Annotated in this window: 31 protein-coding genes and 3 pseudogenes; 25 read left to right on the forward strand and 9 right to left on the reverse strand. The window is 72.3% G+C overall.

Annotation, left to right across the window (positions count from 1 at the left end):
* Nucleotides 1–848 precede the first annotated feature (848 nt).
* From ACGFU7_RS36905 to ACGFU7_RS36980, 16 genes are all read left to right on the forward strand, one after another.
* Nucleotides 849–980, forward strand: coding sequence for a hypothetical protein (locus tag ACGFU7_RS36905; protein ID WP_393701929.1), 132 nt, complete (start codon nucleotides 849–851; stop codon nucleotides 978–980).
* Nucleotides 981–1,396: 416 nt separating this feature from the next.
* On the forward strand, nucleotides 1,397–1,612 hold the full coding sequence (locus ACGFU7_RS36910) for an MbtH family protein (RefSeq protein ID WP_393701930.1): 216 nt from the start codon (nucleotides 1,397–1,399) through the stop codon (nucleotides 1,610–1,612).
* 47 nt (nucleotides 1,613–1,659) lie between these two features.
* Entirely contained in the window at nucleotides 1,660–2,358 is a 699-nt protein-coding gene (locus ACGFU7_RS36915; protein ID WP_393701932.1) for an aspartyl/asparaginyl beta-hydroxylase domain-containing protein, read from the forward strand.
* The gene (locus ACGFU7_RS36920) at nucleotides 2,355–3,083 is read left to right on the forward strand and encodes a 4'-phosphopantetheinyl transferase (RefSeq protein ID WP_393701933.1); all 729 of its coding nucleotides are present in this window, start codon (nucleotides 2,355–2,357) and stop codon (nucleotides 3,081–3,083) included. The genes ACGFU7_RS36915 and ACGFU7_RS36920 overlap by 4 nt, the downstream gene beginning before the upstream one ends.
* A complete protein-coding gene (locus ACGFU7_RS36925) occupies nucleotides 3,080–11,572 on the forward strand; it encodes an SDR family NAD(P)-dependent oxidoreductase (protein WP_393701935.1) in 8,493 nt (2,830 codons plus the stop codon). The genes ACGFU7_RS36920 and ACGFU7_RS36925 overlap by 4 nt, the downstream gene beginning before the upstream one ends.
* A gap of 14 nt (nucleotides 11,573–11,586) precedes the next feature.
* Nucleotides 11,587–20,613 (forward strand): amino acid adenylation domain-containing protein, encoded by a 9,027-nt coding sequence (locus tag ACGFU7_RS36930; protein WP_393701937.1) that lies wholly within the window; start codon nucleotides 11,587–11,589, stop codon nucleotides 20,611–20,613.
* Nucleotides 20,613–22,292, forward strand: a complete 1,680-nt coding sequence (locus ACGFU7_RS36935; RefSeq protein WP_393701939.1) for a cytochrome P450 — start codon at nucleotides 20,613–20,615, stop codon at nucleotides 22,290–22,292. The genes ACGFU7_RS36930 and ACGFU7_RS36935 overlap by 1 nt, the downstream gene beginning before the upstream one ends.
* 257 nt (nucleotides 22,293–22,549) lie before the next feature.
* The gene (locus ACGFU7_RS36940) at nucleotides 22,550–23,296 is read left to right on the forward strand and encodes an SDR family NAD(P)-dependent oxidoreductase (RefSeq protein WP_393701941.1); all 747 of its coding nucleotides are present in this window, start codon (nucleotides 22,550–22,552) and stop codon (nucleotides 23,294–23,296) included.
* Nucleotides 23,297–23,354: 58 nt separating this feature from the next.
* Complete coding sequence (locus ACGFU7_RS36945) at nucleotides 23,355–24,458, forward strand: SIS domain-containing protein (protein WP_393701942.1); 1,104 nt, start codon at nucleotides 23,355–23,357, stop codon at nucleotides 24,456–24,458.
* Nucleotides 24,459–24,524: 66 nt separating this feature from the next.
* On the forward strand, nucleotides 24,525–39,134 hold the full coding sequence (locus ACGFU7_RS36950) for an SDR family NAD(P)-dependent oxidoreductase (RefSeq protein ID WP_393701944.1): 14,610 nt from the start codon (nucleotides 24,525–24,527) through the stop codon (nucleotides 39,132–39,134).
* Complete coding sequence (locus tag ACGFU7_RS36955; protein ID WP_393701945.1) at nucleotides 39,131–42,598, forward strand: amino acid adenylation domain-containing protein; 3,468 nt, start codon at nucleotides 39,131–39,133, stop codon at nucleotides 42,596–42,598. The genes ACGFU7_RS36950 and ACGFU7_RS36955 overlap by 4 nt, the downstream gene beginning before the upstream one ends.
* The gene (locus ACGFU7_RS36960) at nucleotides 42,595–43,797 is read left to right on the forward strand and encodes an OzmP (protein WP_393701946.1); all 1,203 of its coding nucleotides are present in this window, start codon (nucleotides 42,595–42,597) and stop codon (nucleotides 43,795–43,797) included. Before ACGFU7_RS36955 ends, ACGFU7_RS36960 begins: the two co-directional genes overlap by 4 nt.
* 24 nt (nucleotides 43,798–43,821) lie before the next feature.
* Nucleotides 43,822–46,467, forward strand: coding sequence for a type I polyketide synthase (locus tag ACGFU7_RS36965; protein ID WP_393701948.1), 2,646 nt, complete (start codon nucleotides 43,822–43,824; stop codon nucleotides 46,465–46,467).
* A gap of 65 nt (nucleotides 46,468–46,532) precedes the next feature.
* Nucleotides 46,533–64,553, forward strand: a complete 18,021-nt coding sequence (locus tag ACGFU7_RS36970; RefSeq protein WP_393701949.1) for an amino acid adenylation domain-containing protein — start codon at nucleotides 46,533–46,535, stop codon at nucleotides 64,551–64,553.
* The gene (gene fabD, locus ACGFU7_RS36975) at nucleotides 64,550–67,816 is read left to right on the forward strand and encodes an ACP S-malonyltransferase (protein ID WP_393701951.1); all 3,267 of its coding nucleotides are present in this window, start codon (nucleotides 64,550–64,552) and stop codon (nucleotides 67,814–67,816) included. Before ACGFU7_RS36970 ends, fabD begins: the two co-directional genes overlap by 4 nt.
* 70 nt (nucleotides 67,817–67,886) lie before the next feature.
* Entirely contained in the window at nucleotides 67,887–68,087 is a 201-nt protein-coding gene (locus ACGFU7_RS36980; protein ID WP_393701952.1) for a hypothetical protein, read from the forward strand.
* Nucleotides 68,088–68,232: 145 nt separating this feature from the next.
* Here the strand turns inward: ACGFU7_RS36980 and ACGFU7_RS36985 are convergent.
* From ACGFU7_RS36985 to ACGFU7_RS37000, 4 genes and pseudogenes are all read right to left on the reverse strand, one after another.
* Nucleotides 68,233–68,790, reverse strand: a pseudogene (locus tag ACGFU7_RS36985) (YHYH protein); the annotation flags it as partial.
* Nucleotides 68,791–68,811: 21 nt separating this feature from the next.
* Nucleotides 68,812–68,991 (reverse strand): hypothetical protein, encoded by a 180-nt coding sequence (locus ACGFU7_RS36990; protein WP_393701953.1) that lies wholly within the window; start codon nucleotides 68,989–68,991, stop codon nucleotides 68,812–68,814.
* Nucleotides 68,992–69,027: 36 nt separating this feature from the next.
* Entirely contained in the window at nucleotides 69,028–69,489 is a 462-nt protein-coding gene (locus tag ACGFU7_RS36995) for a pyridoxamine 5'-phosphate oxidase family protein (protein WP_393701954.1), read from the reverse strand.
* A gap of 626 nt (nucleotides 69,490–70,115) precedes the next feature.
* Complete coding sequence (locus ACGFU7_RS37000; RefSeq protein WP_393701956.1) at nucleotides 70,116–70,907, reverse strand: hypothetical protein; 792 nt, start codon at nucleotides 70,905–70,907, stop codon at nucleotides 70,116–70,118.
* A gap of 136 nt (nucleotides 70,908–71,043) precedes the next feature.
* On the opposite strand from ACGFU7_RS37000, the gene ACGFU7_RS37005 reads away from it, so the two are divergent.
* Complete coding sequence (locus ACGFU7_RS37005; RefSeq protein ID WP_393701958.1) at nucleotides 71,044–71,259, forward strand: hypothetical protein; 216 nt, start codon at nucleotides 71,044–71,046, stop codon at nucleotides 71,257–71,259.
* A 432-nt stretch (nucleotides 71,260–71,691) separates the two neighbouring features.
* Entirely contained in the window at nucleotides 71,692–72,354 is a 663-nt protein-coding gene (locus tag ACGFU7_RS37010) for a DUF4232 domain-containing protein (RefSeq protein WP_393701959.1), read from the forward strand.
* Nucleotides 72,355–72,972: 618 nt separating this feature from the next.
* Here the strand turns inward: ACGFU7_RS37010 and ACGFU7_RS37015 are convergent.
* A pseudogene (locus tag ACGFU7_RS37015) lies at nucleotides 72,973–74,703 on the reverse strand (SpoIIE family protein phosphatase); the annotation flags it as partial.
* A 198-nt stretch (nucleotides 74,704–74,901) separates the two neighbouring features.
* Between ACGFU7_RS37015 and ACGFU7_RS37020 the strand changes: the two are divergent.
* Both ACGFU7_RS37020 and ACGFU7_RS37025 read left to right on the forward strand, forming a co-directional pair.
* Nucleotides 74,902–75,672, forward strand: coding sequence for a hypothetical protein (locus ACGFU7_RS37020; RefSeq protein ID WP_393701961.1), 771 nt, complete (start codon nucleotides 74,902–74,904; stop codon nucleotides 75,670–75,672).
* 287 nt (nucleotides 75,673–75,959) lie between these two features.
* Nucleotides 75,960–76,352, forward strand: a complete 393-nt coding sequence (locus ACGFU7_RS37025; RefSeq protein WP_393701962.1) for a hypothetical protein — start codon at nucleotides 75,960–75,962, stop codon at nucleotides 76,350–76,352.
* Nucleotides 76,353–76,423: 71 nt separating this feature from the next.
* Here ACGFU7_RS37025 and ACGFU7_RS37030 read toward each other — a convergent pair whose 3' ends face one another.
* Nucleotides 76,424–77,050: a hypothetical protein gene (locus tag ACGFU7_RS37030; RefSeq protein ID WP_393701964.1), complete on the reverse strand. Its 627-nt coding sequence runs from the start codon at nucleotides 77,048–77,050 to the stop codon at nucleotides 76,424–76,426.
* Between ACGFU7_RS37030 and ACGFU7_RS37035 the strand changes: the two genes are divergently transcribed.
* A complete protein-coding gene (locus tag ACGFU7_RS37035) occupies nucleotides 77,037–78,257 on the forward strand; it encodes a transposase (RefSeq protein ID WP_393701973.1) in 1,221 nt (406 codons plus the stop codon). The two genes, ACGFU7_RS37030 and ACGFU7_RS37035, sit on opposite strands and share 14 nt — an antisense overlap.
* Before the next feature lie 48 nt (nucleotides 78,258–78,305).
* Here the strand turns inward: ACGFU7_RS37035 and ACGFU7_RS37040 are convergent, their stop codons facing one another.
* Nucleotides 78,306–79,811, reverse strand: coding sequence for a hypothetical protein (locus ACGFU7_RS37040; RefSeq protein WP_393701965.1), 1,506 nt, complete (start codon nucleotides 79,809–79,811; stop codon nucleotides 78,306–78,308).
* Between the two features lie 378 nt (nucleotides 79,812–80,189).
* Between ACGFU7_RS37040 and ACGFU7_RS37045 the strand changes: the two genes are divergently transcribed.
* Together ACGFU7_RS37045 and ACGFU7_RS37050 are read left to right on the forward strand one after the other, a co-directional pair.
* Nucleotides 80,190–80,483: a transposase gene (locus tag ACGFU7_RS37045; RefSeq protein WP_393701967.1), complete on the forward strand. Its 294-nt coding sequence runs from the start codon at nucleotides 80,190–80,192 to the stop codon at nucleotides 80,481–80,483.
* A gap of 68 nt (nucleotides 80,484–80,551) precedes the next feature.
* Nucleotides 80,552–80,863, forward strand: a pseudogene (locus tag ACGFU7_RS37050) (transposase); the annotation flags it as partial.
* A gap of 526 nt (nucleotides 80,864–81,389) precedes the next feature.
* On the opposite strand, the gene ACGFU7_RS37055 reads toward ACGFU7_RS37050, so the two are convergent.
* The gene (locus ACGFU7_RS37055; protein ID WP_393701974.1) at nucleotides 81,390–81,845 is read right to left on the reverse strand and encodes a hypothetical protein; all 456 of its coding nucleotides are present in this window, start codon (nucleotides 81,843–81,845) and stop codon (nucleotides 81,390–81,392) included.
* Between the two features lie 256 nt (nucleotides 81,846–82,101).
* On the opposite strand from ACGFU7_RS37055, the gene ACGFU7_RS37060 reads away from it, so the two are divergent.
* Nucleotides 82,102–82,653: a hypothetical protein gene (locus ACGFU7_RS37060; RefSeq protein WP_393701968.1), complete on the forward strand. Its 552-nt coding sequence runs from the start codon at nucleotides 82,102–82,104 to the stop codon at nucleotides 82,651–82,653.
* Nucleotides 82,654–82,922: 269 nt separating this feature from the next.
* Here the strand turns inward: ACGFU7_RS37060 and ACGFU7_RS37065 are convergent, their stop codons facing one another.
* Nucleotides 82,923–83,669 (reverse strand): class I SAM-dependent methyltransferase, encoded by a 747-nt coding sequence (locus ACGFU7_RS37065; RefSeq protein ID WP_393701970.1) that lies wholly within the window; start codon nucleotides 83,667–83,669, stop codon nucleotides 82,923–82,925.
* Between the two features lie 228 nt (nucleotides 83,670–83,897).
* Here ACGFU7_RS37065 and ACGFU7_RS37070 point away from each other — a divergent pair.
* Nucleotides 83,898–84,153: transposase (locus ACGFU7_RS37070; RefSeq protein WP_393701972.1), on the forward strand; the 256-nt coding region annotated here is incomplete at its 3' end.

Raw genomic sequence — 84,153 nt, forward strand, 5'->3', positions numbered from 1 at the left:
ACAGCATGATGCAACAGACTCATTCCCACGGCCTTCGTGCTGGGTATGTGTGTTCCTTGGTCGGAGCACATGCTCAGCCGAAGGCCGCCTGCACGAACGGCAGTTACCAGTCCGAGTGATCAAGTACGACGAGTCGTTCGACCTCCGAGGTTAAAGATCAAACTAGACAAGTCCCATCGTTGCGGGGCAGAAGCACTCTCTGCTTATTTGATGAAGGCATGGACGAGCACGCTCATGAAAGCGCGAGGCTAAAGAATTTGCACGCAGCCTTCGTGGAGTTGAACAAAGTGGTCCCGGAAAAGTCCTGACCGCCGTGTGCTGAGCCGATGGACTTGGCGCGTTCGTCGTGCAGCCCGATCATTTTTAGACGGTCCCCGTGGGCGGTTCTCCGCGTTCCGCTGGCGACTTCCGCTGTCCGGCACGACATGTCATCCCGGCGGCACATCAATGATTCCTGGCCGTAGCGAGTATTTCTCTCTTCGGGAGACGTCACTGAAGGTGGCCAGCATCAGGAGTCAGAAGTCGAATGATGAGTGGACTGCACGAACCAGAGCGGAAGTTCACCACTCGTACAACCCCCGTTTGCCCTCGACCATCATGGTTGGATTCACCCCCCGAGAGCTTCGCAACCTTGATCGAACGGAAAGGGAGCTTAGGTCATCCGCTGCAAGCCGTCAATCATGATCCACCACCCGGAACACTGCGGCTGCCAAATACTTCATTCGACCAGGTCAGGTGGTATGCCGGTACTCGTGAATCAATCCGACGGGCCGGTCTCAGCGACTTAGTCCAGACGGGAGACTCGCCATCAGTGAACGGTTGGGGACCGCGGGCAGGACGCCGGCCGCATGCGTACCGACCTGGTCGCCGCCGCGCTGACCACGGCCGCGCACACCCGCGGCAGCCTGGCCGGTTCGGTCTCCCACAGTGATCACGGAGCTCAGTGCACGTCCCGTCAATTCGCCGACCTGCACGCCTAGTCGGGCGTCACACAGTCCGTGGGTGCCATCGGCGCGAGCGCGGACAACGCCGCCCGCGAGAGTCCGGTTGCGATCAAGGGGCCTGGCCGGTCAGGCCTGATGGCGGCGTGGACAACCTCCGCTTCCCTCTTTCCTCGCGTAGGAATTGGCTGTTGAGCGGTGGGTCCGGTCTGAAGAATCGAGCTACGCGATCCTCGAAAGGCGGTTGACGGTCGTGATCAAGCCACCCTAAGCTCTCGATTCGAATGGGGGAGCGAGATGGGGAAGCCTCACGCCGCATGGGCTGGGGGCGGCATCTCCGTGATTGTCCTCCTTTGGCTTACTGACTCTTGGCATCGGCAATCCAAGGTGGCGATCCTGGGCGCGTCTTACCGGAAATGTAACGATGACTCACGCTTTCCCGGGTGAGGTGTTGTATGTTCATTCCCTTCGAAGAGAACGATGGCATCTATCGGGTGTTGCGCAACGGGGAAGAGCAATACCCGCTGCGGCCCGCCGCATTCGACGTTCCCCCGGGATGGCAGGTTGCACTGGACGCTGTAAGCAGTCAGGACTGCCTCGCCTTCATCGAGGAGAACTGGACTGATATGCGACCGCACAGCCGCCGCCTGGCTATGGCGCCACCTGTGTGAGCCCATTTCGCAACCGAAAAGCGCAATCGACACCGGGGGGAAGGCGCGTGCGCTCGCACATACTCGGCCGTATCGAACTCGACCAGGAGTGCTTGAGGGAAGATCTCGAATATCTTGCCTCGGTGCCAACTGTGGAAGAGGAGTATGACGAGTTAAGTAACGGGTTCTGGAAGAATATCCCGCTGCACCATGCGAGCGGCGGCAGCGACGACAGGCTGTACCGTGACCTTCACGGCGCACCGGCGCAACCCACCGAGCACGTCGAGCATGTTCCGTACCTCAACGAGATCATCACCACGGTCTCCAACGTTGAGCGGCTCCAGATGGCCCGCACCAGGAACCCGAAGAACGCCGTCGTCATCCCGCACCACGACCTTGTGGAAATCGACCGCGAACTCGACCAGCATTTCCGCACCCGTTTGATGCTCAAGGACAGCCCGCCGGCCTTCCACTCGGACGACGACACCGTCATCCACATGCGGGCCGGCGAGATCTGGTTCCTCGACCCGGCTGCCGTCCGCTCAGCCGTCAACTTCGCTGAGTTCAGCAGGCAGTCGCTCTGCGCCGACCTGGCCTTCGAGGGCGCGTTCGACGAGAAGGAAGCCTTCGCGGACGCCACCGTCCACACCCCGGTGGAGAAGGCCGAGCGGATCAGGGACTTCGCCATCGGCGCACGGGAACTCGGCGAGCGCTTCTCGCTGACCACCTGGTATGCGGCCGGAGAACGGGGCCCGGGGGAACAGTGATCGAGGACATACTTCCCGCCGACGTGATGTCCGCGGAGGCATTCGACGACGACGCGGACATTCATCTCTTCGCCGAGGAACGTGAGGCCGTCGCCGACGCCGTACCACGGCGCCGACGGGAATTTTCGACGGTGCGCCGGTGTGCTCGTACCGCGCTCGGCGAACTGGGAATTCCTCCGGTTCCCCTGCCGCCCGGGCGGCACAGGGCCCCGCAATGGCCGGCCGGAGTGGTCGGCAGTATGACGCACTGCTCCGGATACCGTGCGGCCGCGGTGGCGCGGGCCAGCCGACTGCATTCCGTGGGCATCGACGCCGAGGAGAGTGCCCCGCTTCCCGGAGCCCTGCTCGACCTGGTCGCCCTGCCGACCGAACGAGACCTCGTGGAACGGCTCGGAGCGCAGAGCGACGCGGTGCCATGGGACCGATTGCTGTTCAGTTGCAAGGAGGCGGTCTACAAAGTCTGGTTCCCCCTCGCCCAGCGGATGCTGGGGTTCGACGGGGCCCGGATCGACATCGATTCCGGCGGGCTCTTCTCCGCGCGGTTCCTGGTGCCCCCACCCCAGGCGGCCGGGAATCCGGTACCCCGGCTCACGGGGCGCTGGATGCACCGCGACGGGTTCATTCTGACAGCCATCGCTCTCCCCCTGTCCGTAAACGAATCCCCGGTTCGCGCCATGCACACTCGGGCACCCTCGCGCGCCTTTTTTGGGACGGAAAACCGATGACCGCATTGCCCACGTTCACCGAGACCTTTACCGTCACCGCCGACAACCCCCTGTTGCGCGGGCACGTCGTGTACGGCCGCAGCCTGCTGCCCGGTGTCGGCTACGTGGACCTGGTGCTCCAGGTGCTCGCCCGGCACGGACACCCCATGCCCGAGGTGGAGCTGCGCAACCTCACCATCCTCGCGCCGCTCGTCGCCGGGCCCGGTGAGGCCGTCCTGACCACCGTCGAGGGGCGCCCCGCGGCCGGAGGGGGATGGCGCATCGAGGTGCGCAGCCGCCGCGCCCAAGACGCCACCGACGTCCTGCACGCCGTCGTCACCGCGCACCACCGCGGCCCCGTCGCCTTCACGGAGCGGCTCCCGCTGCCCGTCCAGGGGGCGACCCGACGCACCACCATGGACGAGATCTACACCTGGTGCCGGGAGTACGACCTCTTCCACTCGGGCCTGATGAAGCTCGGCGGCGCGGTCCACCACCGTCCCGGCGACTGGATCGCCGAGCTGGAACTCGCCCCCGAACACCAGGCCTCCACCGGCGCGTTCCTCTTCCACCCCGCTCTCTTCGAAGCCGGGCTCCTCGGCGGCGGTGTCGCCCTGGGCATGCTGCACGGGGACAACGACGGCCCCGGCCTCTACCTCCCGCTGATGTTCGACCGGTTCCGCGCGGCCGGGCCGCTCGGCGGGCGCTGCTACGTTCGGGTGCCCGCCGACTCCGTCCGCCGCGACGACGAACTCATCCGCCTGGTGGTGGAGTTCTACGACGAGGCCGGCCAGAAGGCCGCCGAGGTCGGGCAGTTCGTCGCCAAGCGCATCCGGGCGGCCGGCGCGCTCGACGTCCGTGGCGGCGCTCCCGCCGCGCCGGCCGCAGTGCTCGGTCCCGCTGCCGCGCCGGTGGTGGATTCCCTGCCCGTCTCCGCTGTGCTGCGGGAGTTGGTGGGTTCTCGGCTGGGTGTGTCCGTGGATGCGGTGGATGTGCGGTTGGGGTATTACGAGTTGGGGTTGGGGTCGGCTGATCTGTTGGCGTTGGTGGGGGAGTTGGAGGGTCGGCTGTCGGTGGAGTTGTCGCCGACGGTGATGTTCGAGCATGGGACGATCGCGGAGCTCGCGGCGTGGCTGGAGCCTCAGCTGTCTGCCGGTGCCGTCGCGGAAGTGCCGGCCGTGCCCGCTCCCGCCGCGCCGGCCGCAGTGCTCGGTCCTGCTGCCGCGCCGGTGGTGGATTCCCTGCCCGTCTCCGCTGTGCTGCGGGAGTTGGTGGGTTCTCGGCTGGGTGTGTCCGTGGATGCGGTGGATGTGCGGTTGGGGTATTACGAGTTGGGGTTGGGGTCGGCTGATCTGTTGGCGTTGGTGGGGGAGTTGGAGGGTCGGCTGTCGGTGGAGTTGTCGCCGACGGTGATGTTCGAGCATGGGACGATCGCGGAGCTCGCGGCGTGGCTGGAGCCTCAGCTGTCTGCCGGTGCCGTCGCGGAAGTGCCGGCCGTGCCCGCGCAGGCTCCCGCCGCCGAGGCTCCGGCCGAAAAGGCCCCGGCTCCGCCCGCCCTGGGCACCTCCGACTCCCTCTCCGTCGTACGCACCGCCCTCACCGAAGAGGCGGCGGCCCTTCTCGGCGTGCACCCCGCCGATGTGAACCCCGACGCGGAGCTCAGCGAGTTCGGGCTGGACCTGGGCGGGCGGGCGCGGCTCGCCGAGCGGGTGAACGAGCGGTACGGGCTGGCGCTGACTCCGGGCGTCTTCGGCGAGCACCGCACGCTGCAGGCCATGGCGTCCCACCTCGTCGGCGCCCACGGCATCCAGAACACGCCCGCTGCCCAGGGCGACCCGCCGAGCGCCTCCGCCCCGCAGACCCACCCGCTGCTCCAGCGGACCGTGCCCGGCGGCCCAGCGGACGAGGTGACGTACGAGACCCGCTTCGACGGCTCGGAACCGTATCTGCGTGACCATCAGGTCCGCGGCGGCCGGGTGCTGCCGGGGGTCGCGCATCTGGAGATGGCGCGCGTGGCGGTCGCCCGGGCGCTGGGCCGGGAGGATGCCGCCGCCGTCCGGCTGACCGACGTGGTGTGGCTCCGGGCCGCCGTGTACGGCCCCGACGGGCTGACGCTGCGCGTGCGCGTGTGCACCGGTGGGGAGGGCTGCACGTACGAGACCCTCGCCGTCGGAGCCGACGGTGCCACCACCCTGTGCGGCCAGGGCCGGGCGAGCCTGGCCGAGGACGCCACCGGGCGCACCCTGCCCCTCACCGAGCTGCGGGCCGCATGCACCGAGGCGACGTACTCCGGCGAGCACGTCTACGGCCTCTACGGCGGCCTCGGCCTGGAGTACGGCCCCTCGCAGCGGTCCCTGACCGAGCTGCGCACCGGCAGGGACGCGGAGGGCCGCCGCCAGGTCCTCGCCGAGCTGCGCCTGCCGGAGGCGGCCGAACCGCTGCACGGCGGCCTGATGCACCCGAGCATCCTCGACGGCGCCCTCCAGGCCACCATCGGCCTGTGGCTGGGAGACGGCGGCTCGGCGGCGCTCGCCCTGCCGTTCGCCCTCACCCGCGCCGAGGCCCTCGCCGCCTCGCCCGCCCGGGCGTACGCCTGGATCCGCCACCGGCCCGGCAGTGGCACCGACCGGGCCTCCGCCCGGCTGGACGTCACCGTCGTCGACGAACAGGGTCGCGTGTGCGCGGAGCTGACCGGTCTGTCCAGCCGTCCGCTGCCCGCCGTCGAGACGCCGGCCGAGCCCGAAGCCGTACGCCCCGGCGACATCGCGATCATCGGCGTGAGCGGCCGCTACCCCGAGGCCGCCGACCTGGACGAGTTCTGGCAGAACCTGCGCGCGGGCCGCGACTGCGTGTGCGAGGTCCCCGCCGGCCGCTGGAACCACAGCCGGTACGCCGAGGCCGGCGCCGGCGGCTGGGGCGGCTTCCTGGACGACATCGACCGGTTCGACCCGCTGTTCTTCCAGATCTCGCTGCTGGAGGCCGACCACCTCGACCCGCAGGAGCGGCTGTTCCTGCAGTGCGCCCACCACACCCTGGAGGACGCCGGATACACCGCCGACCGGCTCTCGCGCGGCGCGAAGGTCGGTGTCTTCGTCGGCGTGATGTACCAGGAGTATCAGCTCCTCGGCGCCCAGGCGCAGGAGCGCGGCGAGCCCGCGGCCCTGTGGGGCAGCGCCTCCACGGTCGCCAACCGGGTGTCGTACTTCTACGACTTCCACGGGCCGAGCATGGGTGTGGACACCATGTGCTCCTCCTCCCTGACCGCCATCCACCTGGCCTGCGAGGCCATCCGCAGCGGTCAGTGCGACACCGCGCTCGCGGGCGGCGTCAACCTCACCCCGCACCCCAACAAGCACTTGGTGCTGGGACAGCGCAAGTTCCTCTCCAGCGACGGCCGGTGCCGCAGCTTCGGCGAGGGCGGCGACGGCTATGTGCCCGGCGAGGGCGTCGGCGCCGTCCTGCTCAAGCCGCTGGAGCGGGCCGTCGCCGACGGCGACCAGATCCACGGGGTGATCAAGGGCACGGCGGTGAACCACGGGGGACGCACTTCCGGTTACTCGGTGCCGACCCCGGTCGCCCAGGGCAAGGTCATCGCCGAGGCGCTTGCCGTCGCCGGGGTCGACCCGCGCGCCCTGAGCTACCTGGAGGCCCACGGCACGGGCACCTCCCTGGGCGACCCGATCGAAGTCAGTGGCCTGGAGCAGGCGTTCAGCCGCGCGGGCGGCGCACCGGAGCAGCTCGCCATCGGTTCCGTGAAGTCCAACATCGGGCACCTGGAGTCCGCCGCCGGCATCGCCGCCATCACCAAGGTGCTGCTCCAGCTGCGCCACGGCGAACTGGTGCCGAGCCTGCACTCCGCGACGCTCAACCCGCACATCGCCTTCGAGCGCACGCCGCTGCGCGTCCAGCGGACCCTGGAGCCGTGGCGGCGCCCCGTGCTGGAGGGCCGTACGCTGCCGCGGGTCGCCGGGGTGTCCAGTTTCGGCGGCGGCGGCTCCAACGCCCATGTCGTCATCGCCGAGTACCAGCCGCCGGCCCGCCCGGCCGAGGCCCCGGCCGACGGCCGCCCCGCGCTGCTGGTGCTCTCCGCCAAGAGCGAGAGTCAGATCGCCGAACAGGCCCGTCGTCTGCACGCCCGGCTCGGCGAGGCGACCGACGCGGACCTGCCCGCGATCGCCTGGACCCTGCAGACCGGACGCATGGCGCTGGAGGAGCGCCTCGCCTTCGCCGCGAGCAGCCTGGCCGACGCCCGTTCCCGGCTCGCGGCCTTCGCCGCCGACCCGGGCGCGAGGGGCCCCTGGCACCGGGGTACCGTCCGCCCGGACCGGCCCGCCGATGCCCCGGCGGTGCGCGCCGCCCTGGACGCCTGGACGCGGCAGGGGGCGTACGAGGACCTGCTCGCACGGTGGGCCGACGGCGCCGAGGTGCGCTGGGAGGACGCCTGGCCGGTCGGCAGCGCCGTGCGGCGCATCGGCCTTCCCGGTTACCCGTTCGCTCGCGAACGCTGCTGGTTCGACCTCGGCACCGAGGGCGCACCGCACCGGCCCGCGCCGGCTGCCGGCTCCCCGGCCGCCGACGTGGTGCTGCTGCGGCCCGAGTGGACCGCGCGCGCCACCGCACCGGCCGTGCCCGGTGAGCCGTTCGCCGAACGGCACGTCGTGGTGCTCGGCCTCGCCGCCGACGCACGCGACGCCCTGCGGGCCGCCCTGCCCGCCGGGACCGAGTGCACCATCCTCCATCCGGCGGACGCATCGCTGGACCGGCAGTACGTCGATGCCGTGCGGCAGGTCTTCACGCTGACCCGGCGGCTGCTGGAGCAGGGCGTGCGCCGGCCCACGCTGCTCCAGGTGGCGCTCGTCGGCGACAGCGACCGGCTGGCCTGTTTCACCGGTCTGGCGGGGCTGCTGCGCACGGCCCACCTGGAGAACCCGAAGCTGCACACCCAGTACCTGGAGTGCCTGGACGGCGCCTCGCCCGCCACCGTCGCCGCCCGCCTCGCGGCCGAGGCGGCCGCCGGCCCCGAGCCGGAGGTACGCCACCGAGACGGCCGCCGCCAGGTCCGCCGCCTCACCGAGGTCACCGGCGCCCGGCCCGCCGCCGCGCCCTGGCGGGAGGACGGCGTCTACCTCATCACCGGCGGCATCGGCGGACTCGGCCTGATCACGGCCCGGGACATCGCCGCCACCGTCGGCCGCGCCACGGTGGTCCTCACCGGGCGCTCGCCGCTGACCGACGAGCGGCGCGCGGCGCTGGACGCCCTGCGTACCACCGGCCTGACCGTCCAGTACGAGAGCGTCGACGTCGCCGACCGGGACGCGCTCGGCGCCTTGCTGGCCCGGGTGACCGTGGACCACGGCCCGCTGACCGGCGTGCTGCACGCCGCCGGGGTCATCGAGGACAACTTCGTCGTCCGCAAGAGTGCTGAGGAACTGGAGCGCGTCCTCGCCCCCAAGGTGGCCGGTCTGGTCCACCTTGACGAGTTGACGCGCGAGCAGCCGCTGGAGCTGTTCGTCTGCTTCTCGTCCCTCGCCGGCGCCTTCGGCAACCCCGGCCAGAGCGACTACGCCGCCGGCAACGCGTTCATGGACGCCTACGCCGCCCACCGCAACCGGCTGGTCGATGCGGGCCTGCGCAGCGGCCGTACCGTGTCCGTCAACTGGCCACTGTGGGACGAGGGCGGCATGGGCACCGAGGGCCCCGTCCGCGAACAGCTGCGCGCCCTGGGCCTCGCCCCCCTCGACACGCCGCGCGGCCTGGGCGCCCTGCACCAGGCCCTGGCCGGCGCCGCGGGCGGTGTCACGGAGGGCAGGCTGCTCGTGGTGGCGGGCGACCGCGAGGCGCTGCTGACCCGGCTGACGGAGCGCGCCGGGGAGGCGGCACCGCAGACCGCCGCACCGCAGACCGCCGCACCGCAGACCACGACGGATACGGCACCGCAGAACCCCGCGCCCGCCACAGTCGTCGGCGGCGGATCCGCACGGTCCGTCGAAGACCGTGCCGTGGCCCACCTCAGGCGCGTGCTGGCCTCCGTCCTCAAGCTCGGGCCCGAGCGCCTCGACCCCGACACACCGCTGGAGCGGTACGGCATGGACTCGGTGCTCGCCGTGACCATGGTCCAGCCGCTGGAGGACACCTTCGGGCCGCTGTCGCGCACGCTGCTGTTCGAGGTGCGGACGGTGCGCGGGCTGGCCCAGTACCTCGCGGACGAGCACGCTCAGGCGCTGCGCGCACTCGTCGGCGAGGCGGCGCCCGAGGCCCCCCGGCCGCAGACCGCCGCACCCGAGACGGCCCGGCCGAACACCACCGCCCCCGCCCGGGTCTCGCCCCCGGCGGGCCAGGACATCGCCGTCATCGGCATCGGCGGACGCTACCCGCACGCCGACGACCTGGACGCCTTCTGGGCCGCGCTGCGCGAGGGCCAGGACTGCGTCACCGAGGTCCCCGCCGACCGCTGGAAGACCGACGGCGGCGCCCGATACGGCGCCTTCCTCGACGGCATAGACCGGTTCGACCCGCTGCACTTCGGCATCTCGCCCCGCGAGGCCGCCGCGATGGATCCGCAGCAGCGGCTGTTCCTGGAGACCGTGTGGCACCTGCTCGAACAGGGCGGCGTCACCCAGGAGGTGATCGAGCGCCGCTACGGCCGGCGCGTCGGCGTGTACGTCGGCGCCGCCTACCAGATGTACCGGGCGGACGCCTCCGAACCGGTGCTCGCGGCGCTCACCTCGTCCGCTTCGTACAACCTGATCGCCAACCGCGTCTCGCACTTCTTCGGCCTCGAAGGCCCGAGCCTCGCCGTGGACAGCATGTGCACCTCCTCGGCGATGGCCGTCCACCTGGCCTGTGCCGACCTGCTGCGCGGCGAGTGCGAGCTGGCCGTCGCGGGCGGGGTCAACCTGACCGTGCACGAGGACAAGTACGTCGCGCTCTCGGAGATGCAGCTGCTCGGTACCCACCCGGGCAGCCGCAGCTTCCGCGACGGCGACGGCTACCTGCCCGCCGAGGCGGTCGGCGCCGTACTGCTCAAGCCGCTGGACGCGGCGCTGCGCGACGGCGACACCGTGCACGCCGTCATCAAGAGCACCGCCTCGCTGCACAGCGGTCGCTCCAACGGCTTCATGACGCCCAGCCACCGCACCCAGGTCGCCGCCATGCGGCACGCCCTGAAGCGGGCCGACGCCGCACCGGCCGACATCGGCTACGTCGAGGCCGCCGCCAACGGCACCGCGTTCTCCGACGAGGTCGAACTGCGCGCCCTGCGCGAGGTGTTCGCCGGTGTCACCACCCCGGTTCCGGTCGGCGCCGTGAAGTCGAACCTCGGGCACCCCGAGGCGGCCTCCGGCATCGCCCAGCTCACCAAGGTCGTCCTGCAGCTCCAGCATGGCCAGGTAGCACCGCTCGTCGACGCCGGCACCGCCAACCCCCGCCTGGACCTGGACGGTTCGCCGCTCGAGCTGTGCGACCGGCTGACGGACTGGGAGCCGCGCGGCGGCACGGACACCGGCGGCCCGTCCCAGCCCCGCCGCGCCCTCATCAACTGCGTCGCGGCGGGCGGCTCTCACGTCAGCATGGTCGTGGAGGCACCGCCGGCCGCCGCCGGGGTCCTGACCGTCGCCCCGGACACCGCGCCGCAGGTCGTCGTGGTCTCCGCCCGGACCGAGGAACGCCTGTACACGGCGGTACTGCGCCTGCTCGACCATCTGGCGGACCTGCCCGGCGAGGACGCCGCCGACTCCACCGTGAGCCTCGCGGACATCGCGTACACCACGCAGCTGGGCCGCGAGCCGCTGACCGAGCGGCTCGCCGTGGTTGCCGCCGACCGTGCCGAACTGGCCCAGGCGCTCGCCGAACACGTGGCGGGCACCCCCACGACCGTACCCGTGTACCGGGGCAACGCCGACGACGACCCCGGACCCTGGACCTCCGTCCTGTCCGGCTCCCGGGGCGAGGCCTTCCTCGCCGGGCTCGCCGAGGATCGGGCCCTGGAGGAACTGGCTGCCCTGTGGGTGTGCGGGATCCGGGTGCCCTGGAGCGCGCTACACACCGGGCGGCGCCGGATGGTGCCCCTGCCGGCCACCGCGTTCGAGGCGGGCACCTACTGGGTCGGACGCGACCCGCAGGCGGCCGTACCGGAGACGAGGGCACAGGAACCCGTGCAGCCCGCCGGTGCTGTCACCGACGCCGAGCAGGCCATGGCGCAGGCCTGGGCCGACGTCCTCCAGGTCGACGCGGCCACGCTGACCGCAGAAACCGACTTCTTCTCGCTCGGCGGCAACTCGCTGCTGGCCACCCGGCTGATCAACCTGCTCAAGGGGCGGGCGGGCGTCGAGCTGCCGACCGAAGCGGTCTTCAACGCACCGCGCCTTTCCGACATGGCCCGAGAACTGCGCGCACGACTCCCCATGGCCGGGGACGCGAGCACGCGCGAGCTGGATCTGATCCTCGAAAGCATCGCCCTGGTCGAGCACATGAGCGACGAGGAGCTGGACGCGCTGGACATCGAGAGCTGAGGCAGGGGACGACGATGGGCACCACCAGTCAGGACACCGGTCTTGGCCTCATCCGGAGGATCCGCTCGCTGCCGGAAAAGCGGCAGCGCGCCCTGATCGCGCTGCTGCGCAGGCAGGGCGTCGACCTCTCCGCGCTCGAGACCATCCCCCGGCTGCCCCGGACCGACGGCACACCTGTGCCGCTGTCCTTCACCCAGCAGCGGCTGTGGTTCCTCGCCCAGCTGGACGGAACCAGCGCCGCCTACAACATCCCGATGGCGATGCGGCTGCGCGGCCGCCTCGACCGCCGCGCGCTGCTGTGCGCCCTGGAGGCGGTCGTCCAGCGGCACGAGGTGCTGCGCACCCGGTTCGCCGACCACGCCGGCGTACCGTGCCAGGTCATCGGCGACGGCAGCGACTTCACGGTCGCCGAGGAGGAGCTGACCGACCCGGCGTGGCTCGCCGCGATCTGTCGCGACGAGGCCGCCGCCCCGTTCGACCTGGAGCGCGGGCCGCTGATCCGGGTACGGCTGCTGCGGCAGTCGGAGCAGGAGCACCACCTGCTCGTCACCACGCACCACAGCGTGTCCGACGGCTGGTCGGTCGGCGTGTTCTTCCGCGACCTGGTCGCCCTGTACGAGGCGTTCTGCGTGGGCAGTCCTGACCCGCTGGAGCCGCCGCCCGTGCAGTACGCGGACTACGCACACTGGCAGCGTGAGCGGCTCGCCGGTGACCTGCACGGCCGTCAGACGGACTACTGGAAGCGTCAGCTGGCCGGGGTCGACCCGCGGCTGACGCTGCCCGCCGACCGGGAGCGCCCGCGCGTGAAGACCTACACGGGGGCCGGCGAGAACTTCACCTGCCCGGCGGAACTGCTGAGCTCCCTGCGCGACGTCGCCAAGGTCCACGAAGCCACGCTCTACATGACCCTGCTGACCGCCTACACCGTCGTCCTCAACCGCTACACCCACCAGACGGACATCGCCGTCGGCACGGTCGTCGCCAACCGCGGGCGACTCGAGGTCGAGGATCTCATCGGTTTCTTCGCCAACACCCTGGTGATGCGCGCGGATCTCGCGGAAGACCCGGACTTCCGCGATCTGCTGGCCCAGGTGAAGAAGACCGCATTGGATGCCTACGACCATCAGGAAGTCCCCTTCGAGGCCGTCGTGGAGGCCCTGGAAACCGAGCGCAGCCTCGCCCATTCGCCCGTCTTCCAGACGATGTTCGTCCTCCAGGAGGCACAGACCCGACGGGACGTCACCCTCGGCGGTCTCGAGGTCTCCCCGGTCGACTTCGATCTCAGCTTCACCAAGTTCGACCTGACGGTCGACCTGCGGGAGTCCCCCGACGGCCTGGTCGGCACCGTCGAGTACAACCCCGACCTGTACGACCGCGAGACCATCCGGCGCTTCATCGGTCACTACACCCGGCTGCTCGCCGCCGTCGCCGACGATCCGGCGCTGCCCGTGTCCCGACTCGCCATGATCGACGACGAGGAGCGTCGCCAGGTGGTCGAGGTGTTCAACGACACCGAGCGCCCCTTCAGCGACGACCGGTGCCTGCACGAACTGTTCGAGGAGCGGGTGGCCCGGCACCCCGAGCGCACCGCCCTGGTCACCACCGACCGCTCATGGACGTACGCCGAACTCGACGCCTGGGCCGACCGGATCGCCCGCGGACTGTGCCGACACGGTGTCGGGCCGGACACGCTTGTCGGTCTGCACGCCGAGCGTTCCGCCGAAATGGTCGCGGGCATTCTGGGCGCACTGAAGGCCGGGGGCGCCTACATGCCGATCGAGCCGTCCTACCCGGCGGCCCGCCGCACCGACCTCGTGGACCACTCCGGGGTCGCCGTGGTCCTCACCCAGCCGCATCTGGACGCCGAACCACTGCACGGCGTCGAGCACCTGCTCGTCCTGCACCCCGACGGCACCCTGCGTGACCAGGAGGGCACGGATGTCCTCGACGCCCGGGACGCGGACGTCCCCACGGCCGAACCCGGTGCGCACGCAGGTCACTTGGCGTACGTGATCCACACCTCCGGCTCCACGGGCCGCCCCAAGGGCGTGATGATCGAGCACCGGGCCGCGGTGAACCGCATCGAGTGGATGCAGAACGAGTACCGACTCACCGGTGACGACGTCGTCCTGCAGAAGACCCCCTACAGCTTCGACGTGTCCGTCTGGGAGTTCTTCTGGCCGCTGCTCTCCGGCGCCCGTCTCGCGATCGCCGCGCCCGGCGCTCACCGCGACCCGGCCAACCTGGTCTCCGCCGTCCGCGCGTTCGGCGTGACCACCCTGCATTTCGTGCCGTCGATGCTGCGCAGCATCGTCGAGGAGCCGGGCTGGGCGCAGTGTACGACCGTACGGCAGGTGTTCTGCAGCGGCGAGGCGCTGCCCCCGGACCTGTGCGCACGCCACTACGAGCAGCACACCGCGCCGCTGCACAACCTGTACGGGCCCACCGAGGCAGCCGTCGACGTGAGCCACTGGACCGTCCCCGCTGATGACACCCCCCGCGTCGTCCCCATCGGCCGGCCGATCCAGAACATCCAACTGCACGTGCTCGACGAGGATCTCGCGCCGCAGGGCGTCGGCTGCGTCGGCGAGCTGTACATCGCCGGCGCGGGGCTGGCCCGCGGCTACCTGCACCAGCCCGAGCTGACCCGCGAACGGTTCGTGCCCAACCCGTTCGACGCTTCCCCCGACGCCCGCATGTACCGAACCGGCGACCTGGTGCGCCGACTGCCCGACGGCGAACTGGAGTTCCTCGGCCGCGCCGACGACCAGGTCAAGGTGCGCGGCTTCCGCATCGAGCCGGGCGAGATCGAGCACCGGCTCACGGAGCACCCCTCCGTCCGCTCCTCGGCCGTCCTGGTCCGTGAGGACCAGCCCGGCAGCCCCCGCCTGGTCGCCTACGTGGTGCCCGAACCCGGACACGCCCTCGCCGACCACCGCGCCGACCTGATCCGGCACCTCGACGGCGCCCTGCCCGAGTACATGGTGCCGAGCGCGTACGTCGAACTCGCCGCCCTGCCGGTGACCGCGCACGGCAAGCTCGACCGCCGTGCCCTGCCCGCCCCCGGCATCGACGCCTTCGCCCATCGCGCCTACGTCGCACCCGTCACCGACACCGAACGGCACCTGGCCGACGTCTGCGCCGAACTCCTGGGCTTCGACGCAGACCGGGTCAGCGCCGAGGACAACTTCTTCGCCCTCGGCGGCCATTCCCTGATGATCACGGTGCTGGTGGCGCGGCTGAAGGACAGCGGTCTGCACATCACCGTCCAGGACGTCTTCACCGCGCCCACGCTGGCCGATCTGGCGGCGCGCATCGACGCGACCGGGGCGGCGCCCGCGCACACCGTCCCGGCCAACCGGATCCCGGAGGGCTGCGAGCGCCTCACCCCCGACCTGCTTCCGCTGATCGACCTGACACACGAGCAGATCGACACCGTCGTGGCCGCCGTGCCCGGCGGGGCGGTCGGCATCCAGGACATCTACCCCCTGCTGCCGACGCAGGAGGGCATCCTCTTCCACCACCTGATGGACCCGGACAACGACCCGTATCTCGTCTCCACCCTCTACCGGGCCGACGACGAGGAGGCGTGTGCCCGGTTCATCGACGCGCTGCAGCGCATCGTCGACCGCCACGACGTGATGCGCACCGCCGTTCTCACCGCCGGCCTGCCCGAACCGGTCCAGGTCGTGCACCGGGCCGCGCGGCTCCCCGTGGAGCGGACCAGGCTCGCCGCCGGCCGAGACCCCGAGGAGCAGGCGAGGGAACTGCTCGCGCGCCAGGAACGGATGCGCCTCGACAGCGCGCCGCTGCTGCGCCTGGTCGTCGCCGAGGAGCCGCAATCGCAGCGGCGCTACCTGCTCCTGACCGCCCACCATCTCATCGAGGACGCCACCTCCCTGCGACTGGTCCTGCAGGAGCTGGCCGTGCACATGGCGGGCCGCGTCGACCTGCTGTCCACCCCGGCGCCCTACCGCGACTTCGTCTCCCACACCTTGGCCAGGCACACCGCGGACGACACGGTTGCCTACTTCCGGGCAGCCCTGGAGGACGTCACGGAACCCACGGCGCCGTTCGGCCTCACCGACGTGCACGGCAACGGCCGGCGGGCCGGCCGGCTGCGCCGAGCGCTGCCCGAGCCCCTCGCGCGCGACCTGCGCGCCCAGGCCCAGCGTCTGCAACTGAGCCCGGCCTGTCTCTTCCACGCGGCGTGGGCCTGCTTCGTCGCTGCCACCAGCGGGCGCGACGACGTGGTGTTCGGCGCCGTGATGTCCGGGCGCCTGCAGGGCGTGCCCGGGGTGGAGCGCATGCTCGGCAACTTCATCAACACGCTTCCCCTGCGCACCCGGCTCGCCGGCCGGACCGTGCGTGAGCTGATCGCGGACGTCGACACCGGGCTGCGGGAGCTGATCGCACGGGAGCAGAGCCCCCTGAGCCTGGTCCAGCGGTGCAGCGGCCTGGACGGCGACGCCCCGCTGTTCAGCGCTGTGGTCAACTTTCGTCACTTCGAGGCGGGGCACGACGAGGCGCTGCCGCGCATCGACGACCACGGGGTGCGCTTCCTCGCGGCCGTGGACGCCATCAACTACCCCGTGACGGTGTCGCTCGACGATTTCGGCACCGAGCTGTCGCTGGACATCCAGGTCGAGGAGACGGCCACCTGCGAGGCGGTGGCCGACTGTCTCGAAACCGCGTTGGCGGGCCTTGTCGATGCCCTCGCCACGGACGACGGGACCGGTACCGCCGCGCTGGACGTCAATGTCCTGCCGGCGGGCGACCGGCAGCGCCTGGCCGAGTGGAACGACACCGCGACACCCCTCCCGCACGAGACGCTGCCTGCCGCGTTCGAGGCGCAGGTCGCACGTACTCCGGACCGCACCGCGCTGGTCTTCGAGGGCCGCACCCTGTCGTACGCGGAACTGAACGCCCGTGCCAACCGGCTCGCGCACTGGCTGATCGAGCGGGGCGCCGGGCTCGGGCAGCGGGTAGCAATCCGGATGCCGCGCTCGTTCGACCTGGTGGTCGCCGTCCACGCCGTGGTGAAGACCGGGGCGGCGTACCTCCCCATGGAGACCGACCTCCCGGACGAGCGCGTGGAGCAGGTGCTCGCCGACAGCGTGCCGCTGCTCGTCCTGGAGGAGCTCCCGGACACCACCGGTGGCCGGGACGACAACCCCCGGGCCCAGGTGGCCCGGGACGACGCCGCGTACGTGCTCTACACCTCGGGTTCCACGGGCAGGCCGAAGGGCGTGGTGATCCCCCATCGTGCGGGCCTGAACTGGACCGCGTGGAAGCAGAGTCACTACGGCATGAGCGGCGAGGACCGGATGCTGCTGAAGACGTCGGTGGGGTTCGACGTCTCGGTGCCGGAGCTGTTCTGGCCGCTCCAGGTCGGCGCGGCCGTGGTGATCGCCCGTCCTGACGGACAGAAGGATCCGGAGTATCTCGCACGGTTGATCCGCGACGAGCGGGTCACCGACCTCCACTTCGTCCCGTCCATGCTGGCCGAGTTCCTGTCGGAACCGACCGCGGAACTGTGCACCGGCCTGCGCCGTGTCGAGACCGCGGGCGAGGCGCTCCCGGTCGAGCTCGCCGAACGGTTCGCACGCGTGCTGCCGGACACCGAACTGCACAACCTGTACGGGCCCACCGAGGGCGGTGCCACCACCGCCTGCCTCTACCGGGCCGAGCCAGGAGCGACAGCCGTGCCCATCGGCCCTCCGGTGTGGAACACCCGGGTGTACGTGCTGGACCAGGCGCTGCGACAGGTACCGCTCGGGGTGCCGGGTGAGCTGTACTCCTCCGGCGACGGCATGGCCTGTGGCTATCTGAACCGGCCGGAGCTGACCGCCGAGCGGTTCGTGGCCAATCCGTTCGACCCCGGAACACGCATGTACCGCACCGGTGACCTGGTGAGATGGCGTGCGGAGGGCACGCTCGACTACCTCGGCCGTGTCGACGACCAGATCAAGGTGCGCGGCTTCCGCGTAGAACCCGGCGAAGTCGCGAACGTGCTGCTCAAGCACCCCTCGGTGCACCGTGCCGTGGTCCTCCCGCAGGGGAGCGGCGCCGCCCGCACGCTCGCCGCCTACGTGAGCCCGACTCCCCAGTGGCTGCACACCGCTGTCCAGGAGGAGAACGCCGCCCACCTCGAACAGTGGCGGCAGCACTCCGACGACCGGTATGCGCTCGGCACCGGATCCGCCGACCAGGAACCCGTCGAGGCCGCGGCCCGGCAGCTGGAGCGCATACGCCCGAAGCGGGTGCTGGAGATCGGCTGCGGCGGGGGAGAGCTGCTCCTGCGCTACGCAGCGGACTGCGCTTCGGTGCACGCGCTCGACCCGTCGGCCACGGCTCTCGACGCGGCACGCCGCGGCGTGGCACGCCGCGGATGGTCGCACGTCACCCTGACCCAGGGGGACGCTCTGTCCGTGGCCGAGCTGCCCGGCGAGAAGTTCGACACGATCGTGCTCAACTCGGTGGTGCGGCACTTCCCGAACGAGGAGTACCTGGAAGAGGTACTCGGCCTCCTGGTCCCGCTCCTGGAGGACGGCGGCAGCATCCTCGTCGGCGACGTCCGGAACCTGGATCTGTTCACCGCCCAGCTCTGCGCGGCCGAGCGGGATCGTACGGAGCCTGGCGGCACCGTCGACGCGCTGGCCACCCAGGTGCGGCGCAGCCGGCGCCAGGAGCGGGAACTGCTCGTCAGCCCGACGTACTTCGCGCGGCTGCCGGAGCGTCTCCCCGAGATGGGGGCGGTCGACCTCATCGTCGGGCTGGGCGAGGGAACCAGTGAGGCACTCGCCTACCGCTACGACGTGATCCTGCGCAAGGACGTCGCGCCGGCCGCCTCCCTGCCGTGGCTGGAGGCCGCCTCCCCGGCGGAGCTGCGCGCCCTCCTGGACGGAGAGGTCCCCGACCGGTTCGGGGTGAGCGGCTTGACGAACCCCCGCGTCACCGACGCCGTGCGCCTCGGCGCGGAGCTCGGGCGCAGGCCGCATCCCCGAGTGGCTGAGCCGCTTGCGCCGCGATCGCGGACCGCGGACGAGGTCCGGGAGCTGGAAGCCGTTCTCCGGCACGCCGAGGAGCTCGGCTTCCATGTGGCAGCCACCTGGTCGCAGGACCGGCTCGACGGCCTCGACCTGGTGCTCGGCCGAGGTGAACTGCCCCGCGTACGGGCGCGTGAGCCCTATCGGGCTCCCGCCGCGACCAACCATCCGCAGCTGGGCCGCAGGGGGCCGTCGCTGGCCCGCGCCCTCAAGGAGCACCTCTCCGCGCAGCTGCCGTACTACATGGTGCCCGGCGTGTTCGTGGTCCTCGACGAACTGCCGGTCACGCCGAACGGCAAGGTCGACAAGCGGGCCCTGCCGGCCCCGGACGAGGCCGACGTGACCAAGGAGCGGTACGTCGCCCCGCGGACCGAGGCACAGCGCGCGCTGTGCCGGATCGTCGCCGACGTCCTCGGTCTCACCCAGGTCGGACTCCAGGACAACTTCTTCGATCTCGGCGGACACTCCTTGCTCGCGACCCGGCTCACCCTGCGGATCAAGAAGGAGACCGGCGCCGAGCTGCCGCTCCAGCTGATCTTCAGCGGGGCCACCATCGAAGAGATGTCCGCCGTCCTGGAGCAGCCGGCGGAGATGGAGAGCGGAGCGTCGGTCCCGGCCGACCGGGCAGAGGCCGACGAGGCCGAGGAGCGGGGTCCGGCACCCATCACGCTCCAACAGCGCGACCTGTGGTTCCTCAACCGGCCCGCACACCTGGGAACGGCGCACGACAACGTCCAACTGGCGTTCCGGATCAACGGCTTCCTGGATCGCGAGGCCTACGCGCGCGCCGTGGGGGCGCTGGTGGAACGGCATGCGGTCCTGCGCACCAGCTATGTCCGGCACGACGGCACCGTGACCCAGAGCGTCCATCCCGCCGACGACTTCGCGGTACGGCCGGCAGCCGTCGACGAGGAGGCGGTCACGGAGTGGCTGCGCGCCGAACGGCTGCGCCCCTTCGCGCCGGAGGACCGGTACGCGATCCGCGCACACCTGCTCACCGTGTCCGACGATCAGCACATCGGGGTGCTGACCCGGCCCTGGGGCGTCTTCGACGGCTGGTCCGTGAACGTCGTGCTGGCGGAGCTGCTCGAGCTGTACCGCGCGCTCAGCCTGGGAAAGGCACCGGAGCTGCCCGAACTGCCGCTGTCGTATGCCGGGTTCGCCCGCTGGCAGGCGCACACGACCGACGCCGCGGAGCTCTCCCGCCAAGAGAGCTACTGGCGGCGGCAACTGGCAGGGCTGCCGACCTGTCTGCCGCTGCGTTCCGACTACGAGCGATGCCCGGTCAAGACGTACCAGGGCTCGTCGGTGGATCTCCGGATCTCCGCCGAACTGCTGGAACGTCTGCGCCGGCTGAGCCAGGAGCAGGGGGTCACGCTCTACATGACCCTGCTGTCGGCCTTCGCCGTTCTGCTGGGCGGTCACATGGACGGCAGCGAACTGGCTGTCGGCACCGCGGTGTCGAACCGGCCGCGGAGCGAACTGGAGCGCGTGGTCGGCTACTTCGTCAATCTGGTGGCGCTCCGTCTCGACGTGCCCGCAGACCGTTCCTTCCCCGACGTCCTGGCGCAGACCAGGCGCGTCACCACCGAGGCGCACGAACACAAGGACCTGCCGTTCCCTGACCTCGTCCGGGCCCTGGTGCCCACTCCCGAGCCGGGCTGCTCCCCGCTGTTCCAGGTGATGTTCAACCTGCTTCCCGCTGCCGCCCCCACCGGGGCCGGCGGTGACGGAACGGACCTTCAGGTGCTGCCCATCCGTCCCGCGACGACGACCACGAAGTACGACCTCAACCTCGTCGCGGAGGAATCGGCGTCGGGGCTGCGGGGCTACCTGGAGTTCAGCGCCGACCTCTTCTCCCTGCGGACCGTCGAGCGCATGGCCCGCACCTACGAGCGGTTGCTGGCGGAGATCGTGGCGTCCCCGCAATCGGACGTGGCCCACCTGCGCGCCGCCACGGCGGCGACGCCGGACTCACCAAGGACGCCTTGATGACCAATCCCTTCGACAGACCGGACACCGACTACCTCGTCCTCGTCGACGACCGGCGGCAGCACTCGCTGTGGCCGTCGGCCGTCGATGTCCCGGCCGGCTGGACCGTGGCCTTCGGACCCGCAGGGCGGCCGGACTGCCTGGAGTTCACCGCAGCGGCCTGGACGGATCCGCGTCCGGCGAGCGCATGCCCGGTCGAGCACCGGCCGGCGCGGCCGGCACCCGCATCACCCGACGCGTCAGGCCCGCAGGACGCGGCCCGGCACGGAAGCAGCAGAAGGAGAGACAGCATCATGACCGCGACCACTTCGAGGGTTTCGGCGCCTCCCACTATGGCGGGGCACCCGCTGTTCGGGTCGCTGATGGACCTCCAGCGGGACACGCTGGGCACCTACCGTAAGGCGCTGCGCGACCACGGTGACGTGGTCCGGTTCACGGTGGGTCCGCCGGGAATGCGGGCGGAGTTCTACGGTGTGTTCTCGGCGGACGGCGCTCAGCAGGTGTTGGCGTCCTCGGCGCAGACGTTCACCAAGGAAAACCGGTTCCTCGGGGAGCTGCGGCAGTCGTTCGGCAACGGGCTGCTCACCAGCATGGGGGACGAGTACCTGCGCCAGCGCCGCATGCTCCAGTCGTTGTTCACGCCTCGTCAGGTGAACAACTACGGCTCGGAGATCACCCAGGAGACCGGCAGCCTCGTCGAGCGGTGGCGGACCGCACCGGACGCGACCGTCGACGTGGCGGAGGAGATGACGGGGCACACGCTGCGGACGATCTCCCGCATCCTCTTCGGCCGGAAGAACGACGTGGACGCGATGGTTCCCGCGGTTCAGCGCAACTTCCCGCTGATCAACGCCTATGCGGTCAAGCGGGCCTTCGCCCCGGTGAACCTGTCCCGGAAGGTGCCCACGCCGGGCAATCTGCGCGCCGCCAAGGCGCACCGTGAGCTGTACGAGGTGTGTGACGAGATCATCTCTACCCGCCGGGCCGAGGAGTCGACCGCCCCGACCGGCCGGAACGACATGCTCAGCCTGCTGGCGCGGGCGCACGACGACGACGGCAACCCGATCAGTGCGGAGGAGACCCGGAACCAGGTCCTCGTCTTCCTCGTCACCGGTCACGAGTCCACCGCCACCACACTGGGCCTCACCCTGCATCTCCTCGCCTGTCACCCCGAGGTGCAGGCCCGCGCCCACCAGGAGGTCGACAGCGTCCTGAGCGGTCGTGAGCCCGTCGCCGAGGACCTGGAGAAGCTTCCCTACCTGACGCAGGTGCTCAAAGAGACGCTCCGCCTCTACCCCGCCGCGCCGGCGCAGGGCCGCATCGCCACCGAGGACGTGCAGGTCGGCTCGTACACCATTCCGGCCGGCGCCGATGTGGTGGTCAGCTCCGGCGTCGTCCAGCGCCGTCCCGATATCTGGGAGGACCCCGACGCGTTCGACCCGGACAGGTTCCTGCCGGAGCACGAGGCCGCGCGCCCGCGCTACGCGTGGTTTCCGTTCGGCGGTGGGCCGAGGGCGTGCATCGGCCAGCACCTGGCGATGCTGAACGCCACCCTCACGCTGAGCGTGCTGCTCCAGAACTACTCGTTCACCGCTGTCGACACCGACATTCCGCTGAACACCGGAATCACCCTGCGACCCACCGGTCAGGTCCGCTGCAGGCTGATGCCACGAACCTGACCTCGCGGGCGGCCCTCATTTTCCGGATGATGTGCCGCCCTGTGAAATCGGTCTTGCTGGAGTGAATGCAATCGAGCTAAGCTGAGCGAGATCTCCGAAATGGGCGCGGCATTTTCTGCAGGCAGCCTCCGCCGGCCCGCCGATGTCCGGCGGGTATTCCTACCCCTGACAACATCCCACGGCTGATTCTTCCTGGGCTCGTTGCAGGATCAGATGAGTTTCTTCTTCCGGCGAGTCCGTCGATGCGTACAGGAGACATGAGGGTGCACAAGGAATTCGCGGTGGTGACCGGCGGTACCAAAGGTATCGGGCTCGGACTGAGTGGGCGCCTGGTGTCGTTGGGGTACCGGGTCGTGGCGCTGTACCGGGGCGACAAGGAGTCCGCCGCCGCGGCCGAGCGCGAGTTCGGCGACTCCTTCCGGGCCCTGCAGGCCGACCTGGCGGACCCCGCCGCGGTGGTCACCGTGGCGGACGAGCTGCTCGCGGAGTACGGGGCGCCGAGGGTGCTGGTCAACAACGCCGGGCGGAACATCGACCGTCCCTTCCTCGACATGTCGTTCGACGACTGGGACCAGGTGATCGCGGCCAACCTGTCCGCGCCGTTCTATCTCACGCGGACGCTCGCGCCGAAGATGCTCGAGGCGGGCGGTGGATCGGTGGTGAACGTCGCGGCCACCACGGGGATCCGCCCGCGGCTCGACGGGCTGAACTACTGCGCCAGCAAGGCGGGGCTCCTGCACTTCACGAAATGCCTTGCGATGGAGCTCGCTCCGACCATTCGCGTCAACTCGCTCATTCCCGGAATGATTGACACCGAGGAGATGCGCACGCGATTCCGGACGGACGAATCGCATTACCGAGACAAGTTGCTCGATGAGATCCCGCAGCGACGCATAGGGGATGTCGACATGATGGCCGACGCGTTGGAATTCCTGATCGGAGAGAAATCCTCATACGTCACCGGTCAGAAGTTGATCGTGGACGGCGGGCAGTTCATGTGGTGATTCTCGTGGCGTGAACGAGAAGGCATCCACTTCCATTTTCCGAAAAGAGGCTGTGTACGTGCGTACTCGTATGGACCGGTACGAGGAATTCCTCTCCGAGAATTACCGGAAGGGCTTCACGAAGTCCGATGAATACTCGCTGGACGAGCTGTCCGACAGCCTGCGCGCCCGTATCGCCGCAGGTCACTTCAAGCGTGTGGTCTTCACCGGCATGGGGTGCTCGGCGATCGTCTCCGATGTCGTCCGCGCCTTCTTCATCTCGACGGGCACCGAGGTGGAGTTCCACGTCTTCAACGACTACGACCACGCGTACCTGTTGCCGTCCTCCGTCATGGACGACGACCGGACCCTGATCATCCTGAGCTCCTACAGCGGCCACTCCCTGGAGCCCGCGCGAGCCTTCCGCGCACTCGCGCACGCCCACGACCGGATGGTTCTGCTCACCTCCGGCGGGCGCCTGGCCGAGCTGGGCCGGGAGGCCGGTGTGTCCATCCTGCGCTGGGAGCTGAGCGAGCCCGACCGCGAGTACCCGCTGTTCCACGTGGGGCAGTACTTCGCCATCCTGCTGGACGTCTTCTTCCGGCTGGGCCTGGTCCCGCAGGACTTCGGCGACGAGGTGCGGGCGCTCCCGGACCACCTGGCCCACGACTTCACCGACGCCCACCGGGAGTTGGCGCGCACGGCGGCCCTGCGGAGCCGGGACGCCAACATCATCATGATCGCCTCGCCGGTGTGGCACGAGAGCCTGCTCAAGCTGGCCAAGATGCACCTCAACGAGATCGCCATGGTGCCGGCCACCCGCAACTACTTCCACGAGTTCTGCCACAGCGAGGTGGCGACCCTGTCGGACCCGACGCGCAAGCACAGCGTGCTGGTCTTCGCCGACGCGGACGACGACGAGTACACGCAGGGGAAGCGGAAGAACCTGACGGGCCTGCTCACGAGCGACCGTCCGGAGAACGGGAACATCGAGGTGATCGAGATCCCCATAGCCGAACCCACCTTCATGCGGAAGTACTTCACCGCCCTGGAGTTCGTCCAGCACCTCACGCTGGCTCTCGGCCGCGCACACGAGACGCAGTCGCGCAACCTCATCTCCGAGGCCGCAGGAAACCCCTGGTACCACGGCGACACCATCCTCTCGGAAGCGGCTGCCCGCTAGTTCGTCACGAGCCGGAGCACCGTCTCTTCCCCAAGTGAGCGCAGGAAAATAAGGAGTGTTGGGTCAGTGAACAACCCGGTTCCGGCGGTTGCCGAGACGGACGTCGCCATCATCGGCATGGCCGGGCGCTTCCCCGGCGCCGACGACCTGGACTCCTTCTGGCGCCTGCTGGGCGAGGGCCGTGAGGGCATCACCCGCTTCAGCCGCGAGGAACTGGCGGCGGCGGGGGTGCCCGCCCGGCTGCTGGACGACCCGGAGTACGTCCCCGCCCACGGGATCATCCCGGACGTCGACCTGTTCGACACCGGGTACTTCGAGTTCACCCCGGCCGAGGCCGCGATCACCGACCCGCAGCACCGCATCCTGCTGACGGCCGGCCACGCCGCCCTGGAGCACGCCGGCTACGACCCCGCCGGCTACGACGGGCTGATCAGCGTGTACGCCGGCGCGGCCATCAACACCTACCTCCAGCAGCAGGTCCTGCCCCACGTCGACCAGACCACCACCTCCCACCACTTCGCGGTGATGGTCGGCAACGACAAAGACTTCCTGGCCACCCGGCTGTCGTACAAACTCGACCTCAAAGGCCCCAGCTACGCGGTCCAGACCGCCTGTTCCACCTCCCTCGTCGCCCTCCACCTGGCCTGCCAGGGTCTGATCAACGGCGAGTGCGACATGGCGCTGGCCGGCGGTGTCACCGTGAAACTGCCGCAGGCCAAGGGGTACCTGTACGAGGAGGGCGCGATCCTGTCCCGGGACGGGCACGTGCGCACCTTCGACGCGGACGCCAGCGGCACCGTCCTCGGCAACGGCGTCGGTGTCCTGGTCCTCAAGCTCCTGCGGGACGCCATCGCGGACCGGGACACCATCCACGCCGTCATCAAGGGCACGGCCACCAACAACGACGGCTCCGGCAAGGTGAGCTTCGCCGCGCCCGGCGCCGCCGGCCAGACCGCCGTCATCCGCGAGGCGCACACCGTCTCCGGCGTCGACCCCCGCTCCATCGGATACGTCGAGGCACACGGCACCGCCACCCGCCTCGGCGACCCGGTCGAGGTCTCGGCGCTCACCCGGGCCTTCAGGGAGTCCACCGCCGACACCGAGTTCTGCGCCATCGGCTCGGTGAAGTCCAACATCGGCCACCTGGACGCGGCGGCCGGTGTCGCGGGCGTGATCAAGACGGTGCTGATGATGAAGCACCGGACGCTGGTGCCGACCGTCAACCACACCACCCCCAACCCGGCCATCGACTTCGCGGCCGGCCCCTTCAAGGTGAACACCGACACCGCCCCCTGGACAGGGGAGGGCCCGCTGCGCGCGGGCGTCAGCTCCTTCGGCATCGGCGGCACCAACGCGCACGCCATCCTCCAGGAGGCCCCGCCCGCCCCCGTCACCGGCGACGCACACCGCGCGCAGCAGCTGCTGGTGGTGTCCGCCCGTACCGCGACCGCGCTGGCCACGGCCGCCCAGAACCTGGCCGCCCACCTCGACGGCGACGACCCGGCCGCGCTCGCCGACGTCGCCTACACGCTGGCCGTGGGCCGCCGCGCCCATGAGTACCGGCTCGCCGTCACCGGCTCCGACCGCGCCGCCCTCGCCCGGGCGCTGCGCAAGGCCCCGGTCCCCGAGCGGCCCGGGACCGGCGAGGTCTTCTTCGTCTTCGCCGAGGACGTCCCGGACGCGGCGGGCCTGGCCGGCCGGTGGGCCGCCGCCGAGCCCGCCTTCGCCGGGCACCACGAGGCCGCGCTCGCCGCGGGCGCAGACCGACTCGGCGAGCGGGGGCGGGCGTTCGCCGTGCAGTACGCGCTCGGCAAGCTGTGGCTCGACTGGGGCCTCACCCCGGTCGCGGTGCACGGCGACGGGCTCGCGGCCCGGGCCGCCGCCTGCGTGACCGGGGCGCTGCGGCTTCAGGACGCGCTGACCGGCGACGGCCCGGTACCGCCCGCCGCCCGCGCGCGCATCCCCGTGCGCGGCGCCCACGACGAGGTCCGCGGTGTCGCCCTCGGCGTGACCGACGGCCCCTGGGGCGGCGTGGCCCGCGCCTGGCAGGCCGGCGCCGCCGTCGACTGGGCGGCCTGGTTCGAGGGCGAGGAGCGCGGCCGCGTCCCGCTGCCGACGTACCCCTTCGAGGGCCGCCGCTGCTGGCTGACCGGCCCCGGCACCAGCACACCCGCCGACCGGGTCACCGGCCCCGGCCCGCACCCCATGCTGGACGAGAACGTCTCCACCCTGGACACCCTCGCCTACCGCAGCTCCCGCACCGGCACCGAGTTCTACCTCGCCGACCACCGCGTCGACGCCGAGCCCGTCCTGCCCGCCGCCGGACAGCTGGAAATGGCCCGCGCGGCCGGCGAACTCTCCCTCGGCGGACCGGTCCGGCTGCGCGGAGTCTCCTTCGAGCAGCTGCTCTCCTATGCCACCGGGCCGCGCACCGCGCTGGTCCAGCTGTGGCGCGAGCGCGACACGGTCGGGTTCGAACTCACCGCCGACGAGCAGGTGGTCGCGGCCGGCGAGATCCACCCCGGAGCCGTCGAGCGCCCGGCACCGGCCGACCCGGCCGCCGTCGCCGCCCGCTGCGCCGAGCTGGTCACCCACACCGACTGCTACGACATCCTGCGCGCTCACAGCCTGGACTACGGCCCCCGCATGCGCGCCCTCACCGAGGTCCGGCTCGGCGACGGGGAGGCCCTCGGCACCCTCGAACTGCCCGACGGCGCCTCGCTCGACGGCGTCGCGCTCAACCCCGCCCTCCTGGACGGCGCCCTGCACGCCCTGGTCGTGCTGCTGGCCCGCGCCTACGGCGAGAGGGCCGACGGCTTCCTGCCGCTGGCCCTGGGCGAACTCACCGTGCACGCCCCCGTCACCGGGCCCTGCCACGTCCACGTCACGGCCGGCCGGCTGGGGGAGCGGACCGCGCACGCCGACCTCACCGTCGTGGACACCCACGGCCAGGTCCTGGCCCGCCTGCACGACCTCGCCGTGCGCGTCCTCGGCGAGCCCCGCGAGTCGGCCCTGCTGGTCCGCCGCTGGACCGCCGTGCCCGCCGAGCCCACCGGCGCACCCCTCGGCGACACGGCCGTCGTCGTCACCGCCGACCCGGCGCGCGGCGCACAGCTCGCCGCTCACCTCACCGCCCTGGGCATCGGCACGGTCACCCGCGACCTCGACCCGGCCACCGCGCCCGACGTCGTCCTCGTCGACGAACCGACCTTCGAACAGGCGCTGCACGTCGTCCGCACGCTCCTCGCCGCCCGCCCCACCGCACCCGTGCGCGTCCTGCTGCTGCACCGCCATGACACCGACGGCCCACGCCCCGAACGCGCCGCACTCGCCGCCTTCGCCCGGACCGTCCGCGCGGAGAATCCCCTCCTCGAAGTGCAGGCCGTCGGCCTCGCCGAGAATGTGGCCGAGGCCGACGCGCTCGCCGGCGAACTGGCCGGCCACGGCCGCGACCCGGAGGTCGCCCACACCGCACAGGGCCGCCGGATGCCGCAGGCCGAGCCGGCACCGGCCGCCGGCCCGGCAGCAGTCCGCGACGGCGGCGTGTACGTCGTGACGGGCGGCGCCGGCGGACTGGGCCGCGCCGTCGCGGGATGGCTGCTCTCCCGGGCCGACGCCCGCGTGGTCCTGCTGGGCCGCAGCGAACGGCCCGCCGACCTGGACGAGCGCCTGGTCTACCGCAGCGTCGACGTGTCCGACCCGGACGCCCTGACCGCCCGACTCGCCTCCATACGCGAGGAGTTCGGGCCGCTCACCGGTGTCGTCCACGCCGCCGGTGTGCTGCGCGACGGCTTCGCCCTGACCAAGTCCGCCGAGGACTTCGCCGCCGTCCTCGCCCCCAAGGCCGCCGGACTGTGCGCCCTGGACGCGGCCACCGCCGACGACCCGCTGGACTTCTTCGTCGCCTTCTCCTCCATCGCCGCCCACATCGGCAACCCCGGCCAGACCGACTACGCGTACGCCAACGCCTACCTGGAGGCCTACGCCGAACGGCACGGCCGGATCACCGCGATCGCCTGGCCGATGTGGGCCGACGGCGGTATGCGCCAGAGCACCGAGGCCGCCGCGGACATCGCCGCCCGCACCGGCTTCGGCGTACTGCCCACACAGGCCGGCCTCGCCCTGTTCGAGCAGGCCCTCGGCACCCCCGGCGCGCTCGTCGCCGCCTACGGAGACCTCCGCACCATCACCACCGCGCTCACCGCGCCCGTCGCCCGGGCGGCCCGGACCGCCACGGCCACCGCGCCCGCCGAGGGCGGCAGCCCGCGCGACGAGGCCCTGCGGCTGCTGCGCGAGCTGATCGCCGCCGAGACCGGCCTGGATCCGGCCGAACCGGCCGAGGACGCCCCGTTCGACCGGCTCGGCATCGACTCGCTGATGATCGCCAGGCTCAACCGCGAGCTGGACCGGCACTTCGACGCCCTGTCCAAGACCCTGTTCTTCGAATACGCCACCCTGGGCGAACTCGCCGGCTACTTCGCCGAGCACCACGCGGCCGAGCTGACCGGCGGCACACCGGCGGTCGCACCGGTCACGCCCACGGCCGAAGGCACCGCCCCGCGCCCGCCGCGCGCCCCGCGCCGTACCGCACGAGCCGGCGTCGCCGAACCCGCCGAGGACGACACCGACGCCATCGCCGTCATCGGCCTGGCCGGCCGCTACCCGGCCGCCGACGACCTCGACGAGCTCTGGACCACCCTGGCCGAGGGCCGCGACGCCATCACCGAGATCCCCGCGGAGCGCTGGGACAGCCGCCGCTGGTACGACCCGGACCCGGCGGCGCCCGGCCTCGCCCACACCCGGTGGGGCGGATTCCTGCGCGACGTCGACCGCTTCGACCCGCTCTTCTTCGGCATCTCCCCGCGCCAGGCCGAACTGATGGACCCCCAGGAGCGCCTGTTCCTGCAGAACGCCTGGCACGTCCTGGAGGACGCCGGCTACCGCCGCTCCGACCTGGCCGGCCGGCCCGTCGGCGTGTACGTAGGCGTGATGTACGGCGAGTACCAGTTCCACGGCGCCCTGGACGCCCTGCGCGGCGGGCGGCCGCTCACCGGCTCGTCCTTCGCCACCATCGCCAACCGGGTCAGCCACGCCCTGGACCTGTCCGGTCCAAGCATGGCGCTGGACACTATGTGCTCCTCCTCGCTCACCGCGATCCACCTGGCCTGCGAGAGCCTGCGCCGGGGCGAGAGCGAACTGGCCATCGCCGGGGGCGTCAACGTCTCCGTCCACCCGTACAAGTTCGCCTTCCTCAGCCAGGGCCGCTTCCTGTCCTCCGACGGCCGCTGCCGGGCCTTCGGCGCGGGCGGCGACGGCTATGTGCCCGGAGAGGGCGTCGGCGCCGTCCTGCTCAAGCCCCACCGCAAGGCGCTGGCCGACGGGGACCGCATCCACGGCCTGATCCTGGGCAGCGCCGTCAACCACGGCGCCCGGACCAACGGATACAGCGTGCCCAACCCGCGCGCCCAGCAGCGCGCGATCACCAACGCGCTGGATCGGGCCGGCGTCACCCCGCAGGACATCGGCTACGTCGAGGCGCACGGCACCGGCACCGCCCTGGGCGACCCGATCGAGCTGACCGGCCTCACCCACGCCTACCGGTCCGCCGAGGCCGCGCCCGGCACCTGGCCGATCGGCTCGGTCAAGTCCAACATCGGGCACCTGGAGTCCGCGGCCGGCATCGCCGGACTCACCAAGGTGCTGCTGCAGTTCCGGCACCGCACCCTGGTGCCCTCGCTGCACTCGGCCGAGCTGAACCCCAACATCGACTTCGAGCGTTCCCCGTTCCGCGTCCAGCGCGAGCTGTCCGCCTGGCCCGACGGGGACCGGCCGCGCCGGGCCGGCCTCAGCTCCTTCGGCGCGGGCGGCGCCAACGCGCACCTCGTCCTGGAGGAGTCCCCGAACCCCGACCCGGTCACCGACGTACCGGCGGGCGAGCAGCACAGCACCGGTGAACCCGTGCTGTTCCTGCTCTCCGCCCGCGACGAGGAACGGCTGCGCGCCTACGCCGAGTCGGCCGCCTGCTTCGTCCGGACCGAGCGCGTGCCGCTCGCCGACCTGTGCTTCACCACCCAGGTGGGCCGCGAGCCCCTCGACGCCCGGCTCGCGGTGGCGGTCACCGACGGCGGCGAACTCGTCGCCGCCCTGAGCCGGTTCGCCGACGGCGGCCCGGCCCCCGACCTCGCCGACGCGGGCCCGCTGGCCGAGTCGGCCCGCCGCTGGCTGGGCGGCGCCGACGTGGACTGGGCGACCTGGCACGCCGGCCGGCCGGGGCCTGCCCCGCGCCGGGTGCGCGCCCCGCGGTACCCGTTCGCCGCGGAGCGCTACTGGATCCCGCTCGACCCCGACCTGGGCACGGCCGCTCCGCATCCGCTGGTCGACGCCAACGAGTCCACCGTCACCGAGGTCCGCTTCCGCAAGACGCTGCGCGCGCACGACCCGCTGCTGCGCGACCACGTGATCGAGGGCCGGCCGCTGCTCGCGGGCGCGGCGACGCTGGAGTTCGTCCGCGCCGCCGCCGCGCTCGCCGAGCCCGGCACCCGGCACGCCCTGCGCGAGGTGGTGTGGGGCCGGGCCGTCGAACTCGCCGACGGCGAACTGGAGTTGTACGTCTCCTTCGGCCCGGACCGCACCGGGCTGGCCTTCGAGGTGTACAGCGGGACCGGTGCCGGCCGCACCACCCACGCCCGCGGCAGTGCCGTCCCGGCCCCTGCCGTCCCTGAGGCCGCCGAGGACCTCGCCGCGCTGCGCGCCCGTCTGTCCGTCGTACGCGACGGACCCACCGCGTACACCGAGTACGCGGCCGCCGGGTTCGCGTACGGCCCCTCCTTCCACGTCATCGACGAGATCCGGGTCGGCCCCGGCGAGGCGCTGGTCCGGCTGGCCCAGGCCGGTACCGCCCCGGGCACCCAGCTGCCCCCGGCGCTCCTCGACGGCGCCCTGCGGGCCTGCCACTGGACCGGTCGGACCACAGCGCCGCGCCCCGGTGAACTCGCCGTCCCCTTCAGCCTCGGCGCCCTGGACTCCTTCGCCCCCCTGCCCGAGGTCTGCCACGCGCACGCCCGGCTGGCCGGCGAGTCGGCGGGCGTGCGCCGCTTCGACCTGACCGTGTACGACGACCAGGGCCGCGTGCTCGCCTCCGTACGGGACTTCGCGGGCCGTCTGCCCGGCATCCAGGCGGCCCTTGCGGGCCCTGCAGCCGGCGCCCAGGCGGCGCTTGCCGGCCGTACGCCCGTCGCGCAGGCCGAGCCTGAGCCCGTCCCCGGCGAACCCCGCCTCTACGAGCCGTACTGGCGCCCCGCCGCCGACCCGGAACCGGCGGACGCCGCCGGGACCCTCGTCCTGCTCGGCCGCCACCCGGAACTGGAGTCCGCGCTGGCCGCGACCGGCATGTGGCGGCGCGTCGTCGCCGTCGGCGAGGACACCGGCCGATTCGCCTCCCTCGCCGACGGGGACGGGCTCGACCTCGCCGTCGTCCTCGGTGACGCGGACGACGGCTCGCCCGCCGACCTGCTCGACCGCGTCTGTGCCCCCGTCCTGGACGTGCTCGACGCGGCCCGCACCGGCGTGCTGCCCGGCCGGGTGCGGTGCCTGGTGCTGCACACGCAGAACGCCGGCGAGGACCGGCCCGAGTGGGCCGCCCTGGCCGGGTTCGCCCGCTCCACGGGGCCGGTCGCGCCGCGCCTGGAACTGCTCACCCTCGGCGTTGATATTGCGGCCCCGGCCGCCGAGGTCGCCCAGGCCGTGGCGGTGGAACTGCGCGCGGCACCCCGCGCCGCAGGCCTGGAGGTCCGCCGTACGGCCTCCGGCGAGCGGCAGGTACGGGCCCTGCGTCCGCTCACCGGCCCGGCCACCCCGGCCGACGCGCCCCTGCGGGACGGGGGCGTGTACGTCGTGACCGGCGGCGCCGGTGCCATCGGCCGTGTCCTCGCCGAGCATCTGGCCCGCACCCACGCGGCCAAGCTGGTGCTGATCGGCCGCTCCGAGCCCGACGAGCGGACCCGCGCCTGGCACCGCACGCTGACCAGCCTCGGTGCCGAGGTGCTCGCGCTGCGCGCCGACGTGGCCCGGGCCGGCGAACTCGGCGCGGCGCTGACCGCCGCCCGGGACCGGTTCGGCGCCCTGCACGGCGTGTTCCACCTGGCGGGCGTCGCCGACGAGGGCCGCGCCGAAGGCGACCGGGAGCGCTTCGCCCGGCTGCTCGGCGCCAAGACACACGGCTTGGTCCACCTGGACCGGCTGACCCGCGAGGACCCTCTCGACCTCTTCGTGGTCTTCTCCTCCGTCTCCTCCCTCATCGGTGACTTCGGAGCGGCCGGCTACGCCACCGCCAACCGCTTCGCCGACCTCTACACGGTGCTCCGCGACCGCCGGGTGCGCCGGGGCGAGGGGCACGGCCGCAGTCTGTCCCTGGCCTGGCCGCTCTGGGCGGTCGGCGGGGTCGACGGGCTGGTCCGCGAGGAGGAACTGGCCGCGTACACCCGCCGCAGCGGGATGCGGGCGCTGACCGCGGAAGCGGGCCTCGACCTCCTCGCCCGCTCCTTCGCACCCGGCGCCTCGTGGCTCGTGCCCGCCTGGGGCGACCCGGCGGCCGTCGACGCCGCCCTGACGGGTACTCCCGCCCCGTCCCGGCCCGTCGCGTCGGCGCCCGTCGCCGCCGCCCGCGCCGGCCGGCTCCGGGACCGGTTGGTGGAGCACCTGCGCGAGGTCCTCGCGGGCGTGCTCAAGCTGCCCGCCGGGCGCCTCGACAGCCGCGTCCCGCTGGACGACTACGGCCTGGACTCGGTGCTGGTCATGGAGTCCAACTCGCTGCTGGGCAAGGACTTCCCGGGTCTGCGCGGCACCGTGTTCTTCGAGTTCCGGACGGTCGACGAGCTGGCCGGCCACATCCTCGCCGAGCAGGCCGACGCCGTCACCCGCCTGTTCCCCGAGGAGACCGAGCCGTCGCGGCAGGAGACACGGCTGTCGCGGCAGGACGCCGCTCCCGCGCCTGCGTCCGCGCCCGCCCCGGGCCCGCACACCCCACCCGCCCGCCGGGACGCCGACGAGCCGATCGCCATCATCGGCATCAGCGGCCGCTACCCCCAGGCGGACACCCTGGAGGAGTTCTGGCGCAACCTCGCCGAGGGCCGCGACTGCGTCACCGAGGTCCCCGCGGACCGTTGGGACGCCGACGCCCTGTTCGACGCGGACCCGGCCGCACCGGGCCGCAGCTACAGCCGCTGGGGCGGCTTCCTGTCGGACGTGGACTCCTTCGACTCGCTGTTCTTCCAGATCGCGCCCAAGCAGGCCCGCACGATGGACCCGCAGGAGCGGCTCTTCCTGCAGACGGCCTGGTCGGCGCTGGAGAACGCCGGCTACCCGCCGTCCCGGATCCCGGCACCCCGCCACGGCGGCCAGGGGCACGACGTCGGCGTGTTCGTCGGCGTCATGTGGGACGACTACGCGATCCTCGCCGCCGCCGAGTCGGCCCGCGGCAACCACCAGGTCGTGCTGGCCAACCGCTCCGCCATCGCCAACCAGGTCTCCTACTTCGGCGACTTCCGCGGCCCGAGCGTGGTGATCGACACCGCCTGCTCCGCGTCCCTCGTCGCCGTGCACCAGGCCTGCGAGAGCATCCGCCGCGGCGAGTGCTCGTACGCCATCGCCGGCGGCGTCAACGTCGCCGTGCACCCCGACAAGTACGTGCACCTCAGCCGCAAGACCATGCTGTCCGCCGACGGCCGCTGCCGGGCCTTCGGCGCAGGCGGCACCGGGTACGTGCCCGGCGAGGGCGTCGGCGCGGTGGTGCTCAAGCGGCTGTCGGACGCGGTCCGCGACGGCGACACCGTGCACGCCGTGATCCGTGCCAGCGCCGTCAACCACGGAGGCCGGACCAGCGGCTACACCGTGCCCAACCCGCAGGCCCAGCAGGCGCTGGTGGAACAGGCGCTGGCCGCCGCGGGCATCGACGCCCGCACCATCGGCTGTGTCGAAGCGCACGGCACCGGCACCGCCCTGGGCGACCCGATCGAGCACACCGCGCTGGCCCAGGCCTTCGCCCGGCACACCGGCGACACGGGATTCTGCGCGCTCGGCTCGGTGAAGTCCGCGATCGGCCACCTGGAGGGCGCCGCCGGGATCGCCGGGCTCACCAAGGCCGTCCTGCAGCTGCGCCACGGCACACTGCTGCCCACGCTGCACGCCGAGGAACTCAACCCGGTCATCGACTTCGAGAGCTCGCCGTTCACCGTGCAGCGGGAGACGGCGCCGTGGCCGCGCGCGTACGACGGTGACGGCCGTCCGCTGCCGCGCCGCGCCGCGGTCAGCTCGTTCGGGGCGGGCGGTACCAACGCGCACGTCGTCGTGGAGGAGTACATGACCCCCGAGCCGGCCCCGGCCGGGCCCGAGCAGGCGGAGCTGATCGTCCTGTCCGCCCGCGACGAGGACCGGCTGCGCGCCCGCGCGGCCGACCTGGGCCGCACCCTTGCCGAGCCGGGTGCCCCGAGGCTGGCCGACGTCGCTCACACCCTGCGCGTGGGCCGCGAACCCCTCGCCGCGCGGCTGGCGTTCGTCGCCGCAGACCTCGCGGACGCGGCCGGCAAGCTCGCCGCCGTCGGCCGGGACGAGGGCGGCCAGTGGCTGCACCGGGGCCGGGTGGAGCAGCACCCGCCGCTGGCCGGCCTGCTGACCGACGGCATCGGCGGCGAGGACTTCCTCGCCACCCAGCTCGCGGCCGGCGCCGACGACCTCCTCGGCCGGCTGTGGGTCTCGGGCGTCACCGTCGACTGGGACCTGCTGCACCGCTCGCGCCCCGCCGAGCGCCGCCGGGTGCCGCTGCCGACGTACCCCTTCGAGCGGGTACGGCACTGGCTCGACACCACGCCCGCTCCCGCCCCTGCGCAGGGCCCGCGCCGGTGGGAGCGCCGGCTCGCCGCCGACGAGCCGGTGCTGCGCGATCACGTGGTCGACGGGCGGCCCATCCTGCCCGGTGCCGGCCACCTGGACCTGGTCGCCGAGGCGAGCGGGGGACTGACCGGGCGGGCCTGCGTGGACGTCCGCTGGGTCGTTCCGCTGGCCCTGAGCGGGGCCGAGGAGACGGTGGCGGTGGCCTTCGACGGCGACCGGTACGAGATCCGCGGCGCCGACGACGCCGTACGCTCCTGCGGCCGCCTCGCCGCCGCCCCGGCCGCGCCCGCCCCCCTCGACGTCACCGCGCTGCGCGCCCGCCTGGACGAAGGCCCGGGCGAAGGCTCCTTCTACCGGGCGCTGGCCGGGCAGGGACTGCCGTACGGGCCGTTCTTCCGCCGCGTCCGGCAGGTGTGGACCGGTCGGGACGAGGTGCTCGGCCGGATCGGCGAGCCCGCCGACGACGACCCGGCGCGCGCCCTGCACCCGGGCGTCCTGGACGCCGCCCTGCACACCGTCGCCGCCCTGCTGGTCCGCCGACGGGGCGAACACGCCCGGCCGATGCTGCCGTTCGCGGCCGACCGCGTCGAGGTGTTCGGCGCCGTCCCCACGACCGGCTGGTCGTACGTCCGGGAGACCGGAACCGACCGCTGCGAGGTGCTGCTCTGCGACGACACCGGCGCGGTACGGGTCCGGTTCGAGGGCCTGACCTACCGCGAGGCCAAGTCGTCCGCGGTGGTCGTGCACCGGCCGGTGTGGACCGCCCGGCCCGCCGAGGAGCGCGCCGCGGCCGTCCGCAGCGTGCTCCTGGTCGGGGAGCGGCTGGACGCCGAGCCCGCCGCCGGCATCGCCCGCGCCCACCACGGCGCCGACGTACGACGGCTCCCGGCCGGCCCCGGCGGCCTCGCGGACGCCGAACTCGACCGTGCCCTGGCCGGATCCGGCGCACCGGACCTGGTCTACTTCCTCGCCACGGCCCCCGGGCGTGAGCCCGCCGGCCGCGCCGAGCTCCGCGCCCTGACCGACCGGGGCCCGGTCGCCCTGTACCGCCTGGTGCGGGCGCTGGCCCGGCACGGCCTGCTGGAGCGCGAGACACGCCTGAAGGTCGTCACCACGGACGTCCACCCGCTGGAGGCGGGCGACGACTCCTCCCCGTGGGCCGCCGGGACCGCCGGCCTGGCCGCCGTCGTGGCCAAGGAGTTGCCCGCGCTGCGCGTGGCGCTCGTCGACGTACGCGCGGCGGAGGCCGCCCAGGCGGCCGACGCGATCGTGGCCGAGCCGTTCTTGGCCCGGCCGGTGCCGGTGTCGCTGCGCGCGGGCGTCCGCCGGGTGCGCACCCTGGAGCGGGTCGAACTGCCCGCCGCCGCATCCCGGTTCCGCCCGGGCGGCGTCTACCTGGTCGTCGGCGGGCTCGGGGCCGTCGGCCGGGACACCTGCCGGCACCTGGCCCGCGCCTACGGAGCGAAGCTGGTCGTGGTCGGCCGCTCCCCGCTCGACGAGACCCGGCGGCAGACCGTCGCGGAGATGGAGAAGGCCGGCGCCGAGGTCCGCTACCTCGCCCTCGACGCCACCGACCCGGACGCGCTGAAGGAGGCCGTCGATCTCGCCGTACAGGAGTTCGGCGCCCTGCACGGGGTGATCAACGCCGCGATGGTGCTGGTCAACCAGGTGCTGAGGGAGCTGCCGGAGGACGGGCTGCGGACCGCCCTGGAGTCCAAGACCGACTCCACCTGGAGCCTGCTGCACGCGGTGCGCGAGGTGCCGCTGGACTTCGCGCTCTTCTACTCGTCCGGCGTGGCCTTCGAGGGCAACCACGGCCAGGCCGGCTACGCCGCCGGCTGCACCTTCGCCGACGCCTGTGCCCTGCATGCGGCCCGCACCCTGCCCTTCCCGGTGCGGGTCCTCAACCTCGGCTACTGGCACGCGGGCGGCGATCCGGAGCGGGAGCGGGTGCTGCGCCGCTTCGGCGCCGCCGGCATCCGGCCGCTGAGCGCCGAGCAGGGCATGACCGTTGTCGAGCGGACCCTCGCGGCCGGGCTGCCCCAGGTGTTCGCCCTGGACGCCGATCGGCCCATCCTGGACAACCTCGGCATCGACCCCGACCGCACCCTGAGCGTGCTGCCGGGCGGTGCGCCGGACCCGTTGCCCGAGGTCCGCTTCCCGGGCGCGCCCGGCGCCGACAGTGAACTGGCCGCGCACCACCGTGCGGTCGCCGAGGCGGAGGAGCTGGCGCTGCGCCTGCTGGCGTCGGTGCTCGACCGGGCGGCCCTGTTCGGCGCGGGCGAGGCCTCCCGGGAGGAACTCGCCGCCCGCCTGGGCGTGGTGCCCGAGCACGCCGCGCTGTTCCAGGCGCAGCTGGACATGCTGGCCGAGGCGGACTGGCTGACCGTCACGGACGGCGGCCGCCTGCGCCCGACGGGCCGCAGGACCGCGCCCGAGGAGGAACTCATCGTTGAATTCAGTCAGTTGACGGAACGGCATCCGTCCATCGCGCCGGTCGTCACGCTCCTCGGCGACTGCCTGACTGCGCTGCCCGACGTGCTCACCGGCCGCCGCCCCGCCATGGAGGTCCTCTTCCCCGACGGCTCCGCCGAGCGTGTGGCCGCCGTCTACCGGGGCGACCCGGTCACCGACCGCTGCAACGGGGAGGTGGCGCGGCTCGTGGCCGAGCAGGTCGAGGCCCGCCGGGCCGCCGACCCCACTGCACCGGTGCGGATCCTGGAGATCGGCGCCGGCACGGGCGGCACCACGGCGGCCGTGCTCGCCGCCCTCGCCCTCTACGGCGACGGCATCGAGTACGTCTTCACCGACGTCTCCCCGGCCTTCGTCCGCAAGGCCAGGAACCGCTTCGGCGCGCAGTACCCCTTCACCCGCTTCGAGGTGCTGGACATCGAGGCCGACCCGGCCGGGCAGGGCCTGACCCCTGGCGCCCACGACGTGGTGCTGGCCACCAACGTCCTGCACGCCACCCGGCGGCTGTCCGACACGCTGACCGGGGCCAAGCGGCTGTTGCGGCGGGGCGGTGCCCTGCTGCTGGTGGAGGGCACCCGGGCGCGGCACCAGCTGGCGCTCATCTTCGGCCTGACAGCCGGCTGGTGGCTGTTCTCGGACCCCGAGCAGCGCATGCCCCGCTCCCCGCTGGCGAGCGAGCGCCAGTGGCGGGACGCGCTGGCCGCGTGCGGCTTCACGGACATCAGCGCGGCTGCCCCGACGACGGAGGCCGGACCAGCCTTCCAGAGCGTCATCGCCGCCGTCAGCGACGGCGTGGTGCCCGGCGACGGGCAGGCTCCGGCGGCCGAGCGCGAGCCGAAGCGGACCCCGGCTCCGGCCCCTGCGCCGGCTTCCGCCGTGGCCCCGGTCGCCCCCGTCTCCCCGGCCTCCCAGGACGACACCCTGCGCCAGGTGACGGACGTCTTCGCCCGCGTCCTGGAGATGACCCCCGACCAGCTCGACCCCGACCTCACCTTCGAGAACTACGGCGTGGACTCGTTGGTCGTCCTGGAGGTGACCCGCGCCCTGGAAGCGGTCTACGGACCCCAGCCGGCGACCCTGCTGTTCGAGCGGATCACCATCCGGCAGCTGGCCGGGCACTTCGGCGCCCGGGCGCACAGCCCCGAAACCCCCGATGCCCCCGTCACCACCCCCCAGCCCACCACCCCCGCAGCGCCCGAACCCGCCCCGGCCGGCGACGCCGAGCGCCTGGTCGCGGGCCTGTCCGACGCAGCCGTCGACGAGCTGCTGGCCGAACTGCTCTCCCAGCGCGGGGACTCCGAAGGAGGCGGACGATGACTGCCGAGCCGTTCAGCTGTGTCGTGATCGGCGAGGAGACCCTCCTCGTCGAGTGCACCAGGCTGCTCGTGGCCCGCGGACACACGGTGGCCGCCGTGGTGTCCCCCTCCGCCGAACTGCTCGACTGGGCCGAGGGGGAGGGGCTGCCCGCCGTACCGTTCGGCGCGGACCTCGCCGAGCGGCTGGCCCCGCTGCGCTTCGACTACCTGTTCAGCATCGCCAACCTCCGGATGCTCCCGGAGGAGGTGCTCGCCCTGCCCACCCGGCTGCCCGTCAACTTCCACGACGGTCCGCTGCCCAGGCACGCGGGTCTGTTCGCCACCAGCTGGGCCATCCTCGACGGCGACAAGCAGCACGGCGTCACCTGGCACGTGATGCGCCTGGAGGCCGACACCGGCGACGTGCTCAAGCAGCGCACGGTGCCCGTCGACCCGGCGGCCACGGTGTACGACCTCGACGTCGCCTGCTTCGAGGCGGGCGTCGAGTCCTTCGCCGAACTCGTCGACGAACTGGCCGCCGGCACGGCCACCCGCACGCCGCAGGACCTGGGCCTGCGTACCTACCACGGCCGGTACGACGGCCTGCCCCGGGGCGGTGTGTTCGACTGGCGCCAGCCCGCCGCCGAACTGGACGCACTGGTGCGGGCCACCGCGTTCGGGCGCCGCCGCAACGACGTCGGCACGGTGCTGCTCGCCCGCGGCGACGACCTGCTGGCCGTCCGTGCCGTGGAGGTCACCGACCGGCCCTCCACCGCCGAGCCCGGCACCGTCGTCGACGCCGGCCCCGACGCCCTCACCGTGGCCACCGGCGACCGGGACGTCCGCCTCACCGACCTCGCCGCCCTGTCCGGGGAACGGCTCGACCCCCTCGCCCTGGCCCGGGAACTCGGCGGCCGCTTCCCGCACCTGCCCGACGCGGCCGTCGCCGAACTCGCGGAGGCCGCCCGCGCCGCCCACCGCCAGGAGCGCCGCTGGCTGCGCGCCCTGCGGTCGCTGCGACCGGTGCTCCCGCCGAGGTTCGGCCCGCTGAACCCGGTGGCCCGCCCGGCGGGCCCGGTCCCGCTGCCCGAGGCCCTGCGCGAGCGGAGAACGGAGCCCGAGCGGCCGGCCCTCGCCGCCGCCCTGGCCTTCCTCGCCCGGCTCACCCGGGGCGACGAGCGGCACGTCGCCGTGTCCGTCCCGTGGGCGGCCTCCCCGGCCGCCTCCCGCATCCTGGCGCCCGACGTGCCCCTGCACCCCCCGGAAGGGCTGCTCGATCTGACCCTGTCCGGCCTCACCGAGCTGATCGGCACCGCACTCGACGGACTCCGGGACCGCACGCCGTACCGGCGTGACGTGTCCCTGCGCCATTCGGACCTGACCGGCGCCGCCCGCACCGGGCTGCCCGTCGCCGTCGTACTGCCCGGCGGCGCGGCCGAACCGGGTGACCGGCCGCTGACCGTCCTCATCGACGCCGACGGAGCCGTCGGCTTCCACGCGGGCGCCGGACTGACCGCGGACCACGAGCGCTGGCTCGCCGGGCACTTCGCCGTCTTCCTCGACGCCCTCGCCGCCGACCCCCACCGCCCGCTCGGCGCCGCCGACCTGCTCGCACCCGAGGAGCGGGAGCTGCTGTACGGCCGGTGGAACGACACCGACGAGGAGTATCCGCGCGAGGAGACCGTGACCCGGCTGGTCACCGACATCGCCTGCGCCGCACCGGACGCCACCGCCGTCCGCTTCCAGGACCGCGCCCTCAGCTACGGCGAACTCGACGAGGCCGCCGACCGGCTGGCCCGGCACCTCGCCGGCCTCGGCGCGGGCCCCGGCACAGTCGTCGGCGTCTACCTGGAGCGCTCGCCCGAACTGCTGGTCAGCCTGCTCGCCGTCCTGCGCACCGGCGCCGCCTATGTGCCGATCGACCCGATCTACCCGCCCGCCCGGATCGGCCACATGCTCCAGGACTGCGGCGCCCGACTGGTCGTGACCGACGAGACGCTGGGCGGCACCCTGGAGGAGTTCCCGGTCACCCCGGTACCGGTTTCCACCGCGCTCACCGCCGGGCCACCGGCGGCCCCCCTCGACCGCTCCGACCCGGGCACTCCCGCCTACGTGATCTACACCTCCGGCTCCACCGGCCTGCCCAAGGGCGTCCAGGTCGGCCACCGGGCGCTGGTCAACTTCCTGTGGACGATGGCCCGCAGGCCCGGCTTCGGCTCCCGGGACTCGCTGCTCGCGCTGACCACCGTGTGCTTCGACATCGCGGGCCTGGAGCTGTACCTGCCGCTGGTGCGGGGCGGCACCGTGGAGGTCCTCTCCGCCGCCGAGGCCGCCGACGGTGTCGCCCTGCGCGAGCGCGTGGAACGCTCCGCACCCACCGTCCTGCAGGCCACCCCGACCACCTGGCAGATGCTGCTCGCCGCCGGCTGGAGCGGCGATCCGGCGCTGCGGGCGCTGTGTGGCGGCGAACCGCTGCCCCCCGAATTGGCCAGGCAACTCACGCCCCGCGTCGGCGCGTTGTACAACATGTACGGCCCGACCGAGACCACCATCTGGTCCACCGTGGACCGGGTGCTGCCCGGCGGGGCGGCCACCATCGGTCGGCCCGTCGGCAACACCCGCTGTCACGTCCTCGACGAGCGCGGCGTCCCGGTCCCGCCCGGCATCCCCGGCGAGCTGTACCTGTCCGGCGACGGTGTCGCCGACGGCTACCTCGGCCGGCCCGAGCTGACCGCCGAACGCTTCGTCACCGCCCCCGGCGGCGGCACCGGCCGCGCCTACCGCACCGGCGACCTGGTACGCCACCTGCCCGACGGCCGCCTGGAGTACCTGGAGCGGATCGACGGCCAGATCAAGCTCAACGGCTACCGGATCGAACTCGGCGAGGTGGAGTCCGCCCTGCGCCGGCTGCCCGGCGTCACCGCCGCCGTCGCCGTCGTCCGCGAGGACCGGCCAGGCGAACGCCGCCTGGCCGGCTACCTGGTCGGCACGGCCGGCCCGCTGGACACCGCCGGGCTGCGCGCCGCTCTGGGCGAGCGCCTGCCCGCCTACATGGTCCCCTCCGCCCTCGTCGTCCTGCCCCGACTGCCGCTCACCCCGAACGGCAAGGTCGACCGCAAGGCCCTGCCCAAGCCGGACGTCGTCCGCGTCGCCGGCGGCGCGGCAGCCGTCCGCACCGACCTGGAGCGGCGCATCGCCGAGGTCTGGTGCGAGGCGCTCGGCCTGGAGTGGGTCGGTGCCGAGGACAACTTCTTCGACGTCGGCGGCGATTCGCTGCGCCTGACGTCCGTGGTGGCGACCCTGCGCGAGCGGCTCGGCCTCCAGGTCACCCGCCTCGACATGTTCGGCCATCCGACCGTACAAGCCATGGCCGCCCATGTCGCCGACGCCGGCCGCCCCGCCGGGCCCGCCGTGTCCCGGCCCCGGCGCTCCCGGGACACGGCGGCGCTCGCCCGCCGCCGCGACCGCAGGGGGCGGCGCTCATGACCGGCCGACACGACTTCGCCACACCCACCGCACAGCCCGATCCGTCCGTCTCGCCAGGGGGTTCCGTGTCCAGCTGCCAGGTCTGCTCGCTCAAGGCCAGCCATCCGGGAGTGGTGCTCGACGACCAAGGGGTGTGCAGCCTGTGCAACCTGGACTTCGCCGAGGACCTGCTCGTCAACTACCGCTACACCAGCGAGGTGTTCACCGAGTTCCAGCAGGCGCCGCCCGGCACCGGCGAGTACGACTGCCTGTTCATGTACAGCGGCGGCAAGGACAGCACGTACATGCTGGACAAGTTCGTCAACGAGTACGGCAAGCGGGTGCTGGCCTTCACCTTCGACGTGCCCTTCGAGAGCGTGCACGCCGCCCAGAACATCGCGCTGGCCCGGGAGAAGATCCCGGCGACGTTCGTCCTCGACGCCGACGACGACAACATCAAGCTGATGATGCGCGAGGTGTTCAACCGTCCCGCGCCGAAGAAGCCCGGCAAGTACCTCGACGAGAAGCTGCCCTGCGTCTCCTGCCGCACTTTCTTCGTGCTGCGCGCGATCCTCATGGCCTACCGGCAGAAGATCCCCTACATCGCGCTGTGCGCCGACCCGCAGCAGATCCTCACCATGGAGTCCAACGTCCGGGAGATCGTGCGCGGCTTCTACAAGACGTTCGGCGAGCGGCTCGCCGACACGCTCTTCGGCGGGCAGCTGGAGGAGCTCCTCTTCGACGACGACGAGAACCTGCCGAAGATCGTCTTTCCGTTCATCGCCATGCGCCATGAGTACGATCCCGACCGCATCGTCGAGGAACTGCGCGCCAAGGGCCTGTACCAGTCCTCGCCGCTGGAGACCCACTGCACGCTCTTCCCGCTGCTGAACTACTACTCGTTCACGAACTTCGACTGCATGTTCTACAAGCTCAACGCGGCCAGCCACGTGCGGTCCGTCAAGCGCAACGCCTCCTACGACCGCAACACCTTCAGCATCAAGTTCCCGCGCTCGCTCGACCTCGCCGACGTGGAGGACCGGCTCGGCAAGGTCGTCAAGGAGATCGCGGCGGGGGAGGGCGACCGCGACGAGCACGAGCGCAGCCTCGTCGACCTCTTCCAGCGCATGGACGCCTCCGAGGACGCCGCCCGCTTCGTCGCCCGCAGCTTCCTCGACATGCGATCCGTCGCCGCCGACCTCGGCATACGGCTGAGCTGACACCCGAGCAGGAGAACCAGCACCATGACGCTTTCCGACTCCGACGTCGCCATCATCGGCATGGCCTGCCGCTTCCCGGGAGCCGACTCCGTCGACCGCTTCTGGCACGTCCTCAGCGAAGGCCGCGAGACGCTGACCCGGTACACCGACGAGGAACTCCTCGCCGCCGGCGTGCCCGCCGCCCGGCTGGCAGACCCGCGCTATGTGAAGGCCGCCCAGACCATCCCCGGCACCGACCTGTTCGACTCCGAGCTGTTCCAGTTCACCCAGGACGAGGCCGAGATCCTCGACCCGCAGCACCGGGTCTTCCTGGAGTGCGCCCTGGAGGCCCTGGAGCGGGCCGGCTACGACCCCGAGCGCACCGACGCCCACATCGGCGTCTACGCCGGCGCCGGCATGAACACCTACCTGCTGCATAACCTGGGCGAGCGCTACAGGGCCGCGTCCACCGTGGACCACTACCGGCTGATGCTTGCCAACGACAAGGACTTCCTCGCCACCCGGGTGTCGTACAAGCTCAACCTGACCGGCCCCAGCATCGGCATCAACACAGCCTGCTCCACCTCGCTGGTCGCCGTGCACACCGCCTGCCTCGCCCTGCTCGGAGGCGAGTGCGACATGGCCCTGGTCGGCGCGGTCCACCTCAACCCGCAGGGCCAGGGCTACCAGTACCAGGAAGGCATGATCTTCTCGCCCGACGGCCACTGCCGCGCCTTCGACGCCGAGGCCCGCGGCACCGTGATCGGCAGCGGCGCCGGAGCGGTCGTCCTCAAGCGGCTGAAGGAGGCCCTCGCCGACGGCGACTGGATCCACGCCGTCATCAAGGGCTCCGCCATCAACAACGACGGCTCCGCCAAGACCGGTTACACCGCGCCCAGCATCTCCGGGCAGGCCGCCGTCATCGCCGACGCCCAGGACGTCGCCGACGTCGACCCGGAGACCATCGGCTACGTCGAGGCACACGGCACCGGCACTCCGCTCGGCGACCCCATCGAGGTCGCCGCGCTCACCGAGGCCTTCCGCGACGGCACCGACCGTACCGGGTACTGCGCGCTCGGCTCGGTGAAGACCAACATCGGGCACCTGGACACGGCCGCCGGCATGGCGGGCCTGATCAAGACCGCGCTGATGCTGGAGCACCGCACCCTGGTGCCCAGCCTGCACTTCACCGAGCCCAACCCGGACATCGACTTCGCCGCCGGCCCGTTCTTCGTCAACACCGAGAAGACCGAGTGGAAGAGCGAGACGGGCCCGCTGCGCGCCGGCGTCAGCTCCTTCGGCATCGGCGGTACGAACGCCCATGCGATCCTCCAGGAGGGCCCGGCCCGCGGTCAGGCCCCGCACGAGAGCCGGCCGGAGCTGCTGGTCCTCTCCGCCCGCTCCGAGGACGCCCTCGAACAGGCCGCCGCCGCCCTGGCCCGCCATCTGCGGGCCCACCCCGGCCTCGCCCCGGCCGCCGTCGCCCAGACCCTCGGCCTCGGCCGCCGCGCCCACACCCACCGGCTGGCCCTGGTCGCCGGCAGCACCCGCTCCGCGGCCATGGCGCTCGCCCTCGGCGACGAGGAGCACATCCGCCGCGGCGTGACCGGACGCGAGCCGGGCGCCCCCGTCCTCGTCCTGACCGGCACCGGCGCCGACCCGGCCGACGCGGCCGAGCTGTACGTGTCGGTGCCCGCCTACCGGGATGCCGCCGACGCCTGCGCCGCCGCCCTCGGGCGCCCCGGCGACGCCGAGGCCCTCCTCGCCGAGGACGGCGCGGTCGCCGCCTGCTGCCACGAGTACGCCCTCGCCACCGCCCTCACCGCCTGGGGCGTCGCACCGGCTGGCCTCGCCGCCACCGGCACCGGCCTCGCCACGGCCGCCGCCCTCGCCGAGGCACTCCCGCTCGCCGACGCCCTCGCCCTGGCCCGCGGCACCGCTCCCTACCGCGTCGCCCCGCCCCGGCTGCCCGTCGTATCGCCGCGCACCGGCCACTGGATGACCGATGACGAGGGCCGCGACCCCGCCGTCTGGACCGGCCCGGCCGACGCGACGGCTTCCCTGGACGCGCTGCTCGACGGCACCGGCCGGCACGCGCTCCGCCTCACCCCACCGGACGGCGAACCAGGCGGACTCACCCACCTGCTCACCCTCGCCGCCGACCAGTGGGTGCTCGGCGCCGACCTCGACTTCGCGGCCGTGCACACCGGCCGGGACATCCGCCGGGTGCCCCTGCCCACCCACCGCTTCGAGCGACGGCGGCACTGGGTGGAGCCCGGCGACCACGGCGCCCGGACCGAGGCGGCACCGGCCGGGGACCGGCTGATCGCCCGCTTCGACCCGGCCGACCCGCAGCACAACGTCGAACTGATCCGGGACTACCTCACCGAGGCGATCGGCAAGGTCCTCGGCGGCCGGCACCTCGCCGCCCTCGACACCAGCCTCTTCGACCTCGGCCTGGACTCCCTGGTGCTCATCGAGGTCGTCGCCAAGCTCGGCGATGAACTGGGCTTCGAGGTCCCGGCCGCCTCCTTCGTCGAGTTCCCCACCATCCGGTCCTTCGTGGACAACCTCGCCGAGCTGATGGGCCTCGCCCCCGGCACGGCCCCGGGCGGCGACGGCACGACCCCGGCGCCGCGCACCTCCCGGCGAGCCCAGCGCGCGGCCGCCCGCCACACCGGCCAGGCCTGACCCCCTCCCGGCGGCGACGCCCCGGCCCACGGTGGCCGACCGAAGACCTGTGAGAGAGAGCAACTGTGGACGACAAGCGAAAGCTGCTGCTGAGCCTGCTGGCCCGGGCCTCCGCCCCGGCCCCGGCGAGCGACGGCGTGGCGATCGTAGGCGTCGCCGGCCGCTACCCGCTGGCCGAGACGCCTGCCGAGCTGTGGGACAACCTGGCCGCGGGTCGGCACTGCATCCGTGAGGTGCCCGCCGACCGCTGGGACGCCGATGCCCACCACGACCCGGCGGGGGTGCGCGGCAGCTACAGCAAGTGGGCCGGATTCATCGACGACGTCGACAAGTTCGACCCGCTCTTCTTCCAGATATCGCCGGTCGACGCCGAGGCTATGGACCCGCAGGAGCGGCTGTTCCTGCAGACCGCCGCAGCCGTCCTGGACGACGCCGGCCACCCGGCCGCCGAGCTGGCCGCCCGGGGCCCGGTCGGCGTCTTCGCCGGCGTCATGAACAACAACTACGAGTGGATGGGCGGCGAGGCCACCGTCCTCGGCGTCCGCACCGACGCGCACTCCAACCACTGGTCGATCGCCAACCGGGTCTCGTACACCTTCGACTTCACCGGCCCGAGCCTCGCCGTCGACACCGCCTGCTCGGCCTCGCTCACCGCGATCCACCTGGCCTGCGAGAGCATCAGGTCGGGGGAGTGCCACACCGCGATCGCCGGCGGCGTCAACCTGATCCTGCACCCCATGCACCTGCGCATGCTGGCCGACCGCGGGATGATCTCGCGCGGTGACCGGCTCAGGAGCTTCGGTGCGGACGCCGACGGGTTCGTCGACGGCGAGGGCGTGGGCGCCGTACTGCTGCGGCCACTGAAGGACGCGATCGCCGACGGTGACCGCATCCTCGGCGTGATCCGCGGCTCCGCCATCAACGCGGGCGGCAAGACCGGCGGTTACACCGTGCCGAGCGCGGCCGCGCAGGCCGAGGTGATCCGCGCCGCCCTGCACCGCGCCCAGGCCGACCCGGCCACCGTCGGCTACGTGGAGGCCCACGGCACAGGCACCCCGCTCGGCGACCCCATCGAGATCGCCGGGCTCGTGGAGGCCTTCGGCGGGCGCATCGACTCGGCGGAGCGGGCCGAGCGGCCGACGGTCGCCGTCGGCTCGGTGAAGTCCAACATCGGCCACCTGGAGTCGGCGGCCGGTGTCGCGGGCCTGACCAAGGTGCTGTTCCAGCTGCGCCACCGCACGCTGGTGCCCTCGCTGAACTCCGCCCGGCGCAACCCCGGCATCGAGTTCACCACCACGCCCTTCGAGGTACAGCAGACCCTCCAGCCCTGGGTGCCAGCGGGGGACGACGGCGACCTGCCGCTGCGCGCGGTCGTCAGCTCCTTCGGCGGTGGCGGCGCCAACGCCTGTCTGGTCGTGGAGGAGTACCGCACACCACCGGCCGAGCCCGTCGCCCCGGACACCGACCAGCTCCTCGTCCTGTCCGCCAAGAGCGAGGACCGGCTGCGCGCGTACGCCGCCGACCTCGCCGCGTTCCTGCGCGGCGCCACAGGTGCGGATCCGGCAGGCGCCGGCCGGGACGCCCTGGGCGACGCCCAGCGGCTGTGCCTGCGCCTGGCCGCCGAAACCGTCGGCGTGGCCCCCGAGTACCTCGACCTCGGCGCCAACCTCGCCGACTGCGGCTTCGGCGTCCCCGAACGCGCCCGCTTCGAGGCGTCGCTGACGGCGGAGCTGGACGGCACCCCGCCCGCGGCGGTGACCACGGCACGGACGCTGGGCGCGATGGCGCAGGCGATCGCCGGGACCGCAGGCGCCGACGGGTCGGCCGGCAACGCCTCGGACGCCTCGGGAGCCCCGGATGCGTCGGGCGCGGCCGACACGCAGGCCGGCGCCGGTGTTCAGGGAGCCGACCGCCCGGCCGAGGGCCCCCTCCGCCTCGCCGACATCGCCCACACTCTCCAGTCCGGCCGTACCCCCCACGAGCTCCGGCTGGCCCTGGCCGTCGGCTCGGTGGCCGAGGCGGCCGCGCTGCTGGAGGCATACGCCAAGGGCACGGCCGGCGCCCGGATCGGCACCGGCCGGGCCACCCGGGCACGGGTCGTCCTCGCCGGCACCGAGGCCGACGCCCTGGAGACGGCCCTGGCCCGGCGGGACCTGGTGGCGGTGGCCGAGCACTGGCTGGCCGGCGCCGACGTCGACTGGTCCCGTGTCACCCCCGCCGCGGCCCGCCGGACCGAGCTGCCGACGTACCCCTTCGCCCGCAAGCGCTACTGGATCCCCGAGCCCCCGGCCCGTATCGCCCCCGCACAGCCGGCCGGGTCCGACGATGCCTCCGCAGAGCAACTCCCGGACTTCTACCGTCCCTTGTGGGTACGCGAGGACGCACCCGCTCCCGGACCCGCCCCGCGCGCGGGCCGCGTCGTCGCCCTGGTGACCGAGGCCTCCGCCTGGCTCGCCGAGGCGATCTCTGCCCGCATCCCCGAGAGCCGTCCGGAGTCGGTCCGCATCGACGAACTTCCCCCGTCCGCCTGGCTGGAGCGGACCGACGGCGCCGACCTGGTGCTCCACCTCGGCGGCGTCGGCACCGGCATCGCCGAGGGCCTGGGCGCCGACCGGGCCGCCGAGCAGCTGCGCACCGGCTCCCTCTCCCTGCTCCGCCTGGTCCGCTCGACCAGCGCCGCGCGCGTCGTCGTGGTCACCAGCGACGTCCACCCGGTCGCGGGCGGCACCGCCGCCAACCCCTTCGCCGCGGGCATGCACGGCCTGCTCCAGGTGGTGGCCAAGGAGCGCCCCGAACTCCGGGTCGGCGCCCTCGACTTCGCCTCGGCCGATCTCACGGGTGAGGACGCGACCGCCGCCCTGGCCGACGCGATCCTGGCCGCGCCCGCCGACGCCACCGGCCGCACCGTCGCCCTGCGCGGCGGGGCCCGCTACGTCCGCCGCCTCGGCCGCGTCACCCTGTCCACGCCCGGCCCCGTCTTCCGGGACGGCGGTGTCTACCTGCTCATCGGCGGCACCGGCGGCATCTCCCAGGAGCTCAGCCGCCACCTCGCCGAGCGCCACCGGGCCCGGCTGGTGTGGTTCAGCCGCGGCGACCTCGGCCCCGAACAGCGCGCCGCCGCCGAGGAGATCCGCGCCCTCGGCGGCGACGTCGCCCACGTCCGCGGCGACGCCTGCGCCACCGCCGACCTCGCCGCCGCCGTCGCCGAGGCGCACCGCCGCTTCGGCGCCCTGCACGGGGTCGTGCACGCCGCGATGGTGTTCGACGACCATACCCTCGCCGATCTCGACGAGGAGACCTTCACCGCCGCGACCCGCGCCAAGACCGAGGGCGCCGCCGCGCTCGCCGCCGCCGTGGACGGCCAGGACCTCGACTTCCTGGTCTACTTCTCCTCCGCCGGCTCCTTCGGCAGCTTCGCCGGCAACGGCGCCTACATCTGCGCCTCCGCCACCGAGGACGCCTACGCGCTGTTCCTGCGCGACCGGCTGCCGTATCCGGTGACCGTCGTCAACCAGGGCTACTGGGGCATGGTCGGCTCCGGCGCCCAGCCCGGACTCGCCGAGATCTTCGCCGGGCTCGGCATCCAGGACTTCAGCCCCGCCGCGGGCATCGCCGCCGTCCACCGCATCCTCGGCAGCGGGCTGCCGCAGGTCATGCCGATCCGCGCCGGGCGCCGGGCCCTGGAGGCCATGGGCCACGACCCGGCCCTGGACGGCGAGGTCCTCGGCGGCGGCTACCCGGCCGCCCTGGCCACCGCGGCCGGGCACCTCGGCACCGGAACCGCCGCCGCCCCGGCCGCCCGCCGCGTCCTTACCGGATACGAGGAGCTGGAGGCCGTCTCCGCACCCATGCTGCTCGGCGTCTACCAGCGCATGGGAGCCTTCCGGCGCTCCGGCGAACGGCACGGCGCCGAGGAGCTGCGCGGCCGCCTCGGCATCCTCGACCGCTTCCGGCGGCTGCACGAGGCACTGCTCAACATCCTGGCCGACGCCGGGTTCCTGACCCGCGACGGCGGCCTGGTCAGCACCACCCCGGCGGTCGACGGAGTCGACGCGGACGAGCACTCGGGCCGCTGGGCGGCGGAGTTCGACCGGATCGCGGCGGCCTACCCGGACATCGAGCCGACGGTCACCCTCAACCGCCTGTTCCTCCAGGCGTACCCGCGCATTCTGCGCGGCGAGGTGGGCGCCACCGAGATCATGTTCCCCGGCTCCTCGATGAAGCTGGTGCAGAACTTCTACAAGGGCAACCCGCTCACCGACTCCTTCAACCTCCTGGTCCGCGACACGGTCCGCCACTTCCTGGACCTGCGCCTGCCGAAGCTGCCGCAGGGCCGCACGGTCGAGGTCGTGGAACTGGGCGCCGGCACCGGCGCCACCAGCGAACGGGTGCTGCCCGCGCTGGCCGCGCACCCGGGACGCGTCGGGTACACCTTCACCGACATCTCGCCGCGCTTCCTGGAACACGGCCGGGAACGCTTCGCCGAACGCTACGACTTCGCCCGCTTCCAGGTGCTCAACCTCGAACGCGGCCTGGCGGAGCAGGGGTTCGAGCCGGCATGCGCCGACCTCGTCGTCGCCACCAACGTCGTGCACGCCACCAGCGACCTGCGGGCCACCCTGCGCAAGGCCAAGGCGCTGCTGCAGCCCGGCGGCTGGCTGGTCCTCAACGAACTGACCTCCGTACGGCCGCTGCTGACCATCGGCGGCGGGGTCCTGGAGGGCTGGTGGGCCTTCGAGGACGGCCACCTGCGCATGCCCGACTCCCCGCTCGCCTCCCCGGAGGGCTGGACCCGGCTCCTGCACGAGGAGGGATACGCCCCGGTCCACGCGCTGGGCGCCGGCGACCCGGCGCTGGGCCAGACCGTCCTGGTGGCGGAGAGCGACGGGGTCCTGCTGAGCGCGCCCGTGCCCACGGCAGGCCCGGCCCCCGTCTCCGCGTCCGCCCCCGTCTCCTCGGGCGCGACCACCTCCACCGACGCCCTCACCGAGCGCCTGCGCGACCTCGTCGAGCGGGTGCTCAAGCTGGACGAGCGCATCGACCCCGGCCGCCCGCTGGCCGACTACGGCTTCGACTCACTCAGCGGCATGAAGATCGTCGCCGCCGTGGACGAGGAGTTCGGTGTCGCCGTACCGCTCGGCGACTTCTTCGAGCAGCCGACCCTGCGCGAGCTGGCCGCCCACCTGGCCGCCAACTGGCTGGCCGGGGTGGCGGCCGGGCCTGCCCTGCCCGAAGCGCCCGGGACACCCGCCCCGGCGCCCACCGCACCTGCCCCGGCCACCGCCCCGGCCGTCTCCCCGGCCACCGAGGCCGCGGCCCGCGTACTGCGCCCGCGCACCGACGGCGAGGAGAGCCGCCACCCCCTGTCCGAGGGCCAGCGCGCCCTCTGGGTGATCGAACAGATCGCGCCCGGTACCTACGCCTACAACCTGCCCCTCGCCCTCTGGCTCGACCGCGGCCTCGACGTGCCCGCCCTGCGGGCCGTCCTGCAGGACATGGTCGACCGGCACGCCGAGCTGCGGGCCACCGTCCACGCCGGCGACGAGGGGCCGTACGCCCGGATCGCGACCGAGCCCGAACTCCCCTTCCAGCAGGTCTTCCTGACCGCCAGGAGCGACGCCGAGCTGCGTGACCGGATGCGCGCCGACCTGCGCCGCCCCTTCGAGCTCGCCGCCGGCCCCCTCGCCCGCGCCACCCTCTACACCCTGGGTGACGGCCGCAACGCGCTGCTGCTGACCTTCCACCACCTGGTCTTCGACGGCGTCTCCATCGCCCTGCTCCTGCGCGAGCTGGAACGCGGCTACCACGCGCTCCTCGCGGGCCGTGCCCTCCCCGCCGAGCGCCCCGCCCGCAGCTACGCCGACTTCACCGCCTGGCAGCGCGAGCTGCTCGCCGGTGCCGAGGGCCGACGGCTGCGCGCGTACTGGACCGAACGGCTGCGCGGGCGCAGGACCACCGTGCCGCTGCCGCTGGACCGGCCCCGCCCGGCCGTGCCCGGCTTCCACGGGGCGAGCCTGGACGGGCACATTCCCGCCGCGGTCGCCGACCGGGCCCGCGCGCTCGCCGGCGCCGAGCAGACGTCCCTGTTCGGGGTCGTCCTCGCCGCCTGGTTCACGCTGCTGCACCGCTACAGCGACCAGGCCGACATCGCCGTGGGCACGCCGACGGCCGGACGCCCGGCGAGCGGCTTCGACGACACGCTCGGCTACTTCATGAACATGGTGGTGCTGGCCGAACGCGTCGACGGCGCCGAGGAGTTCCGCGGCCTGGTCCGCCGCGTCCACCGCACCGTGCTGGACGCCCTGGAACACAGTGCGTACCCGCTGATCACCCTGGCCGACGACCTCCGCCGCGCGGACTCCGAGGCCGGCGCCCCCTTCAACGTCGCCTTCTACTTCCAGAACTGGACCCGCACCGCCCGCCGCGACGCGTCCGGCGACGCCGTGGTGCTCGGCCCGGTCGAAGGAGTGCACCAGGAGGGCGAGTTCGACCTGACCCTGGAGGTCGTCGAGCAGGAGCAGGGCTGCCGCTACACGCTCAAGTACGACCCCGGTCTCTTCGACGAGGACACGGTGGCCCGCCTCGGCGCCCACTTCACCACCCTCCTCGCCGCCGCCGTCGAAGGGCCCGGCACCCCGGCGGCCGACCTGGAACTGTTCACCGAGGACGAGCGGGCGCGGCTCACCCCGCCCGTCCCCGCCGACTACCCGGCCGACACCCTGGTCTGGGAACTGGTACGGCGGCAGGCCGACGCCCGGCCCGACGCGGTCGCGGTCCGTCACGCGGGCACCGAACTGACCTACCGGGCGCTCGTGGAACGCGTGGACGTCCTCGCCGCCCGGCTCACCGCCGCCGGAGCGGGCCGTGGCCGGACCGTCGGGGTGCTGCTCCCGCGCGATCAGGACCTGCCGGTGGCGCTCCTCGCCGTCCAGGCGGCCGGCGCCGCCTACGTACCGCTCGACCCCGCCTACCCGCAGGACCGGCTCGCCTACATGGCCGAGGACGCCGGGCTGCACCTGCTGCTCACCCACTCCACCTCCGGCGTCGGCCTCGCGGCTGTGCCCCGGCTGGTCGTCGACACCTTTGAGCAGCCGCCGGCCCTGCCCTCGCCCGGCCCGGCAGGCCCGTTCGACGCCGCGTACGTCATCTACACCTCCGGCTCCACCGGCCGTCCCAAGGGCGTCCGGGTGCCGCACCGCGCGCTGACCAACTTCCTGTGGTCGATGGCCCGCGAGCCCGGCTTCGGACCCGGCGACACCCTGCTGGCCCTCACCACCGTCTGCTTCGACATCTCCGGCCTGGAGTTGTACCTGCCGCTGGTCACCGGCGGCACGGTGGAGGTGCTCGCCGCCGAGGACGCCCGCGACGGGCTGCGGCTGCGCGAGGCCCTCGAACGGGCCCGCCCCACCGTCATACAGGCCACCCCGGCCACCTGGAGCATGCTGCTGGCCGCCGGCTGGCAGGGCGACCCCGCGCTGAAGGTGCTGTGCGGCGGCGAAGCGCTGCCCGCCGACCTGGCCGAGGCGCTCCTCGCGGGCAACGGGCAGGTGTGGAACCTCTACGGCCCCACCGAGACCACCATCTGGTCGGCGGCGAGCCGCCTCACCCCGGGCGGCCGGGTCACCCTGGGTGCCCCGATCGCCAACACCGTGCTCCACGTCCTCGACAGCGCGCGCAGGCCCGTCCCCACCGCCGTTGCCGGGGAGTTGTACATCGGCGGCGACGGCGTGGCGGACGGCTACCTCGGCCGCCCCGAACTGACCGCCGAGCGCTTCCTGCCCGACCCGTTCGCGGCGCGCGCCGAGGCCCGCATGTACCGCACGGGCGACCTCGTACGACGGCTCGCCGACGGCACGATCGAGTACCTCGGCCGGCTCGACTCCCAGGTCAAGGTGCGCGGCTACCGGGTCGAGCCGGAGGAGATCGAGGCGACCCTGCGCCGGCTCGACGGCGTCCGCGAGGCCGTCGTCGTGGCCCGTGGACAGGCAGCGGGCTCGCACACCCTGCTCGCCTGCTACGTCCTGCAGGACGGCGCGGCCGAGCCGGACCGCGAGCGGCTGGCGGCCTGGCTGCCGGACCACATGGTGCCCGACGCCCTGGTCCGGGTGACCGGCTTCCCGCGCACCCTGAACGGGAAGACCGACCGCACCACGCTGGCCGCGCTGCCCCTGGCCGACCTGCGCGCCCGCTTCGGCGCCGGGTCCCCGCCCGCAGCCCGCACCAGCACCCCGGCAGCGGCCACCGGAGGCCGCACGGAGGCCCTCGTCGCCGAGCTGGCCCGCATGGTCGCCGCCCTGGTGGACCTGCGCCCCGAGGACATCGGCGCGCACACGCCGCTCGGCGAGACCGGCATGAACTCCGTGAGCTTCACCGCGCTCAGCGCCGAGCTGCGCAAGGCGTACAGCATCGCCGAGTACCCGACCCTCTTCTACCGCCGCGGTACCCTGCACGCGCTCGCCGAGCACCTGTGGGAGCATCACGCGACCGCGCTGACGGTCCACTTCGGGACGGCCCCGCAGGCACCCGCCACCGAACAGGCCGCTCCGGCCGGGTCCGAGGTTTCGGCGGTCCCTGCCGGGTCCGGGACTTTTGGGGCCCCTGCCGGCCGTGAGGTCGCCGTCATCGGTATGGCCGGGCGCCTGCCCGGCTCCATGGACCTCAGGGAGTTCTGGGACCACCTCGCCGCCGGCGACGACCTGGTCGGCGAGATCCCCGCCGACCGCTGGGACTGGCGCGACCACCCGCACTCCCGCTCCCGCTGGGGCGGCTTCGCCCCGGACGTGGACCGGTTCGACGCCGCGTTCTTCGGCATCTCACCCCGAGAGGCCGAACTGATGGACCCGCAGCAGCGGTTGCTGCTCGAAACCGTCTGGCAGGCCGTCGAGGACGCCGGCTACCGCCCCTCCGAGCTGGCCGGGAAGCGGGTCGGCGTGTTCATCGCCGTCACCAACTCCGACTACCACGAGGTGCAGCGGGCCGCCGGACGCGCCACCGAGGGCCACACCCTCACCGGCGCCGCCCTGTCGATCGTCCCGAACCGGGTGTCGTACCTGCTCGACCTGCGCGGTCCCAGCATCGCCGTCGACACCGCCTGCTCCGGCTCCCTCACCGCCGTCCACCAGGCCTGCGCCGCCCTGCGCGACGGCAGCTGCGACCTGGCCATCGCGGGCGGCGTCAGCCTCATCCTGGCCCCGGGTGTCTACGAGGCGCTCAGCCAGGGCGAGATGCTCAGCCCCGACGGCCGCTGCAAGGCCTTCGACAGCCGCGCCGATGGCTATGTGCGCGGCGAGGGCGCGGGCGTCGTCCTGCTCAAGCCGCACGAGCGGGCCGAGCGCGACGGCGACGCCGTACACGCCGTGATCAAGGCCGCCGCGCTCAACCACGGCGGCCGGACCACCTCGCTCACCGCCCCCAACCCCGAGGCCCAGGCCGACCTGCTGGTCGAGGCCTACCAGGCCGCCGGCGTCCACCCGGACACCGTCGGCTACATCGAGGCGCACGGCACCGGCACCGCCCTGGGCGACCCGATCGAGACCACCGGCCTGAGCACCGCCTTCCGGCGGCTGCGGGCGGGGAAGGACGCGCCCAGCGGGTCCGCTCCGTGCGCCGTCGGCTCGGTCAAGACGAACATCGGCCACCTGGAGGCCGCTGCCGGTATCGCCGGACTCCTCAAGGTGGTCCTGTCGATGCGGCACGGCACCATCCCGGCCAGCCTGCACTTCCGCGAGCAGAACCCCTACCTGGAACTTGACGGCGGCCCCTTCGAGGTCGCCGCCACCGCCCGGCCCTGGCCGCGTCCCCGGGACGCACACGGAGCCGAGCTGCCCCGCCGTGGCGGCGTCAGCTCCTTCGGCTTCGGCGGGGCGGGCGCGCACATCGTGTTGGAGGAACCCCCCATGCCGGACACCCGCGACGAGCCCGCGGCCCAGCAGGTCTTCGTGCTCTCGGCCCGCGACGGCGACGCGCTCCGGCGCTCGGCCGCCCGGCTCGCCGACCACCTCGGGCGCCAGGACGTCCCGGCCGAGGACCTCGCCTACACCCTGCAGACGGGCCGGGAGCCTATGCCGCACCGGCTCGCCGCCGTCGCCGACGGCACCGCGGCCCTGCGCGCCGAACTCACTGCGTACCTGGCCGGGCGCCCCTCCGCCGTACGCACGTCCCAGGTGACGGCCCCTCAGGCGGGCGACTCCGTCTCCCCGGACCGGCGCGACCTCCACGCCCTGGTCGCCGCCTGGCTGCACGGCACCGACGTCGACTGGCGGACCCTGCACGAGGGCGCCGCCCGGCGCCGCGTCCACCTGCCCGCCTACCCGTTCGCCGGCCCCCGGCACTGGGTCGCCCCCGGCGAGCGCCCCGCAGAGCCCGGCCCCCGTCTGCACCCCACCCTCCTGGACGCCAACGTCTCCACCTTCGGCGAGCAGCGGTTCGCCAAGACGCTGACGGGCGAGGAGTTCTTCCTGCGCGACCACGTAGTCGGCGGCGACCTGGTGCTGCCCGGCGTGGCCTATCTGGAGATGGGCCGCCTGTCGGGCGAACTTGCCGCTGGGGGAGCCCCGGTGCGCGGCGTCGACGACCTGGTGTGGGCGGCGCCGGTCCGGCTCGCCTCCGGCCACACCGGGCACCCGCTGCTGGTCCGCGTCACCGGCGACCGCTCCCGCGCCGCCTTCGAGGTGCGCGGCACCGCCGAGGACGCGCCGGTGCACGCCAGCGGCACCCTGCGGTTCGACAATCCCGGTTCCCGGCCCGCCCCCATCGCCCCGGCGGACGTACGTGCCCGCTGCACCCGCGTCCAGGCGGGGGCCGACTGCTACGACGGTTTTGTCCGGCTCGGCTTCGCCTACGGTCCCGCCTTCCGGGTGATCGAGGAGATCGCCGAGGGCCCCGGGGAGGCGCTGGCGACGCTGCGCCTGCCGGAGCCGCAGCGCGCGTACGCCGATGCGTACGCCTTTCACCCCTCGCTGCTGGACGCCGCCCTGCAGACCGCGGGCCGGCTCGTCCCCGGCGCCGGGAACCCGGCGGGCCCGGCACCGTACCTGCCGTTCTCCCTGGGCTCGGTCCGGCTGTACGCCCCTCTGCCCGAGCGGGGTTACGCGTACGCCACCCCGGCCCGGCGCCCCGCCCCAGCGGGCTCCCTCGCCTTCGACGTCGCCCTGCTCGACGAGAACGGGCAGGTGGCCGCCGCACTGGAGTCCTTCACACTGAGGGCGCTGCGCCCGACGGACACCGTACCCGCGCCCGGGATGCAGGCCGTGCCCGCCGTCGACGTCGTCCACGCCTTCGAGCCCGTCTGGGAGGCCGCGCCCGCTCCGCACGGCCAACTCCCCTCCGCCGCACGGGTCCTGCTGCTCGACCCCGCCTCCGCCGAGGCCACCGACGCCACCGACGTGGCCGTCGCCCTCACGGCGACGGGCGCCGATGTCCGCCGTATCCCGCTCGGCAGCGGCTTCGACGCCGAGGCCGCCGTGCGCGCCGCCGGAGCCGGACCCGTCCGCGTCGTCCACCTGGCCGGACGCGACCGCACCGCCCGGGACTCCGTGGAGCACGGCTTCCACGCGGCCCTGGCCTTCCTGCGGGCCTGGCAGCGCGAGCGCCGCGACGCGCTGCGCTACCTGTACGTCCACCCCGAGCTGGCCCCGTCGCCCGCCCAGCCGGCGATGGCCGCCTTCGCCCGCACCGTGCGCCTGGAGCAACCGTCGGTCGCCCTCGGCGTCCTGGCCCTCGCCCCGGGCCGCCCGCTCGCCGAGGCCGTCGTCGCTGAACTCGGCACGGACGGCGGCCCCGAGGTGCGCACGGACGCGGAGGGCCGGGCCCGCCGCGCCTGGCGGCACGTGAGCCTCCCGGCCGCGCCGGGCGCCGCGTTCACCGGTGCCGGCGCGCACATCGTCACCGGCGGCACCGGCGCCCTGGGCCTGCTCGTCGCCGAGCACATCGCCGCCGCGCGGCGGGCCGCAGGTGTCACCGGCGGCGGCATCGTGCTCGCCGCGCGCACCGCCCCCGGTCCCGAGACCCGTGCCCGCGCCGACGCCCTCGGCGCCCGGGTGGTGCTCGCCGACGTCACCGACCCGGCCGCCGTACGCGACCTGGTGGCCGAGGCCCGCCGGGCGCACGGCTCGGTCAGCGGCGTCGTGCACGCGGCCGGCGTCCTCAGGGACGGGCTCATACGCGCCAAGCAGCGTGCGGACGCGGACGCCGTCCTCGCCGCCAAGGTGCACGGCACCGTGCTGCTCGACGAGGCGACGGCGGACGAACCGCTGGACTACTTTGTCGCGCTCTCCTCGGCGGCCGCGGCCTTCGGCAACGCCGGACAGAGCGACTACGCTTTCGCCAACGCCTTCCTCGACCACTTCGCCGAGGAGCGCGAGCGGCGCCGCCGGGAAGGCGCCCGGCACGGCCGTACCCTCGCGGCCGCCTGGCCGGTCTGGGCCGACGGCGGGATGCGCGTCGACGCCGACGCCGAGGCCTACATGGAGCGTGTGCTCGGCATGCGCCCGCTGCGCACCGCCCCCGCCCTGCAGGCCCTGGACCGCGCCCTCGCCCACACCGCACCGCGCCTGCTCCTGGCCGCCGGCGACCCCGACCGCATCCTCCAGGCCCTCGAAGGCGCCGATCCGCACAAGGACGAGTCCGCCACCGCCGCGCCCGGAGCGCACGAGCGCTCCGAGGAACTGGTCCTGCGGCTGCTCGCCGAGGAGCTGAAGCTGCCCGAGGCGGAGATCGCCGTCGCCGAACCCTTCGACCGGTACGGCGTGGACTCGCTCATCACCATGAGCCTCATCCGCCGCCTGGAGGAACACGTCGGCCCGCTGTCGAAGACCCTGCTCTTCGAGTACGTCACCGTACGCGACCTCGCCGGCCACCTGGCCGGGGCCCACCCCGGCGCGTTCCCGGCCGCCGCCCCGGATACCACCGCCCCCGCGGCGACCGTGCTTCCGATGAAGCCGGCCGAGCCGGTCGCGCCCGCCCCGCAGGACGCAGCCATCGCCATCATCGGCGTCGCGGGACGCTACCCCCAGGCCGACGACGTCACCGAGTTCTGGCGCAACCTGCGCGCCGGCCGGGACAGCGTCGAGGAGATCCCCGCCGACCGTTGGGACCACGGCCTGTTCTACGAGCCGGACAAGTCCGCCACAGGCAAGACCTACGGCAAGTGGGGCGGCTTCGTACCCGGCGCCGACCGCTTCGACCCACTGTTCTTCCGGATGTCGCAGATCGAGGCGGAGCACACCGACCCGCAGGAGCGGGTGTTCCTGGAGACCGCCTGGCATCTGCTGGAGGACGCCGGATACACCCGCGAGCAATTGCGCGGCACCCGCACCGGCGTGTTCGTCGGCATGATGTACGGCCACTACCAGCTGTACGGCGTCCAGGAGGCGCTGCGCGGCGAGGGCTTCGCGCCCTCCTCGTCGTACGCCTCCGTGGCCAACAGGGTGTCGTACTTCTTCGACTTCACCGGCCCCAGCGTCGGCCTGGACACCATGTGCTCCTCGTCGCTGGTCACCATCCACCAGGCCTGCCTCGCCATCCGCAACGGCGACTGCGACGTCGCCGTGGCCGGCGGGGTCAACATCTCCAGCCACCCGGTGAAGTTCCTCCAGCTCGCCCAGCGCGGCTTCCTCGCCGAGGACGGGCGCTGCCGCAGCTTCGGCGAGGGCGGCACCGGGTACGTGCCCGCCGAGGGATCGGGCGCCGTCCTGCTCAAGCGCTTGGACGCGGCCCTCGCCGACGGCGACCGGATCCTCGCCGTGGTCAAGGCGTCCGCCGTCAACCACGGCGGCGCGGGCGCCGGTTACAGCGTCCCCAACCCCAAGGCCCAGGGCGACCTCGTGCGTACGGCGCTGGAGCGGGCCGGGCTCGCGCCCGCCGACCTCGACTACCTGGAGGCGCACGGCACCGGCACCGCGCTCGGCGACCCGGTGGAGATCACCGGCATGCTGCGGGCCTTCGGCGAGGAGCCGCCCGAGCGGCTGCCCATCGGCTCGGTCAAGTCCAACATCGGGCACGCCGAGTCGGCCGCCGGCATCGCCGCGATCACCAAGGTGCTGCTCCAGATGCGGCACGGCGAGCTGGTGCCGTCCCTGCACGCGGACCGCGTCAATCCGAACATCGACTTCACGGCGACCCCGTTCGAGGTCCAGCGCGAGCGGGCGCCCTGGCCCCGCCGCGTCCTGGCGGACGGCAGGGTACGGCCGAGGACGGCGGGCGTGAGTTCCTTCGGCGCGGGCGGCACGAACGCCCACATCATCCTGCAGGAGTACGTCGGCGACGGCGACGGCGCCGGGGCTGCCCCGACCGGTCCTCAGCTGGCGGTGCTCTCCGCGCGGGACGCCGGCCGGCTGGCCGCGCAGGCCCGGCGGCTCGCCGGCCACCTACGCGCCGAGGACACCGCCGCGACCCCCGCGCAGGTCGCCCGGACCTTGCAGACGGGCCGGGAGGCGATGGCCCACCGGCTGGCCGTGCTCTTCCACGACCTGCCCGAACTGTGCGCCCGCCTCGACGAGTTCGCCGCAGGCGGCACCCCGGCCGGCAGCTGGACCGGCGTGGTCGACCCGCGCCGGCCCGCCCCGGGCGACCGGCTCCCCGCCGACCCCGCCGCGTACGCCACCGCCTGGACCGGCGGACAGCAGGTCGACTGGCCTGCCCTGCACCCCGGCGGCAGGCCCGCCCGGGTGGCGCTGCCCGGCTACCCCTTCGATGGCGACCGGGTCTGGCTGGCCGCGGCCGATGCCGAACTGGCCGCCCTCGGCGCCGGGCGTGACGCACTTGGTGCCGGGCGTGACGCACTTGATGGCGGCCGGAGTGCACATGGCGCCGACCACGACGCGTCCGATGCAAGCCACAACGCCCTCGGCGCCCGACGCGACCCCGAGGGGCTGTTGTTGACTCGGCAGTGGCGCCCCGCCCCGCCCGTGCCCCGTTCGGCGCCGCCCGCCCTGACCGCCGTACTCGCCGCACCCGGTACCGAGGCGCTGGCCGCCCGGCTCGCGGCGGTGCTGCCGGCCGCCGAGGTGCTCACCGCCGACCGGATCAACGCCGCACTCAGCGACACCGGCACCCGCTGGGACCGCTTCGACGCCGTCGTCGACCTGGCCGGCTGCACCGGATCCGTGCTGCCGCCCACGCACGCCGCGCTGCCCTCCTGGCTGCGCTGGCTCCAGCACCTGGTCGACCTCGGCCGCCGCGACCTGCGCGCCCTGCTCGTCTCGCGCGGCGCGCCCGCCCTCGGCGGAGCGGCCCGGGTGGGCCTGTACCGGATGCTGCAGAGCGAGTACCGCCACGTCCGCTCCCGCCACGTGGAGATCGACCGCGCCGCGACCGACGAGCAGCTGTGCCGCTGGGTCGCCGAGGAACTGTCCGCCGACGGCGAGCCCGCCGAGGTCGCCTACCGCGGGGGAGTGCGCCACCTGGCGACGCTTGCCGAGGCCCCGCGGGCACAGCGCGCCGAACTCAGCTTCCCGGCGGACCACGTGCTGTGGGTGACCGGCGGCACGCGCGGCCTCGGGCTGCTCACCGCGCGCCACTTCGTCGCCCGGCACGGCGTGCGCAAGCTGGTCCTCACCGGCCGCGAGGAAATGCCGCCGCGCGCAGAGTGGGCCGCGCACATTGCCGAGGACGGCCCGCTGGGCCGCAAGCTGCGCCCGCTCGCCGAACTGGCCGCCCAGGGCGTCGAACTTGAGGCCATCGCCGTGCCGTTGGACGAGAAGGAGGCGCTCGCCAAGGTCCTCGCCGACGTCAGACTGCGGCTCGGCCCGGTCGGCGGCGTGATCCACAGCGCGGGCTTCACCGACTTCGAGAACCCGGCGTTCGTCCGCAAGCCGCAGACCGGCGTCGCCCGTGTCCTCGCACCGAAGGTGTTCGGCCTGGACGCCCTGCTGGAGTGCTTCCGGGACGAGCCGCTCGGCCTGTTCGTGCTGTACTCGTCGGTCGCCGCCGCCGTTCCCGCCCTCGCGGTCGGCCAGAGCGACTACGCCATGGCCAACGCCTACCTGGACGCGGTGGCCGAGGCCCGCCCCTACGGCCTGCCCCTGGTCAGCGTGCAGTGGCCGAGCTGGAAGGACACCGGCATGGGGGAGGCCCGCAGCGCCGCCTACCAGGCCTCCGGCCTCGCCTCGCTCACCGACGCACAGGGCCTGGCCCTGCTCGACCTCGCGCTGGAGGGCGGCGCCCGGGTCGTGATGCCCGTACTGCCGCGCCCCGGCGCCGAGTTCAGCGCCGAGCGCCTGACGGCACGGCGCCTGGAGACCCCGCCCGCCGCACCGGCCGCCACGCCACGACCCGTGGCAGGCGCGGGCGCGGACGTGCGCGCCGCCGTCGAGGCGGTCGCCTCCTGGCTGCTCGACCAGCTCGCGGCGGAACTGCGCTTCGACCGCGCCAAGCTGGCCGGGGACGTCCCGGTCCACGATTACGGCATGGACTCGATCATGGTCTCCCAGCTCGTCCAGACCGTCGCCCAGCGCCTGGACGTCTCGGTCGACCCGTCGGCCCTGCTGGAACACCCGACGGTGGACGGCTTCGCGGCGTATCTCGGCGAGGAGCACCGGACGGAGCTGCTCGCGGAGTTCGGCGGCACGGCACCTGAGACTGAGACTGAGACTGAGGCACGGCCGGAGTCCGCGGCCCCAGCACCGTCGGAATCCGCAGCCCCGGCACCCGTCTGGGCCTTCGACATACCCTCCGCCGTCCACCAGCAAGGCACCGCCTCCCACACCCCCGACCCGCGAGCCAACGCCATAGCCGTGGTCGGCCTCTCCTGCCGCTTCCCCGACGCCGACTCCGCCGACGCCTACTGGGAGCTGCTGCGGGACGGCCGTACGGCTCTGCGCCCCATCCCGGACTCCCGCTTCGGCCGCTCCCTCGGTTACCACGCCGGGCTGCTGCCGGAGGTGCTGCGGTTCGCGCCCGAGCGGTTCCTGCTGTCCGAGGCGGACGTCAAGGCGATGGACCCGCAGGCGCTGCTCCTGCTGGAAGAGGTCGACAGGGCCGTGCACCACGCCGGTTACCGCCCGGCGGACCTCAAGGGCCGCAGGGTCGGCGTGTACGTCGGCGGCCGGGCCACCCACACCCCCGACCCGGCGGCCCTGGAGCGGGCCAAGAACCCGGTCGTGGTCACCGGCCAGAACTACCTCGCGGCCAACATCTCCCAGTTCTTCGACTTCCAGGGCCCGAGCCTGGTGGTGGACACCGCCTGCTCCTCCGCCCTGGTGGCGATGGACATGGCCGTACAGGCACTGCGCGCGGGTTCCGTCGAGTCGGCCGTCGTCGCCGGTGTGAGCCTGCTCGCGGACGACCGGGCGCACCGGGTGTTCGGGCAGCGCGGCCTGCTCAACCCCGGCCCGGAGTTCCACGCGTTCGACGGCCGGGCGGCCGGCCTGGTGCTCGGTGAGGGCGTCGGCGTCGTCGTCCTCAAGCCGCTGGCCCGAGCCCGGGCGGACGGCGACCGGGTGCTCGCCGTACTGGAAGGCATCGCGATCAACAACGACGGCCGCACCGCCGGACCCGCCACCCCCAACCTGCGGGCCCAGAAGGACGTGATGGCCGAGGCGCTGGCGCTCAGCGGCCGCGCGCCGCAGGACGTCGGCTGGGTGGAGACCAACGCCTCCGGCTCGACCGTCACCGACCTGATCGAACTGAAGGCGATCGAGGGTGTCTACGGCGCCGGCCCGGCCCGTTCCATGCGGCTCGCGCTCGGATCGGTGAAGCCGAACATCGGTCATCCGCTGGCCGCGGAGGGCATCGCCGCGTTCATCAAGGTCGTCCTGATGCTGCACCACCGGCAGCAGGTGCCGTTCCGTTCCGGACAGCAGCCCCTGCCGCACTTCGACTTGGACGCCGCCGCGATGTACTTCCCGAGAGAGCTCCGCCCGTGGCCTGCGGGCGCGGACCGGGCCGCGCTCAACTGCTTCGCCGACGGCGGCACCAACGCGCACCTGCTGCTCGCCCCGGCCCCGGCGGACCACCGCGCCGCCTGGGCGCCGCTGCCGCAGCCCCCGTTGGAGCGCACGGTCGTCATCCGGGGCACCGTCTCCGAGGCGCCCGACGCACCTGCCCAGTCGGCGGCGGCCGACCTGTTCTGGGACACGTACCGATGACCGCGGCCAACGGGACGCCCCCGATGATCGAGACGCCCACAGGGCGCCTGCCCGTGGTCTTCATGTTCTCCGGGCAGGGCTCGCAGTACTACCGCATGGGCGAGGAACTCTTCGAGTCCGACGAGGTGTTCCGCACGGCCCTGCGGCGGTACGACGCCGTCGCCGCCGGGCTGCTGGGCGAGTCGGTCCTCGCCCGGATCTTCGACCCGGCCCGGCGCAAGAACGACCCCTTCATCGACACACGGCTCACCCACCCGGCGATCGTCATGATCGAACTCGCCCTGGCCGAGACCCTGCGCGCGGTCGGCATCGAGCCGGATTACCTGCTCGGCTCCAGCCTCGGCGAGTACGCGGCCGCGGTCGTCTCCGGCAGCATCGACGCCGAGACGTGCCTGCGGCTGCTTGTCCGGCAGGCGGAGGGACTGCCGGCGGGCCCGCGCGGCGGGCTGCTCGCGGTCATCACCCGCCCGGACGGCCGGGACTGGATCCCCGCGCTGCCCGGCTGCGAGGTCGCCGCCCGCAACTACCCCGGCCACATCGTGGTCGCGGGCACCGACGCGGACCTGGACCGGGCCGAGGCGGCCCTGCGCGCGGCCGACGTGCTGCACCAGCGGGTGCCGGTCGAGTACGCCTACCACTCCAGCCTGATGGACGGCGTCCTCGCCGAGTGCCGGGCCGTCTTCGACGGGGTGACCTTCGCCCCACCGCGCATCCCCTGGGTGTCGTGTGTGGACGGACGGCTCGTCGAACGGCCCGGTGCCGACCACTTCTGGCAGGTCGCCCGCAGACCCATCGAGTTCGAGCGGGCCATGGCCGCGATGCGGGCCCGCGGCGACTTCCTCTACCTCGACCTGGGCCCCTCGGGCACCCTGCACAACTTCGTCCGCGGCAACCTCCCGGCAGGTGACCGCGCCCGTTCGCTGCCGCTGCTCAGCCCGTTCGGCCACGACCCACGGGTCCTGGAACAGGCCCGGACGCTCGCGGCACCGGCCTCGTCCCCTTCCACCACTCCGATCACACATCCACATCCGACTCCGGTGACAGCGAAGACGGCAAGGAAGGCACACGGCATGAAGGTCTACGGTTTCCCAGGTCAAGGGTCTCAGCAGCGGGGGATGGGCAAGGAGCTGTTCGCCAGGTACCCGGGGGAGACCGCGATCGCCGACCGCGTGCTCGGCTACTCGATCGAGGAACTGTGCGTCCACGACCCGGAGCGCCGCCTGGGCCGTACCGAGTACACACAGCCGGCGCTCTACGTCGTCAGCGTCCTGACCTACCTCGACCGGCTCGCCGAGGACGCCGAGCCGGCCGATTACCTGATCGGCCACAGCCTCGGCGAGTACGCCGCCCTGTTTGCCGCCGGCGTCTTCGACTTCGAGACCGGGCTGCGCCTGGTGCAGCGGCGCGGCGCCCTGATGGCGGAGGCCGGCGGTGGCGGGATGGCCGCGGTGGTCGGCTGCGACGAGGCGACCGTGCTGCGGGTGCTCGCCGACTCCGGCATCGACGAGCTCGACCTGGCCAACTACAACGCCCCCGACCAGTTCGTGCTGTCCGGTCCGGCCGAGCGCGTCGACGCCGCCCGCGCCGCCTTCGAGTCGGCCGGTGTCCGCGCTGTCCGGCTCAACGTCAGCGCGCCCTTCCACTCCCGCCACATGCGCGACACCGCCGCGGAGTTCGCCCGCTTCCTGGACGGCTTCACGCTGCGGACCCCGGCCGTCCCGGTGCTGGCCAACGTGGACGCGCAGCCGTATGCCCCCGGCGCCGTCAAGGCGACCCTGACCGCACAGATCGTCTCCCCGGTCCGCTGGACCGACACGGTGCGTCGGCTGATGGGCCACGGCGACTTCGAGTTCGTGGAGCTGGGCCCGGGCCGGGTCCTGACCAATCTGGTCGCCAAGATCAGGAAGAACACGGAGCCGCTGCCCGCGCCAGGAGCGGAGGAACGACTCGATGAGCCGCTGCCTTCTGGCCAGTTGCCGCCCCTCGTACGACCCGCGGCCTTCGCCGCCCCGACGGGCGACACCCTCGGAGCCGCCACCTTCCGCGAGCGGTACGGTCTGCGGCGCGCGTACCTGCTGGGCGCCCTGTACGGCGGCATCTCGGGCCGCGAGATGCTGGGCGCGGCGGCCAAGGCCGGGCTGCTCGGCTTCCTGGGGACCGGCGGCCTGCCCCTCGACGAGGTGGACGGCCTGCTGCGCGACCTGGCCGGGGAACTGGGCCTGGGCGGCTCCTTCGGCGTCAACCTGCTGTACCGGCACGGCACCCCAGAGGAGGAGTCCGCCCTGGTGGACCTGCTCCTGCGGCACGGCGTCGACCTGGTCGAGGCGTCCGGCTTCCCGCTGATCACCCCGGCGCTGGTCCGGTTCCGCCTCAAGGGCGGCCGGATCATCGCCAAGGTGTCCCGCACGGACGTGGCCGCCGAGTTCCTGGCCCCGCCGCCGGAGCGGCTGGTCGCCCGGCTGCTGGAGGCGGGCGAGGTCACCGCGGAGGAGGCCCGCGCGGCGGCCGGCCGGCCGATGGCGGACGATCTGTGCGTGGAGGCCGACGGCGGCTGGCTCAGCAGCACGGCCGACCTGCTCACCCTGCTGCCCGCCGTGCTGCGGCTGCGCGACACGACCGCGACGGGCGGCCACCGGGTGCATGTGGGGTGCGCGGGCGGCATCGGCACGCCCGAGGCCGCCGGGGCCGCGTTCCTGCTCGGCGCCGACTTCGTCCTGACCGGCTCGGTCAACCAGTGCTCCGTGGAGGCGGCCACCAGTGAGGAGGTGAAGGACATCCTTCAGGAGGCCCGCGAGTACGACGTGGACACCGCGCCCTGGGGCGAGCTGTTCGACCTCGGCGTCCAGGCCCGCTACCTCAAGCGGGGGCTGTTCTTCCCGGCCCGGGCGTCCCGGCTGCACGAGCTGTGGCGCCAGCACGGCTCGCTCGCCCAGCTGGACGACGAGACCAGGAGCCAGGTTCTCGACCGGTACCTGGGCGGCGAGGTCCCCGCGCCTGTCGTGGCAGGCAGCGCCCCCGAGCAGCAACTGGCGGCTGTGTTCCGCGGCTACTTCACACGCGGTTTCCGCCTCGCCGTGAGCGGTGACCAGCGCTCCCGGGTGGACTACCTGGTGCACTGCGGCCCCGCGATGGGCGCCTTCAACCAGGTGGTTGCGGACACCGAGCTCCACCCGTGGCGAGCCCGCACGGTGGAGGCGATCGCCGACGCCCTGATGGACGGCGCCGCTATCCACCTCTCCGCACGACTGTGCAGCTTCGGCTGAGTCCGTTGCGGCAAACCGGATCTTGTTCGAGGTACGAGGCGTGGGTAATCGTTGGCACAGAAAAGCCCCTGTGGTCGGTAAACTGCGCACGATCCGGGACTGGATCACCGAGACGGGCGAGAGCCCTTACTTCCGGCAGGTCGGCGAGCGGGTCGGCCTGTCCAGCACCAGTTCCGTCGCCTACCGGTTCGGCCGCCTCGAAGCCCGCGGACTGGCCTGCTCCCGACCGGACCTTCCGGCTCGACCGTCCACGACGGGGATGCTGGGCTGACGAATCCATGACCTCCGCGCCCCGGTCGAACAACACGGTGAGATGGCCGGAGCACCCGTGCGGTGGCGGCTGACGCTGGCGCCCCGCGGCAACGTGGTTCGCACAGGAGCCGTCTTGCGCCGGGCTCCGTGCACCACACTGTGGGTCAGCGACGTCTCCGTCTGTCGGGGCTTTCCACGCCGGATCCGGCCGGGGTCGGAGTCGGTTTCCACTGGTGGCACCAACCGTGCCCGGACCCGGGGACCGTCACCGGCTTCCCCCGGAAGCATCCGATGGAGTACGGATACTCTCCGTTGAGGTGGTAGTGGTACATGACGACCTTCTTGCCGTCCCACATGATCGTGTGTGTGTGACCGTGGCAGACGTCCAGATTCCTGTTCCTGACGATCTTTCCGTCCTCGCCGCGCGGCCCGTAGATCCCGAAGCCGTCGATGGCGTATCCCACGAGCGGTGAGTGCCGGGTACGGGCGTTCGCGGGCCCCCTTGAAGCCTTGCCGAAGCAGGTCTGCGAGGGGCCGTGGTAGTGGTACTGCGTCTGGTACGGATGGCCCCAGCAGCGGTCGAGAGGCAGGGCCGTGTTGGGGTCGACCGGGCGGTCCTGGGCGTCCGTGGCCACCTCCAGGTGGAAGGTGCCGCCGGCCAGAGCCATCCCGGTCGTCAGCTGGTCGATGCACGTGGGCGTCGCCTCGACGGTCGGATTGCCCGGAACGGTGACGTCGCGGTTCTACGGCTTGATGGGGATCGCGGCGGCGTTGGGGTACCCGTGCGCGGGAATCTCCGCGTAGTACTTGTAGGCGGGGGTGCCCCTATGGACGGGGAAGTGCCCGGTGGCATGGTCCGGGAGCCCGTTGCCCTTGAAGTGTCTCCCGGTAGCGGTCGTCGCCACCCGCAGTTTGACCCGCATGACCGGCACGGAGAGGCCATCCACCCATAACGGCCGCTACTCCAGCCACGTTCCGTCGCGCATGATGACTCTGCCGCGCAGCTCTGGTTCGCCTCGCCAGGCGCGCACAGTCTTCGGCACCACGCGCACATACAGAAAGGGACCATTCTCCGTGCGCGGATCCCACCCGAACTTGCCGGTGAACGCGTCCGCTGCGTCTCCGGGCACGTCCTGGTCAGTGAAGCACTCCGCCTCGCCCTGCAGAAGCACCACATCGAAGGTGTCCGGCAGCGACAGGCGCACCCGTGGTTCCTTGCGGACGTTCCGCGCGGTCACGGAAGTTGCGCTGGTGCACATCCACACCGCTCGACCGTCCCATGAAAACCACAGCGGCACCTGGTGCGGCCCGTGATCAGGGTGAGCTGTCGATACCCATACGTCCCGCTCTGTGACGAGCCGTTCCAGGGAGTCGCGCCTACGTTCCGCCACCTGGCGACGAACGAATTCCGTGTTCTGCATGAGTGCCGACCCTAGCCAGCAGGCTCGGGGCGCGCATGGGGCGCCGGTCCTACTCCCAACGACCGACAAGCCCTTCAGCCTTTGCTTCGGTTCTACCTCTCCCGTTCCGCCATCCTGGCCACCTGGCCGGTGGAGGACTACCTCGACCTCCTTGGCACCTGCCGCCGTGACCTCGCTGCGCTCCGTCTTCGCCGAACTCCTCGCCGGCTGCCAGGCCGATGCGGAGCCGTGCACCCCGGAAGACGACGACCGCGTCCGGCAGCTGCTCCAGAACCTGGCCCCGGTCATCAAGGCCGGCCACTGTCCCACCTGCGCCCAGCCGCTGCCCGAGTCCACCCGCCGCCCCCGCAAGTTCTGCACCACCCGGTGCGGCAGCCGCGACCAGGCCATGCGCCGCAAGGGTCTCCTCCCCGGCGGGCCCATTCCGGCTCTGCCGCCTGGAGCCCGGCGAAGACTGGCAGGTTGTGAGCCTCACACCCCATTTCCGCAGGTAGACGGGGTGAGCTGTGAGGCTGTAGGTGGAGCTCGTGCCCGTGTATCTCCTGACAGGTGATCTTGACCGCTTGCCAGGAGATCGTGACGGCTGGCGACTCCTTGCCACCCGACCTCGTTCGGTCCCGGCGAAGTTACTGCTGATAGGTGGCCGGCCTCGCGAGAGTGAGTTCGGTCCACCGCTCCAGTTCCTCGGCGTGGCTGCCGGCCGTGGTCGCCCGGGCGACCACGGCGGCCTCTTCAGGTGTGGGCTCGCCGTTGCGGGAGAGCAGAGCCAGTGGCCAAGCCGGGGCGCTTGGCTGCGCTTTGTCGAAGGGGTGCCACTCCCAGGCCGCGTCGAACCGCCAGGCGCGCCTGTTCTGGTCGGCGACCTCATCGCCCGGTTCGAGGAAGGCGTAGGGGCGGAAGAGCAGTTCGATGCGGATCGGTTCACCGCCCGCCGGGTCGAGCGCGTAGCCCTGGTCCTCAAATTCGGGGTCATGGGTTTCGCCCTGCCGCAGGACTTCCAGGTAGGACTCAGGCCGCGGCAGCATCCCGGTCACCAGAGGCGGATCGAAGTGATCGACCGCCAGGACGTGCACCACGGTCGGGGGGATTCCCACCAGACAGATGTCGTCCGACTTCAGTGTGACCTCGGCCGGTTGCGTTCGGAAGATCTCCCAGTCGTGGGCCTCGGGCGTTGGAAGCGCCCTCTGGCCGTTCCACCTGATGTTCTCCGCCCGCGGGTCCACCTCCAACCAGGGCCACCGTACAGAGACGTAGAAGCGAGAGACATCGGTGACCGTGGTCTCGGTGAACGGACACTCCAGCTCAAGCACATCATTCGGCCGGAACCGGGCATCGCGACTGCCCGTACCCTGCCGGTCTTCCTCGGACCTATCTGTCTGCCTGCCCACCGCGTCCTCCTTGAAGTTCGGAGCGATCATCACAGAGACGGCAGCCGTTACCCACCCCAGGCCCCGGCGGTCAAAGTCGCCTGGCGCACGGTCAAGATCACCTGCCAGAGAACACTTCCGTACGCCCTGGTCCGGCCTGCCGGTGCAAAGGACGATGGAGCCATGGGTGAGCACGACCAGGATCAGGGGTGACGTCGCCGAACCGGCGCGGCTGACGCTGACGACCGTGCAGGCCCGGGAGATGACGGCAGGGCTGCGCGAGGCGATGGACGACGTCCGGCGCTCCGTGGCGGTGCTCGCCGCCCGGGTCCGGGACGCGCACACCGCCCGTGTCCGGGCACCCCTGGGCTGCACCTCGTTCTCAGTTGGATCGACGTGTTGAAGCAGATCGAACAGGGGGAAGCGTGCCGGGTTGGTGCTTCGGCCGGCGGGCATGCCACCGGTTGTGGTCAAGATTCGCCGGGTTACGGGTCTGTCCCAGTGGGCTGCGGGCGTTGACAGGTGCGGAACGGCGGTGGGAACCGCCGTCCCGGCCGGCCGGCGGCGTGCCCCGGCGCGGTACGGCGCGCCGTGTCCGGCCCCTGTTTCCCTTGCCGGACGGCGGCAGGGAGCGGGTGCGGCGGGGGGTGGTGCGGGCGGGGTGTGCCCGGTGGTGGTGCGTGTTGTGCCTGGCTGTGCGTGTAACAGGGCTGTATTAGCGGGTGGTTGGGCGGAACGCCTCGCCGGGCCGGGCGGCTCTTGGTGATCAGAAACGCTCGCTCGTACCGACCGTGCCGAGCGGCCGACACCCCCCACCGACACTGAGGAAGAAACAATGCGCGTACAGAAGCTCACCTTCGCCGCCCTGGCCGTTGTCGCGGGTCTCTCGCTCACGGCCTGCCAGAACGGCGACGAGGACATGGGACAGATCGCCCCGTCGTCCGCGTCCACCGCGTCTTCCACGAGCGGCGGTTCGGGATCGGGCGGTTCGGACCAGGACGGCGGGAAGGACTCCGCCGGAAAGGGATCCGGCGGGCAGGGCACGACCGCCGGGACCGGCTCCAGCGAGAACGGCAAGGTCGGCAAGTGCCGAACCGACGAGCTGGAGATCACGGCGACGGACAGCACCATCGACGGCGACCCCGATGGGACCGTCGCGGTGGAGCTGAAGAACGGCGGCGGCCGGGACTGCGTGCTCTCCGGGTACGCGGGCGTCGACCTGAAGACCAGCTCGGGGTCGCTGTCCGCGAAGCGCACCGGTGAGAAGGCCACCCCGATGACCCTCAAGGACGGGAAGTCGGTGTACTTCGGCATCAACTACCCGATCAACACGTCGGGCGGCTCCGGCGTCCGCATCACGGGTCTGGTGGTGACCCCGCCGGACGAGACGAAGTCGGTCACCCTCGACTGGCCGGGCGCCGACACGCTGCCCGTCACGGACGGCTCCGGCTCCCAGGTGAAGGTCGGCCCGATGGGGAGCGCCGGTCAGGGCGGCTGACCCGCACGTCCCAGGGTGCTCAGGCCGCGCCGCGCCGCTGCCCGAGCACCCGCCAGTCGACAGAGAAAGCAGCTGGGAGGCGTACCGCGACGCGCAGTTCGGCATCAGCCGCGCACACGCGTACCGGCTGCTCGACGTCGCCCGCGCCCTGCGCACCATCCGGCCGTCGCCGCCGGCACCGATCCGTCCCGCACGCGAGACACCAACCCGACCGCCGCGGCCGCGCTCGACCACGGCCTGTCCCAGCGCACCCTCATCGCCGTCTCCGGCCGCACGGGCGACGTCACGGAACTGGATATCACCCACCGCCTCGCCACACTCGCCCACAGCGGCCTGACGGCCCTCGACGAACCCACGCGCTGCGCGCCGTGGTCCGCCAGACCGTCCACGACGTCCGCACCACCCCGCCCCCACCGCCCGCCGCTCCGCCGACGGACCCCGCACACACCGCGCTGCGCCGCGTCGTCGACGACCTCGCCGCCAGCACGTACACGATCGGGGAGTTATTTCCCACCTGGTGCTACTTCCCCTGGAACCTCATGTCCCAGTCTCCAGGTGTCCATGATCAAGGGGAAGCTTCATCACCTGTCGGACGACCCGTCTCATGAATGCGTGAGGTTAGCGGGGTGGGGTTGTCTGAGTCAGGGGCAGGCCCAGTTCAAACCAGACCACCTTACCGGCCGAGAGACGTGTCGCTCCCCACCGTCGGGCCAGCCGGTTCACGAGGAACAGCCCCCAGCCGCCCTCGTACATGTCCCGGGCCCGGCGCTGGCGGGGCAGCTGCGGTGAGTCGTCGCCGACCTCGCAGCGCAGGATGTCGGTGCGCAGTAGCCGCAGCGTCACCGGCCGCTCCGCATAGCGCACGGCATTGGTCACCACCTCACTGACGAGCAGCTCCACCGTGTCGGAGAGCTCGTCGAGCCCCCAGCGGCTCAGCGCCCCGCGGGCCAGCCTGCGGGCCCGTCCCGGGGCGGTCTCCTCCGGTTCCAGGTGCCAGTAGGCGACGTCGCTCGGTGGGATCCCGTCGAACCGGGCGGCGAGCAGCGCGACGTCGTCGTCCCGGTCGCCGGGGCCGAGCATGTCGAGCACGTCGTCGCAGAGGGCCTCCAGCGGCGGCGAGTGGTCCGGGCCGGTGAGCCGGGCGGTGGCGGCGAGACGTTCGCGCAGCTGCTCGATCCCGGTCCAGACGTCCCGCAGCCGGGACTCCACCAGACCGTCGGTGTACAGCAGCAGTGTGGCGCCCGCGGGTGCGTCCAGCTCGACGGCCTCGAAGTCCACACCGCCGACGCCGATCGGGGCGCCGGGCGGCACCCGCAGCACCTCCGCGCGGCCGCCCAGATGGAGCAGGACGGGCGGCGGATGCCCGGCGTTGGCGATGGTGATGCGGTGCGCGACGGGGTCGTACACCGCGTAGAGGCAGGTCGCCATCGAGTCCGGGCCGATGCGCTGGGCCTGCTCGTCGAGGTGGTGCAGCACCTCCTGCGGCGGCAGATCGAGCCCGGCGAGGGTCTGCGCGGTGGTACGCAGCTGACCCATGATCGCCGCGGAGGGAATGGAGTGACCCATGACGTCGCCCACGACCAGCGCGACCCTGCTGCCGGGCAGCGGGATCGAGTCGTACCAGTCCCCGCCGACCCGGGCCGTCTCAGCCGCCGGCAGGTAGCGGGATGCGAGCTTGACGCCCGTCGGCTGGGGAAGCGAGCTCGGCAGCATCATGCGCTGAACCTCGTCGGCGACGTACGCCTCCCGCCCGTACAGCGCGGCCTTGTCGACGCCGAGCGCGGTCTGGGTGGCGAGCTGAGCGGCGACCAAGAGGTCGCCCGAGTCGAAGGCCAGCCGCTCGGGGTGGCGCAGGAAGACGACCGCGCCGAGAACCCGACGACGCCCACGCAGCGGGGCGAGGATCGCCCGGTGGCCGCTCGGCACACTGGGGCCGTCGCCCAGCAGCTCGGGCAGGGCAACGCGGGCGACGGCGGAGTCGCCGAAGACGGGCCTGACACCGCGCAGCACCTCGGACAACGCGCTGCCGGATCGCACCTCGCACCACTCGGCCGCCGAAGCGATCTCAGTTTGCGGGTCCAGCACCGGCATCAGGGCGGCGGCCGAGCCGTCGCTCTCCTCGGCGGTCGACCGCAGCCGGTCGCTGCGGCACAGGCGCAGGACGAACGGCTTCACGGGCCGCTCATCCCCGACCGGCAGTGGGTCACGCAGGTAGACCAGAATCGCGTCCGTAAACGTCGGTACGGCAGCTCGGCAGAGGCCAAGGACGATCTCATTGAAGTCAATGCCGCGGGAGATGCGTCGGGTCGCGGCTCCGACGAACCGAATACGGTCTGACTCTCTCCTCAGAATCAGCTCGGCTCCGGGCCCTTCGTCCCTGCTGGGAGGGTTGTTCGGGGTTGTTCCGAAGAACTTGCCACCGATGGTGACGCCCCAGTCGTCGACCCCAGGGCCGTCAGGAACCAGGTGTCCCCACCTCGCCTCCCGACCGGGATCTCCAGGGGGTCCGCGCCACCCCAGCTCGTCGGCGATCTCCTCCACAGCCTCGTGCTCGCGGTCGAGTACGGCACGGGCCGTCTGAAGTGCCTCGTCCATCTGATCGAGTGCGCTGTCCTCGTCGGATCGGCCGGTGAACTGCTGAGGAAGGTGGATGCCCGAATCCGGCGGGGGTGTGGCGCCCGGACTGCCTTCGGTCCGAAGACCCTGAAGCTCGGCTTCCAGAACGATGATCCTTCGAGCCGCCGTGTCCGCCAGGGCCTGCGCCTTTTCTCGTTCGTCCTCCGCGCGGGCGAGCTGGAGGCTCAGGTCGCCTTGCTGCGCCGTGGCACGCCCGAGGCGGTGGCGCACGGAGCCGATGCCCGTGGCATCCGGGGCCGGGGCGGCATTCAGAGCGTCCAGACGCCGCGTGAGCTCGGAGACTTGAGCCTGAGCCTGCCCCAGGAGGTTAAAGAGAACGGTTGCGACCTGCAACGACTGGTTGCGTGCACGCTCGCTGGCCTCGTAAGCCTGCCGAACGCGGTTGAGTTCCTCCAGCGCGCTGAGGGCTCGCTCCTGGGCCTGGAAGATCTCACGGGCAGACACTGCCGGTTCGCCGTCGGAAGCGATCACGGTGGGGTGGGTCTGGGCGGCCTCCCACAAGGCGCGAGCGGGCTCCAGGCGGCGATCAGTCGCAGCTTGGGGCTCGTGTCGAAAGCAGGAATCCACGACCGCCTCGACCATGTCCCATGTCAGGCCTTCGCCTGCGAGCCGCTCACGCAGCTTCCGAAGCGGGGGCACCACTCCGTCGTGGAAGTGGTCTGCGGTGAGCCGGGCGTGTAACTCGGAAACGCTCAAAGCCGCTTCGTCCAGCCACGACCTGACGACGCCGACAAGCTCGTTGATCTCAGTGCAGCGCCCCTTGGTCTCCCCCCACGGGCGGCCCGGCCGCTTCACGCCAGTCACTCTTGACGTCCCTTCAGGATTATCGCGAACAACCCTGTGTTGTCGGCGGAACAACATCCAACCTGCATGTGAATGCTCCTCGCAGGTGGATCCTCGAATTGCCCGAGCGCCGGGCATTCCCCCAATCCGCAGGCACGGCCTGCTCAAACGAGAGGCGACCAACCATGAACATCTTCACCGACGCGCTGCCGGAGTTCCTGGGGGCACTGGGCTCGGCCGGAGCGGTCGGTACCGTGATGTGGTGCTTCCGCGGCTGGCACCGGCGGCGCGCCAGAGACTGCCCGGCACCGGGGCCCGCGCCCGTCAGCCACGCGGAGTTCGTCGGTGGTCAGGCAGCGCCCGCGGCCCGGGGTTACGCCACAGTCAGGCGCTACACCCTGCTCGGCACGTCGGCAGAAGACGGCAGCCCGATACAGCTGGCCAGCACACGGTCGGCCGGGACGGTTATCGTCTGGCCGGTCGGAGCCAGGCAGGAGCGCTTCGAGCTCACCGACGTGCGGCTCTACGACGGCACGTTCGCGGCCGAGCCCGTCGACCGGTACGAGACGGCTCGCTGAGCCGACGCCGAAGGGCGCAGCCTCCCGTCGGAGGCTGCGCCCTTCGGCGTCTGTTCTGCCGCGCATGGTCGTCAGGCTCTGGGCATCCAGGCGCGGATCTCTAGGCAGACGATCGGTGTGCCGGGTTCGATGCGGTCGTTGTCGACCAGCCACTTCTGCACGGCGGCGGCGACGTCACCGCCGGCGGCGTCGACCATGGCCTTGAACTCGCGTCCGTCGAAGCCCTCTTCGCCGGATCCGGGGCCGCCGCGGTTTTCGGCGTAGGCCCGTTCCTCCGTACTGTCCCGCCGCTGGACGACGTTGCGCCGCACCCCCGGGGAGTCAGCGGCCCGGCCGGCGTCGTGCTTGAACGCGCCCTTTCGGGCCCGCACCGTGAACGCGATCTTCCCGCCGAACTGTGCCGCGTCCTCGACGACCGGCCGTAGTCTGCTCGCGCCGGACGCGATAGCTCCTCTAAGGAGGAGCTGGCGGCCGCGATGGGCGACCTGGAGAAGGTGCTGGGCAACCGGAAGGCGGGCACCGGCGAGGTGCGGCTGTCGCCGGAAGGAGAGCTGACCATCCCGCCCGCTGTCGGCGAAGGACATCCCGGCCGAGGCCGCCGAGCTGAAGGAAGAGCTCTCGGAGCTGCTGCCGCTGGCCCCGATCGCCTCGCTGCTGGTCGAACTCGACCGCCGCACCGGCTTCCTGGACTGCTTCACCCACGCCGGCGGCAAGCAGACCCGCTCGCCGGAGCTGAAGCGCAACCTGCTGGCGGTACTGATCGCGAACGCGACGAATCTGGGCCTGGTCCGGATGGCGGAGGCGTGCGGGATCTCGTACGACATCCTGGCCTGGACCCAGGAGTGGTACATCCGCGAGGAGACCCTGGCCGCGGCGAACGCCGCGGTCGTGAACTACCACCACCGCCTGCCGCTGACCCAGGCGTTCGGCGGCGGCACGCTCTCGTCCTCGGACGGGCAGCGGTTCCCGGTGAAGGGAAAGTCGACGACCGCGCGGGCGATGAAGAAGTACTTCGCCGGTCAGGGCCTGTCGACGTACACGCATGTCTCGGACCAGCACACGACGTTCGGCATCAAGGTGATCGTGGTGACGCGCCGGGAGGCGCACTACGTGCTGGACGAGATCATGGGCAACAAGACCGACTTGCCGATCACGGAGCACGCGACCGATACGCATGGCGTAACGCTGGTCAATTTCGCGCTGTTCGACTTGGTGGGCATGCAGTTGTCACCGCGCATCCGGGACCTGGGGAAGATCACCCTGTACCGGATGGACCCGAAACGGAACGTCAACAGCCTGTGGCCGGTGGTGGGGCCTCTGCTCACTCAGAAGATCAATATGGGGTTGATCGAGGAGAACTGGGACGACTTGCTCCGCCTGGCTGGGTCGATCAAGTTTGGGCACGCTACCGCCTCGCTGATCGTGGGCAAACTGTCCGCCTCCTCGCGTCAGAACACCCTGGCGGCGGCGCTGAAGGAGTACGGGGCGCTTCGCCGTACGATCTACGCCGCCCGCTATCTGGCGGACGAGACCTACCGGCGCAGGATCGCTCGGCAGCTGAACAAGGGCGAGTCCCTGCACTCGCTTCACCGCAGCCTGCTGTACGCGCACGGGGGCGCGATCCGGCACCGCCACCTGGCCGCGCAGACCGAGCAGGCGTGGTGCCTGACGCTGCTGACGAATTCGGTGGCGACCTGGACGACGGAGTACTACGGCCTGGCGATCGGACAGATGCGGGCCGAGGGCCGGGCGGTCGACGACGAACTCCTGGCCCACATCTCCCCGGCCCACAGTGAGAACGTGAACTTCTTCGGAACGATCAACGTTGAAGTCGACACCGAGCTCGCCAAACTCAATCCGGCTGGTTATCGCCCCCTGCGGCCCCGCTGCCCAGACCGGACGTAATGGCAGGGCCATCGAGCAGGGGCTGAACATCGAAACCCGCGCGAACCATCAGTCCCTGAGCGCGTCGCGGACGAGCCAGGCCCGGTCGGGTTCGTCGTCGTCGCCGGGCCAGGACGCGACGAGACCGCACACGAGATCGCGGTGCTCGTCGAGCAGGTGGTCGCAGGTGAGGCCGAGCGCGGCTTCCACCTGGACGGGCAGGACACTGGAACGGGCGGCGCGCAGGAGCACGGCGGTGACCTGCGGCCCGGGCACGTCGAACAGGGCGATGACGGCAAACGTGCGGTCGTCCGTGGCGGCCGAGGGGTCGAAGATGATCTCTTCCAGGGCGGTGACGACTCGGTCGTCCGGCTCGTCCCACCGGTCGAGGCAGTCCTGCGCTGCGCGGAGTGCGCGCTCGCGGGCCAGCGGTGCAGAGTCACGGCGCCGGAGCGCGGCAGCGAGCAGCGCGGCGTCCTCGGGCTCGGCGAGCAACGCCAGGACGTCGAGCGCGCTGGCGTGGCTGGCATCGGTCTCCGGGCTAGCCTTCGCCGATGACGGCGACAGCGTCAGGAGGTGGCGAGCGAGGGTGAGGACGTTGGGGCGGAACGCCTCTACGTCCAGGTCGAACCGGGCGAGACCGTCGCTGTCGCAGAAGTGGTCGAGGGCGATGCCCACCATCGGGACGAGCCCGCTGTACAGCATGGTCCGAAACGCCTGCCGGTGAGCCCGTTTGCTGGTGGGGGCGCGCATCTCGCGATGGACCTGGAGCAGCCCCGGGCTCTCGGGGTTGCCCCCCTGCCAGTAGGTGCTGTGCGGGCCGGGGCCCAGGGCCCGACTAACTTCACTCGCCTCGAAGCCGCGCTCGCCGTCCGGCCAGGCGGCGTCGAGCCGTTCCAGCAGGGCGCGGTGGGCGTAGAACCGCTCACCGATCGACAGCGCCCACGCCGCCTCCTGCTGGAAGCGGTAGTCGTCCTCGCCGGTCGCGCGCGCCAGCAGCGCGGTCACCTCCTCGCCGGCCGCGCCGCGCAGCACGCTGAGGGCCTCGCGCCGGTCGTCGATGTCCAGCGAGCGGTCGAACGCCATCTCACCGATCAGCGCGACCAGTCGGGGGTCGGGGGCCTCGGAGCTTGTGAGGATGGTGCCTGCTGTGGCCAGTGCGTTGTACAGCAGTTCGCCGTCCGGGCGGCGCCGCAGCACGGCGAGGACGCCCTCGGCGTCCTCGGGGCCTGCGTCGTTCTTGAGGGCGAGGAGGGCGCTGGCGTGGTCAGCGCCCTCGAAAGCGATGTCGTCGCCGGGCCGGGGCGGGCGGCGGAGCATCTCTCGGGCGACCGCGAGGACCTCTTCCCGGTAGGACTCGAACGGGTTGGCCTCGCCGAACCGGCTGGTGGCGGCGGCGCGGTCGAAGAAGTCCAGGGCGGTACTGCGAGCGACGGTGTCCTCGCTGCGCAGCAACACCAGGAACGCCCGCTGGAACTCATCGGGGGTCGTCGCCGCGTCGGTGGCGTCGAACGCGGCCTGCAGCTCGACATCGTCGAAGTCGCAGTTCCAATACCAGGACTGGAACTCACGCAAGAAGGTCATCATGAACACGCAAAGATCAAATCATCCAAGCGGCCACACCTGCCACTTCAAAGCATGTGAGCGACTGGGATAGTTGCCTCGGGTGTCGTGCGGGGCGGTCGTCGCCGACTCGCAGGGGCGCAGGGTGGGGGCACTCGCAAATCCAGCCGACCGGGAGCTGGATCGATCAAGGTGTCCGGTTGGGGATTTCTCAACGAACAGTCGTGATCTTGCCTGGTTGAAGAGACCGACCTCGCGGACGGCGTCTCATTTAGCGTGTCCGGTGATCTGTCCGGTGAGCGGGGGCTATCCGTACACTGGGCTTGATCCGCTTTGACGGACATTCGAGATCAGGGGATCAGCCCCGGGAGGATGTCCATCATGGAGAGCATGGGGAAGAGGAAGCCTCGCCCTCGCCGCTCGTTCACGCCGGAGTTCAAGGCCGAGATCGTTGAGCTGTGCCGACGCGGTGACCGCTCGGTCGGTCAGATCGCCAAGGACTTCGATCTGACCGAGACCGCGGTGCGTGACCGGGTGAAGCAGGCCGAGATCGACGCGGGCGAGCGTGACGGCCTGACCAGCAGCGAACGCGAGGAGCCGGCCGCGTTGCGGCGGGAGAACCGCCGCCTGTGCGAGGACGTCGACATCCTCAAGCGGGCTTTCTTCGCGCAGGAGACCCGGTGACGGTGCACCCGTTCATCGAGGCGGAGAAGCAGAGCGGCCACAACGTCAAGCGGGCGTGTGAACTACCCCAGCTCCTCGACCAGGTCGCCGCCGAACACCCCAGCATCCGCAAGGTCTGGGTCGACGGTGGCTACCGCCAGCACCTCGTCGAGCACGCAGCCACACTCGGCATCGACATGGAAATCGCCGCCCGCGCCCCCGAGACCAGGGACTTCACCCCCATTCCGAAGCGATGGGCGGTCGAGCGGACCTACAGCTGGCTCATGCTCCACCGCCGCCTGGCCCGCGACTACGAAACCCTGCCCGCCCGCTCCCAAGCCATGATCCACCTCGCCATGGCCAATCTCATGGCACGCCGCCTCACCGGCGAAGCCACCATCTGTTCCGTTGGGCAGCTTCGGTCCACCGGACTGGCCACGGTGTCCCCACAGGGTTTCCACCGCGACGCCGGGCGCCTGCCCGTTCTCGCCCGTCCACGAGGACCGCTTCCACCTGCTGGCCTTCGTTCCGCGGCCCGGCTTCTTGTAGGTCCACCGCGCCCAGTGGGTATGGCCTTTCTTCCCTGAGACCTTGTGGGCGATGATCAGCGGCACCCGCCAGGACGAGGTGTTGTACTGCAGGACGATGCAGTAGTCGCCCCGCGGTGTGCAGCGGTGGGTATCGACGGTCCGAGCAGCAGCAGCGTGGGGGGCCGCGAGTGCCGGCGGGGGAGCGGACACGAGCAGGGCAGCCGCTCCAGCAACGAGACAGATGATCTTTCGCATACACCGCCAACGCCCCGCGGGCATGGAGGTGAGGGGTAGCCCCGGTGGATCACTCGGACGTGGGGGAGTACCAATGCCTGCCTCATGTGTCTGGAGCGGCAGGCCCCGTCAGGAACGTAGTCGGCAGCGGGCACGTTCGCGGTCAGGGGATGGCCAGGTACGCGGCTGCCGCGTCCACGAATGTGTCGTGCGCTGTGCGCGCCGTGCTCTGCGCTGCAGTGAGCGCCTTGATGCTGGTATCGGCGTCGTGCATGTCGTTGGTGGCGACGACCATGGCTTGCGCGGAGGCGCGTACGTCCGGGTCGGTTACGAGGATATGGACCGCGACGAGAGGCCGGGTGATGGCTGAGCGGGTGATGTGGGACGCGCTTCGCAGTTCCTCCAGCCGGACTTCGGGCTCGCCGCGGAGCCGGGCCTCACCGCGCATCCAAAGGGCGCGGCGGTGATCGAAGCCCGCGGCCGCGAGCGTGGTCACCGCGTCCAGCCGGTCTCGGCGCAGCTGCTCGGCTGTTGCAGCGCGCTCGGCCCGGCCGGCGCTCTTGTGCTGGAACAGCCCTGCAACGATTGTGCCGAGTAGCGTGCAGACGACGGCAACAATGGCGGCTGGCTTCGTTCGCTTCCAGCGACAGCGATTGTCGATCTGTTTGTCCGTTGCCAATGAATCCAGCCCGCTTGTGACTGAACCCAGTCGCCGGCAGATCTCAGCAAGCACGGACGGACTTTGCTGCACACATCGTCTCGAAGTCTGACGGTCGGTCCGCCTTGCGGCGCAGTCACGCAGGCCAGGCGTCAGCCCAGCGGACCAACTGGAGCAGGCGCAGAGGCTGATGGAACGCGATGGGTGGGGCGGCAGGATGAGTCGCATGAGCACTCTGGACGCCGCCACGGCCGCAAACTCCGTTGCACCGCCGCCCCGTTGGGCGATCTGGGCCGCGCATCTGACCACCTTGGTCGTACTGCCGAGCGGGTTATGGCGGATCGCCCTGGTGCTCGGCTATCCGGCCGGCTACCTGGACGAGAGCTTCGCGGACTTCGAGACGCTCGGCGCAAAGGTCTGGATGCTGACGCTGAGCGTGGTCTGCGAGCTTCTCGCCTTCCTGACGATCGGTCTGGTGCGGCCCTGGGGCGAAGTCGTGCCGCGCTGGATACCGCTGATCGGAGGGCGCGCCGTGCGCCCGATGGCCGCCGTCGTCCCAGCCGCCCTCGGCGCAGTGGCACTGACCGTGATGTGGGCCAATGTTCCCTGGTGGTGGACGTACCCGCACAATGACATGACGGACACCGGTGACCTCGTGGTCGGCATCCTCTACCAACCGCTCGTCCTGTGGGGCCCCCTACTCGCCGCCGTCACCGTCTCCTACTACCGCCGTCACCGCTCCCCGCGCAGCCGGGGCATAGCGTCTTGAAACAGCGCCCTGTTTGAGAACCTTGCCCCCCGTGTCGGTCGACTGGGTTTGATGACAAGCGGACTGAATTCATTGGCAACGGACACTGTTTCAGTAGCATTTGGTGCTCAATGGCGCGGTGAGTATTCACGAGAAATGACGGCACTGCGGCTCGGCCGTGACGGTTCGGCCAGTTGGTCCGTCGGGGCATCTGGGAGTGAGTCCGGATCCGGACTGATGTCGCGATCGCATCAATCCGAACCCGATGCAGGTCTCTGTCGCGGTGCGCGTCAACGGGTAGCAACAGCCAAGCTGACCACGTAACGCTCCTCGACTGTCCCATTCGGGAAGACTTCAGTCAGGAGCTCCCGCTCCGAAGCCAGGAACGTCTTGGTGGCTTTCTTGCCGAGGACGAGGAAGTCGGAGTAGCTGGCGAGATTCGCGAGATGTGTGTCGAGCGGGACGCCCCTGGTCCACGACACCTGTCGGTTGACGAAGCTGAGGTCGGGCGGCAGGCGACGGAATCGGGCCATTGGATCGGGTTCGTTGTCGTCGGCACCGAAGAGGTGGCGCAGGCGAGTGTCCTGGTCGGCTATCCACGGGACCGTGCTGTCTGAGTCGTTCCACCAGAGGGCGAGTGCACCGCCCGGGCGAAGTACTCGGAGAGCTTCTGGGACGGATTTGCGCTGGTCGGTCCAGTGCCAGGCTTGGGCGTAGGTAAGGACGTCGATGGACTCGGAGGCAAGCGGCAGGTTGTTGCCGTCACCGAGCACCAGGGGGACGGCGGGGAGTCTGAGGCGGAACTGGGAGGCCATTTCAGGGCCGGGTTCGACCGCGATGACGTGTGCGCCGCGGGCATGGAGGAGGGCGGTTGCCAGCCCGGTGCCCGCACCGATATCTGCGACGCGGGCGCCCTTCAAGGGGCGGTTGGCGAGTTCCTCGACGGCATTGAGCAGGGCGGGCGGGTATGAAGGGCGGTTCGCGGCATAGCTGGCGGCGGCCTTGTCGAAGGAACGGGCCTGCGAAGTGATCGTCATGTGACCATGGTCGACGGCCCTAGGCCATCTGGCACAGTGCTTTGCTGGATCTGCGGCAGGACCATCATCTTTCACCAAGAGCATCCCGATGACGAGCACGGTTTCCATCGCGCCCATTCCTTGAAGGTCCATAGCCATTTCTGACGTCCGACAGGCGATCTGAGGCGCCCCGAAGTTCTCGGACAGCGGTCCCCATAGGATCGAAGTCCAGAACGGCGGAGAGAGCACGTGGCACAGAAGCGTAGGAAGTTCAGTCCTGAGTTTCGGGACGAGGCGGTCAAGATGGTGGTCGTGGAGTCCCGCCCGATTGCCGAGGTCGCCCGAGAGATACAAGTAAACGAGGGAACGCTGGGCACCTGGGTCAGCCGGTACCGGCAGGAGCACGCCGAGGAGGAGCCTCCGCTGAACATCAGCGAACGTGCCCGCCTGCGCGAACTGGAACGCGAGAACCGGGAACTCCGTATGAAGACCGAGTTCCTGGGAA

It is taken from the genome of Streptomyces sp. NPDC048473, assembly GCF_043200155.1.
GTDB lineage: Bacteria > Actinomycetota > Actinomycetes > Streptomycetales > Streptomycetaceae > Streptomyces.

Excerpts from the sequence above, each read along its gene's own strand:
- fabD (WP_393701951.1), top strand. The coding sequence starts at position 64,550 with ATGACCGCGGCCAACGGGACGCCCCCGATGATCGAGACGCCCACAGGG.
- ACGFU7_RS36995 (WP_393701954.1), bottom strand. The coding sequence starts at position 69,489 with ATGCAGAACACGGAATTCGTTCGTCGCCAGGTGGCGGAACGTAGGCGC.
- ACGFU7_RS36965 (WP_393701948.1), top strand. The coding sequence starts at position 43,822 with ATGACGCTTTCCGACTCCGACGTCGCCATCATCGGCATGGCCTGCCGC.
- ACGFU7_RS36935 (WP_393701939.1), top strand. The coding sequence starts at position 20,613 with ATGACCAATCCCTTCGACAGACCGGACACCGACTACCTCGTCCTCGTC.
- ACGFU7_RS37065 (WP_393701970.1), bottom strand. The coding sequence starts at position 83,669 with ATGACGATCACTTCGCAGGCCCGTTCCTTCGACAAGGCCGCCGCCAGC.
- ACGFU7_RS36960 (WP_393701946.1), top strand. The coding sequence starts at position 42,595 with ATGACCGGCCGACACGACTTCGCCACACCCACCGCACAGCCCGATCCG.
- ACGFU7_RS36925 (WP_393701935.1), top strand. The coding sequence starts at position 3,080 with ATGACCGCATTGCCCACGTTCACCGAGACCTTTACCGTCACCGCCGAC.
- ACGFU7_RS36940 (WP_393701941.1), top strand. The coding sequence starts at position 22,550 with ATGAGGGTGCACAAGGAATTCGCGGTGGTGACCGGCGGTACCAAAGGT.
- ACGFU7_RS37045 (WP_393701967.1), top strand. The coding sequence starts at position 80,190 with ATGGGGAAGAGGAAGCCTCGCCCTCGCCGCTCGTTCACGCCGGAGTTC.
- ACGFU7_RS36955 (WP_393701945.1), top strand. The coding sequence starts at position 39,131 with ATGACTGCCGAGCCGTTCAGCTGTGTCGTGATCGGCGAGGAGACCCTC.
- ACGFU7_RS36930 (WP_393701937.1), top strand. The coding sequence starts at position 11,587 with ATGGGCACCACCAGTCAGGACACCGGTCTTGGCCTCATCCGGAGGATC.
- ACGFU7_RS36905 (WP_393701929.1), top strand. The coding sequence starts at position 849 with ATGCGTACCGACCTGGTCGCCGCCGCGCTGACCACGGCCGCGCACACC.
- ACGFU7_RS37060 (WP_393701968.1), top strand. The coding sequence starts at position 82,102 with ATGAGTCGCATGAGCACTCTGGACGCCGCCACGGCCGCAAACTCCGTT.
- ACGFU7_RS37010 (WP_393701959.1), top strand. The coding sequence starts at position 71,692 with ATGCGCGTACAGAAGCTCACCTTCGCCGCCCTGGCCGTTGTCGCGGGT.
- ACGFU7_RS37025 (WP_393701962.1), top strand. The coding sequence starts at position 75,960 with ATGAACATCTTCACCGACGCGCTGCCGGAGTTCCTGGGGGCACTGGGC.
- ACGFU7_RS36990 (WP_393701953.1), bottom strand. The coding sequence starts at position 68,991 with ATGCGGGTCAAACTGCGGGTGGCGACGACCGCTACCGGGAGACACTTC.
- ACGFU7_RS37000 (WP_393701956.1), bottom strand. The coding sequence starts at position 70,907 with ATGATCGCTCCGAACTTCAAGGAGGACGCGGTGGGCAGGCAGACAGAT.
- ACGFU7_RS36910 (WP_393701930.1), top strand. The coding sequence starts at position 1,397 with ATGTTCATTCCCTTCGAAGAGAACGATGGCATCTATCGGGTGTTGCGC.